The sequence below is a fragment of the Aliikangiella coralliicola genome (assembly GCF_007004725.1).
Taxonomy (GTDB): Bacteria; Pseudomonadota; Gammaproteobacteria; order Enterobacterales; family Kangiellaceae; genus Aliikangiella; species Aliikangiella coralliicola.
Map to the genome: position 1 here is coordinate 230687 of NZ_ML660167.1, position 115343 is coordinate 346029.

66 protein-coding genes (2 of these 66 running past the window's edge) are annotated in these 115343 nt (G+C 43.2%); 36 read left to right on the forward strand and 30 right to left on the reverse strand.

The annotated features are described in order from the left end of the window. Positions 1-1030: the 5' end (the start) of a GH92 family glycosyl hydrolase gene (locus FLL46_RS18560; protein WP_142932841.1), read on the reverse strand. 1370 nt of this gene lie to the left of the window's left edge; the window shows 1030 of its 2400 coding nt (coding positions 1-1030); it begins with the start codon at positions 1028-1030; its stop codon lies off the left edge, out of view. Between the two features lie 147 nt (positions 1031-1177). On the opposite strand from FLL46_RS18560, the gene FLL46_RS18565 reads away from it, so the two are divergent. Beyond that, on the forward strand, positions 1178-2194 hold the full coding sequence (locus FLL46_RS18565) for a LacI family DNA-binding transcriptional regulator (RefSeq protein ID WP_142932842.1): 1017 nt from the start codon (positions 1178-1180) through the stop codon (positions 2192-2194). A 47-nt stretch (positions 2195-2241) separates the two neighbouring features. On the opposite strand, the gene FLL46_RS18570 is transcribed toward FLL46_RS18565, so the two are convergent. Continuing rightward, entirely contained in the window at positions 2242-3510 is a 1269-nt protein-coding gene (locus tag FLL46_RS18570; RefSeq protein ID WP_246119351.1) for a sugar MFS transporter, read from the reverse strand. A gap of 101 nt (positions 3511-3611) precedes the next feature. Between FLL46_RS18570 and FLL46_RS18575 the strand changes: the two genes are divergently transcribed. The 4 genes from FLL46_RS18575 (at position 3612) to FLL46_RS18590 (ending at position 11046) form a co-directional block, all read left to right on the forward strand. Continuing rightward, positions 3612-4838 carry an AGE family epimerase/isomerase gene (locus tag FLL46_RS18575; RefSeq protein WP_142932843.1) on the forward strand — a complete coding sequence of 409 codons (1227 nt, stop codon included), beginning with the start codon at positions 3612-3614 and terminating at the stop codon, positions 4836-4838. Further along, positions 4835-5830 carry a carbohydrate kinase family protein gene (locus FLL46_RS18580; protein ID WP_142932844.1) on the forward strand — a complete coding sequence of 332 codons (996 nt, stop codon included), beginning with the start codon at positions 4835-4837 and terminating at the stop codon, positions 5828-5830. The genes FLL46_RS18575 and FLL46_RS18580 overlap by 4 nt, the downstream gene beginning before the upstream one ends. Before the next feature lie 264 nt (positions 5831-6094). Further along, positions 6095-8896: a TonB-dependent receptor domain-containing protein gene (locus FLL46_RS18585; protein WP_142932845.1), complete on the forward strand. Its 2802-nt coding sequence runs from the start codon at positions 6095-6097 to the stop codon at positions 8894-8896. Positions 8897-8970: 74 nt separating this feature from the next. Then, entirely contained in the window at positions 8971-11046 is a 2076-nt protein-coding gene (locus FLL46_RS18590) for a basic secretory protein-like protein (RefSeq protein WP_142932846.1), read from the forward strand. A 144-nt stretch (positions 11047-11190) separates the two neighbouring features. Here the strand turns inward: FLL46_RS18590 and FLL46_RS18595 are convergent, their stop codons facing one another. Both FLL46_RS18595 and FLL46_RS18600 read right to left on the reverse strand, forming a co-directional pair. Further along, a complete protein-coding gene (locus tag FLL46_RS18595) occupies positions 11191-12396 on the reverse strand; it encodes a sensor histidine kinase (RefSeq protein ID WP_142932847.1) in 1206 nt (401 codons plus the stop codon). Then, positions 12389-13066, reverse strand: coding sequence for a response regulator transcription factor (locus tag FLL46_RS18600; RefSeq protein ID WP_142932848.1), 678 nt, complete (start codon positions 13064-13066; stop codon positions 12389-12391). Before FLL46_RS18600 ends, FLL46_RS18595 begins: the two co-directional genes overlap by 8 nt. 141 nt (positions 13067-13207) lie before the next feature. On the opposite strand from FLL46_RS18600, the gene FLL46_RS18605 reads away from it, so the two are divergent. After that, positions 13208-14446 carry an aspartyl protease family protein gene (locus FLL46_RS18605; protein ID WP_168204231.1) on the forward strand — a complete coding sequence of 413 codons (1239 nt, stop codon included), beginning with the start codon at positions 13208-13210 and terminating at the stop codon, positions 14444-14446. Between the two features lie 240 nt (positions 14447-14686). On the opposite strand, the gene FLL46_RS18610 is transcribed toward FLL46_RS18605, so the two are convergent. Further along, the gene (locus FLL46_RS18610) at positions 14687-15592 is read right to left on the reverse strand and encodes a hypothetical protein (protein ID WP_142932850.1); all 906 of its coding nucleotides are present in this window, start codon (positions 15590-15592) and stop codon (positions 14687-14689) included. Positions 15593-16713: 1121 nt separating this feature from the next. On the opposite strand from FLL46_RS18610, the gene FLL46_RS18615 reads away from it, so the two are divergent. The 9 genes from FLL46_RS18615 (at position 16714) to FLL46_RS18650 (ending at position 24596) form a co-directional block, all read left to right on the forward strand. Then, on the forward strand, positions 16714-17805 hold the full coding sequence (locus FLL46_RS18615; protein WP_142932851.1) for an NAD-dependent epimerase/dehydratase family protein: 1092 nt from the start codon (positions 16714-16716) through the stop codon (positions 17803-17805). Between the two features lie 722 nt (positions 17806-18527). Continuing rightward, positions 18528-18767, forward strand: a complete 240-nt coding sequence (locus FLL46_RS18620; protein WP_142932852.1) for a hypothetical protein — start codon at positions 18528-18530, stop codon at positions 18765-18767. 323 nt (positions 18768-19090) lie between these two features. Beyond that, on the forward strand, positions 19091-19843 hold the full coding sequence (locus FLL46_RS18625; protein ID WP_142932853.1) for a hypothetical protein: 753 nt from the start codon (positions 19091-19093) through the stop codon (positions 19841-19843). Between the two features lie 154 nt (positions 19844-19997). Beyond that, positions 19998-20255 (forward strand): antirestriction protein ArdR, encoded by a 258-nt coding sequence (locus tag FLL46_RS18630; protein ID WP_142932854.1) that lies wholly within the window; start codon positions 19998-20000, stop codon positions 20253-20255. Positions 20256-20338: 83 nt separating this feature from the next. Next, a complete protein-coding gene (locus FLL46_RS18635; RefSeq protein ID WP_142932855.1) occupies positions 20339-20764 on the forward strand; it encodes a DUF2513 domain-containing protein in 426 nt (141 codons plus the stop codon). Between the two features lie 24 nt (positions 20765-20788). Then, the gene (locus FLL46_RS27965; protein WP_425456747.1) at positions 20789-20965 is read left to right on the forward strand and encodes a DUF7694 domain-containing protein; all 177 of its coding nucleotides are present in this window, start codon (positions 20789-20791) and stop codon (positions 20963-20965) included. A 98-nt stretch (positions 20966-21063) separates the two neighbouring features. Then, a complete protein-coding gene (locus FLL46_RS18640) occupies positions 21064-21522 on the forward strand; it encodes a hypothetical protein (RefSeq protein ID WP_142932856.1) in 459 nt (152 codons plus the stop codon). Positions 21523-21651: 129 nt separating this feature from the next. Further along, the gene (locus tag FLL46_RS18645; protein ID WP_142932857.1) at positions 21652-22131 is read left to right on the forward strand and encodes a GNAT family N-acetyltransferase; all 480 of its coding nucleotides are present in this window, start codon (positions 21652-21654) and stop codon (positions 22129-22131) included. 1280 nt (positions 22132-23411) lie between these two features. Then, positions 23412-24596, forward strand: a complete 1185-nt coding sequence (locus FLL46_RS18650; RefSeq protein ID WP_142932858.1) for a hypothetical protein — start codon at positions 23412-23414, stop codon at positions 24594-24596. Positions 24597-24694: 98 nt separating this feature from the next. Here the strand turns inward: FLL46_RS18650 and FLL46_RS18655 are convergent, their stop codons facing one another. After that, the gene (locus FLL46_RS18655; protein ID WP_142932859.1) at positions 24695-25237 is read right to left on the reverse strand and encodes a hypothetical protein; all 543 of its coding nucleotides are present in this window, start codon (positions 25235-25237) and stop codon (positions 24695-24697) included. Positions 25238-25803: 566 nt separating this feature from the next. Between FLL46_RS18655 and FLL46_RS18660 the strand changes: the two genes are divergently transcribed. The 6 genes from FLL46_RS18660 (at position 25804) to FLL46_RS18685 (ending at position 46011) form a co-directional block, all read left to right on the forward strand. Further along, positions 25804-26391: an ECF-type sigma factor gene (locus FLL46_RS18660; protein WP_142932860.1), complete on the forward strand. Its 588-nt coding sequence runs from the start codon at positions 25804-25806 to the stop codon at positions 26389-26391. Between the two features lie 31 nt (positions 26392-26422). Next, a complete protein-coding gene (locus FLL46_RS18665) occupies positions 26423-29008 on the forward strand; it encodes a serine/threonine-protein kinase (RefSeq protein ID WP_142932861.1) in 2586 nt (861 codons plus the stop codon). 268 nt (positions 29009-29276) lie between these two features. Further along, entirely contained in the window at positions 29277-29462 is a 186-nt protein-coding gene (locus FLL46_RS18670) for a hypothetical protein (protein ID WP_142932862.1), read from the forward strand. Between the two features lie 18 nt (positions 29463-29480). Further along, entirely contained in the window at positions 29481-29918 is a 438-nt protein-coding gene (locus tag FLL46_RS18675; RefSeq protein ID WP_142932863.1) for a hypothetical protein, read from the forward strand. Between the two features lie 35 nt (positions 29919-29953). Further along, the gene (locus FLL46_RS18680; RefSeq protein WP_142932864.1) at positions 29954-44458 is read left to right on the forward strand and encodes a Tc toxin subunit A-related protein; all 14505 of its coding nucleotides are present in this window, start codon (positions 29954-29956) and stop codon (positions 44456-44458) included. 5 nt (positions 44459-44463) lie between these two features. After that, entirely contained in the window at positions 44464-46011 is a 1548-nt protein-coding gene (locus FLL46_RS18685; RefSeq protein WP_142932865.1) for a hypothetical protein, read from the forward strand. Positions 46012-46053: 42 nt separating this feature from the next. Here FLL46_RS18685 and FLL46_RS18690 read toward each other — a convergent pair whose 3' ends face one another. Further along, positions 46054-46521, reverse strand: a complete 468-nt coding sequence (locus FLL46_RS18690) for a GNAT family N-acetyltransferase (protein ID WP_168204232.1) — start codon at positions 46519-46521, stop codon at positions 46054-46056. A 53-nt stretch (positions 46522-46574) separates the two neighbouring features. On the opposite strand from FLL46_RS18690, the gene FLL46_RS18695 reads away from it, so the two are divergent. Continuing rightward, positions 46575-49136, forward strand: a complete 2562-nt coding sequence (locus FLL46_RS18695) for a hypothetical protein (RefSeq protein ID WP_142932867.1) — start codon at positions 46575-46577, stop codon at positions 49134-49136. A 150-nt stretch (positions 49137-49286) separates the two neighbouring features. Here FLL46_RS18695 and FLL46_RS18700 read toward each other — a convergent pair whose 3' ends face one another. After that, complete coding sequence (locus FLL46_RS18700; protein WP_168204233.1) at positions 49287-51410, reverse strand: mechanosensitive ion channel family protein; 2124 nt, start codon at positions 51408-51410, stop codon at positions 49287-49289. 277 nt (positions 51411-51687) lie between these two features. Here FLL46_RS18700 and FLL46_RS18705 point away from each other — a divergent pair, with 277 nt between their 5' ends. Further along, on the forward strand, positions 51688-52095 hold the full coding sequence (locus FLL46_RS18705; protein WP_142932869.1) for a truncated hemoglobin: 408 nt from the start codon (positions 51688-51690) through the stop codon (positions 52093-52095). Positions 52096-52117: 22 nt separating this feature from the next. Here FLL46_RS18705 and FLL46_RS18710 read toward each other — a convergent pair whose 3' ends face one another. After that, a complete protein-coding gene (locus tag FLL46_RS18710) occupies positions 52118-53065 on the reverse strand; it encodes a universal stress protein (protein ID WP_142932870.1) in 948 nt (315 codons plus the stop codon). Between the two features lie 209 nt (positions 53066-53274). On the opposite strand from FLL46_RS18710, the gene napE reads away from it, so the two are divergent. From napE to FLL46_RS18735, 5 genes are all read left to right on the forward strand, one after another. After that, the gene (napE, locus tag FLL46_RS18715; RefSeq protein WP_142932871.1) at positions 53275-53451 is read left to right on the forward strand and encodes a periplasmic nitrate reductase, NapE protein; all 177 of its coding nucleotides are present in this window, start codon (positions 53275-53277) and stop codon (positions 53449-53451) included. A 104-nt stretch (positions 53452-53555) separates the two neighbouring features. Continuing rightward, a complete protein-coding gene (locus FLL46_RS18720) occupies positions 53556-53825 on the forward strand; it encodes a chaperone NapD (RefSeq protein ID WP_142932872.1) in 270 nt (89 codons plus the stop codon). Continuing rightward, positions 53822-56317, forward strand: coding sequence for a nitrate reductase catalytic subunit NapA (gene napA / locus FLL46_RS18725; RefSeq protein WP_142932873.1), 2496 nt, complete (start codon positions 53822-53824; stop codon positions 56315-56317). Before FLL46_RS18720 ends, napA begins: the two co-directional genes overlap by 4 nt. Before the next feature lie 45 nt (positions 56318-56362). Continuing rightward, positions 56363-56893: a nitrate reductase cytochrome c-type subunit gene (locus FLL46_RS18730; protein WP_246119352.1), complete on the forward strand. Its 531-nt coding sequence runs from the start codon at positions 56363-56365 to the stop codon at positions 56891-56893. Positions 56894-56903: 10 nt separating this feature from the next. After that, entirely contained in the window at positions 56904-57494 is a 591-nt protein-coding gene (locus tag FLL46_RS18735; RefSeq protein WP_142932874.1) for a cytochrome c3 family protein, read from the forward strand. Positions 57495-57529: 35 nt separating this feature from the next. Here the strand turns inward: FLL46_RS18735 and FLL46_RS18740 are convergent, their stop codons facing one another. From FLL46_RS18740 to FLL46_RS18815, 16 genes are all read right to left on the reverse strand, one after another. After that, a complete protein-coding gene (locus tag FLL46_RS18740) occupies positions 57530-58585 on the reverse strand; it encodes a lipid A deacylase LpxR family protein (RefSeq protein ID WP_142932875.1) in 1056 nt (351 codons plus the stop codon). A gap of 14 nt (positions 58586-58599) precedes the next feature. Beyond that, complete coding sequence (gene gltS / locus FLL46_RS18745) at positions 58600-59799, reverse strand: sodium/glutamate symporter (protein ID WP_142932876.1); 1200 nt, start codon at positions 59797-59799, stop codon at positions 58600-58602. Position 59800: 1 nt separating this feature from the next. Then, positions 59801-60232 (reverse strand): potassium channel family protein, encoded by a 432-nt coding sequence (locus FLL46_RS18750; RefSeq protein WP_142932877.1) that lies wholly within the window; start codon positions 60230-60232, stop codon positions 59801-59803. Between the two features lie 89 nt (positions 60233-60321). Then, complete coding sequence (locus FLL46_RS18755) at positions 60322-60810, reverse strand: hypothetical protein (protein ID WP_142932878.1); 489 nt, start codon at positions 60808-60810, stop codon at positions 60322-60324. Between the two features lie 119 nt (positions 60811-60929). Further along, on the reverse strand, positions 60930-61190 hold the full coding sequence (locus FLL46_RS27970; protein ID WP_142932947.1) for a pentapeptide repeat-containing protein: 261 nt from the start codon (positions 61188-61190) through the stop codon (positions 60930-60932). A gap of 1344 nt (positions 61191-62534) precedes the next feature. Then, on the reverse strand, positions 62535-63503 hold the full coding sequence (locus FLL46_RS18765; RefSeq protein WP_142932879.1) for a hypothetical protein: 969 nt from the start codon (positions 63501-63503) through the stop codon (positions 62535-62537). 24 nt (positions 63504-63527) lie between these two features. After that, positions 63528-64763, reverse strand: a complete 1236-nt coding sequence (locus FLL46_RS18770) for a hypothetical protein (protein WP_142932880.1) — start codon at positions 64761-64763, stop codon at positions 63528-63530. A 54-nt stretch (positions 64764-64817) separates the two neighbouring features. Beyond that, a complete protein-coding gene (locus tag FLL46_RS18775) occupies positions 64818-66137 on the reverse strand; it encodes a hypothetical protein (RefSeq protein WP_210418754.1) in 1320 nt (439 codons plus the stop codon). Positions 66138-66151: 14 nt separating this feature from the next. After that, on the reverse strand, positions 66152-67207 hold the full coding sequence (locus tag FLL46_RS18780) for a hypothetical protein (RefSeq protein WP_142932881.1): 1056 nt from the start codon (positions 67205-67207) through the stop codon (positions 66152-66154). A 23-nt stretch (positions 67208-67230) separates the two neighbouring features. Further along, complete coding sequence (locus FLL46_RS18785; RefSeq protein ID WP_142932882.1) at positions 67231-68982, reverse strand: hypothetical protein; 1752 nt, start codon at positions 68980-68982, stop codon at positions 67231-67233. A 222-nt stretch (positions 68983-69204) separates the two neighbouring features. Continuing rightward, positions 69205-70710 carry a S8 family peptidase gene (locus FLL46_RS18790; RefSeq protein ID WP_210418755.1) on the reverse strand — a complete coding sequence of 502 codons (1506 nt, stop codon included), beginning with the start codon at positions 70708-70710 and terminating at the stop codon, positions 69205-69207. Then, positions 70707-71570, reverse strand: coding sequence for a hypothetical protein (locus FLL46_RS18795; protein ID WP_210418756.1), 864 nt, complete (start codon positions 71568-71570; stop codon positions 70707-70709). Before FLL46_RS18795 ends, FLL46_RS18790 begins: the two co-directional genes overlap by 4 nt. Next, positions 71567-71836 carry a hypothetical protein gene (locus FLL46_RS18800; RefSeq protein ID WP_142932883.1) on the reverse strand — a complete coding sequence of 90 codons (270 nt, stop codon included), beginning with the start codon at positions 71834-71836 and terminating at the stop codon, positions 71567-71569. The genes FLL46_RS18795 and FLL46_RS18800 overlap by 4 nt, the downstream gene beginning before the upstream one ends. After that, the gene (locus FLL46_RS18805; RefSeq protein WP_210418757.1) at positions 71836-72891 is read right to left on the reverse strand and encodes a hypothetical protein; all 1056 of its coding nucleotides are present in this window, start codon (positions 72889-72891) and stop codon (positions 71836-71838) included. Before FLL46_RS18805 ends, FLL46_RS18800 begins: the two co-directional genes overlap by 1 nt. Before the next feature lie 40 nt (positions 72892-72931). After that, the gene (locus tag FLL46_RS18810; protein WP_168204234.1) at positions 72932-76456 is read right to left on the reverse strand and encodes a papain-like cysteine protease family protein; all 3525 of its coding nucleotides are present in this window, start codon (positions 76454-76456) and stop codon (positions 72932-72934) included. A 14-nt stretch (positions 76457-76470) separates the two neighbouring features. After that, positions 76471-76821 carry a hypothetical protein gene (locus FLL46_RS18815; protein ID WP_142932885.1) on the reverse strand — a complete coding sequence of 117 codons (351 nt, stop codon included), beginning with the start codon at positions 76819-76821 and terminating at the stop codon, positions 76471-76473. A gap of 69 nt (positions 76822-76890) precedes the next feature. On the opposite strand from FLL46_RS18815, the gene FLL46_RS18820 reads away from it, so the two are divergent. After that, complete coding sequence (locus tag FLL46_RS18820) at positions 76891-77202, forward strand: hypothetical protein (RefSeq protein ID WP_142932886.1); 312 nt, start codon at positions 76891-76893, stop codon at positions 77200-77202. Here FLL46_RS18820 and FLL46_RS18825 read toward each other — a convergent pair. Both FLL46_RS18825 and FLL46_RS18830 read right to left on the reverse strand, forming a co-directional pair. Beyond that, the gene (locus FLL46_RS18825) at positions 77192-78178 is read right to left on the reverse strand and encodes an AfsR/SARP family transcriptional regulator (protein WP_142932887.1); all 987 of its coding nucleotides are present in this window, start codon (positions 78176-78178) and stop codon (positions 77192-77194) included. The genes FLL46_RS18820 and FLL46_RS18825 overlap by 11 nt on opposite strands. A gap of 496 nt (positions 78179-78674) precedes the next feature. Further along, positions 78675-79925, reverse strand: coding sequence for a lysine N(6)-hydroxylase/L-ornithine N(5)-oxygenase family protein (locus FLL46_RS18830; protein ID WP_142932888.1), 1251 nt, complete (start codon positions 79923-79925; stop codon positions 78675-78677). 1176 nt (positions 79926-81101) lie between these two features. Here FLL46_RS18830 and FLL46_RS18835 point away from each other — a divergent pair. From FLL46_RS18835 to FLL46_RS18865, 7 genes are all read left to right on the forward strand, one after another. Further along, positions 81102-82016, forward strand: a complete 915-nt coding sequence (locus FLL46_RS18835) for an arginase (protein WP_168204235.1) — start codon at positions 81102-81104, stop codon at positions 82014-82016. Between the two features lie 752 nt (positions 82017-82768). Next, positions 82769-98254 (forward strand): non-ribosomal peptide synthetase/type I polyketide synthase, encoded by a 15486-nt coding sequence (locus FLL46_RS18840; RefSeq protein WP_142932890.1) that lies wholly within the window; start codon positions 82769-82771, stop codon positions 98252-98254. Positions 98255-98264: 10 nt separating this feature from the next. Further along, positions 98265-106895, forward strand: coding sequence for a non-ribosomal peptide synthetase (locus FLL46_RS18845; protein ID WP_142932891.1), 8631 nt, complete (start codon positions 98265-98267; stop codon positions 106893-106895). A 91-nt stretch (positions 106896-106986) separates the two neighbouring features. Beyond that, on the forward strand, positions 106987-108660 hold the full coding sequence (locus FLL46_RS18850; RefSeq protein ID WP_142932892.1) for a cyclic peptide export ABC transporter: 1674 nt from the start codon (positions 106987-106989) through the stop codon (positions 108658-108660). A 3-nt stretch (positions 108661-108663) separates the two neighbouring features. Further along, positions 108664-111915 (forward strand): efflux RND transporter permease subunit, encoded by a 3252-nt coding sequence (locus FLL46_RS18855; protein ID WP_142932893.1) that lies wholly within the window; start codon positions 108664-108666, stop codon positions 111913-111915. After that, positions 111908-113254, forward strand: a complete 1347-nt coding sequence (locus FLL46_RS18860) for an efflux RND transporter periplasmic adaptor subunit (RefSeq protein WP_168204236.1) — start codon at positions 111908-111910, stop codon at positions 113252-113254. Before FLL46_RS18855 ends, FLL46_RS18860 begins: the two co-directional genes overlap by 8 nt. 107 nt (positions 113255-113361) lie before the next feature. After that, positions 113362-114102, forward strand: coding sequence for an aspartyl/asparaginyl beta-hydroxylase domain-containing protein (locus FLL46_RS18865; protein ID WP_142932895.1), 741 nt, complete (start codon positions 113362-113364; stop codon positions 114100-114102). A gap of 20 nt (positions 114103-114122) precedes the next feature. Here the strand turns inward: FLL46_RS18865 and FLL46_RS18870 are convergent, their stop codons facing one another. From FLL46_RS18870 to FLL46_RS18880, 3 genes are all read right to left on the reverse strand, one after another. Next, positions 114123-114458: a nuclear transport factor 2 family protein gene (locus FLL46_RS18870; protein WP_142932896.1), complete on the reverse strand. Its 336-nt coding sequence runs from the start codon at positions 114456-114458 to the stop codon at positions 114123-114125. Positions 114459-114524: 66 nt separating this feature from the next. Then, the gene (locus FLL46_RS18875; RefSeq protein ID WP_210418758.1) at positions 114525-114752 is read right to left on the reverse strand and encodes a ribosomal protein L7/L12; all 228 of its coding nucleotides are present in this window, start codon (positions 114750-114752) and stop codon (positions 114525-114527) included. 236 nt (positions 114753-114988) lie between these two features. Then, a protein-coding gene (locus FLL46_RS18880) for a thiamine pyrophosphate-binding protein (protein ID WP_142932897.1) crosses the window boundary here: on the reverse strand, positions 114989-115343 show its end. The gene runs 1637 nt beyond the window's last position; only the last 355 of its 1992 coding nucleotides appear in the window; its start codon lies off the right edge, out of view — the gene reads right to left on this strand; the stop codon is at positions 114989-114991.

Genomic DNA, 115343 nt, shown 5'->3' on the forward strand with positions numbered 1-115343 from the left:
CGTCGAGGACCGCGAGTTGTTTGTCCCATTTGGATTTTGCTTGTTGCCGAGTAAAGTTAAAATCCCAATTTTTAATTTCTTCGTTGAGGTTTTCCAATGCATTTTTTCGACTGACCGCGGAGATGCCTACTTTGACTAATAATGGTTCAGCTGTTGGGTTATTAAAATGTGCCATGACTTTCAGGGCTTTACCTGCCGTGGTTTTTACCGCTGAATTCACGATAGTCGAAGGCTTACTTTTCTTCGTCAAACAACCGTTGCATCGATATCTCTTATTGTCCAAGTTGATTAGTTCTATGTCATCAAATGGTCTTGAAAACTTTATTGCGAAGTACATTTGACGGTGTTTGGCCCAGCCGTTGGTTGACCGATAAGCCAATAGCGTTTGGTTATCAATGACCCGAACATCGCTCCAGATTACTTTGTTTTCAAAATTGTAAATCGCGGAAGTGAGATCCATTATTACGTGCGCCTGTTTCCCTTTATTAAACGTATATCGATGCAATCCTGCACGTTCAGTCGCTGTGAGCTCAACTTGAATATCATAATCGTCGAGATAAACAGAGTAATATCCCGGTTCGGCGGATTCTTTTTGATGTTTAAAGCGCGAGCGATAACCTGTTTCGGGAGCATTGTCAGTTCCTGGGTCGAGCATCGCTTTTCCAACCATAGGCATAATAAGGAGGTCGCCGAGATCGGAATGCCCGGTACCACTAAAGTGGGTATGGGAAAAGCCGACAATGGTTGAGTCGTCATAATGATAGCCAGCGCAATGTTTATAGATTTCCGCTTGAGGGTCAATGCCACGGTTTAAAGCTTGCGTATCAGGGCTTAACTGAACCATGCCAAAGGGAACCACTGCACCCGGGAAAGTGTGACCATCACCGCCGGTGCCTATGAAAGGGTCAACCCATTGACTATTACCTGCTTCTGAACTAACTTGATTGTTAGCGCTAATACAAGCTACAAAGGTTGATAAAATAAGTAATCCTGTAGTGAATGCAGTTTTTAACTGTCTTGTTTGCGACATGCCATTTATCCAGGTAGATTTGAACTGAGTTATTAAATTAATATTTGTTTGGAACGTTCCAATAGCTATCAATATAACTTGTCATTCGTTATGATTCAATCGTTTTAATGGTAATAATCATCCCAATTGTAAAAAAAGGTTTAATCGATGGGTTCTCACTCAAAAAATAAAAATGTTACGGTGTTAGATGTTGCTAAGGTTGCTGGGGTTTCTAAGTCGACGGTATCTTTAGTATTAACGCAAAGTGAAAAAGTCAGTGAGAAAAGTAAGCTGAAAGTTCAAAAAGCCATGGATGAAATTGGTTATGTTTATAATCGAGATGCCGCTTCTCTGCGTAGTCGACGCTCAAACCTGGTTGCGATAGTGATTAACGATTTGACCAATCCGTACGCCGCACAACTTGTGGTAGGGTTGGAAAAACATATCAGCGAAATGGGATTGTTTTCCATGATAGTAAACAGCGGCGAGGATGTAGAACGCCAACAAAGATTAGTCAGGAATTTGAAAGAATATAATGTTGTTGCTTTTATTATTTGTCCTGCGCCGGGAACCACGGCGAAATGGACCAACGATCTGAATAATCAAGGTTTTCCGGTTATTAATATTATGCGTGAAATTAGCGGCAGCAAAGTTCCAACGGTATTGCCTGATAATGTTAACGGCACCTCGCTCGCGACACAGCATTTACTATCAAAAGGTTTTCGACGTATTGCATTCCTTGGCGGAAATGAGGCGATTTCAGATTATCATGAACGTTTGGAAGGATATGTTTCTGCGATGAAAAAAGGAAAAGTTCGAAGCCCCAAAAAATATCAAATTCAGTCGGAAACCAATCGGCATGGTGGGAGACAGGCACTCGAAAAGGCTTTAAAAATAGAGCCGGATCTTGAAGCCATTGTTTGTTTCAGTGATGTGGTTGCCTATGGCGCTATCGAAAAAATGCGCGAACTCGGTAAGAAGCCAGGTAAAGAAATTGCAGTTGTAGGTTTTGACGATTTGAAAGATTCTCGACTAATGTCACCCTCATTGTCGAGCGTTAAAATCGATGCCGACAAAATTGGTGCTGCCACTTGTCAAATTTTGAAAAAAATAAGAGAACAAAAAAAGCCCCGCTCCAAAATTCTAGTTGATATCGAATTGATTGAAAGGGACTCTAGTCAATAGTTTAGCGTAGTTTTAAAGAACGAAACTCATACTGCGTATTAATAAATTTACTCCGCCTTTATCCAGGCCTGCTTGAGCATCGGGAATCTTATCGCGTAGTATAGAATAAACAAGTAACAGGCGGCAGGGATCACAAAACTATATTGAATTTCCCATAAATCAGCCACAACTCCTTGTATGATTGGGATGATTGCACCACCGACTATCGCGAGACAGAGTAGCCCAGAAGCACGGCTGGTTAATTCACCCATCGATTCAATGCCAAGGGTAAAAATAGTCGGAAACATAATGGAATTAAAAAGTCCGATGGCTAAAACTGACCAAATTGCGATGAATCCTGATGTTTGCATGGTAATGATTAATAAAATAATCGTCATCGTGACATTAAATATAATCGCTTTGTGAGGACTAACAATTCGAGTCACGAAAGAACCGATAAACCGACCAACCATAGCACCTCCCCAATAGTAAGTCAGCAGTTCTGCTGCTCTCTTTTCGTCCAGAGAACCGAGCTCTGTTTCACCAAAATAATTGACCAGAAAACTGCCAATGCTTACTTCCGCACCAACATAAAAAAAGATTGCACCAACGCCCCAAGTGAGGTGTTTAGCTCTCCAGATGTTCTTTTTACATTCCCTGGATGTCGTGTCATTCGATGGTGTTAACGTTGGGAGTTTTAGTTGTGAAAAAATAATTGCAATCATAACTAACGTCAACGCCAGCATAAAATAAGCTGACGACACGGAGCTATCTGCCGTTGTTGAATTATCGAGTGTCGACGAAAAAAATAAATAAGCGCCAACCGGTGGAGCCAGAGTTGTGCCAAGAGAATTAAGTCCTTGCGCCAGATTTAAGCGGCTCGATGCATGTTTTTGCGGGCCCAGAGCTGCGACATATGGATTAGCCGATACCTGTAGAATAGTTAATCCACTTGCTAGTACAAATAATGCAAATAGAAATAGCGAATACTGCAAAGCAAGCGCGGCCGGATAAAAAAGGGTACAACCCAGCGCGGCAGTGATAAGACCGGAAATGACCCCCATTTTATAGCCGAATTTTCTCACATAAGCACCGGCAGGTACTGAAATTAAGAAATAGGCACCGAAAAAACAGAACTGAATCAACATGACCTGGGTGTAGTTTAAATCGAAAAGAGACTTCAAATGAGGGATCAGTAAGTCATTGAGTACGGTAATAAAGCCCCAGAGAAAAAACAGAGTCGCCATTGCTGTCATTGGCATCACATAATTGTTATTTTCATTGTTACTTTTATTGAGTTCATTTATCGCATTTGGTGATGCTGAAAACTGGCCCACACCGATTCTCCTGTCGAATTATCATTTTTATTTGGAACGTTCCAAATTTAACGAAACTCATGTATTATGTCAACCTTTGAAGCAATAGTTACCGAATTATTATGACAAAATTACAATCATATAAATCACCCGACTTTTTACTGGAACATATCAAAAAAACGATGAGTTTTTACGATCCTGTCTGTGTAGATCCTGATGGGGGATTCTTTCACCATTTCAGGGACGACGGAAGTATTTATGACAAAAATACTCGGCATCTCGTCTCGAGCGCACGCTTCGTATACAACTATGCGATGGCTGCTATTGAATTTGACTCAAGCTACTATCTCAAACTTGTTGAACATGGTTTGGATTATTTGAATGAAAATCACCGGAATTTGCCGACTGGCGGCTACTTGTGGATTGTCACCGAAGATGATTGTCTAGATGATACCAATCATGCTTATGGATTAGCATTTGTGTTATTGGCCCATGCGGTATCATTAAAAGCTGGAATCTCATCGAGTCGCCAATTTATAGAACAAATATGGGAACATTTGGAGACGTATTTTTGGGAAGAAAATTATGGTTTGTACAAAGATGAACTCAGTATTACGCTAAAACCCATATCGGACTATCGCGGACAAAACAGTAACATGCATTTATGTGAGGCAATGTTAATGTGTTTTGAAGCGACCGGTGAAAATAAGTACTTATTGAGGGCAAATACGTTGGCTGAGAGTATGCTGAGTTTGTCAGAGCAGTCCGGTGGATTTATATGGGAACACTTTAATCAGGATTGGACGATCAATTGGAACTATAATAAAGATAACCCCAAACATTTATTTCGACCTTGGGGATTTCAGCCAGGCCATCAAATAGAATGGGCAAAGTTGTTGCTACAACTTAACCGTTATATTCCTTCGCAAAAAAACATTGATGTCGCCATTTCATTATTTGAGAGAAGTTTGGACATTGCCTGGGATAATGATAACTCGGGTGTTGTCTATGGTTTTTCGCCGCGATTGACTGTTTGCGATTCGGATAAGTATTTTTGGGTTCAAGCCGAAGCAATTGCAACCGCAGCACTGCTTGCAATTGAAACAGGGGAGGAGAAATATTGGGCATGGTATCAAAAAATCTGGGAGTATGTGTGGGAGTATTTCATCGATCATGAGCATGGTGCCTGGTATCGAATATTAGATAAAACGAATAAAAAGTATGATGATTTGAAAAGTCCAGCGGGGAAAACCGATTATCATACTATGGGCGCTTGTTATGAAGTGTTGCGTTTGTTAAGGGCTAAAGAAACGAACCTGCCGATCGCAAACTGTGGAGAAAGGAAATGAGCCTGATTAGTTTTGGGGAGATTTTAATTGATTTTTTGGGTAATGATGAAACACCGCCTTCATTCACTCAATATCCAGGAGGAGCGCCGGCAAATGTCGCGGTTGCTTATGCTACTCTGGGGGGAACTTCTTCTTTTGTAGGTAAACTTAGTCGCGATGATTTTGGTCGTTTTTTAGAAAAGTCGCTCCAGCATTATCGAGTCAATACCGATTTTTGTCGATATTCAGATGATGCTCAAACTGCCTTAGCTTTTGTGTCATTGGATGAAAATAAAGAAAGAAGCTTTAGCTTTTATCGAGATCGAACAGCCGATCTACTTTTTAGAAAAAGTGATTTTTCAAACGCCGCATTTGCCAGTTCTAATATTTTTCATTTTTGTTCCAATACTCTCGTCAATAATTCAATATTTGAATCAACATTACACGGACTTTCACTCGCAGAATCCTCACACTGCATTACCAGTTTTGATCTAAACCTTCGCTTAGCTTTATGGAAAGATGAAGCTCCACTGGTTGAGAGAGTATGGCAGTGTATTCAACATTCTGAAATCGTGAAAATGTCTCGTGAAGAGCTAGACTATATAGCGGTGAAATCTAATATTAACCTTGAAACTGAAAGTGTTATTAGCCGATGTTTTGAGTTAGGCGTGAAATTAATTTTGGTAAGTGACGGTAGTAATACACTTGAATGGATTACCAAAGAATACCGAGGAAAAATTGAGCCACCAACGGTAATGGTCAGAGATACAACAGCGGCGGGGGACGCGTTTGTAGGAGCAACTCTTTACGCCATTAACCAATATGTTGAAGCAACTCATTTAAAAACAAAAACTGAGAGTAATGAACTGGCTAAAGCGCGTTTTCTGAGATTGATACAAGATAGAGATAGTCTCGAAAGAATCATTAATTTTAGCGTCAAGTGTGGAGCGCTTTCGGTTACCAGACTTGGTGCATTTCCATCATTTGCAAAAGAAAACGAAATAGCATTCTGATATTTTACCGTCCTAAGCTTTGCGCTTGAACATTATTATTGAATTCTATGATTAGAACATAAATGTTGTTGACTTTTTAATCATATCGCTAAATACTGATATTGTTGGAACGTTCCAGTTGTATGGACTCGATTCTGTATAGGCTTTATCGCCTATTTTTTTGGATTATGAATTGGAACGTTCCAATTTTGTCTTGGTGAAAATTTGAAAGAATTAAATATAAATAAAATTTTGTTGGAACTTTTACAAAATGCAGGGGGAAAAATGAATACAAAAAGCATTACCCAAAATAAGTATCAACTAACAAAACTCGCTTCGATCATTGGCTTGTTACTATCGACGCAGAGTTTCGCGGCTGAAAATGAAGAAAGGAAAGAAGGAGAGGAAGCGCGGTTAGTTATTACTGGTTCAAAAATTCGTTCTGTCAATTCGCTTGCACCGAGTCCGGTGACTTCTATTAGTGGAGAGACGCTGGCGCTGACAGGTCATGTTAACGTAATGGATGCGTTACTCGATTTGCCTAGTGTTTCTGGCGGGCTAACCAATGAATCTGGACAGTTTAACTACGCTAATACAGGAATGAATACAATTAACTTACGTAATCTTGGTCATGAACGAACCCTGATTCTAGTTAATGGAAGGCGTTTAGTGTCCAGCGACGTCGGCGAATTGCTCTCCGATATGAATTCCATCCCAACTTCTTTAGTAGAAAGGATCGATATCACAACGGGTGGTGGTTCTGCGATATATGGTTCTGGCGCGATTGCCGGTGTTGTTAATTTTATTTTAAAAAGTGACTTTGATGGGTTTGAAGTTGAAGCTCGACGAAATCAATCAGACCATGCTGATAACGTGAGTGATTTGCTTCGCGTTACTTTTGGCGGCAACTTTGCGCGGGATAAAGGCAATGCTGTTTTAAATATTGAAAGTTCGTCATCTGAGGGATTAGCTTCGCGCGAACGGGGCGTAACCGGAGTCAGATTTGATCGCGATTTGAATGTGCTTAATCCACCTGAATTGAGCACCTATGCACCAACCTGGCGGTACGATATCGGTAATGTGCAAACGGGTTGGGAAAATGGTCAGTTAACCGAATGGACATTGGAAGAAGATGGTTATCGACATGCCGATTCCAGAACGTTGTCTATTCCAATCGATCGGCTTATTATCAACGCGACCAGCCATTACTATATTAGGGATAACATCAGAGCGTTTGGTGAGTTTTCCTACGCAAAATCGGAGACCACAAACCCGAGCGACCTTTATTGGATTGGTTCCAGAACGAGCCGAGGTAACCCCATCTCAATTGATAACCCTTTTGTGCCAATCGAATTAAGAAATATTGCACTGGCTAATGCAACCGATGAAATCCATTATCGAGGAAGACTTAATGAATTCGGAACAACAGGATTCGATGCGGAACGAATTGTCACCCGTCTTGTAGTTGGATTTGACGGAACCTTCGCAGAAAATTGGGATTGGGAAATTAGTTTGAATCGTGGTGATGTAACTAACGATCAAATAGGAAAAGATGTTAATGCCTTAGCGTTTAAAAAAGCCACGGATGTTATTCTTGATCCTGATACCGGTGAAGTCCGATGCAGGGACGAAGCATTTGTCGCTATCGGTTGTGTCGCTACCAATGTGTTTGAACCTTTCACAGAAGAACAGATGCGCTTCTGGACTAACAATACGACACTTGATGGAAAGCTAGAACAGGAAGTTGCTGCCGCTTCAATATCAAATAGTAGTTTACTCGAAATGCCCGCCGGATATTTAGCGTTCGCCGCTGGAATCGAACATCGCAGAGAATTTTCAGAAGAGCACCCTGATTCAACAACCGCATCAGGAATGAGCGGCGGCATTCAAATTGATAGTTTAGAAGGGGAGTACGAAGTTGATGAGTATTTTCTGGAACTTGATGTTCCAATTTTATCAGATGTATTTTTGGCCAAATCACTTGGACTTAACATGTCTTATCGCTCATCAGACTATAGTCATACCGGTCGAAATGACAGTTGGCAAGTTGGTACTCGATGGGAAATTAATGATGAGTTAACCGTTCGAACTCAGTATTCAGAAGCGTTCAGAGCGCCGACAATTGCTGATATGTTTAACGGAAATACTCGGGTAGGTCTTAGTCTCGAAAATATTGATCCCTGTCACAATATAACGGCCACAAGTGCTGCCGAAGGGGTTACGCAACAACAAGCCGACGCGTGCCGACTTATTCCCGGAATCGCAGCGGCAATTGAGAACGGTGGTACTTTTAACGGCGAGCCAGAAGATGATATTGAAAGGTGGGCCTATTTCGGGGCTTCGCCTGATCTCGAAGTGGAAACCGCTGAAACAACCACTATCGGTGTGATTTACTCGCCCGATTATTTTGAAAACTTAACGATCGCAATTGATTACTACGATATTGCTATCGATAACATTATCACAGGCGTTGCCAATCGATATAAAAACCAAAGGTGTTTGGAGGGGTTACCTGTCTTTTGTCGAGCGGTTGAGCGTGATCCAACAACCGGTGTGATCCAATCAATGTACAACTACGTCTTTAATTTGGCTGGACGGGAAGTTAGTGGAATTGATGCTGAAGTGAACTACAAATATTCGCTAGAAGAGTTGGGCGATTTGAAATTCAGATTCTTATACAGCTACGTCGATGAGCATCGAACCCAGGATGATCCCCAATCAGGCTGGAGAGATGAACTCGATCAATTACCCTATTTTAAACATAGAGCAAACTTATCGACTACCTACAATTATGAAAACTTTACTGCGAACTGGTCTGTCGTTTACCAAGGATCGATTTATGATGAAAAGGGCAGAAACTATTACAACAATCACGTTGATGCCAATGTTCTGCACAATGCTCAAGTTCGTTACCATTTTGGGGATAAAGATGAGTATCAAATATATCTCGGTCTGGACAACGTTTTTGACCAAGACCCGCCTTTTTTACCTGAGGGATATCTGAATGGTGGTCCGCAATCTGCCACCGCAAGTTCGTACAGTCGTATCGGACGTATGTGGTACTTAGGCACTAAAGCCACATTTTAGATTACGCATTTTTAATCAGAATAAAAATGAATTGCGTAAAAATAAATTAAATAAAAAATTTAAGAGGAGCAAACATGAACAAGATAACTGTGTTTATGGCTGTAACAGCACTTTTAACACTAATGGCTTGCAATGGTTCTGACAAGCCACTGGAGATAACACCGAGAGTCACCGAAGAACCAGTTGCTGAATCGGCGCTACGAAATATGGCCACCGATGTCGGTAATGTGGTGGTTTCTCCGAATGGTGTTAACGTACCGGAAGGGGAGCAAGTCACTAATCTCATTGATGGTGATACGACGAGCAAGTTTTTAAGTTTTTCTACGTCAGTAACGGTTATTATTACTACGTCAAAACCACATGTTTTACAAAGTTATAATATCGTATCAGCGAATGATCAGCCAAAGCGAGATCCAGTTCGTTGGCTTTTAGAAGCTTCAGCGGACGGTGATAATTGGAATGAAATTGATAGACGGGAAGAACAAAGTTTTTCCGCTCGTGGCAAACGTAACCATTATCAACTGACTGCTAATGAAACTGAATATCGTCATTATCGTTTTAATTTTACTCATACTGGAACCGATGACTTTGGAGCCGATATAACTCAACTTGCTGAAATCGAACTGATGGTTGAAGCAGACTTGCCGATAGTTTCTTTTTTCACCGATAAACCAAGAGCAGAAGTTAAGGAGTCTGTTTCATTTATCGACCAGACTTTGGTTAGCCCGACAAGTTGGAATTGGACTTTTCAGGACGGAATACCGGCAACAAGTACCGCCCAACACCCGGTCGTCACTTTTAGTTCGATTGGCCCCAAAAGAGTATCAGTAGAAGTTTCAAATAAAAAAGGTAGCACCACTCTGGAAAAAGAATACGCGATCTGGATTTGGGATCCTGTTAATCCCTGGAACGGTTTTCCTAAGCCTGTCGTGTCATTTGTTAAGTTAGATCCTGAACATCAGGGACAGGCCGATCTTGACAGAGTATTACCCGATTTAGAAAGTCAAATTCATGAAGTTTCTTTAGGTGTTTCCAAAATTCTTTATGAAAATGTTACCGAAATCAGCATTTTCAAAACTGTTACTTTCGAAACCGGTCACTATGACTTTCCGGCAGCGAAAGGGGGCACTGATACCGATATGATTTTGTATATGGATCTGGATCACATTGCTAACACAACAAACAATGGCGGTGATGATGCCTTACGCAAAGAAGTTCTAGGCATGTTGTGGCACGAGTTAACACACGGTTATTCAAATTCGCCGCAAACAGGAGAATATGTGCCTGGTACTGAGTATCACAGTTTCCTGGAAGGTATCGCAGATTTTGTCAGAATTAAGGCAGGTTACAACGAGCACAAGAGAGGAGGGATAGCCTGGGCGGAAGATTGGAACGCAGATGCGTATAATCAAACTTCATTTTTCCTGGAATGGGTACATAACAGTCACCAGAGCATCAATTTCATTTATTTATTTAATCAGGCTGCGGGAGAGTTGAATGAATGGAGTTTTGAAAATGCGTTTCAGAAAATTTTAGGGCGAGGCATACAAGAAGTTTGGGAGCAGTATCAAACCGAATATGTACAAAGAATTCTTGGCCAGTATCCACCTTTCCCAACTCCAGTTGAGGGCTACGTCAACTTTGCGATTGATGAAGGAACTTTAGTTTCCACCAACGCGACTGACTTAGCGTTATTTGGTGAAGGAATTAGCAATGTAAATGACAACAATGTGATTAATCCATTTAATGCCGTAATAGAAGAAACTTGGTGGATGAGAGATTACTATCCTCAGTTATTACCAATTAACGAAGTCACTAATGTTGTTGTCAATATTCAAGTACCGGAAGCTAAGGTTTTGGAAAAATATAGCATTAGCTCAGCCAAAGAAACTCATGAGTGGCGAGACCCAACAGCCTGGACAGTCGAAGCTTCTGAAGATGGAGAGACATGGCTAGAACTGGACACGGCTCAGTACCCACAGTCACCACCAGCACGACTGGAGACATTTCATTATGATGTTGAAGGCAATGAGACCGCGTATCAATTTTATCGTTTTACTTTCGAAAACAGCCAGGAAGGTGAAGGCGTAGGCGGTGATAATGGTCGTCTTATTGCTATCGGGGAGATTGCGTTGTTGACATCAATGTAGGTGATTTTGCGAGAAACCAAAAGATTATCTTCGAAATCACCGTATCCGTAAAGCAACAAATCATAATTTGTCAACGGCGCAAGCCGTTGGCATTTCAGACGCCTTTCCACCTTTTTCTCGCCTACTAGAATTGATGGTTCACTTCTAGTTTCTAACCGTGATAGTCACTCGGTAAGTATCATCGCGTTTTTCGGTTTCTATATCCCAGGACATTTCTTCAACAATGCGCTTTACCAAATAGTGTCCATGTCCTAGCCCCTGATAAAAAGGTTTAGGTTGCTGGCCGTCGAGTGCGTTTTCAAAAGATATAAGATTTCCTTCTGCTTTAATAACCATGGTTGAACTGTTGCTATGATAGAACGCGTTATTGATAAGGTTTTGACATAATAGATTAACCAAATGCTGGTTTCCCATTACGCAGAAATGGTCATCAACAAAGATATCCACTTCAAACGCCACATCAGGATGAACGCTATAAATTTTTAGCACACATTTTTCTAAGATTGGCGTTAGTTTGATCTTGCTAAAGTTAAGGTTTTCCTGTCGAGCCAGCGCTAACAAGACATCAACGGTTTGTTCCAGTTCATTAGATGCATGTTCAATGAGTTCTATTTCTTCGGTTTTCAGCGGTTGTTGACGACTCAGTTGGATGGTATTTTTTATCAGAGTCATGGGTGTTCTCAGTTCATGACTGACGTCACGGGTGAACTCCCGCTCTCGCTCAAGTAGCAAAGAGATTTTTTGCAAAGCGGACTCAAAGGAACGGCTGAGTATGCCAATTTCATCGCGGCGCTCTGTGGGCAGAGAGGGCAAGGCTTCACTGAATTTATGCTGTTCAATTTGGTGGCTCAATTGTTGTAATGGTTTGGCACTGCGATTAGATAAAAACCAGGCTAAGAACAGCGACAAAATGAGCACAACACCAGATACAACAAATAAAAAACTCCAAATCATATTGTCTAGCGTTGAAAGACCTTCTAGCTTAGATGCGTTTAAGGTGATATAAAATTGCTGGCCTTCAGGCGTAGCAAATTCTTCAATATGATAATTATCACCATGAAGGTAAAACTCTTTTTCGTACGGGTTGTCCAGGTAGCCTTGCAACACTTCGGCAGGTAACGCAGATTTAGATAAATAAACCTGCATATAATCTGGTCGGGCTTGTTTTAATTCATTGCTTTTTTCATATTCTCGTAAAACATAGTCAGCTTCGGTTGTGAGTAAATGTCTGAGGACTTCATCTTCGGTCACCGCTGCAAAAAGCCAGGTCACGCCGGTAAATAAAAGGCATATCAATGCAGCTAGGCTGCCAAAAGTGATAAATAATCGGTGTTTGATTGTATTAATCATCTAGCTCAACTAATTTATAGCCAATGTTGCTAATCGTTAGCACCAGTGATTGTTCTGCAACTTGCTGCGTGGCTTTACGTAATTCATACATGTGTGTTTTCAGGGAATTACTTTCCGGAGGTTCATCTCCCCACAAAAGCTGTAACAGCTCAGAACGACTGACCGGATAAGGATATTCATCAAGCAGTTTTGACAAAATGACAAAGCCTGTTTTCGTGGCTTTTATTGGTCGCCCATCCCACTCTGCCTTAAACGCTTTTTTATCTAGTCGCAGTTTTCCACGTTGTACCACGGAGTCTTTATGCAGCATAGGGCGTCTTTTCATCGCCTGGCACCTGAGTACCAGCTCGCGTAAATCAAACGGCTTAGTTAAATAGTCGTCAGCGCCTTTGCCAAACCCTTGTGCCTTATCCTCAAAGGCATCCCGCGCAGTTAACATCAGTATTGGGGTATTGGAAGTATCTTGCCGTTTGATTTGTTCACACACTTCCAATCCGTCAATGTCAGGCAAGTTTAGATCTAAAATTATGACGTCAAAATTGTTCGTCAAAGCTAAATTTACACCAAGTTTTCCAGTTGCTGCAAAATCCAATCGCCATCCCTGAGCTTCAAGGAAAGTGCTTATTTGCGAGGCAATGGCGTGGTTATCTTCAACTAGCAAAATGTTCATAGATCCTCTAGCCAGATTAAATAAATAAGGAGCCTTGAGATTATCAAACGAAGGGTCATTTTAGGGTAAACCGCTTTTCTTTACCTCAAATTGACCTTGCTCATTGGATACTGGCATAAATCGGCAAATATGAGAATGACTATGAAACAAATAATCTTAACTTTAATAGCTGTGGTGATGCTAAATGGTTGCTCTGTAGTCAACTATATGCGCATGAAAAATGCTAACAATGACATTGAACCTGTGCTACCCACTTCAGATGCCAGTCGTTTTGAACAAAGTGTGCAAGCGTTTTACATAGGAGAAAAACCTTACATCAAAGTAAGGGTAAACGGTAAGGAGGAGCTACTTTTTCTTATCGATACCGGGGCATCATTCACGATGTTATTTGACACTGAAAAGGTCTCTAGACTGCAACTTGAGCGAGGCTTCTCACTCGAAGTGGGAGGGTGGGGGGATGGTGAAAACTCGCCCGCATATCAGACACAACTTAAGTCAGTCGCTTTTGGTGATGTGAGCTTTAAAGATGTAAAAGTAGCTTATATACCTATTTCTACGACTCAATATTACCTGACTCCCGATGAAGCTATATTCGATGGTGTGCTAGGGCATGATTTGTTAAGACATCTTAATTGGATGTTCGACAAACAAGCGAGCCTGATAAGTGTAGCTAACGCTTCTTTTTCAGCAAAGCCCAATGATGTGAATATACCGACTGATACTTTTTTCTCTAAACTTAAGATGCCGGTGACAATGCACATTAACGGAAGAGACTTTGAACAGGAGGTTTCAATAGATACAGGTAGCCGCCATTATTTTAAATTCAATACTGAATATGTGAAAAATCATAATATCCAGCTTCCTGCTGTTGCGATTCAAGCTTCAGATTTTGGTCTTAGCGGAGAAGCTAAACACAAGCGAGTAAGGCTACCAGGCTTAAGTTTAGGCAACTTGAGGTTAGAGGGCATCAAGACTAATGTTATTGAAGCTGAAGATGAAGATAATTATTGGGTGATAGGCAGTGCGTTAATGAATCAGTTCATAACCATCATAGATTATCAAAACAACATGATAGTTTTTCGACCCTACGAAAAAGATTCATTCACTTCTCGATATAACCTTGCAGGATTGGATCTTCGAAAATTAAAAAATGGAATGCTGATTGTTCGTCAGGTATTCCCGGGACTTGTTGCTAATCAGCATGGTTTTAAAGCTGGCTCAGTGGTCACTTCAATTAATCACGTGGATGCCCGTGATATTACCGAGCAAGACTGGTTGGAAATGGTGGCTAAGCCAGATACCTTTGAGTTTTGTTTCAAACTTCAGCGATGCAGGCGCATTACGACAAAGCATATTGAAGGTTATTCGACTGAGCCTTAAGTGGAAACTGAAAGTTATGTTGAAGTAATGAAGTATTTGCGTGGTCGTGTCGGTCTGCCTCATGGAAATGTTACAAACCGGCAACAACTAATCAATGGATTATTAAATGGCGAGATAGTAGAGTGTCCACCGATTTTTTAAAATTAAGACTATAACTTTCCCATCACAGGCTAAAATGAGGGAGAGTCCCTCATAGCGGGGACGACAGTCGGCGACTTTAGAGAAATCGATATTCTATAGCTAAAAGCTCATTTGAATATCTATTGATGCAGAACCATTCAACTTTTGCGGCTTATAAAGCGCCGCGAAAAAAGGAATATCCACCGTTCGCTCAGGATATTCTGAACTAATCTGATATTTAATTTGTGTTGTAGCTCCAGGCTCTAACAAAGCAAACCCATAATCATTACTCACTTTTATTCCGGCGTAGTGAATGACAGTAAAATAAGCGAAAGTAGCTGCTGTATCTGTTATATTTCTGATCTCCACGACTATCTCATATGTGTTTTCCCCAATACGCTTCTTCTCAATTAGCTCTAAGCCTACGTTCTGCTCCGGAAAAACAGTGACATCACATTGATTGAACTTAATTGTTCTTGTTTGACCATATCCTGAATCTAGGGCTTCTGTATTACCTATCTTGAATTTCACTAACTCGCTAACTGACTTGTCTAATTTAAACACTGAACCAATAGGTGGTACACCAGAGATCACGGCACTATTCCTAATTGGCGTTTCGTTACGCATGTTAAGAAAAGGGAACCTCTTAAACTTAAAGTCGAAATAGAAGTCATTTGTATTGACTGTATTTGTTCCAAATTCTTGAGCGGCCAGCACTCCGATGGTGCCTTTTGATTCTTTATCTTCAGCCAAATCAACTTGAAACTCACCTAGTAGCCAATGTTTGCCAACAAATTTATTTTGATACCAAGTCATATCGACCAATGAAGCTTCATTGTTTATATCAAATACATTTTGTACATCTTCAGGTATAGTTGCTGTTCCAGTTCCAACGAACTCAACGACAAATTCACCGGGAATTCCTGGGAGTTTCATTTTGACATTAGCAACTCGCGCGGCTGCGCATGCAGCATTAGGAGGGGTTCGATAAGGTAATTCTTCCGTTGTCATCGCCAAAGTAGTCATAGTGTCATCTCCATAGGCAAATTTAGAACTAATTTTTATATCAAAGATTTAACGTTTACTTCTATTTCACAATATTACTAACTTACCTCAATATTTATTACCTAATGCTACTATCATTAACACTTCTTAAAGATTTTGGCAACTTCTCTCGGTATTCTTAACTTTCTATTGGTAAAAGTTTTATCAATTATTTGGTCACCCAATTATGGTCAAAAAAAGTAATAATTTGTATATAACTTTTAATTTAACTAGTTTTGCTAGTTTTTCTGAGTTCTCGAGTAGTGATTAGAACTTAACTTAATTAATTCAAGATGTTAGGGAAGGAGCATGTCTTAAAGAAAGAATTTTTTCTTTTCTAGATTCATGAACCTGACTAAATAAGACTAAAAAAGTCCGTTAATCCCCCAATTGTTTCAAAGCTGTCGTCTCTAGTTCATGACCTGATTACTATTGCTTGTACCTAGGCGGGAACGCTTGATTCAATATGAACATAAAACTAACAGACACTCCACCCATAAAAGCGAAATTGTTGAAAATAATGAGGTAAAGTTAGTCCGTTTTTTTAAAGGTATTCCGGCTTATGATTTTGACTTGCTTTTTTCGGGTAGATTAGAACGACTGGCTAGTGAACGAACGGAAAAAAGCCTTTCATTGCTGAAATGAAGTTAAAGGAAGTTATGGTATTTAGATTAGTTTGAGGTTGAACAGTAAAGGTTTTAGCAGCCGAAGTTCCACGTAGAAATCTAAGTTTTAGCTCTTTTTCTCGTTGCCTGATTTTATCCACAGGACCAACTACTCGATAAAATTGTTTACCATAATTTTCAATTTATTTAGCTAGCGTTTTTGCTGAAGATTCAGTCGGTTGAGAATAAGGCAATATGAGACGTGATAGCCGCTTTGTCTGTTGACCTAGAGTAATCTGAAATTTCATTTAAACTTAATTTTATCTCCAGATATCTGATTCGACTAAAATATTAACCGGTACGATTCTAATTTCAATTACAATTTCTTAGTAATAAATCAATACTGCCATGCAATGTATGCGGATAATTAAATTCGCATGATTTGAGTTTTATAACTGTAATCACCAGAATGCACTTCTGTATACACTGGAGAAAGCCATGCAAAGAAGAACTTTCCTAAATCTAATGACTACTGCGAGTTCGATAGCATTACTTCCAGGTTGTGTATCAATTCCATCAGCAAGTAATTTTCCAAAGAAGATTCTTATCCTTGGTGGAACCAATTTTCTTGGACCAGCACTGGTCGAGCATGCCACGTTCCGTGGCCATGAGGTCACACTCTTCAATCGAGGAATTACTCGTCCGAATCTTTTTCCCAACCTTGAAAAGCTGCGTGGTGATCGCCAGATTAGAGCCAGCAACCTGACTGCCTTAGAAGGGAATAGACGCTGGGATGCAGTAATTGATGTCTGGCCAGAGCATTCTAATTTAGTAAAACAGACTGCAGAATTATTGGCCGACCGCACTGATTACTACTTTTTTTGTTCAAGCATAGCGGCTTATAAAGACTACAGCCGCCCTAACATGACTGAATCGGCAACCACACGAGTGGATGAACCTGGCTGGTATGGAGGGGAGAAAGCCATAGCCGAAACCGTCTTAGCAGAACGTTTTGCTGGAAAATATGGCGTTTCGCGGTGTCATGCGATGGTTGGGCCACGCGATAATGGTGTGGCATTTCATTACTGGTTACGAAGAATGGCTCTGCAAGATGAAGTTCTAGCGCCGGGTTCAGGTAATGATTTTGTTCAGTATGTAGATGTTCGTGACGTTGCCGCATGGATTATTAATTGCGTTGAACAACATCGTGTAGGTATCCATAATATTTGCGGTCCGTCTGAGAAACTGACTTTTCGGTCCTTTCTTGAAGGAAGCCGTAAAGGGATAGAAAGTAATACACGACTTACCTGGGTAGATGCCGATTTTCTGCGTAAAGAGCAGGGAGTGCAATCATTCTCAAATATGCCGCTTTGGGCACCCTTGGATGAAGATGCTGGTTTTTATCAAATTAATACTGCAAAGTCTGTGACAGCAGGAGCAACATTTCGTCCATTGACCGAAACAGCGCGTGATGCCTGGTTATGGTATCAGTCATACTTCTTTAAAGACACGGCTTTTCCTGTCAGTGGGCAAGGATTAGCGAGAGAGCGAGAGCTCGAAGTGCTCAAAGCGTGGCATAATCGTAGTTAAGATTGAGTAATATATTCAGTCAGTGGTGTACAAAACTAAGAACAGGCGGTCACAATTCAGGTTGTTTGAGTAAAGGAGTTTTCAAACTGTATGAGCTAAAATCGCAACTGAATGTCTGTTATTTACCATGGTTTTAAAGCTGGAACAGTAGTCACTTCAATTAATCAGTGGAAGCCCGTGATATCGCAGAACAAGACTTGTTGGAAATGGTGGCTAAGCCAAATACCTTTGAGTTTTGTTTCGAGCTTCAGCCATGCAGTCGAATTACCACAAAGCATATTGAAGGTTGTTCGACTAACCCTTAAGTAGAAACCGAAAGCTATGTTGAAGTAATGAAGTATTTGCGTGGTCGTGTCGGTTTACCTGATAGACAAGCGTCGATCGCCAAATCTTATGTCAGTTTGGCGATTGATTGTTGTGGCCTCTGGTCATGGACGGGGTAAGGGTGTTACAGGCTTTTATTAAAAACGATTATAAAGTTTCTTCTCCTGGCGAATTTGCTCGCTCAATTACGACTTAAAGTGTTTAATAATTAACCATTCAAAGAAATTTCAACGGTTTTTCAAAGCTTTTTCAAAAGTTTGTTTTGGAAATTAGTTAGTTTTTGAGGAATTGGAAGATATGTTCAATTTTGTGTTTCAGGAATGAATATCTCTTATTGCGACATCCCTTAAGAACTGTTTGAAATGGTCATTTTTTGACCGTAAGATGAAACACTTGTTATGGAGAATGTTTCAGAGTGGATTTTGACAACAAACACGAAAAAATATAACTCCGAAATGCAGCTCTTTGATCAGGATGGCAACCGCCTCTACCTGACTGCTCAAGAAAAAGCTCTCGAAGAGCGCCTGTTTTGCTTCTTGGTACACTATACTGGCTGTTGTCCCACCGAAGCCCTAGAACTTACCGCCGAAAAAGATAAAAATTTTGGCGAAGCGTATAAGAATCGCCAGCGAATATAGAAAAGAAGATAATATTCCAGAAGGTGGGTATGTGACGATACATAATCTTAAAGTGGTCGGGTGGAGCAGGGATGTGATTTGAATCAAAATAACGAAAGGATAAGCCTCATGTTGTTTTCAATTATCGAAAAAACAAAACACTTTCTTGCTAAACGAAAAGCTAAGCGAGGTATGTTAAGGCTTGGCTTTACCAAGGAAGAGATAGATTAAGCAAGACTTTATCTGTAGTAATTCAGACTTGATGCAACAGTTACCGGTTTTGAAAGTGGCGAAGTAGAATGAGTTTCCTCAAGTGTTTAGTTAAAGCGAATAGGAGATAAAAAATGCCAGAATGGATGACAAATAAGTTTTCAATACTAGTGTATGGAATTGTTTTAGCAGCGGGAGCGTGTTTCTTTCTGCATGAGTTTGTGACAAAGAATTTCTATGTAAAAAAAGAGGAGGCAAAAAAATATGTTACAAATATAGGGTTTAATTGTTTAACCAATGAGGAACAAAAAAGCAAGCAAACTCATGATGTAGTATGGTTGGGATATACAGAAAAACAGGCAATAATGATTTTTGATGCTGCAAGACTTCTAGGAGAGGCAAAGCACACAAGTGACAATAGTTTAATTACCCGTGCAGAAATCAATATCAAAAATTCGAAGTCATTTCGAGATTATATAACGATTTTTAATCGTTTTCGAAACAAAGGAGAAAATAATGTAAATTCGGATAGTGTGGAAGATTTAATTTTAGGTCTTCGCGGTGAAATCAAAAGTGTAAAACAAAAACATCATACAACAGAAATTCCGAATTCAATTATAAGCATAATAGAGCTATATTGGATTGTTCATCGGCGTACTGATGAAAATACTCAGCAAGTTGTTCCTTCCTTGAGGCTTCTCAAAAAGGAGCTAATAAAGCTTGAACGAGGAAATCAAAGAATTAGTCATGTTATCAAGCAGGTTGAAGATGCAATCGATATTGGAAAAAAAGAAAACTGGTCCTCTCTAAAAGATAAGGTTTCTAGGCTGCGAGAGCCCTTATTTCTTGCGATAACAGGCAAACAACCTCCGATCAACCCATATTAACCAAAGCTCCGTGTAAATGCCGGCGTATCAAATTAATTTCGAGGATTGAATATGAGCTTTGAAGTGTCCGAGTTGCTAAGATCGACCCCCGAACGAAATCACCTCAAATTAGCAACCCGCCTTAATAACTATCAGAATACGGAGGTTAATATGAATGGAAATACAATCAGCTACTAAAGAGCTTTTAAGAATCGCAAGCGAATATAGAAAAACAGACGATATTCCAGATGGCGGGTATGTAGCGGTGCACAATCTTAAAGTAGTAGGGTGGAGCAGGGATGTGAAAGGAAAATCGCACGAACTTTTACCTGGAACATGGGCCGTCGACGCGTTAGGGCATAAATTTTTAGCTATAGGCGGGAACGATTATGATGGCGTTAAAGAGTGGCAAATGATTTCTCATACTTCGTGAGCTTTATGATGGTGTAATTTCCCCTTTGGAAAGAAAAAAGATGTTAAAAATGAAACAAAATAACGAATAGGACAAAGATTGTTATGCGCATAGACCAAGAGTATTTGAAAAATATACTGGACCGTATTTTGGAACACAAAAGTGCTGATTTTGATTTAAACCTATTTCTGGAGCTATGGAATAATGAAGAAGATGTAGATGCTCAACATAAGTTTGTCTTTCATTTAGAATTATTGGAAGACCAAGGCTTTATTGCTAGTTCAACCAGCATCAATGGAATCGGGATTCGTCGTTCAAGTAATAAAGCAGACCCATACAATTTGGCACTGACTCCGCTTCGATTGACGTCTTCAGGCCATGATTTCGCCGCTGCATTAAACAAACCCGACGTATTTAAAATACTCAAAGAAAAGTTCAATAATGATGGTCCATTTGAGTTTGTTAAAGCGGCAATTATGCTGAGTACAAAAGCCGCCGAAAAGAAATTGACTGATTTATTAAATGATTAAATAAAGCGTTTTGATAAAGGCTTTATTAGGTCTTGGCGTGTACTCCAGGACATAAAGAATGCCATTGTTGGTCGCGATACCATTGCAGTAGAAATATACCCTAAAGAATCTGAAGTTACTGATACTGCAAATATGTATCACTTATGGGTTTTTGCTGATGGATACGGACCAACCGTATCCTTAATACCGCCCGAAAAGTGAAACGAAATTATGAATTTAGTGTACTTAAGATAACGGTTGTCGAGTGTTAAATGAATTAAGATTGGACACAAGCAAGATGAAAAATAAGGAGTTATTATATGGAAACAGACGGGTCAAAAAGCTTGAGAGAAGTTGAGTTTGAGAAGGCTCAAACAGAATTGAAGATTAAAGAGATTGAGCTGGAGATTCTAAAGCTTCCTTGGTATAAAAAATCAGCCACAACAATTTTAAGTTCGGTGGTTGGTGCTCTGGCAACAGGATCAGTTGCTATGTTTGTGTCCTTCACAAATGATCTGTCTCAGCAGCCGAATGATATAAAAAGACAGGTAATTGACAACTTAAATGGAGAATCCTTCTCCGCAAAAATTCCAGATGCAAGCTTAGACAAATATCTCGTCAATTATTCGCTTGGATATGTAAATGCAGTACTAAGCAAAAATGAAGGGGCTGAGGCGCTTGATGCAGCAATAGCTACTGGCGAAAGGGATAAAGTTTTAGAAGTATATAGCAATGTAACTGCCAAGATGATGGATCGTGTTTCAAATGCAATTAAGTAGTCTTAATTCTGAACGAGGCTAAAAGTTTAACAAAAAGGTCAGCCTGACACCTGGCGGTGCAAGCTAACTAAGCGTTATGTGCCAGTATTTTCCGCAACTAGTGGTCTCTAATATCTAGGTTTAAATTTTATGAAATTTGAGTTAGTAGTAGTTGAAAAGCATGCTCTGAAAGACAGTCACCGTACTCTGTTTGCAGAAATGCTCAAAATGCAAGGTAAGGTTCAAGGTGATCTTAGAAAAAAAGCAGATCGATGTAAGTGTATCTGTATAGCCACTACTAATGGAAAATCTGTTGCGATTGGTGCAATTAAGAAAAAAACAGACTCTGACTTTGCTGAGCATAAAGCCAATATTCCTGAGTTAAGTAAAGAGTTTCAATGGGAGCTTGGTTATTTATTTACTGATCCTGAATTTCAGGGTCATAAAATTGCAAGCTCTATTACTCAGTCATTAATTCGGTATTTTGGTAACGACAATCTAATGGCTTCAACTGAGATAACTGAAAATCCAGGAATGGTAAAAATTTTAGAAAATAATGCGTTTAAATTGCATGGAAAACCCTGGAAAGTGATATACACGGGAATCTTTTGGGGTTATTTCTTAAAATAAGTAACTCATAGCAAGTGGTTAAATTTTGAATTACCAGAGCAGTCACTCCATTTGCGACCGCATTGACTCAATAACAAAGTGGGTCTTGCAGCGATGAGACTAACGAACAAGCCAAAGAAGTTAACCGAAGATATTAGTTATCGTACAGTTGTTTGGTGTGGTAGTAAGATTATCATATGTCTCGTTTTTGTTATTAAAATGAGTCCATATACCTGCAAATAAAGGAGGTTGTTTATGAAACTATGTCCTGCAATTAAAAAAGATGGGAAAAAGTGCGAATACAAATGTATAAAGTGTCATCTTTGATTTTGAATCCTTGCCAGTCAATAGTGGGCGGCAAATAGCCACGACCACCTATCACAACAAGCTTACGGGCCAACATGGGGGCATTGTTTTTTGCGTTCCAATTTTTTATTGCTAAATTCTGATAATTTAGGCCAAAAGTAACAATCTGCACATAATTTCATATTTAACATAATATACATTATGCGTAATATTAGTTATTCCTTTAAGTCCAGCAGTATGATTATCCACTTTAAGAAAAGATGGTAAGTCTATGAAAATTAAAGATATTGTCAATTTCATTGAATTGGACAAGATTTTCCAGCGACATGAACTCTATCATCGTTGCTCATCGAGCTTGCGAACTTAACTACACTTCTTAATGCTCAAGAAAACTTCTGCTAAGAATGAAAGTACCTGGAGCTGTTGTCAGATTCATGGCTTGAGCGGGAAGATATCCTAGCCGGTACATTTTCCCTTAAACAATTTGATGTGTAATAAACAAGGCGAAAAATTCTTAAACGACTTTTTCTAGAAGTCTGGTATCCCTATTTAAACCGTTGATATTTTAGTCAAGTCCATAATCTATTGAACTCCATGATTCGTCGCCCTTTTAATTACGATTTCTTTCGTACTTGATGTGCTCAATCTTTAGTTCCAACGTATTATGAGCTAATGTTTTTCGGTGTCTTCTTCATCGGGTTGTCTTTCTATTTATCACCTAAGTCGCCATTTACTATTTGAATCAGGTTTGAAAATTCAAGAAGTGGTGAAATAATCAATAGGAAAACAGATTAACAGTTAAACTGATTATCTGCATTTTAGATAAAATTACGAAAATAGACGATCTCTTACACGCGGATCAGAGATTGACTAACTACGCTGACCAGATTGATGCTATAAGATCCAGTCTGTTTGATTGAATTGCGCAACCGGTTACACCGTTCATCAAACGAACAAAAAAACAAACAAACTTCAATTGAAAAAGGATTTTTTAAATGAAATATTTATTATCAATTTTGCTATTAGCGTCTTCTTCATCATTGTTCGCAGCGGCAGATATTGTTGATGCCTGCATTAATTGTTCGGAAGCAAAAGCAAGACATACCGCGTTACAAGGAATGGAAGAATTTTATTATTCTACTCCGCAGCCTGGTAGCGTCAATGATGTTTCTCGTCGCGGAAAACCAAAACCTAAAATCTTTAAGACACTCCATATATTCACCAATACCGGGCCTTATCACGGTTACTCTTACATCGCCCGAATTGTGAACGGGGGGGCCGTACTGGTGAAGGCTTATGATACACCGCCATCAAAAGGAAGAGGCATTTTCAAGTCAATGCATGAATACCGGGTTGCTTACCTTCAGATGATTGCCGATGCGCAGGCAGGTATGGATTACCGCTTTATGCAAGCTGTCGGTAAAGCTCACAATAAAGTAACCCCCGCGGATGCACGTAAAGGTGATGACGAAACCGGTGCTTGTAGCGAAAACGGGAGTCAGTCTTCCCCGTTTGATTATTTCACCGGGAACACGGCAATAGACACTAATGCCGCGATGCGCCTTGAGCTTAAAAATTATATTGGACAAACCAATGTCAAACATACTCAAATCAACTGGAACGTCGGCGGTTCACTAGGCACGGACGGCGCTTCGATGAATGGGAGTATTGGCGGAACTTTGGCTATTCAGGATGGGGTCGGGCATTTGAATGTCCAGTATTCAAATCATGGTCAACTGGTTTTTGACATAAGAAGGAATACTAATAATACGTACTACCCCACACTTAACCTAACCGCAAGCACCTTCGGGAATGGCGTTAACCGGAGTGATAATTTCGATTATGGTGAAGGTCCCGGTATGGATATGTTCCTCTATCAAAACGCAGATAAACAGTTCAAAATCAACAACCGTTCATTTACATTTGAGAATAACTGCATCGAGAAAGACTGGGCAGAAATGGCAAGAGATTTAGGCTTAAAAATTGTCAACGATACAGGGTTTGAAGGCGGTGGGTTTGATACACCCTGCCAAGCGAATCCCAGTGGAACGACCGAATATGTTTACAGATGGAAAGAATTTGTTCAGACATCGAGAGTCGTTGGAGACACGATGACTATTACAGGTATTTGGGTGCCTCGTTCATTAATGGTCACAACAGGCTCATCAAATCCTTGTTGATGTCATTTATCAGGGACTATTATGTCCCTGATTATGCTTGCCCCCTTCTGGCTTAATAATAACCACTGCTAAAACTATCCGTATTTGCAATGAGTTGTCTAAAACTTATCAGCCTCATTAATAAGCTGGTCAATATCATCATTTAAAATGGTTATATTTAATTCCATTACAGTTGACTCCCTATAAGCACCTAAAGTATTTTTTTCGTGAAAACTTATATATTTTTTATTAACCAGTAACTCAACATCATTTTTAATTCGATTTAATGTTGACTCTCTTATTGGTACTAAAACACTGCCTGACTCCCGATCTTTTAATCTCTTCCAGAAATACGTAGTATTCTTTTTTATATTAATTAACGCTCCAATAATCTTATTTTGAATTCTATTCTCTATTATGTTTCTGAAATCTTTACTCTCTAAGCTATTGTCAGCTATTTCAGATTTAACTTCCTCCAACTCAGTAACTACTTCATTACTAACAGATAGCTTTTCCAGCTTAATTTCATTTTTTCCAAACTTTAGAACGTCCACTCTTTCGATAATACTTTTAACTTCTTTTCTTAAATATATCACTATAAAAACTATTAGCAGTTGCCAAAAGCTAAAACCCAATTTTTCAAGAATAAGTACAAAGTCCATATCTTTCCTATGACGCTGTTTAAAAGCACCTGACGTTCTTCAATAGTTAAATAAAGTCGATTACCGCTTTGCATTTCCGAGCTATATTTTTGTTTTTAGGTCATTTCACTCTATGAAATATTTTAATGGAGAATTGTTTCATACTAAGGTTAAAAAATAACCTTTTCAAACTTGTTTTATTATATATTGCTGGGTGAGATAAGTTGATTTAAAACGCGTTCCTGAAAAGATCGAAAGCGTGATTCAGAATACTTAGAAGTAAATTCATAAAATCTAAAAATTATAAGATTGTAGACAAAATAATTACCTTCAAATAAGATGCCTACTAAATTGCTTTTAACTCACTTTATAGATGCTTGTTCTAAAAACCTACTTATGAGATATTTTATACAATGCCCTCTTTGGCTATGCTCGTGGTTCCGCAAATCAGCAATCGCTCGATTCGAATATAAGACCACGAAAATTGCTAAAAAGTCGGTATACACAGAACGACGATCTACAAATTACTAAATGGAAAAACTTGAATACAACAATCTGTATTCTTGCATGATTAAATAGGATTTTATATGGCTGACATCGGACAGGTTACCCAGCTTTTAGTCACCATGCGTGACTCTGCAAATAGGGAACAAAATAATGCCAAGCAAGCATTAGTCGAACAGTGCTACGCTCATTTGCACCGGGACGCAAGACGTTTCTTGAGCGCAGAAAATAAAGATCATACGCTGCAAGTCACCGAGCTGGTTAACGAAGCTTACTTGAAACTTTTTGATCGGACATCGCTCAATTGGAATGACCGACACCATTTCTTTGCTTCTGCCGCTATCGCCATGCGACGAATTTTGGTAGACCACGCAAGACGAAAACTCGCTGGTAATCGTATTCCAAGTGACGCGATAGTCAGCCACGAAGCCGATGAGTTGAGTACCGATTGTCCTGAACCTTTTCTAATCGCATTGGATGATTCCCTAAACGAATTAAAGACACTTAATCCACGGCATGCTGAAATCGCCATGTTGCGTTATTTTGGTGGTTTATCTGAAAGTGAGATTGCGGAGTCTCTTAATATATCTCGCTCCACGGTGACACGTGAATGGCGCATGGCAAAGTTGTGGCTTCAAAATCAAATTGAAGACAGTTTAAACAATGTCTGAATGTCATGTCTAAATATCATGTCTAAATATCATGTCTAAATACTATCAGCGGTTGACTGATGTTGTCGACCAAGCGCTGGATCTACCATCAGAGCAACGTCAGAGTTTTATTATAGACGCTTGCCCCGATGTTCCTGATTTAGCTAAAGAAGCGCTGGCACTGATTGCGCTGGAAGAACAGGATACCAATGAACTTCTCCGTCCTGGACAAGCGCAACAACTCTTCACCCACCTTAAAAACGAAACTCACCTTAAAAACGAATCGGAATTCCAAAATGCTATCCCGGAGAAAATCGATAAATTTACCATTCGAGAAAAATTGGGCGAAGGCGGAATGGGCGTGGTTTATCGGGCGGAGCAAACCAACCCTGTTGAACGTGAGGTTGCGCTTAAATTAATTAATAACATTCACCATGAAGGTTTGCGTAGGCGTTTTATCTTGGAGTGCCAGGCGCTGGCGCGACTCTCTCACGCTAATATTGCAGCTTTCTACGAAGCCGGTGCTCTCAAACAAGAAACACCTTATGTTGCGATGGAATTGGTAGACGGACTCCCTATCACGCAATATTGCGATAAGCATCAATTGGCCTTACACCAGCGTATCGAACTTTTTTGTCAGGTGTGTGAAGGTATTGCCTACGCCCATGAAAAAGGAATTTTACATCGAGATCTCAAACCCTCTAATGTTCTGGTTAAACAGGTGCATGGTAAAGGGCTAGCCAAGGTGATTGATTTTGGGATTGCACGAGCGATAGGTGATGAGCACCAAGACAACCAACAAACTCGCGAACAACTCCTCGGTTCACCGGCGTATATCAGCCCTGAACGGATCACCGATTTGAGCGACGGCTCGGCGGACACACGCAGTGATGTTTATTCGCTAGGCGTGCTGCTCCATAAACTGCTTGTTGGTGCTTATCCTTTTCCTCAACAGGATATTTCACTCGGACGACTGTTGAATGCCATTGTTCAAGATGATCCCCCTTTGCCCAGCCATAATTTTTCTCAATTGGAGCAGTCTGAACAAATCAAAATTGCCCAATCGCGCGGCCTGAGTGCTAAAGAGCTAAAGCGGCGTTTAAAGGGGGATTTAGACGCGGTTTTAATTAAAGCAATTTCGAGAAAGGCCACAGCTCGTTACGCCTCGCCATTAGAATTAATGAATGAGCTAAATCGAATTTTGAGTCAACGTCCGGTAAAAGCCAGGACCGCCTCAAAGGGATATGTGCTGAGTCGATTTTTAAGACGCAACTGGATGTCAGCCAGCTTTAGTCTGGCATTGGTAGTCATTATAACCATTGGTGGCACTAGCGCATTATTGCAAGCGCAGCGGATCGAACGCGAAGCGCGTAACGCTAAAGAGTTAATGGGATTTATTACCAATATTTTTGAAATGGCTGATCCCACTAATAGTCAGGGGAACAAGGAATTTGCAAGACGCTTGCTTGACGAAAGTGTCGCTCGCCTTGATCGTCATGATTTTGCGCCACTATTAAAATCTGAAGTATTGACTACACTCGGCGATCTCTACTCCGAGATTGGGTTACAAGATAAGGCAGCCGAGTTGATCGAGTTATCGCTTAATTTACAAAGAAACGAAATGACAACCAACGGACTAAAGCTCGCAAGTAATCTTATTAGTCTGTCGATTTTACGCGGTGAGACAGGTAAATATGACGAAGCGATGGCGCTTGCCAAGGAAGCTTTAGAGCTGCAGTTAAAAGAACTTAGTGCCACTGACAGAATTGTTCTAGCAACGAGATCACAAATTGCAAATATTGCAAACTATCAAGGAGATTACCAATTTTCTATAGACGAATACACCGCAATACTCGCAATTCTTGAAAGTATTGAGAAGCCTGATTATTTATTATTCAGCGATATTTTGGCGAGTCTAGCTTGGGAGAAAGCTTACCAATTGGGCGATTTTCAAAGTGCCCTGGAGTTAACCCAAAAAGCAATCGATATTATCGAAAAAAACTACGGCGCTAAACATATATTAATGATTGAAGTGCTCAGTGATTACGGTTCTATACTTTCAGATATGTCACCCGATAGTGACGCAGAACCCTACTTTTTGAGAGCCCTTAGCCTGGCTGAAACACTGTTAGAGCCTGGACATTCAACCACTATTCGTCTTCATGTTAATCAAGGTAGTTTTTACCTGAATAGAAAAGAATACCAAAAAGCATTATCCATATTGCAAAAAGGCCTCAGGTTGACAAAGGAAAATAATGGAAGTGATGATCGGTTACTGTCACCAATAATTAATAATATAGGAGTCGCGCTTATCGAGTTAGGCAGACATGCTGAAGCGATTCATTATTTACAAGAGGAGCTAAAAATTCTACAAAGTACTTTGAAACCGGATCACTATGATTTTTCCTATACTTTTTGGGGGCTAGCGAACGCGCTGGCTGGTATTGGTAAACATGATAAAGCTGAAGCCTATTTCTTAAAAACGCTTAAGATTAAAGAATCTCGCCCGGCAGTCGGAGAAAACAGTGATTTGTCAGAAGTGTATGAGGAATATGCAGACCTGCTGAACAAAATGGAGCGACATGTTGAAGCAGAAAAAATGATGACCAGGGCAAAAGCAATTTCTAGTGAAAAATAACCCGAAATACCAGTCATTTTCGTGTCTGAAAGCGCTAAACACTAAATAACACTCTCCCCAATTTGACTCTTACCCCACTCTGATTCTCCCAATGTAGCTCCTCCTGCTCTCCCCCATTTTTCAATTAATTTGAAAAAAAATAAATTTTTTGACGCATTTTTCATTTGGTAGACGCTTTATATCAGTAGGCGGATTAATTTTTGCCCTGCTGTTCCAGTTTTCGAAGATCGTTTACTGAGAGCAAAGTTTATTTATGTGGAGATTTTAAATGGAAGTTAAGAGGTTATACACAGGGGCCGCAGCGTTGGTGTTGGTGTTAGGACAAACATTAGGACAAGCATGTCAATCAGCGCAAACAAAATCCGGGTCTGTCGCCCAGCCCTCACCTCCTGCCACCAAAAATAACATCACCATTGCGAACGAATATGTGCAAACACAAGTGAATACACTGTAGCACTAACGGAGGGATACAATGAAAAATGCAACTGGAATGAGTCTTAAAGATCTCAACCGCTTATTAAGAAAAAACAAATCCATTGACTTTCGAACTCACGATTTTCTGCGCCAGATCAGCATCGATCAACTTAACTGGAAAGGCCTGGAAGACGAAAAAAACAACTTAATACCCCAACTTAAAGCTTATCAACGCATGTTGCGAATCGTACCGGAGGACGATACTGATATAGCTAAAGAGCTGTTGGAAATGGGCATTAGTTCTTCCCTGCAAATTGCTGAGATGGGTAAGAAAATGTTTATCGAAGATAGTGAAAAAGCATTTCGTAAAAAACCTGAGCTTGCACAAGACGTGTATCAAAAAGCCCTCACTTTACGAAAGTTATTAGCCCTTCAATATATCGACCAAATCCAGCGCAGCGAAGCCCACAGCAAAGCTGCCGGCCTAAATAAATAATACGTTCCATCAGCACAAAAGGATTGCTACCAACTATGAGTATTCAAAAGAACTTACCGACTTACGCAGGAATTTTTGGCGACGTTGATTTTAAAGAGGGTGACGAAAATCGCTCAGTGTATTCGCCCGCCGCCTATTTAACCGATTTACTACAAATGTTGGACGACGAATTCGATGACAGTGTCGATATTGACAGTCGCCGCTCAGACATAAAATCCATTCCTCTGGATGCTGAGAATACCACAACCTTGATCCCGTACCTGGACATTGTCAATGAAGTATTAGAGAAAAAAATTAACGACGACCCACAACAGGTTTACCAACAGCTTGAACAAGCGCTCTACCCATTTAATAGCCCTTTCTCATTAAATAACGAGCGCACTAAAACCCACCTTAAATACCTTGGACTGCGCGCCGATCAACTCTACCGACTGTTTGCCGATCAGTTAGACTACTTGCGAGTGGCGCGCGATTATCTCGGTTTAAGTGAGTCAGAGTACGAAGTGCTGAAAGACCCCGCTAACGACGAAGCTGAACTCATGCAGATCGCTAGCGCCTACGGCTATCAAGGCGACAACTTTATTGGCGACATGTCTAAAGTATCGACCTTTATCGACAGTACCGGATTGAGCCCGAGTGCGATTCGCGAACTGCTTTATCAAAATTTATATGTCGCACCGTCGGACCATAGCAAAGTTGAAAACGGCCGCGATCTATTTTATGTCAATACTCATTCCACGTCTCGCGGATATGTAGGTCTGAGTGAAGACGAAACCACCCTACAGTGGTACAGCAGTGACGAGGATCAGAACCCCACTGACGTGCCGCTGTTCTGGTTTGATCGCGCACAACGCTTTGTACGCTTTGCGCAAAAAATCGGCTTAAGCTTTACCGAACTGGATCACCTCCTGCGCCACTGTTGCTTACAAAATAATATTGCTCGCATCAATGATCAGAGTCTGCCCATCATTGCGCAAGTTCGTTACTTACAGACAACGCTGGAACAACCACTAGATGCGATTATTGCGACCATCAGCTCCATTAGCTTTGCCGGTCGTGGTAACGAAGCACTACCACAAGATCAGTTTAACCGCATATTTAACCTTGATTGCGCCAGGGTAGATAAAAAATATCTGCACCTGCCAGCGGTAATGGGCGAAACGCCAGTTCAGTATTCGGATACGCAATATCATACCTACGAAGCCATCGACTACTTTGCTGATTTATTTTCCGACGCCAATGACGCTATTCGAAAACGACTGCAACATACGCTGGGCTTTAGTGAAACCGATCTTCGCAATATTACCCAGCGACTAAAATTGGCTAACTCTGCCAATGACTCTCTGTATCTTGAACAGCAGCAGCTGTGGCCACTGCTCAATGTTCTTTATCGAGTTCACTCGCTATCGAGTGCGCTGGACATCCCTTTTATGGGACTATTTACTCTGTTTGATCTGCTCGAACAAGATGCCTTTGTTGGCCGCTATGATCCCCATAACCAATTTATTTACCGCGCACCGAGCACACAAAAATGTTTCGATATCCTGCTTGGTAACAACACATCTGATCGACTTTGGTTGCTTGAGTCCTTAACCTCACTCAACCAATGGATGAAACAATTCGGCTTTTCACCGGAATTACTTTGGTACATTGCTAATGGTACCGCGAGAACTGACAGCGAAGAAAAAGCTCAGCAGCAACAGCATCTACAACTTTTTAACGGTTTGCTCAGCGCGGTAAAAGCCGAAGCACTTTCACCTGAAAGTTTTAGCGAAGGGCTCGACGACGAACGCGCTGCACATTTTGCTTATTCCTTACAGAAGCAGCATTGCCAAAGCAAAATGGACGATGGTAAAAACGCGGTCGCTTCCCACCATCTGGTCCACTATCAAGCCAACCATAATCAGGATCTGGCCGAACAGTTTATCGCTCAGCTACAACATGTCAGGCCAACTGAATTTATTGGTTTATCACTGCAAGAAAAACTCACAGACAAGCTGCGCCATAACCTTATGAATAAAGGATTTATTGATGGCAGCGGAGCCATTGTGATGCGCACATTGCCTGCGCTCGATGAATTCCTGCTGGAATCAGACTTCAGCGAATTGAGCGAACGGGTTTACTACGCTTTTCATGAAATATTTCTGCAACAAAGCGCCGGGCAAGATCTAAGTCCCGCTGACGTAGAACTTCAGCTGTTTAAATCTGATCTGGATAATTTGGGGCTGGAAACTAAACAAGTACGAGAGCTGTTCGACAACCTGATCTTTTTAGGCTACATCGATGAACAAGGTTACGTCAGTCAGGTTGAAAAGTTCAGCGGATCTGATGGCGAGTCGATAGCACTCAATTGCGGTTTAAACGCATTGGCACCCGCGCTGCACCAACATTTGCAATCACAATTAGAGAAGTTTTCGGCCAGTCGAGTCAAAATTACCGAATCCATGTTTGAATCACTGATGCTCAAACCAGTAGCGTTGGCCGAGTTATTCGACAATCTCCAGGCTAACGGTTACATCGACCAACACCACAACTTGACCAACAAATTAGCCCTGCTCGATGAAACCCCGGAAACCATTAAACTGGCGCTGCAATTCTACCCCCAACGCACCGCCATTTTGGCCGCTTTGCAAAGCGCCATCGCCAATGACAGAGACATGTATTTGCAGGTAGACATGCAAATATTGTCAAAGATCGCCGACCAAAATGTCTCCCAATGGATTCACCGAGATCTTCAAAACGGCTACCTCCAGGGCAACCAGCTGAGCGAGTACGCTGTTGAATTTTTTCAACAGGAAGATAACCAGAACCGATTTAAATTGCGGCCTTATTTCGACACCAGCAAAAACGCGATTATTTTTGAACACCTGGCTAAGCTGCTCAAGTACAGCCAGCGCTACCAGTTTAAAGCCGGCTCGCTCAGGGCTCTGGATTTTGATGATCAAGAAGCGGCTAGTGCTATTGGACAGTTGATGGACAGGAAGATACTCAACGCCCAGGGACATCTCAACGTTTCGCAGCTGGACTATTTTAGCGTGGCAGAAAACGCCGCTGACTTTAGCCTGCCGGGTTATGAGGATTATGAGCGCGAAGTATTCTTCTTACTCTACGAACTCGCCGGCGCAGTGAAAACTACCGTTGCGGCGATCGACAACGCCATGAAAATTCGTAGCGACAGTCAGCAGACTAGCGTACTACAACATTTGCAAAGTGCATTAGGGATTGACCAAAAGACTATTGCCATGCTGTCTAAGGCATTGTTTAAAGCGGAGCATGTCCATATCGCCTGGCTGCAGCCATTGTACGAAACTGCCATGGGGCTGGAACAGCTTAACGAGCTGCCGACCGATATGCACTATCTACAAACGGTAAAACGCATTATCCAGCTGGCGTTACTGGTGAAAAAACTCCAGCTAGATCACTACGAACTAGCGCTTGCGCTGCAAGACCAGAGCTTGGTGGAGAAATTCCCGGAAGACATCGTTTTGCCTGAAGGAATCACTTCCATTGACTGCCTGTTGCGCGGCGAAGAGTTTATCTATCTGTTTAAAGACGATCAGTACTGGCTATACAATGCCCACGACTACACCATGATCGATAAAAAACAGCTGGCCCCCGGCGACCCGTTACTACATTTGCAAAAACAGGATGAGGCCCTGCAATTAAGATTGCGTGAAGACCCAATTCGCCAGCTGTTCGACAAGGAAAATCTGCAACGAGTCGATGCCGCATTTATTGATCGCTATGGCACTTGGTGCGTTATCTCCGATAGTTTTCACTATGTTCTTGAGAGAGACGCTCGTGAGGGACACAGCGATACCTGGGACAAACGGGACAATCATTTCGGTCAGACTCAAAACGACTTTGAAAAACTGGAGATGATCGACGCAACTTATGTCGATGAGCAACAGCGCCTATATCTGTTAGCTAACGATAAATACGTGCGTTACACCGACACCAATCAAACTCACGTTGACCAGGGCTATCCTAAAACCATCAGTGAACATTGGAACGAAGAAAACCTGCCGCTCCAATTGCCGGCGTCTTTTGAACACGGCTTGGGCCCCATGTTCGACGGCACCGACGGTCACAGCTATGCCTTCCTGGGGAACACTTTTGTCAGTTCAGAAAATGGGCAGCAGCGCAACGTGGCCAGCCAGTGGGGTCACAGCCGTTATGATTTTGGTCACGCTGAGCAGATCGATGCCGCTATGGATAGCAACGGCCAAACTTTGATATTTGCCGGCGACCGAGTGGTTAAATATAGCTGCAGCCTGGAGATGGCCAACTTACAGCCTGTGGAAGGCTACCCTAAACCTATTCACGAAGAGTTCCCGTCAATCCCCGGAGAGTTTGCGGCTGGTCTGGACGCCGCTCTGCATGGTCTTGACGATAAAGTCTATTTATTCAAAGACGATGAGTGTGTTCACATCGACCCGCAAAGCGGCGCTATTACCGAGGCGCAAACCAATACTCTGTGGGGCAAAATCGACAATTCAATTACCGACAACGGCACCGTCGATGCGGCCTTCGTTGGACTGGATGGATATACCTACCTGTTTTCCGGTGAGCAGTACGTGCGCTATAGCAGTGGCGACTACCAGGAAGTCGACGATGGTTTTCCCCGCAATATTGCTGACGACTGGCAGGGACTTACTCACGTAACCGCAGCATTTGTGTTGGGCAAACATACTTACTTATTCGGTACGCACATGGAAAGTGGCCCGGTGTATGTGCGCTACACCGCCGTTCATCGACAGGAAGATGATTATTTGGAAACGGATCAACCGGATCCAACCGAACGCAAGATTGAAACGGTACTTTCCAAGCGACCCGATGTCGACGAAATCGAAATATTCCCTGCCCCCATCGACGCCGAATTTTGGAGTCTGCCCGCTAGCCTCACGGCAAGCAGAGAAGACTTTAAGGTGGATGCTGTGATGAACGGTCCTAATGGCAAGGTATACTTGTTTGCCGGCGATGTTTGCATCGAACACGATCACGCCAGTCGCTGGTGGTCTGAGCCTAAAGTGTTTAGCGAACAATGGGACCGCGTCCCCGCCGGACTGGGCCAGCTTAACGCTGCACTCTATGGCAAAGATGGCAATACTTATTTGTTTTACCCGGGCCAGTTTCTGCGCTTTGGCGATCCAGAATTATTAAAACTGGACCGTGGCTATCCTCGCGCGACCAAAAAAGTCTGGGGTAAAGTGCGCAATAATATTGAACGTACTGGTAAAGTTGACGCTGCAGTCGTGGTTGAGTCCCGCTGGCGTGAGCAGGGCCACGATAAATTACTGCATGATCGTGTGCAAATGCATACCTATCTGTTCTCCGGCGATCAGTTTTTCCGCTACAGCGGTAATCAATATCAGTCGGTGGAACCGGGCTACCCGCGTTCGATCAAGCGACTAATTGAAGAACCACGTTTTCGCAGCCTCAAGCCAGACTTTCTTAAGGATGGCACTGGCCCAGACGCCGCTTTTGCTGATCAGCGCCAGGTGTATTTATTTAAAGGACGTAGTTTTTGTGCCACCGTGGGTGACGAAGATAATTACCTGCAGTATATCGACCCAGCCTTTGCCCAGGTATCCGCAGTCACTCAGGAAGACGGCGTTACTTATCTCGCTCGTAGCGAAAACGGTACTCAGAGCTGGCATCAACTCAATCATATTGAAGACAAAACGCCTCAACTAAGCCCGGCCACACCGCGCATAGTGCAACAGGCAAAACCTTCTTTGTCTGCGGACATTTCCGCAGTTTTACACGGCACCGACGGCAACCGTTACGTGTTTGCCGGTCATCAATTTTACGACGCACAACTTGAGCGCAGTTTTAACATCGAAGAGATCTGGGGGCGCTCTCGCAACGCGATTTACGAGGACGAAAGTATCGATGCTGCGTTTGTCGGCAAGGACGGCATTACCTATGTGTTTTCCGGTGATCACTTCGTGCAATATGCCACGCATCAATACATTGGAGAACGAACAAGTTACCCGCCGCGCCTGATCCAGGATAAATGGGCCGGGCTGCAAAACGTCGCACTGGCTTACGTTTGGAAAGAAGATACCTTTATCTTTGAAAAACCAGACCAAAATGGCCAGTTCCGTTATCTGCGCTATTCTCCTGCGGGTGATGGTGCAATGGATTACCGACAACCCGATGCCGGTTACCCCAAACAGGCCGGTGAAGACTTCTGGCAAATTCCAGAGGCCTTGCAACGCGAGGGCTTTGATCAATTTGACACAATTTTTGTGCAAAATGAAAACCTGCTATTTATTAGTGATCAAAAATTCATTCGCTTTAACCTGGACGACGAAACCTGGAGTTACCCACAGCCGCTGGAACTGCTTTATCCTGGTATTCCTTTTAACAAAACCAACTTCCGAGACTTGCAATCAGGCTTCGTCGGTGGTGACGGCTCGGTGTATTTCTTTAATCAGGACAGCTACGTACACTTTAATCCTGAAGAAAATCGCTGGAGTGAGGTGGCCGACATTCGCGATGATTGGGGGCTGCAGGAAAACATTCTCGCGCAGGGTGTTCAGGCAAGCTATGTTGATGCTCAGGGTATTACTTACCTGTTTTCCGGTGATAAATATGTCAGGTATTCCAGTAGCGATTTTCGATTTATTGACCAGGGCTATCCCAAAGACATCACTACCTATTTGCGCCAAGAACCCGGCTTTAATTTTTTGACGGAACATGTTCAGGACTATTTCGATGGCCTGGAACACGTTCAACACCGCCCCTACTTTACCGGCATACTGCGCCATGGCTTTAGTGTGAGTTTGTTTAGCCAGGACAGCGTGTGGGTGGGTTCGCCGGTAAAATATGCCCAATATAGTATCGAAGGGCTGGGAAAAATCGATAACCCGTTTACCGAGGGCGCGAGTGTTGATGCCGCATTTGTGCAGCCTGGTACTGATCGTACCTACCTGTTTTCTGATGAAAAATACATCCGCTATACAGGTAAAGATTACCGTTATATTGACGAAGGCTATCCCAAGCTGATTGCTGAGGGGCTGGCTGAAGATCTCGGGATTGCAGACCTGGCTGAACATTACCGCGATGGCCTGGATGCAGCGCTATACCATCCCGATCTCGGCACTGTTTTGTTTAGCGAGCGCCAGTACCTGACTATAAAAAGTCCGAATGGAGAAAATTCGAACATAGCAGACGGTCAAGTTAGCGAAGGTTTTGCCGAACAGCAGGAAGGAAATATCAACGATCGCTGGGGTCGCATTTACAACGCTTTCATGGAAGACGAAGTCAACAGCGTGGATGGCGCCTACATTGATGATGCCACAGGCGCGCTTCACATGTTTAAGGGCCGCCAGCATATTCGCTACAGTGACACAGCGGCACTATTTGAACTTAACCCCTATCGAGAAGCGCGCTATGTCGATGAGGAGTACCCGCAATTTATTCACCAAAGCTGGCCTCATATGCCTGCGGACATTGTCAGGGAATACGGCGCCGAAGCTGTATTTAAATTTGAAGGGAAAGTTCATTTTCACCACAGCGGACAGTTTGTTCGCTACCAGTTGGATTTAAGTGACCAATATGAGCAGCACCCAACCCAAACTCTCGCTTATCGCTGGGGCCGTTGGTCTGATTACCTGCTGAGCGATATTCATCAGCTCAGTCGTTTTAAAGATTTAAATCAGCGCTACAGTGGTGGTGATATTAGCCTCAGTGCGTTGGTGAGCGGCAGTGACGGGGTGGTACGAGAACCTTATATGCACTTTGCCGATATTTTTGGTTTCGAAAAAGAACAGCTGCGCTGGCTTAAACAACGCAATGGCTTTTTGCCGTCAAAAGTGAATCGCTTAGAGCGCGAATTTGACGTGGAACTGAGCTTACGACTATACGACACGCTAAGCACTTGCCAGCGCATTCGAGTGGATGTGGCGCCACTGTATCATAAAGTCTGGCACCCGTTGTACAGCAACACCCCTAACTTAGCTGCTGCGGCGGAAGCTAGCTATGCACAGTTGGTCGCGGTCGATTGCAACAACAATTACCAAACCCTGGTACGCCAGATCCGCGATGAGGTTAACACCTTAAAGCGTGATGCGCTGGTCCCATACGTGATTGCCAACGACCCCGAAGTCAATACGGCGCGAGAGTTGTATCAAAAATTGCTAATTGATATTCAAATGGCCAGTTGTGCGGATACTTCACGTATTAAAGAAGCGACTGCAGCCATTCAGTTGTATTTGCATCGCTACTTTGTGAACTTAGAGGACATCGACCTCGACGCAAGCGATCAACAAGCTACTCGCGAAGCGCAGAAAGAACAATGGCAGTGGCTGAAAAACTATCGTGTATGGGAGGCCAACCGCAAAGTATTCCTGTATCCGGAAAATTATATTCGTCCCGAATTGCGCGACAGCAAAACGCCTGCTTTTGGCGCGCTGGAAGAGAGTTTATCCCAGGGCGAATTAACGGAAAACACGGTTGAGAGTGCCTATTTCAACTATCTGGATGCTTATACCGAAGTGTCTGAATTGGAAATTTCCGGCGGCTATGTATTTGACGACCAAGCCTCGGGTAGCGCAGATAAAACCCTGGTGTTGTTCGGTCGTACCAAAACTAATCCCAAGCGTTATTTTTATCGCTTCGGCACCTTTATTGGCGGTGATAGTAATGCGGCCACCTGGAAGCCCTGGATTGAATTAAACATTCAAATCGAAGCTGACCGTGTGCAGCCGGTTTACGCTTTTAACCGCGTGTTTGTATTTTGGGCCGTTATTGAACACAGTATTAAGGATAACGGACAAACTCAAATTGTGGAAAGCGGCAATACCTATAGTGCAAGCGCTAATAATAATTCGCAGTACGAAGTTAAAATATATTATTCGTTTTACAATTTAAATAAGCGCTGGTCGCAGCCGCAGTTGATGAATACCTTCGGCCAGTTAAGCCACAGTCAGGCCATAGCTCATGCTGACCTGTTCGTGGAGCACTCCTCTAAGCTAACGCAAAACGCTACTGATCATCAGTACGACAACATTTATGTTAGCACGCAGTTCTACTTCCGCTCTTCGCCCCATGCGACCCACTATCGGGCATTTAATTTAACCCCCGAGTTGTATTCGCAAACAGCGGCTGTGCAAACCATCGTAAACCGCGGCCGAGCACTATTTAACGAATTATTTAATGAAGGCGACATATCGCCGCAAAATGTCGTTAAGCTCAATTCCCTCGAAAACTCGATGGACGGCCCCTGGTTTGCGTACAATCACAAAGGTTGTGGCTTCATGGTGAAACCTGAACCTGAAGCGCTGCCCAGTAATACGCAACTAACACCACTGAGCAGCAACGACATCAATATCCCGACAGGCGTCACCGCAGCCGTACAGGTAGGTGACGGCGGTGAGGTTTACTACTTTACTAATGGCACCTATAGCAGCCGCAGTTCCACCGAAGAAATTGACGTAGCGACACGCTGGGGGCGACGAGATAACGAACTGTTTCGAGATGGTATCGTCGACAGCGCGTTGGTAGGCGATGATGCGACTTATCTGACCCGCGGCCCAAATGTCTATGAATATCGCGGCGACAGCTATCAAAAGCTGGCCGTTGACCCCTACCCTATCCATCAGCTTGACCCCAGGGTTCCACCCAGCTGGCAAAGTATTGATGCCGCCTTCACTGCACCTAATGGCCATCGTTTTTATTTCAATAATACCAATGGTGCGGTATTGAACAGCGGCACGGGGGAAGTGAATTCTTACCCCATGCACTTTGGTCTGGCGGGCGAAGGACTAATAGACGAGATTGGCTCTGCAGTGGTGTATAACGGCGCATTACATGACGTTTCACGTAATGGTTATCGCCGATTTCTGCCCAATGGCAGAGTGATTGAGGAAACTGACGGGCGCCGCTGGACAAACACTGGTGAATTGGTGTCCGGGCTTTTGGGAGCAAAACAGCGCTTCCCCGGATCAAGAAGACGAGTGACTGGGCTTATGTCCATTGGTGGTGGTGTATTAATCCGCGACTCTCATAGCAGTATGATTTTTGTCAAAGATGGCACTTATCGTCTAAATTACCATCCCGAGCCCTTGAACAATGGTCACGACTATTGGAATACCGGTCTTTCCTATCAACAGGGTGATCGGCACTACTGCATGACCTTTGTCTTTAGCTCAAGCTCCGATCCATTCGGTGGCTCACACGATAAAGTAACTGTTAGAGCTTGGGTAAAAGAAGGAGACGACGGAAAATACCAACCTTACCGCTTCAGTAATAATTCTGAAGAGTTGATTATCCGTGAGCGGCCTATTTGCGCTTTCACCTCAGCTGATGGTACCTATTTAATTCTTACCACGAACACGGGCAGTTCCGATTTATCAAGAAAGTATCGTCTATTTTACAACCACCTGAATCCGGAAGAAGTGGCCACTCAATTTGACGCGAAGCATAATGAGGGGATCATTAGTGATCTCGGTCGCGGTCTGTTTTTTAGCGACTCCAGTTTGTCGTTAAATCAGGTTGACGCTGCTTTCGTTGGCACCGGCAGTGTTGGCGCACAAAATGCCCTTTACTTATTCTCTGGTGAAGAGTATTTCCGCTACTCGCTGGATGAAGGTAATCAATATAGCGGCAAATCTGACACAGGTTACCCTAAGCCTATCCTCGGCAATGATGAAGGCTTCCCTGATGACTGGACACATATTAATGCAGCCTTTACCGGGGTCAACAATACCCACTATTTCTTTGACAATGATCAATCGCGTTATATCGGCATCCGCGCCGAAGAAGACAGCCCAGATCTACTCAGTGAAGTAATGCCAAGCCCAGGGGCATGGGGAGTAATGCCGGACACGGCCCTTATGACCCATAAAACCGTCGATGCAGCTTATACCAAAGGGGGCAATCTCTATCTGTTGGCCAAAGATGAATATTACCGTTATACCTTAGGCGGCGACAATCTGGATCAAATTTCCGAGTTTGTCGACGTAGGCTACCCCAAAACTTTGCCCAATAACATTAGCGACATTGACGCCGCTTTTGCCATCGACGATTTTACTTATTTGTTCCATGGTCAAAACTACTATCGTCTGGATTCCTCCAGCGCTGACCCAGCTCAACTGGGCAGCCCTTCCACCGTTAGCGGTAACTGGGGAAATATTCCGTCTGAGTTGCGTTTTCACGGAATGGACGCCGGTTTTAACGCCAATATTGATGGCGAACAGCGTGTGTACTTGGTACGGGATGACGGCTACATTGTTTACGACATGGTCAATGGACCGATGTTGTACGATATCAATGTCGTCAACTACGACATAGTGCGTCTTACTTCCAGTACCGCCGAACAGCTAAATCAGATTCTATTTTCCGGGGGGGTCAAAACGCTACTTAAACTTAGCACCCAGCAAATCGATGAATCCCCCACCATCAGTTTCAATCGGGCCACGCCGGAAAATATTTCCATGCGTCCCGAACGGTTTTCCGAAACCCCCACCAATAGCCATCTCGACTATAACAGTGCCAACGGCCTCTACTATTGGGAAGTCTTTTTTCATGCGCCGTTTTTAATTGCGCAAACCTTAAATAACGACCAGAAATTCGAATATGCGAAAACCTGGTACGAGTTTATTTACGACCCAACCGAAGTATCCGACTACTGGAAATTTCTTCCCTTTTTAGCCGCTGATCCACAGGCGTTGATGCTGAGCATTCGCAGTGATCTGGATGCCTTTGCCGATGTTTATGGTAACGCCGCAGCACTGCAACCTTCTCGCGACGCACTCGACGCACTGGCATTGGCGCTGGCCCCCTATCAGGCCATCTTCCTTGGCCAGATTAACAAAGCCACCTTCGAGCAAAACCAAAATCGTCGCCTGAGTGAGATCGAAGATGCCGCGCAATGGCCCGAGTTTGCCCTGCTGCAAACACACATTGTCGAGTTGGCAACCCTGGCAAACCAGGAGAGTCATGCTGATTCAGATAAAGCGCTATTGGTGCGCTGGCAAAAAGAAATGCTGGAAATTTTGGAAGTGGTGAAAAAACTGGATTTTCGCGTTGATTTAATGAGTAATCACGCAGCCCAGTTAAAACTGTATTTGAACGACCCCTTCGATCCACACGCCATCGCTGCGCTGCGGGTGATTGCCTATCGCAAAGCCATTATTATGCGTTACGTCGATAATCTGCTGGATTGGGGCGATTTACTCTTTCGTCAGTACACCCGCGAAAGCATCAATGAAGCACGTATGCTCTATATTTTGGCGCACGATCTATTGGGTGAAAAGCCCCGCAATATGGGCCGAGTCGTATTGGAACCCACGCAGGCATATAAGGACTTTTTACACTATACCGGCGATGAAACGGAAAACTACGACTTTTTAATCGACATGGAAAATCAAATTCCAGCGGACGTTGAAACGGCACAACAAAGCCTGAGTTTTGCGGCCAGTCAATCTGACACGGTATTACGCCCTTACTTCTATCTCAAGGAGAATGAACTATTCACCGAATACTGGCAACGAGTGGAAGACCGCCTGGACAAAATCCGTAATTGTTTGAATATCGACGGTATTGCTCAACCTCTACCGTTATTTCAACCACCGATCAACCCGATGGCGCTGGTCAATGCCGCCGCCAGCGGTGCCGGTTTGGCTGGTGCAGGTATGGTCGGCGGTGTTGCCACTGTACCCGACTACCGTTTCGATGTGTTGTTGGGTAAATCGCGCGAGTTAGTGGGCAAACTCAAAGGCTTTAGTGATGCGCTGCTATCAGCACTCGAGAAACAAGATGCCGAAACCATGAGTTTGCTACAAAACGACCAAGAAGCCAGCGTGCTTGATATGAGTACGCAAATGAAAAAAGCACAAATTGATGAGGCTATGGCAACGCGTAAAAACCTGGTGGAAACCCAGCAACGAGCTAAAGATCAGGAAAAGCACTATGGCAACCTGATATCCACCGGTTATTTGAAAGAAGAGGAAGTTCAAATCCAGATGATGACCGCTGCTGCGGTGTTACACGGTGTAGTGGCTCTGGGGCGTATCGTCAGTGGCCTGTCTTATGTCGTACCACAATTTACCGCCGGACCTTTCAGTTTTGGCGTAACCTCCGGCGGAAAAAATGTCGGAGATATGGTTTCTGAATTTGGCCAGGCTGTGCAGTCTATTTCCGAAGGCTTAAGCATGGGCGGCGAAGTTGCCGGCATTGTCGCGCAATTTAAGCGTTCCGCTGAAGACTGGGAGTTACAGAAAAAAGTTGCCGTGAGTGAGATCAAACAGCTCGAGCATCAAATTGAGGCGCATGACGCACGTACCGCAATGCTCAAACAAGAACTCAAAGTGCACGAGAAAGAGATCGATAATAAAGCCGCCATTCGCCAGTTTATGAACGACAAATTCACCAATAAAGAATTGTACAACTGGATCAGCGGGAAGATTTCCGGTCTGTATTTCCAAACCTATAAAATGGCTCATGACTACGCTAAGCAAGCTGAACAAGCCTTTGTTTTTGAAAAAGGTTTACAGGCGGACAAGGTCAATTACGTTCGCGGCGCTTACTGGGACAGTCAGAGAAAAGGCTTGCTTGCAGGCGGTGCGCTGGAGCTGGATTTAGATCGCATGGATAAAGCTTTTATGGAAAACGACTCCCGCTCAATGGAAATCACCAAAAACGTCTCGCTTATCGAGAACGATCCGATGGCATTGTTGCAATTAAAAACCAAGGGCCACTGTCAATTCCGGCTGAGTGAAGACATGTTCGACTACGACTTCCCCGGTCACTACCGCCGTCAATTAGTCAGCATATCTTTGAGCTTTGAAATTGGTGAAGGCCAGAGTGTTAACGCGACTTTGACTCAATTGAGCAGTCATTTGGTCATGGAACCAGACATAAAAGCGGTGAAGCACTTGTTGGATCCAAGCAATGAAACCACTACCAATGTACGCTCCAACTGGCGAGCTAATCAGCAGGTCGCTTTATCCCACGTTGATCAATACACGGAAAACAACGGGATGTTTCAATTGAACTTTGGCGATGCGCGCTACTTACCGTTTGAGGGCACCGGCGCTGTCTCCCACTGGCGTCTGGAGCTGAATGGTAAAAAAGGCGATTACAACCCGGCCGACTTAATGGATGTGACGGTGAAGGTTCGCTACCGTGCGATGCAGGGAGGTAATCGCTTTGCCAATGAAGTTAAAGGCGTACTAAAACCTTATCATGCCACGGCGTTTTTCGATATGGCATACAATTTCCCGGATCAGTGGAACGCTTTAACTCAGGGTGATGAAGGAGAAGTTGAGTTTGCGTTCAGCCGGGATCAGTTCCCCAATATCAGCAGCAGTCGCATTATTGGTTTGTTTGTGCGTTATGAGTATCAAGACGGCGAAAGCGGCCCGATATTTACCATTAATGATCAATTGGATGCTCCCAACAATACCTACCTGCAACAGACCAACCTGGGTGTGGGCCAACAAGGGGCGCTATGGAAATTCAGTCTCAAAGGTGATCCGGCTGGGCTTAAAAATGCTGAGTTGGTACTGGTGTATAAAGCGAAGGTGTAATGGGTATGAGCTTAACTAAAAAGCAAAAAGTCATTCGCAAGCTAAAAGCCATCAGGGAAAAACAGAAAACGGTGCCCGCTTCGCGCGGGCGCCAACGGGCAATTGCAGGCGCCGATGTGAAACCGCGCCCAGGATTCTTGATCAAACCGTCGGCTGAACAAGCACCTGGTGTTGGCTTTAATGCGGTTAAGGACATGCCGACCAAAAGGGATTTTAACACCGGCCGCACTTTATTCCCCACTCATACGGGCGGCGGCAAAGTGCAGTATTTGCCGAGAAAAAGTGAAGCCACTGCACGGGAATTGCAGCGCGGTTTATTTGTCAGCAACGAGTCCGTTACGGTTGCACCTGCTAATACGCTGCTTAAGGCGGGCAGCGTTAATAAAACTTCGCTACGAGACTTCAACACGGGTCGTACTGTATTCGCGACCCAGGATGCTAATGGCGAGACGGAATATTTACCCAGGCAAAGTGAAGCTACTGCCCAGGAACTCCTTCTGGGCAAATATGTACTCGACGATCAGGTAGAAACTCCTGCTGTGCCTAATGTGGTACTCAAGGAAAAACCGGTGTTAGATCTGAATTATCGGCGCCTGCTCTACCCTACTCGAGACACGAATGGTGAAACGGAATATTTGCCTGGCCAAAGCGAAGCCACAGCGCAAGAGTTGTTTAACGGGCGTTATATCCCCGAACAAAATGTGCCTGCGCAAAAAATTGCGGGCTTGGCAAATCCACTGGAAAATCGCGCGACGAAGTTCGATTTTACCCGACAACGTAAAGTCTATCCGATCAAAAACGTACACGGCAAAGTGCTTTATCTGCCACGTCTTAGTGATGCGTTGCCTGACGAACGCGCGCGAGGAATTTTTATTCCTGACGATATTGTCAATCAGCATGAACAAAGTCGGCGCAAGGATAAAAATGACCCGGCTGAATTGGCAAAACGACGTGCCGATCGCGCCCATCGTCTGCATGGCAAGCCGCCAGGTGGTGTTCCACCCTACACGCCTGTACACAAGGCCAAAGATGGAACGCCACTGTGGGATGGAGTGAGTGCAATAAGGCTAAGCGAACAAAAGCAACAGTCGGTGTTGGTGCAGCAACGTAAGCAGTTCGACCCTTATCGGCAACGCATGCTTTACCAAACGCAAACAGCGAGAGGACAACTGGAATGGTTGCCCCTTCACGCTGATGCGACGGCGAAAGAGCGTATCGAGGGACGTTATGTTGCTTTTGTGCCGCCTGAATCGCTAGCGGTGTTTATACAGCAGCGACATATCGATAAGCGTCATTTTGACACTGCGAAAGGTGAGCTCGAATCTTACGCCAAAGCTGATATCGCACAAGCGCTGGAGCAAACACCGCAGTTGGTTTTGCACTCAGCGCGCTTTGTTAGCGACACAGCTAAGTTGACCCCTGCTTTACAACAGGCATCGCTAAAGCAAAGTGTGATTTCGCAAGATTCACAAAAACAAAACTCGCCCTCTTCAGCGGCATCGCACAGGTTACAGCAAAGCCTGTTGGACCAAATTTTGTCCCTGGGCTTTTAAGCCGGGATTTTTATATCAGGACTTTAAAACCCAACCCAACCCCTAAATTTTTTTTCGAAGGAAATGAATATGTGTAACAAAACCAAAATCGCGATAAAAGGACAACGCTGGTTCGTTGAAACCCCAGGCTTCCAGACGCAGCTCTGTAGCGCCAAGGGACAGGCAATGGGCTTGGGCTTGTTGCAGCAACTCGCGACCAATACCACCACCGCGATACTGCTCAAGCAGGAATATTTCATTAATAGCGCCATAGCGCATCGACTTTAACAAAGGCGATCGCTCTTGAATAATTTCGCCCACCACAAATCCTACAGCTTGTTCGCCTTCAGTTGCGATCAGGGCAAAGGCCTGTTCACTTTCAATATAGTGCTTCAAAGATTTTTGCAAAGAAATTTCGGCTGGATGGCGAAAATATTCAGGATCAGCCCGGTGATGCATTTCACTAAGCTGATACAAGGCATCATGCATAAATTTCAGATCCTGGTATTGCGCGTGGCGTATCTCGATCAAAACGAACATTCCTCACAGTAAGCGTAAACAATTTTAGTAAGAGGCAAAAAATTATGGAAACAATAACGAAGAAATTTACCAAACGCAAAAATAAATCTCGGCTAACTAACCCAGTTATCACCGTTTCAAACCACAGCAATAAGAGTCTTAAAGAAAATAAGGCCAACAAGTTCATTGAGGATACAGATTTGAATCAGCCTGCATTGCAAGTGGAACAAGCCAACAACGAGGATCTAACCATTAATCCTCTTGCCCCGAGCAACCAAAGATTGAGCGTCGCCGTCAACGTAGACGACACGAGCTTCTTGAATGATCTCGACAATGATAACGCACTGAACGACAAGGAGAATGATTTTAACGACGAGAACCTAACCATTAATCCCCTTGCCCAGAGCAACCAGCGACTGAGCGTCGCCGCCAACGTGGGCGACACGAGTTTCTTGAATGATCTCGACAATAATAATAATGCACTGAATGCCTTCGATGAGAAACAATTTGATGTAAAACAACGAAAAAGTCGCGCCTATACTGTTTTTCCTGACCCTAATAAAAAAGCACTGAGTGATCTGGAAAAATTTTTAACGCAGCCTAAGGGCAACATTTTTGATAATAAGGCGAAGAATGAAGAAGATGCCATAACCGACCTCGCCACATATCATCCCAGTGGCTTTTCTACCTGGCGAACTCAGACGGAAGCTCAAAAAACGAATTGGATTAAACCCACGAAAGAAGTTTCCAATGCACTACAGGAGCTTAAAAAAAATGTTCAGAAACCCCGTTTGGACATCGATCAGCGTTTATCAAGTCTGCTCGACGTTGTCTACTCATTTGAAAATAACGGTTTAGTCTCGGCCCAAATACTCAATGATCTGTTTTATTTAACTGACGCCCGGCTCAAACAAAAGCTGCCCCATCCAATGAATCCAAGTCCAGCTGAATCCAATCTCAGAAAAAACGCAACCAGACTGCGCAACGCGATTGGTAGCCATCCGCTTCAATATTCCTTTCTGTCCAGTGTTAACGCTGAGGGCTACAATGCCTACCTGCTCAGTCAAATCAGCTCCAATTCCTCGTTGGGGACAGGTGCAGCCAACGTGTTGAAATCGGGGTATTACTCGAAAGTGAAAGGCGTATCATTCATACGCAACAGTGCAACGGGCAGGTATAGCGAACTCATTAGAGGTCACAGAAAACAGATACGCATTTTTTTATCTAATCCGATCGATGCTTTAGGTGGTCAGTTTAAGTCCAGTAGCAGTAAAATCGAAGAGATCGACATGCTGCAAGCAGGTAAACGCCTAAAAGAGATGCTTGCCAAAATGGATAATATGTTGGCATCTGAGCCCAATAAGGACGCCGATAGGAAAACTATTCTGGAACTGGATTTAGCCATTGCCTACATGCAAGAGTCTGCAAAATCCCTGTTACGCACAAAAGCTGCTCCCAACGCAAAACTGATCGCAGGACAAATTCTCGACTATCTCGATCTTTTTACGATGTCTGATATCGACATCCTTAACCAGGATTCCAGCAACCTATACAACAATTTAAATTTGGTGCGTGAAAATTTGCTAGCTACTGTAAGCAAAGATGAAGTGGCAGCTTTCGATAAATTTATCGAGCGACTACATGAGCCCAGTGAGCCCGAGAAAGAGAAGGAACACCGCGATAAAATAATGAAAGAGTTGAAAGAGTGGAACACCGCATACGAAAATGCTCTTTACAATAATGGCAAGAAGCCTTCAAAAAAATTCAAAGGGGCAGGTGCCCAAACCGTTTCCTATTCGGGTAAAGCCGGTACCACGTCGGAAAAAGCGGATGATTCTGGTCCAGCATTTTTAAGTGATGCGCATGGTAACGTCCTATTGGCAAGTGGGGGTGCTGTAGGTGGAGCATATGAGTTGCTTAATATTGGCGAACGGATTTACAACCTTAGTCGCACCGGTGGTGTTAAAGAAATGACCTATGCCGACAAAGGTAAATTTGTAGACGGTGCGCTTAAAACCATTAAATACGGCGCTAATATTACTGATGCCTTTCTTACCACCGGCGGTGAGGCGGCAGCAATGGTGGGCAACTACGCAGCAGGGGTGATCGCTGCCGGCGTAGTCGTGCAAAGTGGTGTTGCAGCTTATAAGACAGTGCACAAAATTAAAATTGCTGACGAAATTGACTCGCCTGAAATTCGTGCAGAAATTCGCCGACGTCTGAAGCGCAAAGAATTTCATATGTACGCCAAAATGCTGGGCGGTACCTTGGCCTTTGTGGGTGGAACACTGTTGATTGTTGGCACTGCAGGTATCGCCGCCCCTGTGGTCGCCGCTGCAGGTGGTGTGGTTATGGGCCTACTGCTGGCGCAGAAGTCCAGCAGTAAAATTTCTAAAGCACTCAAGGGCACTTTGAAGTCACGTGAAGAGTTTGCGGAAACCATCATCACTTATATGCAGAAACAGGTGAAAGAGGGCCACGCGCAGGAAGTGCAAAATATTTTAAAGTCGCTGGCCAATGATCCTTTAAAACGCTCAGCAATGTTAAAGGGAATTATGGCTGATGATAAATCCCCGGAGCGGGTCATTGCAGCTAAGCTTATTACTAATAAATTAAAAACCTGGTAAACATTGCGAGTTTCTATCGATTTCTTGGTGGGAACTCGCTAGTATTTTAGCGTTCCTTCAAGACCAGGTAAAAGAGCAGTCCTTTTAACAAAAGGGCAGCTCTTTTCTGGATTGATCAAAAGGTCAATCGGCTCGGGTCAAACGTTAAAACTAATCCTCACTGTGTTCCAAACTTGAAATAATACTTTTATTAACCTTAGTGACTCGCTTCAAATAGATTTCCTTTTGCGGCACAGGCACTTCAATATTTGCCTCACGCAAAGCAGATTCAACTTTCCATAAATAAGCCGCTTCAACACCGTCGTTGTCAGGGAGTTTGTTAGCATTAACCCAAACGACTAGTTCAAATTCCAGGCTAAATTCGCCGATAGTTTTCAGCCATAAGTCAGGCGCATGCTGTTTATCTTTTTGAGTAAAGTTTATTTCTTCAGCCGCGGCAATCACCACCTTTCTTACTTTATCTTTATCGCTATCGAGCGAAGTTCTAAAAGGAATATGGATGCGTCTGAGCGGATCTGAAAAGGTATAGTTAATGACGCGGAAGTTAACAAACTCGGAGTTAGGAACCAGTACATCAATATTGTCTCTCGTTTTTAGTTGAGTAGAACGCACATTAATTGCTTTGATCCGCCCTCTTACGCCAGATTCCAGTTCGACTAAATCACCGACCTTTAGCGGACGTTCAAATAACAAAATTAGGCCAGAAACAAAGTTATTAAATATTGCCTGTAAACCAAAACCGATACCAACTGACAAAGCCCCAGCTATTAACGTGATTTTCGAAGAATCGATACCTAAAATAGAAAGTGCTATGAGCGCTGCGGTCGTAATAATCACATAGTGTAAAACACGCGCCACGTTAAATATTGTTGATTCACTTACCGCTTTCTTCTGACCGAATTTGTACAATACCTTTTTCAGAAACTTTGAAAAAAGAATGCTCAGCACGATAACCAAAATTGCGTTTAACAAATCGAAAAGCGTTACTGGATATTCATTAACAGTGAACAAGGTAAAGTTAATAGTGCTGTCAAGACTACTACCTGCTTGATCACTCCATAAACTCCAGCCAAATCCTAATTCAGATAACCATCCTTTCCGCAATGAAATAAATTGCTGATAAGACTGTAAATAAAAGTCGACATCTCTAAGCTTCGACTTTAATTCGTTAGATAGTTTTTGATTAGCCTCCAGATATTCCCAAACCGTCCTTTGAGTTTTGGCATAGATCATTTCGTTGGCCGCCTCACCACTCACCAATACTTGCTCGCGATAAGAGGCCAACTGCGAGTTGAGCAGTTCATACTCCTGGATAAGTCGTGCTTTTTTGCCGCCCCACTCCGGTTGAGACACTTGCCCCATTCCCTGCAACATTTGACTGATGTGAAGGAGAATATCAATCGACAATAACTGGCTTTGTGCCGATATCAGTTTTAATTTTTCTTCCTGATAGGACAGTTGAAAAACAATTTCTTTTTCACCCTTCAGTGACGACCAGGCTCTTCTTTGAAGAGAACTCATAATACTCTTTAGTTTTTCAATGCTAGCCAGCAAATTATTTTTTTGTAGCGTCAGTTGTTTATCAAAACTTGGGGAGCTAGTAATTTCTTCCGCACTTTGTGCCAGTCGAAGTGTTGTTGTCTTAAACTTTGCCTGCGTTGAGTTAAGTTGTTTATCGGTGCTGATTAATTTTTCCTGCGCGTAAAGCATGTTTATCTGTGCGGCGTAAAATGCGATTCCATTGGACGCGCGTTCAAAAGATTGTGGCTCAAGTTTTCGATGAAGCACATTCAGTTCTTGCAATTGCCCTTGAATATATCTTATTGCATCTGTTCTTTGTCTTTTTTCGGCTTGAATTCTTTGCCGTTCGTTGTTGAGTCTTTCCGTTGAGCGATACAGTGCCAACCAGGATTGCAAAGTGAGTTCGCTTTTGGGTTCGGGTAATTGCTCCTCAGGCTGATGAGTGACTAATTTATTTAACGAGTCCAACAAATCATGAATCAAAACAATGTTTTCATGTCGTTCACTTGAATAATCGATGTCAGACACAACACCATCAAAGTTCTTTCGAATAGCCGTCAGCCATTTGTTTTTTTCTTCTTGCGATAACTGGGGCCATTCAGTCCACCAGTCGTTGTTAATCTCTTCGAAATTTGGTGTAAGCAATTTTTCAGAGGCTTCCGCTTGAGATAGTGCATATGTGGAAGGAACAAATAGACCACAACACCACACTATAAGTATGATGTTAAGAATGCGATAAACTTTATTGGACATATTAGATCGAACTGCTCTTATGAGATTTATTAGATACCTGTTAAACCTTGCTTTATCCATGTCGGCGGCCCAACTTCCAGGTTGAGCAATAAGCTTAACAAGTTTAAACAATCGATTATATCCCTTGTTGTACAATAGTTAACCGCGAATGCTTCACATTTTACGCAGTCAGCAGGCGACCTTGATAACTAGTTAACTTGCTAATTTTTGTTATTTCTGTGCGACTATAATATTTTCAGCTACGCTTAATAATTGAAGAGTTTCATAAGGAGAGAAAGTGAATAGTTCGTTATTTGCTAGAATTGGCAGTGAAGCCACCGTTGAAGCTGCTGTCAATCGTTTTTATAGCAAGTTTCTGCAATACGATGATATTAAACCCCTTTTTGACGGTGTTGATATTAATAATCAAAAAAAGAAACTGCGACAGTTTTTCACTGTGATATTACGTGGCCAAACTGAAATACCTTTACAGACGCTCATTAAAATTCACAAACCCTTGGTTAGAAAAGGCCTCAGAATCGAACACGCTCGCTTATGGCTAAGCTTAACAGAAGAAACATTGCACGAGCTTCATATTCCACCAGAGTTAATCGATGAGTTTATGGAGTTGTGCGAACCCTATAAAAGAGCGATTTATTCGCTACTTCAGGATTCGACATACCCTGAAGAGCTGAGCAATCGATAGTTTCTCACCCAACCACTAAAACTCAATTAACGAATTCTGCTAACGACGGAGCGGTAAAGTCAGCAGATTTAACCACCAGAATATCGCATTCCACCTGGCTGATAATCGATTCAGCGGTGTTACCGGTTAATAATCCTGAAAGTCCATCACGAGCATTGGTACCGAGAACCAGCAAACTGCATTGGTTGCTTTCCGTATAATTCACTATGACCTGGCTGGCCTCCCCTGCGAAAACATGGCAGTTTTGTTCTGTAATCCCCATCGAACTTAATAAATTCTCTAAAGAACGTCGGCGTTCTCGCTCTACTTGTTGCAGATAATCATTCTCAAAAACGCTAACGAATTGCACGTGGGCCGCTACAGGCAATGCAGGAAAAGCATTGATTATCTCAAGCTTTTGATCAAACAACTTTGATAAGTAGTTGGCTTGTTCAACTACTCGAACGGTCATGCTATTGTTTTTCGCATTATGACTTTCAATGTCGTCATCATCTAGATCAACTGCAGCCAGAATCCCGTTTCTTGATTCGTTTTCTGGTTTCACAATCCAAACAGAACAAGGACAGGTTCGTAAGATATTCCAGTCTGTTGGCCTGGAAACTAAACGCCCTAATGGTGACACTCTATTTGGTGTTTTGACTAATAAATCGTAGTGATATTTTTTAACAAGATCGATAGCGGTAACGGCCATGTGCTCACACCATTCGACACGAACTGAAACATTGATGTGATCGGTTTTGAGTTGATTCAATACTTCGACTACTCTTTCCGAAAGCGCAGTTTCTATCGTTTGCTTTAGTTCGTCTATCTGCCCTGAAGTTTTTAACCGTGGCAACTCCGATGAGTGTTGAAAAATTACTACGTCGACACTTGCACGACTTCGAGACGCTATTTCAATCGCTTTATCAATTTCAATGTGTTTTTCGTGTTTTGGATCCAGGATAACCAGTATTCGTTCAAAATTTTTCATAGTGTGACTCTAGCCGTTAAGGAGTATTGTAAGACTCAGAAAGTTAAAATTGAATCATCTAAAAGCTAGTTCTTAAGATAACATTAATTACACCTGACCTAGTTGATCAGAATCAATCAAATCGGTTTGAAATTGACGGTCCTAAAATAGCTGACTATACTTTTCCAATGCATCTCACCGGCTTGTCGAATGAGTAATCAGGAGAATTAATGGAAGACTCAGATAATGCACAACACGATAGTGCTGAAACTCGCCGTACTGAACTTAACACATTCTTATTTCTCACCATTTTTGTTGCGCCAATCTTATCAGTCATGATCGTCGGCGGTTATGGATTTATCGTGTGGATTAGTCAAATGTACTTTGGTCCGCCGACTGGCGGTTAGGCGAAAAATTAAAGCAAAATCAATCTATTAAAATAATAAATTTCCAGCAGTTCAATTTGTTCCATTAAAAAATTCTTAACCCTAACTTGGTTCTAATAGACTAAATGAAAAGTAAGACAACCCAGGAACACCATGTGACGAGTTTAGTTTGCCAGACTATCCCCGGTAGCACAAAAAATACGATATCTCTTGTTGAGAAAATCAAAGGCGCAGAAGTCCATGGAGAAAACACCAACGGAAAAATAGTGGTAACTCTAGAAGGCGACAGCCAGGCATATCTTAGTGAAAGTATTGAAGCATTAAGAGGCATTGAAGGAATTCTAACATTGGCACCGGTTTATCACGAATATATTACTGAGAATCATTCACAATGAAGTTAGATAGAAGAGAATTTATGAAAGCTAATGCGGTTGCTGCGGCAGCTGCAGTTGCGGGAATATGTGTCCCTGCGACCGCAACGAACTTAATCACCGGTAGCAACCAGACACGACTAAAATGGGATAAAGCGCCCTGCCGTTTTTGTGGTACCGGCTGTAGTGTTAATGTGGCCACCATGGATGGAAAAGTTGTCGCGACTCATGGTGATATCAAGTCGCCTGTAAATAAAGGATTAAACTGCATCAAAGGGTATTTTCTGTCAAAAATAATGTATGGCAAAGACCGGTTAATTTCACCCATGTTGAGAATGAAAAATGGAAAGTTTTCGAAAGACGGAGACTTCGAACCAATTTCCTGGGAGCAAGCATTTGACATCATGGCTGAAAAAGCCAAACAAACACTTAAAGATAAAGGACCAACCGCTATAGGTATGTTTGGTTCTGGTCAATGGACCGTAATGGAAGGATATGCCGCGGTAAAACTAATGAAAGCGGGATTTCGCAGTAACAATATTGATCCTAACGCGCGTCATTGCATGGCATCAGCTGTTGGTGGCTTTATGCGAACCTTTGGTATCGATGAACCAATGGGATGCTACGACGATATTGAAGCAACTGACGCCATGGTTCTTTGGGGATCGAATATGTCTGAGATGCATCCTATTTTATGGACCAGAATCACCGATCGCAGATTGAGCGCGCCTCACGTCAAAGTTGCGGTGTTATCAACCTATACCCATCGTAGTTTCGATCTGGCCGACAATGGAATGATTTTTACCCCACAAACCGACTTGGCGATTCTCAATTTTATTGCCAATTATATTATTCAGAATAAAAAAGTGAATTTTGATTTTGTGAATAAGCATACTAACTTCCGATTGGGTAACACGGACATTGGTTATGGCTTGAGACCCGAACATCCATTGGAGAAAAAAGCGAAAAACGCTGACAAAGCCGGTGGCTCAAAGAAAATTAACTTTAAACAATATGCAAAATTTGTCAGCCAATATAGCGCTGAATCGGTTTCCAAACTTTCCGGTGTGTCAGTTAAAAAACTTAATGAACTGGCTGAGCTTTACGCTGATCCGAATAAAAAAGTCTGTTCCTTCTGGACCATGGGATTTAACCAACACACTCGTGGCGTGTGGGCTAATAACCTTATTTATAATATTCACTTACTAACCGGAAAAATCTCTACGCCGGGTAACAGCCCATTTTCTCTAACCGGCCAACCCTCTGCTTGTGGTACTGCGCGCGAAGTAGGAACATTCTCACATCGACTCCCGGCAGATATGGTAGTTGCCAACCCGAAGCATCGTAAAAAGGCGGAAAAAATCTGGGGATTACCCGATGGCACAATTCCACCCAAACCTGGCTATCATGCGGTCCTCCAAAACCGCATGCTTAAGGATGGTAAGTTAAATTTTTACTGGGTTCAGTGTAACAACAATATGCAAGCGGCGGCGAATATCGCTCAAGAAGCCTTTCCTGGTTATCGCAACCCGAACAATTTTATTGTGGTCTCTGATCCCTACCCCACAGTTACTGCGCAGGCAGCAGATTTAGTTTTGCCCACAGCTATGTGGGTGGAAAAAGAAGGCGCTTATGGTAATGCCGAGCGACGTACTCAGTCTTGGTATCAAATGGTAAATGCACCCGGTGAAGCTCGTTCTGATTTGTGGCAGCTGGTCGAGTTTTCAAAAAGATTCACTACCGATGAAGTTTGGTCTAAAGATTTGTTGGATAAGAAACCAAAACTCAAAGGCAAAACTTTATTTGAAGTGTTATTCAAAGATTCTGACGTCGGCAAGTTTCCCTTATCGGAAGTCCCTGAAGAAAGACTAAATCAAGAGTCCCGTGATTTTGGATTTTATATTCAAAAAGGACTGTTTGAAGAATACGCTCAGTTTGGTCGTGGTAAAGCGCACGACTTAGCACCTTATGATCGTTATCATCAAGAAAGAGGTTTACGTTGGCCAGTGGTTGATGGCAAAGAAACCTTGTGGCGGTTTAAGGAAGGTAGCGATCCCTACGTTAAACCTGGAGCCGATTTTGAGTTTTATGGTAAGCCTGATGGTCGAGCAATTATTTTTGCGTTGCCTTATGAACCTGCGCCAGAGTCACCCGACGAAGAATATGATTTATGGCTAAGTACTGGTCGAGTGATTGAACACTGGCATACCGGTTCAATGACGCAACGAGTTCCAGAACTTTATAAAGCGATGCCAGACGCACTGGTTTATATGCATCCAGATGACGCAAAGAAACGCGGGATGCGTCGTGGTGACCTGGTAAAAATTTCTTCGCGTCGTGGCTCGGTGCAAACGCGCATTGAAACACGAGGCAGAAATCAAGTACCGGTTGGCCTTGTATTTATGCCATTTTTTGATGCGAGTCGGCTGGTCAACAAATTAACGCTGGACGCCACTGATCCGCTTTCGAAAGAAACCGATTATAAAAAATGTGCAGTAAAAATCGAACGTGTATAGCAGCTAAAAATTATTAATTTTCACCCTGATAAGAATCGGTACACTATGAATCAGTTGATAGCCAAAAGGTCTTTAGCAAATAACGAGTTACTACGCAGTCGAGTATTAACTCGTTTGTTTAGTGCATTGTTTTTATTCGCAGCAGTGTTGTCACAGATGGCGCTCAGCACTGAAAAAGAAATTGCTACATTACGTGACGAAACCGCTATCGATGACCAGAAGCGACCCGCGGTTTTACCAAAAGTTGATAACTCTGATATTAAAAAGACAAGAAACTATCCAATGCAGCCGCCTCTGATCCCTCACACTGTGAGAGGTTATGAAGTCAATTTAAAAGTGAATAAATGTATGTCCTGTCATTCTCGTTCGAGAACTGAAGATTCGCAAGCACCAATGGTAAGCGTTACTCACTTTATGGATAGAGACGGCAATTTTCTCGCAGAGATTTCACCCAGACGGTACTTTTGCAATCAGTGCCATGTCACCCAAATGAAAACGAAAGAACTGGTTGAAAATACCTTTGTCGACATGCATCAATTGATGAAAGAAAAGCAATCAAAAAACTCTAATCGCTAAGGAACTGCATGTGAAAAAAATTATTCGACTTGGTTGGCAGACATTACGCAAGCCCAGCGCCCATTTTAGCTTAGGATTCCTGGTAGTTGGCGGCTTTATTTCCGGTGTAATTTTTTGGGGCGGATTCAATACAGCGCTTGAGCTAACCAACACCGAAGAGTTTTGTATTTCTTGCCACGAAATGGAAAGTAACCCTTATGCGGAATTGAAACCGACTATTCACTTTAGCAATCGTTCCGGTGTGAGAGCCACCTGCCCTGATTGCCATGTTCCCCACAAGTGGACTGATAAAATTGCACGAAAAATGCAGGCTTCGAAAGAAGTTTGGGGAAAAGTATTTGGTACCATCAATACGCGCGAAAAGTTCCAGAATTTACGGCGACACTTAGCCGAGAATGAATGGCGACGCCTGAAAGCGAATGACTCACTTGAGTGTCGCAACTGCCATAACTTCGACTATATGGATTTTACCGAGCAAAGCGAACGAGCAGCGAATCAACATTCAACTTCCTTGGCTTCCGGTGAAAAAACATGTATTGATTGTCACAAAGGCATTGCACATCAATTGCCTGATATGAAAGGCGTTGAAGGCTGGAATTAAAAATTATGTTCTGGAAATGCGTTTCAATTTATTTCTCAAAAACGATAAGCAAATGTAATCGTTCCATATTCTGTTAGATTTTTTAATTGTTCCTCAGAGTCATCACTTATCAAGTTAGCATCATTAAAGGCAACTGATAACGAATAATCTTTCCAGGAATACGCCAGTCCGATGCTGATACCAACAAATTCGTTTCGATAATCTATGGAACGACTATCTCGAAAAGTATTTCCGTCTGTAAAAATTTGATTGAAAAGATAGCCTGAATTAACAATTGTGTAGATGTACCACCCTCCGTCAATTGCCGCGGGGTTTGAAGTTCGTGTAGTGTTCAATAGTTCTGTCGCGTAAGTTCGGCTGAGATCTGTTCCATAGCGGAACATAACGCCGACGTTAACCGAGCTGGAAATTGTTCCAAGACTCGCTTCAACACTCGTAACAAGGTCCATGCTTTGATCATCTGAAATCCAGGACCGCCAAGCTCGCGCTCTTGAAAATTGGAATACCAGTTCATTTTTCAATTGGGTATCCCATCCTAAAGGCTCATCAGCGCCGATCAATTCATGAACGAATTTTTGCGACTCTTCCGCGAGCGACAAAGGGCCAACGACACCAATCGACGTACTTATTTTGTCTGCAAAATTTTCGTTGATCGCTAAAAACGTATTGTTAATAAATAATAATCCTGCATAGGGTAAATCTTCTTCACTGGGAACTTCAACTTGAATGTCTTCTGGAGTAATCATCGACTGGCCTATGGTATAAATATTAACGGCGCCCATGTAGCCTTCATCCTTCAAAGACCACAAAAGTGGCGATAACATCCAGGATGGTTTTGGTTGAGGATCTTTTCCAGCGAAACCTCCCTCTTCTCCACTACTTTCTTCACTATCGTAAAGTGCAACGGATAAACCATTAGTATAACCACTATCATTTCCGATAAATAAATCGTTATCCAGCGTGTAAGATACCCACTCAAATTCTGCGTAGGCATTCAATGGAAGAATAAAAGATATTAACAATACCGTGATAGGTATCTTACGAAATTTTCGTATATGCAACCTGCGATTTTGCCGGTTATTTTTTCGCATTTGTCTGTACCTTTTTACATCGCTAAAGCCATACGGATCACAAAAGCATTGGCTACGTCCACAAAAAAAGCGGCTACTAGCGGTAAAATAATAAATGCTGTAGGTGCCGGACCGTTTGCTTTGGTGACTGCCGTCATATTGGCAATTGCTGTCGGTGTAGCACCTAAGGCAAAGCCGCCGAATCCAGCGCTCAAAACCGCAGCTTGATAGTTTTTTCCCATCAGCGGGAACAATATCCACAAAATAAACATTATCGCGATCGCCGTTTGCAAAATCAGAATGATCAGAAGCGAACCCGCCAACTCCGCGATGGTCCATAGCTGCATGCTCATTAGTGACATCGCTAAAAATAAACCTAGCGAGAAATCAGAAACAAGCGCCAGTGCTCTGGTATGCGCCGGCCAATGGATTTTAGGCATTATTCGTGGAATCGAGTTCGAAAGAAGGATTGCTGTTAATAAGCAGGTGACAAACAACGGTAGTTTAAAACCGGCTTCTGCAATAGCCTGGTTAGCCAAATATCCTAGAATAATGGCGATATGCAAAGTTAACAGTACAGCCATGATATTGAGGTGATTGATAGACTCTGTCTGATCATAGGCGATACCAACACTTGCTTCGACTTCCTCTTCCCGTTTTCCGCTGAGTTGATATTTTTTCAACAAAAAGCGCGCTATCGGTCCACCAATCAGGCTAGCAAGTACTAGTCCAAGGGTTGCACTGGCCACGCCGATTTCCATCGCATTGGAAATTCCTTGTTTAGACACTTCGGGAGCCCAGGCAATAGCTGTTCCATGACCACCGATCAAAGACATAGACCCAGCAAGAACACCGACTTCTGATGGTACACCAACCAGTTGAGCGCCAGCCAGGCCAATGACGTTTTGTATTACGATAAACGATAAAGTTAACACTAACAAAATAAACAATGGCTTGCCGCCATCGATTAAATCTGAAAGTCTGGCATTCAAGCCAATTGCCGTAAAGAAGTAAACCAATAATCGATCACGCGTATCTAGCTCAAATTGAATTTCTACATCTGCAATCAGATAAATCGCAAATACAATTAGCGCAGCAATTAACCCTCCTGTCACTGGCTCGGGTATATTAAAATTGCGAAGAACAGAAAATTTTTTATTAAGATGAACTCCAATAAAAAATACTAAAATTCCAATGGTATAAGAAAGAAAACTGTCTACGTTATAGTTATTCATTTTAATTGTTTATTTGCTTGTTGGTCAAAGTTGGTCGACTTATCTTGCTAGAAAAGAAAGATTCTTTCATCGCCAATTGACTATTAAACTCCTGTTTAAGTTTGTTTAGTTCTTTTTCATCGATGTGTTTTTCAAATGCAACTGAAGCTGTATTCAGTGTCACTGCGACAAGAATGCCGGTAAACATCAAACCCAAAAAAGCAATTAAAACAGATATTACTTTTGAAGCTTTCTTTAGCGGCCTGATATCACCATAACCAACAGTCGTTGCGGTAATAAATGTCCAATAAAGTGCATCAAAGCGATTCCATTTTTCGATACTGGCGACCCACTGACCTAATACAATGACAATAAAGCAAAGTAGCAGCAATAGTGGTGACACCAGGTAAGTAATCCAGAAGAATAATTTGATAAAAGTCAATGTAAATGCCATTTCGGACCTGCATGCCTAATCGGTCAAGCCATAAAAAATACGCAATAAAAAATTAATCAATAAAGCGCTATTTCCACTGATCGAAAAAACTACTGTTTAACCAATGGTATTTGACTGATGTAGGCGTATCGAATCATAGTGTCGAGATTATTTTCAGCATGAAAATACCGCCATACTAGTTTAGCAGGCAGTTTTTTTGTAAACTTTTTCATATAGCGAGCTTTTAAATTGATTCGACTTAAGTCAACCTGTAAAAACTCGCTCATTAACCTGTTTGCGATTTCATTTGAAACCTCATTGTTGTTATAACTTTTGGCGTAGTCTTTCAGGAGTTGAATAGTTTTCGTATCAATATTACTAACGGCTTTTCGATATTCTTTGTAAAGTGGCCAAAATTGTTTGCTCTCATCTGTTGATAACATCAAAGTCTTAGCAATAAAGTTTTCCCGTTTCAATTCCAATTTAGCTCTGTCTAGCTGCAAAACCTCGTTAAAATTATCACTAGCCGAAATCCCGGTGCTCAGGCTAGTAACAATGGTGAAACTTATCAGGTAATAAATAGTTTTAAGATAGTTCATTGGTTTCTCATTTTTTATACTTAATGAAACTTCGGGCTTTGCCAAGTATCTTCTTGCTTCCAGTTTTTTATCAAAGTCCATTTAGCCAAGTCGCTAACGTATAGATTAGATAAAGTTGTTTAATATCGCCAGAAAACAAGACTGATTTCCTCTCGAAAATCTAGCTGGTTAACTCTGACCTTGCGGAGTCTGACCTTGCGGAGCCTGACCTTGCGGAGTCTGGCCTTGCGGAGTCTGACCTTGCGGAGTCTGGCCCTGTGGAGTCTGGCCCTGTGGAGTCTGGCCCTGTGGAGTCTGGCCCTGTGGAGTCTGGCCCTGTGGAGTCTGGCCCTGTGGAGTCTGGCCCTGTGGAGTCTGGCCCTGTGGAGTCTGTCGGCTATTTGGGGTTGGCGGTGTCAGAGGTGTGGTTGCCATAGCCGGTGGTGTTAAATTACTGATTCTCTGTGCCCGTTGCTGTTCCGCAGCTCTTTGCTCCCTTTGGCGAACCGCTCGATTATTCGCTGTTGTATCTGTTGTTGGCGTAGGGTTTAGGGAAGCTTGTCTTATTCGCTCGGCCTGAGCGCTAGCCGCCATTTGATTTAGAGGTAAGTAATCGGTTCTAAAGTTAAGTTCAACTGAGGAGTTTAATTCGAGATCAGTATTAATTTCTTCGGTTCGCTGACTTCTCTGGGTTGATACATAGCTGATATTATTTTCAACTTCAGCCGATGCCCCCCAAGGACCAACGCCAAATGATCCCGATGCGCGAACGCGGTTTTGCATACCAAACTCACGCCCACGATCTTCGCTGGCAGCGCTCCTGGTATCAATGTGAAAACGCATCGACGCGTTGATCTTTCCGCTATCGATAACAATTCTCTGCATACCAAGAGTGACCATTGTCGCTAACATTTGTTGTCTCTGTCTCGCGATTTGGCGGCGGGCAAAAGGTACTAATTGTTCAGGGTTACTGGCGGTGACATTTTCCTCTGGCTCCATGCCAAAAACAGCGCGCATTGCATCCTGTGAAGGCATGGTGCCACCCGATCTTAATCGCAATCTCGCGGGCTCTACTTCATCATCTTCATCAGGTTCCTCATCTTCAAAATCGCTTTCGCCGCCTTCCAGTTCAAACGAGCCGGGAAACTGTTCAAGTAACCACTGGCGAACACCGTTTGCAGAAAATTGTGTTTGTTCAAAACCTGATACTGAAGCCGAAACATTGTTGAGTAATTCGACATACATTTGCATTTGTTGCGAGGTTGAATCAAGCATCGCGGTGAAAACACCGTTAACAAGATCAGTGACAAAACGAGGAAATGAAACTGCATTCAGAACACTTTGCGTGACACCGGCAATTCGATTTGCCGACTCACCAAAGCCAGGCTGACTTTGTGCTCTGGCGAGTATCGGTTCTACTTTGTTTTGTGCGGTATCGGATTGTTCGGCATTGGATTGATCAGATTGTTCCGATAATGCTCGCGCGGTTGGGCTTGGCTCTGACTGAGGGTGATCCTTTTGTTCTTGTTCAACGCGAGATTGCGCCAGATTTTCTTCAGCAATTAACTTTGCGGCGATATCTGAAACTTTGACCATCGCACGCGCCAGGCTGCGCTTTTCGGAATCTTCCAGTTGACGATAACTGTCGGAGTTATCTAGTAAGTTTTTAACCGCTGAACGCAACCAGACAGGCGGTGCTTCATGATCGCTACGATAGAGATCTTGCGCCTGCGCCACCTGCCCCATCATGTCATCCAAGCTGGTAAGTTTTGATTAGCTGAATTATGTGTAGAAGAACTATTTCCGTTTGAATTATCGCTTGCGAATAACGATTGTCCAGGAGAAGATTCGAGCGTAGCAAACGCAAGCAACCAGCGGTGCGCTGCCGAAAATAATCGCGATGAGACTTGGGGATTACTAAATTGAATTTGCCCCGCATTTGGAGTCGCCATCCAATTGATAATATACATACCGGCACTCGCCATTTCAGCGTGCTGTCGAACTTTGTATTCCTGCTTGTCGGCACTAACCGCTAGCAATCCCCACAAACTATGAACACCAAATGCCGTGAGTAATGCGCGCGCTTTTAAGAATGTGAGAGCGAGTGATATCGAGTTTAATATATCTTCGGAAGCAAAAGTAATCATACCAAGAGAGCGAGAGTAAAAATATTCTCTGAGACTCTGCAAAATGATATCCAGACTCACTTCTTCCTGAAAATCTCTTTGTTGCTCGTTGTCGGCTAAGGCCGTCACCGCTTCGCATAGTTTGCTAAACTGCGGATAGAAAAATCGTGCTTCAAAAGTTTGTTGGAGTAATGTTTCTCGTTCCGATTGATTTAAACGCTTATGGCGATTTTGCCAAAATTGGTTGATGGCTTTCTCTGCATCGCCAAGGCTCTGATCAATTGCGCCGCTAAAGAAAAGCCCTGAAATTCTCTCAGCTGTCGTAAGTAACCCTGCCTGCTCTAACTCAAATGCAAGGTAAAGCGGCGCTAGTGTTTTTAACGCAGAATAATCTCGTGCCTGCCCGCTAATATCGCCGCGTAAATCCGGTAAAGCTATGTCGCTAAGCGCCTGCATTGTTTGAGCGAGACTCGGCGAGTTTTCCATCACCAGCGCTTGCGCAAAATCGACGGCTAGTTCTAACTGTTGAGGACTAATGGGTTCAGCAACGGGCAGAAATCTTGAAGAGATTTGGCTTAGTCTGGTCATCAACTTCCTCGTAATTTCCTTCGGTCAGGGATTATTGTTATCGCTTTGCTGCGAACCTGCCGCCGATCTTTTTTCCGGTAGATAGTTAGGGTCAAATGGCGTCGCATTTCCTTGTATGGCAGAGATCATTCCAGGAGATGCGAGTTTTTCCATTGGAAAATAATCAGACTTAAAGTTCACACGAACTTCCCCTGATAATTTGCTTTTTATTTCGGCTTTTGATTCGGAAGTTTCGTCAACCGATGAGGAGACGGCTGTCATGTGGCTCTGCACGTTGGTGTTTTTGGTTGCAGCCCCGCCCCATCCAAAATGTGCACCAGCTGCTGTGGTATTGCGATTGTAGCTGGAATCTCGATCATACAGGGAAGCTTTAGCGCCTCGTTCGGCCACATCTTGAGCCTTTAAACGAAATACTACTTTGGCGTTAATAGCGCCATCGGTAATCACAATTCTATTGATTCCCAATACAACCATTGATGCTAACAACTGTTGCCTGGAGCGAGCCATTTGTAATCTGGCGGCTTGCACTAAACGTGATTCTTCTTCTGGATCAGAAATATCCGACACCGGACTTGCCAATTCCATTTCCTGATTTACCTGGGTGTAAAACGCGTCTTCGTCGTCGCCTTGCACTGCCAGTTGAGGGCTACCGTTTTCCTCAATATTTTCTTCATCGAGACCGAGTTGACCGGGAAATTTATCGACCAGCCAATCGCGTGCATTGTTTAAACTGATATTGTCCTGAGCGAACTGATCAACGGTTTGAGCAACAGCTTTGAGCATATCAGCGTAAGCTTCCATCTGTTGAATCGAAGCGTTAACAATCGCCTGAAAGACGTTGTCAATCAGCCCGCCGACAAACATTGGAAAGTCGACCGCGCCAATTAGTTCTTTGAATTGTTCGACCCCTTGTTCAAGGGCCCCAGCTTGAAAGTCTGCGCCTGCAAATGTACCGATTTTCCCTGACGCTTTTTGTTTCGCACTGTCCACTGCATCTGCTTGCGCATGGGCAAGAATATTTTCTCCCGGCGTTAGTTCTTTTTCCGCCAAACCTTGCGGATTACTCATATAAGCCGCGACATGAACCATATTTTGCGCAATTTCTTTTTGCTTATCGGCCGATAGTTCGCGAAACCCCGGCGATTGTTCGAGTAGTCGCTTAACCTGAGGTCGCACTGCTGACAAAGTAGAATCTGCCAGCCAGGCTGGTTCTTCACTCCCACCTGTTTGTTCTGTTAGTGCTTGGCTGATTTGCGACATCTGTTTCGGTCCTGTTAATAATCCAGTCAATGATTTTTCGAAAATCCGCTTTGGCTAATTCGATCCTGACTGGTTGGAAGGTTGTGGCCGATTCGCCAGGTTTTTAACCATTCCCGGTTGCGCATTCATTTGAATTGCGGCGATAGATTCAGGGTTAGCCAGTTTTTCAAGTGGTAGATAATCACTTTTAAAATTCACTTCAACTGAACCCGATAAAGAAGCCCGGGTTTGTAAACTTGCGTCAACGGAAGTCTGCGAAGCCGATGCTAATTTCAAAACAGGTTGTGAAGTATTTTTGTATTGGCCTTTCGAATAAAAACTTGCGTTGCGACTGCCTCCCTGATAACTACCGTCAGCGCCACGACTACCGCCCTGGCGATTGACAGCGCCTTCTCTTTCAAAGTTTCCGCTGCGGGTGGTAATTTGTTGATCGCCATAATCAAATTGTTGTGCACTTTTACGAAACTTCATATTGTCTCGCGCGCGGAAATCGTACATGACTTTTGCAGCGATTCTGCCATCGGTCACGACCACCCTGTTAATACCCAACATAATAGTAGTGGCGAGTAATTGTTGTCGACTGCTGGCGAGTTGACTTCTGGCAGCAGGAACCAGTAGCGCCTCAACCAAACGATCGTCGAGCCGCTCAACCGGCTGATCGAGTGGCAGTTCTCGGTTAATCCTTTCAACCGCGGCAGACTGATCAATGCCACTTCGTACCGATACTCTTGGTCCACCGGATTGCTCACTCCCTTCTCCGCCTTCACCATCAAAATCGCCAAAGTCTGATCCAAACTCTCCGGTATCTACTTTTAATTCAAAAATATCGGGAAAACTTTCAACCAGGTGATCGCGCCCCTGATTTTGCGTGGTATTTTCATCTCTGAACTGGTTTAAACTTTTCGAAACATCGGCCACTAATTTGGCATAAGCTTCCATCTGCTCAATAGAACTGGTAACGATTGAATGAAAGACGCCGTCGATTAGTCCAGAAACAAATTCAGGAAAGTTAACTGCCTCGAGTAATGCGCCAGCAACTGCTGCGCCTTCGCGTGCGCTTTGCGCGACAAATTCTCCATCACCTTGTTGCTGTTGTGTTCGTCGACTTCTGACGCCTTCTTCGGCTAACGCACGAACCGAATCACTTTGTTTAGAAGGGTCAATACGAACACCATCAGGTTCCGCAAGGTATGTTCCAATTTGCACAAGGTCATTGGCCAACGCCCGTCGCTTAACCTCATCGAGTTCGTTGTAGGCAGCGCTTTTTTGTAATAAATCACGCACTGCGGTACGCGTACTATCGACGTTTTCCTGACTTGCCATTGGGCGTGATGTTCCCGACGGGTTTGTCGTTGGCACTGGGTTGTTGGACATAACTTTCTCCTCAATCAGGCCAGAGCGCGACCTTCTTCAATGTTATCTCTCAATTCAAATTCAATCGGTCTGACATATAAGCTGATGCTGGCTTCTTTCTTCGGCGTTACTCGAACGCTAAGCACCGAAAAATGTCCTTGTTCGGTTGCACTATCAACCCCAAACGCAGCAAGCCAACGATCCATTGCGCTTAATTGTCTTGGTCTTTCCGCTAGCCCCAGTCGTAATAAATCGAGAAAGCGTGTTGGTAAGTCAGGCAACGATGCCAATAAAATTTCGAGCTTTAATTCGACGCCGTCTGGCGTGTGCCTTAATCCAATCAGAGCACCGCCCTGCGGAATTTCGAAACGTCCGCCGAGTGCCAATCCTACTACTCGCATTAAGCTGGGTAGCTGATGACCGATCCCGAGATTATTCATTAACGGGCCAAGATTGCTCACATTTAACGGGCCGCGATGCATAAATGTTATCCGCTGACTGGCGAGTTCGCGCTTGCATCCAATGGAGGTAAAAATCGGGTAAAGTGTTGGCATGTGAGTCATAACCAAACGACTGGTCTGTGCGAGTTGCGGCGAGAGTGCTTCGATCTGTGATGGTAGTAACTCATAATAAATTTTGGCGGCGTACAGACCGTCTTCATCAAATGCACTACCAAACCAGGCACCGTAGGACATCCAACCTAATCCGCTCAATCCGCGCCATTCTTCACTACGAGAATCAAACCAGTTGAGCGCGTCTTTTCCAAATGCCGGTCCGACAATTCGGCGCATCTCTCGCGTGGCGTCATTGCGTCTTGAAATTGGCGGCGCAGATGGGCCAAGGGGCTGAATGGTAAAACGGAGTTTATTGGGCTCGGATTCGGAAAACGACGGTTCATAAGGGACCGCACCAGGAACCAGCGCATTGTCCGCATAAGCGATATCATCTTCCGGTAAACTGAATGAACGGTTGATGAAATCATCCATGTAGTTGAGCGGCGATTGCACGCCCAACATTTTCGAAGCCGAGTTAAGTGATTGCTTAACATAGTCAGACATTGGCCGCGCTGTTTTACTGTGATGATGTTGCATAACAAATTCCGTCCTGTTTAAATTTACATACCCGGTAGATCAATACCGACGCTTTCGAGTACGTCGCGCGCAACCTGCGGCATCACTGTCGGTTTACTGGCAATCGGTGGTGACTCGATGGGTTGCGAATATTGATCAACGCTATCGTCTTGAACGCCGCCGACGGCAAGCCACTGTTCGCAAGCATTAACAAAGTCCCAATCCGATGGTTTCACTAGCGGACGATTTCCTTCTATATTGCGTAAATGAGGACTACGTAAAACGTCAGTTGATATCACATCTAATCCTGGGCGACCGACTAATCTTTGATGATTATTGGCCAGCCAACGAATGATTATTGCGCCTGAGTGGGCTTGAATACGATAGCGATAAGTATTACGCAGCCCGCCCAGATAATTAGCATTCACCTGGTCGACAACTTGCCACATGTCTCTTGAACCAAATGCTCTTAGCACTTCAGGATCAGATAATAAATCTCGATAATCGAGGATGGTTTGTTGTAACTCAACGGCTGTATAGTGAGCCATACCATAACCGTTAACCGAGAGATTTGCGGCAAGTTCGCGGCAGGCTTTTCTGATGGATTCTTGCGAAAGAAATACATTGTCTCTAGAAAACTTTCTGAAATATTGTGAGACCGCGGAAGTGGTTCTTAGCATCAATTCATAGAAGAGCGCGTTATCGCGACCATATTCAGGATCACCACCAGGTGTACCAAAAGTTCCCATGAAAAAATTTCTTCTTTCAATTTCATTAAGGCGCTCCGGCATCGTGCGATGATAGCGGTAAAGTGCATCACCGGCGGTTCCTTTACCCAACGCGATTGCACCACGACGCCATGCTTCGGAGATATAGTCAACCACTTGCGGTAAACGAGCTTCCTCCAGCATCATAAAGAAATAAATCGCTTGTACCGCTTCAAGGTTTTCTTTAATAATCTCAACGTCTACCGCTTCTTCTAAATCCGGCAGCGCAATTTCCATTGATGAAATTGCACCACTATCATAAGAACCCGTTGTACCTTCGAATACCGCTTCAATTTTGGTTTCGAGAAAAGAATCGTTTTCAGAAACGCGATCAGAAACAAGTTTTCGTACAACATTGGCTAATGATTTACTTGATAAGGCAATCACATGATCCGTAATGTGAGGTTTTACTTTTCTTTTGTTAATCGTTCCGAGCATTTCGCCTGTATCCGGATCACGTCTTTGCGAAATTGTATATCTTGTATCTCCAGGTTCAACACAGCCAATAATTCCATCATAAATTAACTTTTGTTTAATCTGGCTTTCCAGACTGACATTGTGACGAGCTTCGAGCCAATTAAAAACTTTTCGGAAAAGATTTAAGTGACTGTCATATTCACCGCGAGCTTCACTTACTTTTTTAGTAAAGTGCTCACGATCGGGATCAGTGATTCCATCAAGTTGCATCAAGCCACAGATCGCAATTATTTCGAGTTCTTCATCCGAAATGTCAACACCGGGAGCAGCGCCTTTTTGAGTACCGACTAGCCCGTGTTCGTGCAAAAGCTCTTCTAATTGTTCATCGGGGGTTTTTAAAACTGTGCCGACAACAGCGCGATAGAAAGGATCGATAACTTCATCATGATCGAGCAAGTACTCATAACGCTTTAATTGCCGTTCTTGTTCTGCACTTAAGCCAACTCTTGGGTGTTTATCGCGAATAATCCTCAGGCTTTGCGCCTTTTCTTCCATTTCGATCCGAACACGGTGGTCACGTTCGCCCAGATCAACTAACACTTTGCGGTTCATGATGTTACCTCCTCTCAGGCATTAAATTTCAACAGTGTTATCTTTAACGGTTTCCGCCGTGTGATGAGTGATAAATAATTCCAGTGACACTCACGCTACTTCTTAAAAACCTATTCCTAAAACCAAATCTTAAAATCTGCTCTTAATACAATTCTTAAAACCTAATACTCAATTCAATTTTTTTGCTCAAACAATTCAACTGATGAGTCAAATCAATAACGCCTAACCTGTCATTTCCAAATTGCTTTGATCAAGCATGCTATTTTGACCATCTAAATAGTGGTGACTGTCTAGTGTTTGAGACAACAATTGCAGTGCTGCCAGCGCATCAACGACACCACTGCCATAACCTTCAACATTCGCTGAGGCAAATGGCCGCGCAGATTGACGTAATATATCTGCCGCTATTGATGCATTTAGCGGGAGAGCTCGACGCGCCGCATGGGCCGCCATTAATGCACAGACACCGGCGACAAAAGGAGCGGCAAAACTGGTTCCGGTGACTTGTTGGTATCCATTCATGCCGGTGGTCCAGACTTTTTTGCCTGGCGCGCACAAATCGACATGGTTTCCTCGCGTACTAAATGCGCATGGGTTTGCGTGATTATCAACGGCACCAACGGCGATTACACCTTCGTGTGCCGCGGGATAATATGCTTCTTCAATTCCCGAGTTTCCGCTGGCGGCAACAAGAATGACATCTCTCGATAATGCGTATTTCACTACCTCTTCGTGAGGGAGCGGCGAAAATTGGCTCAGGCTGGATTTGGCTGTACCAAAACTCATGTTGACGACTTTGACATTCAGATCGATCAGGCGCTTCATTCCTGCGTCGATATTCGATAATGCGCCGATACCGATTCGTTTTTGAGCAGATAGCCCTGCCCCCAAAACTCGCACTGGCGTGAGTCCGCAACGACCGGCGCCGCCCGGTGGCAGCAAACCGCCGCTGGCTTGCAGAATTCCGGCACACCCGGTGCCATGGCCCACTTCGTCAAATGGTAGCTCATCAAAACTTCGGTTATCGCCAACCAACTGCAGGTCGCCGACCATTGAAGGTTTGAGGTCGACCGTATCAAAACCTCTGCGAATATTAGCGGTTAATGCCCGGTGGTTGGCCATGATTCCCGTATCGGCCAGTCCAACAACGACAGAGGGGTCACCAGGCTCAAATCCAAGTGCCTGAGGCAACTGAGTCAGTAAGCGCGACTGCCAGGCTTGCGCCTCGTCAGTTTCTGTAATTGAATTGGAAGCGTCGGTTTCTGGTGTTCGCTCGAAAACGGGTTCTGAATAAAAAGGTGCAATGCAAATTCGATCAGCCTGAACTTTTTCAACTATCGGAATTTGTGCAACAGCCTCCATCAGTTGTCTTGCGTGGACGTCGTTCTGAGTTTGAATAAGCAGCACTCTGGCTACGCCGGAAAGTTGCTCGGCTTCATCGAACCTTCTTGCGCCGATTACGCCAGGTCGTTGTGCCGCCTTGGTGCGCGAATTATGTAGTCGGCAAATTCTGGTGCTGCCACCGTGGTGACGTAAAATCCGATCAAAAGGACCACCGTCGAGCCGGTTGGCAGGATGGACGCCGAAGTGACGACAAGCAACCATACTGGGAATTTTTTCTGGCATTTCACCCAGTTTTAAAGTGACCAGGAAACGCCTTGGTACCGCGTAGTGATTTAAGGTGTTCTGATTTGCAGCATTTTGATAGGGAACTTGAGCTGTCATCATTGCCCTGCTCCCGAATCGTTTATTTGGCTGGCGCGTTTACTGCCGGCCAAATGCTCAAGCGCCTGCAGGCTACCATCGAATCCATCGATTAACTGTAATGGCATTTTTTCGCCGTTGTCCCACTCTAATATTGCGTCACTGCCTAATTGCACCGCGAGTGGTTCAAGTAACAGTTCGCCATTTTTTAATTCAACCACCGGAACCCGTTCGCCCCGGGCAAAAACTTTAGGCATTTTAGTTTGATCAATCAACGGCGAACGGACTCTTAGCCTGGCCGGTAAATCGCGGTTGGTCATGCCCGGCTGTCGTTCGGTGTTGACAGGAGAAGAAACCTCTTGCTGAACTCTGGGAGCGTCTGCTACTTTCAGAAGACGTTGTAAACGATTGTGAGGAAGCCGCGCCAGTCGGGCAATAACATCGGAGCCGGCTGTTTTTCTCAACTCAACCAGTTGATTAACATTTCGCACGCCAATTCTTTCAAGCTTACGTTGAGTGTCTTCGCTTTCCTGGCCTCCACCCAATGCATCCCGAAGTGATATTTCTGGTTTTCCAGGTTCGAAATCGATGGCGTTTTCCTCGATCATTGGTTTAGTGATCGTCGTTAAGCCGAGCTTGATGGTGCTCGCCTCGGTATCGCCAGGCCCGGCTGGTCTGACGTAAACTTCATCATCTAATATTTCGACAAATGCCTTTAAGTCCAGGTCCACTTCTTTGACGGCGAAAGTCAACGGCATTTTGCCGACTCTGGCTTTTAACGCCATTGAGGCTTGCGCTTTGTCTAACTGTTCGGTTAATGCCTGAATAAACATGTCAAAGGGCACGCCGCTTTCCTGAATTAAATTTGGGATGTCAGCTTTCATTGATCGATCTCACCGGTTACTGAATGAACTGACATTTGTTGCCAATGAATACGTATTCTGGAAATTCGTTGAAACCAGTTTGCCGCGTCATTTGAACGGGGAACATCGCCTTGCAATACGGTTCCCTGATCGCGAAAAATAACACGCATATCAATCGGTAATAACATCTCGGCATCCACAATTGAAACCGGGTTAAGCGGATCGCTACTCACCTCAGTTAGCGCTAATTGCAGATCTTGCAATACCATTGAAAAATCTCTTAGCATTATCCCTGCCCTCCGCTATTGTTCGGCTGATTAGGGGCAATTGCCGGTTGCTGACCGCCGGACTGAGGCACCAGTTGTCGGTTTTGTTGTTGAGCTATGCCGGGCGCATGTCCTTGAATTAACGCGATACTCGCCGCATCAGTGAGTTGATCAAGTGGCAGAGTTTCACTCACAAAATTTAGTTTTACTTCGCCGAATAAATCGGCGCGCACATTGGATTCGTTTTGTGCATTTACAGCCAGCGTAGACACCATGGTATTTCCCTGGCTATAAGTTCGACTGCCTCTTTGCCCCCAGTTCTGATCGAGTTCCTGTTGGGGATCGGTGCCAACGGCATAATTTACCTTAGCGGTATCTTGCGCGTTGGCTCTGAACATGACTTTAGCGGTAATGGAACCATCACGAACGGCTATTCGGTTAATCCCCAACATCACCATACTGGCGAGCAAGCTCTGCCTCTCGGCGCCGACTTTACTTCTTACTCTGGGTAAAATTCTTTGTTCTAACATTTCGCTGGTGAGTTCTTCACCTTGCATGTCAAAATCATCTAACCACTCAGGACTTAAGCCCTGACTTCGTGGTAGCAATTGTGGCTGAGCCTCAGAACCATTAGCCGGTAAAACCAGTTGCACATCGCTGGTATATTTTTGCGATAGCCAGTCGCGCGCCTGATTGTCGGTCACATTTTCCGAGGTAAATTGATCAACACTTTTACTGATAGCGGCAACCAGATCACTATAACTTTCTAATTGACGAATTGACGCGTCGACAACCGCGTCAAATGTACCATTCACTAATTGGGAAACGAATCCTGGGAAATCGATTTCGTTGATCATCGAGCCGGCTTTAGCCGCGATTGTGTCGGTTGCCTGTTTTTTCGGCGTCGGCACTGTCGCCGGGTCGGACTCATCAGCGAACGTTCTGGTCATTTGTCCCTGGCCACCTTGCTGATTCTCACGACCGACTTCGACTCGACGCTGCGCGAAATTTTGGTCGAGTGTTTCGTCAAAACCGAGGGTGGCCGGTGGAGGACTTGCCAGATGCGGATCTTTCATCTCGCTATCTCTTTATCCATGAATCATAGAAATTCATTAACTATTGCTCCCAGCGTCCGGTCAGGTTGTAGCGGCCGTTAGCGAATAAATGGAGGTCCCGAATCGCAATTTTGTCGCTGCCAATAGTGCGAGTGAAACGGTATTCGAAACGCACTCTTAAGGCGGCAAATTCTGGCGCGTTTCTTGGGTAGACTATGTTGTCATCCATAATTTTTGCTTTAACGGTTAAGCCCCAGCCCACAGCGTCGTTTGTGGCGACGTTGCTAATCAAAATATTGCCGAGGCTCTTGCCATTGTATTGCCAGTTAACTTCAAAACCGGCGCTGATCTGATCGGTTAAGTAGTTTTCGATGTAAGGCCAATCAGTTAATCGAATGACCGTGCCGTCATGGGCCGGCGGCACTGGCGAAGGTGCGGTATCGTTTGGATGCTTAAAGCCGCGTAATTGATCTAACTCCCAGGTGATATCGCCTTCGTTATTGACCAGTCGCTCCATAACTGCCCCGGCAACAACCGAGGCGATAGCGACTGTGGCACCTTCCATTGAGTGAGCCAGTTCACCATTAGTCGGCTGTTGGGTAACGGCTTCAGGAGATGGAATCAACGCTGGCGTATAATCAGCATTTGGTCCATTTGTCTGCCCGTTTGGTGGTACGTCAGATTGTTCATGGCCGGCAACGGGTTTCGCTGAAAATGCAGATGCTGTGCCCGGTTGTAATCCTTGAGGAATTTGTCCTGAATGTAATATCTGGTACTCAAGATGACCACCAGAATTATCTGTCCTACCTTCGTATAAACTGAGGAAGTCTGCGAAACTCAGGGTAATTTTTCCTTTAGTTCCAGGCCACGGGTCGTACATAAACATGCGCGTATCTGAACCATCAGCGGCGCCATCGCTTTCCATGCCGACTAACACTCGAGCGTGTCCTCCGCTATTGGGCGAAAAGTTCATATCCACATACAAAGGACCGTTGGATTGCAGTAATTGGCGCCAGGAGTTAATCGAATAGGAAGCCGGTGGCTCTGCGACCAGGTTCCAGGTGTCGGCCAGAGCTTGTCTTTGTCGGGGCCAGAGGCCATTTTTGTAGGCGTCAATTACCGGCACTTTTGCCGCAATATCACTATCGGCAATCGACATTTGGTCGCGCCAGCCGACGACCATTGCGGCGCAGGCCGCCCAACAGGATGCGACACTACTTTGTGGTTGAAATGGCACACCTTGCCAGTGAATTGCAAAACTACTGTTTAATGCCCGTGAATGACTGGCAGTTCTTGATAAAGCGATTCCCAGGGGCACATCTTCGGCCAACAGGTGACCGACATAATCGAGGCGATCACCAAATAGATCAACAATATCATCAGGAGTACTGGTGGATGGACGAACACCTAACGGGACACTGGCTTGCTCATAGGCATCGAATACTAGCTCTGAACAATAAGTTGCACCTGCTTGTCCGATTCTTAGTCCTAACCGATCGGCAATCGCGTTTATCAGCATCGATTTGCCGGGATTAAGAATGCTATAACCCACATAAGCAACGCCGGCGTAATTATATGGGTTGCCGATGCGAGTTTTAGCGTAGTTAACTATCTGATTTGCTATCGCGGAATTAACCCGAGGATCTCGATAAGCCACAGCAATTAGCGCGCCATTGAGTGCTTGTTCTAAACCGACTTCTCGAACGCCATCGCCGACAGCCTCAATGACTTTGCCGTCACCGACATATAACATTGCATGGCTTACTGCTGATAAAGTGCCTAATCTGATGACGTAGGAAACGATGTGTCGAGCCGTTGAGACGATAATATCACCGGGACTTAACGCTTCGATACTAATCGACATGCCGCCTTCGCCAGGATCAAGGGGAATCGCCATCGCCCGACTGTGACCATTTTGCTGCTGATTGCGATTGTGGTAATCACAGTCTAAGCCTTTCGCCAATGCAAAACTGGTAGTGCGGCCTTCAATCCAGTCAATCTTGTCCGGTGTGATAAAACAACCACCGTTCAAACCATTTGCTGCTTGCTCACTGTTCACGTGAACTGCAGCAATTAATGCTTCGAGTTGTCCTGATTCATCACTGAGATGGTAAACCGGAGAACCGCTCGCGCCCATCAGCGTTAAGATGGGATATTCGATAGTTTCGGGGCTACTTTGACTGTCTACGTATCCGCCGTGTAAATGCTGCATATCGGGATCGATAATTTCATTTAACTCTGGAACGACTCTTGAACCAGCCGAATAACCACACACCACGATGGGCATTTGTGTGGAAGGTGTCATATGCAGGAATTTAAAGTATTGCCCGTTAGGTGCCGCAATTGGCACGTTATCGATCACTGCTAAATCATTCGCCCAATCACCGGAACCAGAATAATTCGGCGCTATTCTCCACGATGATGAGGTGACCGTTGTTTCTGAATAGGGTTTATTTGAAGAGCCGTTTCGCGCCGGAATAATCGTCACCGAAGCTTTATTGGCGAGGTTGTGCGCACAGGTGAGAATGCGGTTAGAACCAATATAAAAACCGGTGCCTTGAAACAGGCGACCATCACTGGTTCTCATCAATAACTGGCAAATCGCCGAGTGAGGAAACATCTGTGTGTTAGGAACACCGGCAAACCATTCTTCCCGCTCCAGACTGAAGGCATTGTTTTGGCTCATCAATGCGCTTGATGGGTCACTTGGATCATAAAAGGGTCTGATTAATTCCAGCGGCTGACTGGTAGCGCCTGGCTGTAGCGGTTGTGAATGGCCGTTATTTGCTCTGTCGCCATCTGTACCGTTATCGGGTGTAGCACCCGGCTGAGTTAGCGTATTTTGCGCTGGATTACTGGCACTGTTGTCTATTGGCTGGCCGTCAGGTGACTGTCCATTGGTTTGTGGTCGATTGGTTTGTGGTCCATTGGTTTGTCCATTATTCTGGCTTCCATTGGCCTGGTCGGCGGCACCATTGTTGGTCTCTTCAACCACCGGTAGAGGACCGAAACCATCATCGTAATCGAGCGGCGGACTGGCTTGTCCATTAGTGTCGGTAGCTTGACCATTGTTGCCTACCGTTGGCGTTGTTGCCACGTTACTGTCATTAGCGGCAGCCGGCAAAGCATCACCGCCCCACTCTAAACTGGGGTTACCGTTGGCGACGTTGTTGACGTAACCAGGCGGCGTGAAATTATTAACTACGCGTTGTAAACCTCGGCCAGAAAGACCGCTGATACTGACATACATACTGCCGTTTGACGGTGTCTGTACAAAGTCTGGTTTGCCGTGGGAATTATCAGAATAGGTGGCTAACCCGAAATAAAGTCGTTGTTTGCCAATAAAATTTGAGAGCACATGAGGGGGCAGCAAGTAAACCGCTTCCCCCCTCGGGGCTCTGATCGCTCCGACTGCGCGACTGGAGTAAAAATTATTGCGGTTTCTTTGGTTACGATTTTGCGGATGAAACAAAGCAGGATCTGTAGTAACCCCCACTTCGAACAAAGGACTCTCGGTTTGGATATTAAAACCGAGAACACTGAACCGATCATCAATTGAATCTCGGTTGGCTCGAATTTGCGGCATAACTCCTCCTACCATTATTTGGGCTTGGTTTTCGGCGCTTTTGCGGTGACATTGTTGTCAAGTCGTTGACCGTTAGTTTGGGGATCAATGGAGGACTCATTCATCAGATCCCAGAAATTCGCCAGAGATTCAATCCCGAGCGCCTCAATATAAGGTTTCATAAAAGTCTGAATGCACCTTAAATCCTGAAAGTAAGTTTTCTCACCGGACTGAACTTGCTCGATTGAACCTCGCCAATCCACCTGCTCTTTCGCTGTATTTCCCCCTTCACGCCATATTCGGACAATAAAGGAAGTGGACTTTTCATCGCTCAATGTCATTTCGCTGTTCTCACTGTTAGCTTCAGTATCAATCAGCGTCATCACTGCGGCGTCACATGGTTATCACCGCGTTATCACACGAGAAAATTGTCTGGTGATTGGTTAGTGATGTTGATGAAATTGAAGCGCCGAAAGAGATGGTGTGATTTAGGTTTGGCTCCCTCTCCCCCAGGGTGGTACGGCATTCCGGGAGGGTTGGGGAGAGGGAAATTTGCACAAGTTGAGGCTTACTTTAGACCGAAAAGCCCTCACCTCTCCCTAGCCCTCTCCTCAAGGAGAGGGGACAAAAACAGGTACGGTTATTTCAAGGACATCACTTTAAAGGAAAAAAGGGAGGTAATATTGGCTAGTAAACCAAGGCTAAAAATAACTTTAATAATCTTATATTTCAATGGTATAAAGATTAAAATTAAAGCTATTTATTAAAGTGTTTAATCGTTTTCCTAAGCCGCTCATCCGCCAGCGCAATATGCTTTCGTGCCTGATTAATGAGTTTGCCTGGTGATGAATCTGTTGAAGGCCCGACAGTATCAACAGGAAACTGATCGGTTAGTTCTGGTGGTAATTGTTCGAGTACATTGAATGTTTCAATTGGCAGCTCATCAGATTCGGTTTTTAACTTATGTTCGGGATGTAACGCGTGTTCAGCAATTTGATGGTAAAGCTGCATTGTTTGCCGCATGGGTGGAATGGCCAATTCTTTACGCAATAAATTACGGCATTCCTCAAACTGTCGTAATGCCATTGCCCTTTGTCCGCTCAGCTCATAAAGTTCCATCAACTCTCGATGGACGTCTTCTCGCAAGGGTTCATTATCGAGAATAAGTTGAGCATATCGAATACTCGAACGGTAATCTTTCTGAAAGCGATAATACTCGATTAATTTCCGCAGCACGTTGAAATACACGCGCCTGATTTTCTCTCTTTCTCGCAATGCCCACTCTGCAGTGAAGTTGCCGAGAATATCAGCGCTATATAACTCTACCGATTCACACAATGAATTGACCTGTGTTTGAGTGAGCTTGTCCACTCGATTAGTCGTTGACTGGCATGCTTTACGTTTAAATTCCTCGATATCCAGGTAAACGTCGGCTTCTTTGCGAAAGCAGAGAAAGCCTCTGCAGTCCCGACGGAAAAGCTCGCCGGCGCGATAATATTTTTTCTCGATTTTTTTTCTCAGTCGCCACAAGGTTGTGTTAAAAGCCCCTTGCGAGACCTCTTTGCCATAGTTATCTTCCCAAATTTCGGAAACCAGTTCATCACGGCTAAAATATCGGCCGCGAAATAAAGATAGAAAAGCTAAAATATCGCCCACTTTGGTGGTTAAAGTTAACGGGTTGATATTTCCATCAGGCATAGCATGTTGCACCGACAAAGATCCAAACAATTGAATATGAATCATTAAACCAATCCATTGATTCGAGCGCTTGCTGATTGTGTTGTTGCTATTGTTTAGCGAGTCGCAGTTTTAAACTACATAAGCCCCATTACGCGCGCCGGAAATTGTCACCGGATAGCTAACCAAGTAATAAGCTGCATTTTCATGATTGGCGAAGGGAATTAGAGTCCGTTTTTTATTATTGCAATCTAACGGAATAAATTTATATAGTCGTCAATTTTTTTTATGTCAAGTAGGGAAAATGCTGACAGGCTTTTAAGCAGGACAGTTTTTTTATCTGTATTAACGACTTAGAAACTATTGTTAATTAACTTTCAATTTTAAAATAAACTACCATTTTCTCACATCGAGATAATTGTCGGCGACTTGTTGCACAGGTTAACCAATTCCAATATTCGATTAATACAGCATCGCAGGAATGTCATCAGGCACCAGGTACAACGATTAGCTCACCACACCCATGGCGAGAGTGAGGAATATTGACAGAAAATGAGCTTTGTTAAAAATTAATCAGCGCTTCCCTACTCATTTTAAATAACTCTTCTCCAAACAAAGAGTTCGCTATAACGCTCGCTCGCCATGCCGCCAAACTGATATTAGGGTCACTCACGCCGTGGGTGTGCTTCGCGCCGTTTTGCACATAAATTTTATTCGTAGCGCTATGACGCCAGTTGATCGAATAATCCTCGCATATCTCCGGCTCGTTTAGCTCTGAATGATTCGCCGATACATTCGATAGTAAGCTTTGATAACGGGTGGTGTATCCTGTCGCAAAAATTAAGTCGTCGACAATATACTCTGAGACTTCGGAAGTTAGCTGGCATTTTACAAAGATCTTATAACCTTCGTTAAGTTCTTCAACTTCGATCAAGCGAGAGCTGACTTTAACGTTGTAATTAGTATCTACGCCCAGAAAGTATTTGTTTTCAAAAAGCTCATTGTAAATCGCATCAGATAAGGATTGCGTGACGCCATCACTGGTGTAAAGAAATTCGCGGTTAAGCTTTTCTTTTTTTTCGGCAGGTAAGGTATAAAACTTCGCAATGTATTCAGGCGTATAAATTTCATTTGAAAAACAAGAGTCTTCTAGCGGTGCGATATGCGATCGGCCAGAAAACCACGAAATAGATTCAGGTTGGTCGTTGCTGATAATATCGTAAAAAATTTCAGCGCCACTTTGGCCGCCGCCGATAATAGCGACCTTTCTACCATCATATTTTTTTTTGTATTTCATGTGGGCCGCAGAATGATGATAGCTGGAAATATTTTTGGGCTCAGCGCATGCTGGAAATTTGAGTTTAATCCCGCACCCCAGCACCAAGTGTTTACTACGCAAATATCGACCTTTATCAGTCTCTACAAAAAATTGATTATCTTCATAGTTGATACTAGTTACATCAACAGAATATTGAATACTCTTGATGCCGTTGGCAGCCCATTTAAGATATTCACTGAACTGCTTTCTTGTTGTCGCGTGTCCTTTGCGGTTAAAGAATTGGTAGAGAATACCTCGCTCTTGTAGGTAGTTTAAAAAGCTAAATCGATTCGTCGGCTCAACTGGAGTGACGATATCTTTTATTGGATCGGTTTGCATTTCTGTTTTTGGCAGCATCATATCGCCATGCCATGAAAACTGACTCTTCTTATCTAAAAAAACATAGTTGCTATGTCCTTTATCCTCCAGTAAAGCAGCCAGACTTAAATTAAAGACACCAGCCCCTACACCGATAAATTCGTATAGTTCTTCCATATAATACTCCAATTATTTTTGTTATGAACTCGACTACCAATACCCTTAAAATATTATTAATATCCAATGTTTAAGTTTAGTTCCGTACAATCAAGCTCCATTATTCCTCTCATACGGAAAAGTTTCTGGCGCGCTAGCCCACTCAACAAACCTGGTTTATTGAATAAATAAAATGCTACAACTCATTATTTCCTGACAAGTCATAGCCGAACACCTTTTCATGTTCGAGGATAAAGATTAATTATTACTTTTGTCTGAAATTAACTTGACTGTCTTTTTTTCGGTTCGTTCAACAATCTTTTTATCAACTGAAATCTTTTTATCAACCAAATATTTATAAATCTATTTGTGAGATTTTAATCAACCAAAACAACAAACACTCACTCCTTCCTATCCTTGCATATTGAATTACCTTGATATTTTCCTTGTCCTCTACTCCCTCCTCCCAAAAAAAATTATAAACGCCAACTTGAATATCGAAATAAGAAATATTATTGGACAACCTTTAAATCGTCAACGATTTTTATCACATATACAGATAATTAAAGCGCTCGAAAATTAAGCGGTGTAGAAAAAAACAAATTCATAAAACTGTCACGTAAAGCTTTCTTGTCCAAGAGTAAAAACAAAAAGCGAACAAAACCATTATCAAAAATCTAGAAAGCCCGTAAGGTTCGGCGTTAGTCCACCTTTGTTTTTTTTACCTCTATTCAGCTATCGATTAATGACATAACAATTTCATAACGCACTAGCTAGCCAATCTTGCTTATCAAATTTTATGATAGAGTTTTGAAGCATAGGTTCCTCTCTTGCCAATATTGCAAACCAGAAATAATTAAAGAAACATCTCTCAAAGAGAACTCTTGAATTGTTTTATCGATTCTGTGGAGATAGAGGCCTGAGAAGGTGTGCTTTCTGTTTCAAACAGCATGACAGATAACCAGGGCGAGATAATTTCCAATTAACATTAGTCACTCCATTCAAGTTCAGCGCGCTTGCTAATCATTCCTTTTCAAATGATTCTCTCGCCAATTGCTCGCAAAAAAAATCCTGCATGACTTTTACTTTTAAACTTTCAGTTTCTGATTTAGTAAAGCTTACTTCGAATTCTACTTGACAGGCTTCGGGCTGCCTGTCTAATGTAACAAAAATTTTCCAACAGGAAGGATGAAAATAATGAAAAAAAAATTCAAAAAAATGTTATTGGTAGAGTGTGATTTAGGTGGGCCAGAAGCTGGTGCGGCTTTAGGGCCAAACGCACTGTATTCTCTATTGGGCGAGAATGCAGAGTTGGTTGATGTCATTCGTTGTGCAGAAATATCCGATTGCCACAATACGACACCACAAGCACACAACCTGAAAGAAATTAACGATTGTCTCTATCAAATATCTCAGAGCGTCTCTGAGTTTTTTAAAAAAAATCAAAATGAATCTTTAGGAATAATTGCCGGCGATCATAGTACAGCTTGCGGAAGCTTAGCGGGTTTAAAAACTGCCAATCCTGATGCTCGCATTGGCGTCATATGGATTGATGCACATGCAGACATCCACTCTCCTTATACGACTCCGAGTGGCAATGTTCACGGCATGCCGATTGCTGCAGCTGTTGGCGCAGATCATAAAAAAATTGCGATTAACTCTATTGATCAAGAGACTCACGCGGAATGGGAAAAAACCAAGCGACTAAGCCAATCTTCTTTCACACTCAATGACTTGGTTTATATCGGAATTCGCGATTTAGAACAACAAGAGCAAGAAGTATTAGAACAACATAATATTCCACATTATTCTGTTTCTTCCGTTAGTAGACTAGGCGGAACCGAAGTAGCAACGGCCGCTTTAAAATATCTCGAACATTGTAGTTCAATTTATGTTTCATTTGACATTGACTCTTTGGATGCCGAGTTAGTTCCTGGAACCGGAACACCTGTCACCGACGGACTGGATGCTTTTAACACGATGAAAATTATCTCGACCTTAGCGGCATCCGACAAAGTTAAACTACTTGAAGTCGTTGAGATAAACCCGTTACTCGACCAGGGAAATAAAACAACTGAATTAGTTGCGCGTATATTGGAAGGTGTTTTTTAGTTAATCTATTAACTATTAAAGTATTAGTAATTGTTAAAGTACTTTTTGCTGAGATATTTTTTAGTTGAAATGTTTTTAGTCGCCTTTCATTTTTCTGCGAGATTTTTTTGAGCTAATTAATAATGCTACTTGCAATTTGTTATGCGATCTTCTCCTTTTTTAAAAGTCGACTTTCAGTATTAGCAATCACTAATCAAACGCACTTTTATCTGAGAAAAAAATTTGTAAAAAATATCTCAAATTATTTTCCAATTTTTTATTTAATGCCTGTATAGTTCACCTATCTCACAAAACAAAAAAAAGTGCGACATCAAACATTACATGTTGCGATACAAATAAAAGTCACAATAAAAGCAAATAGCAATCTAAAGAGAAAAAAAACTGGAACGGTCATTTTAAGATAATAAAACTCAATTAGAGTTTTAAATTTAAAATCACATAAAAGGAGAGTAAATTGCAAAAGTTCGATACTTCAAAAAAATAGTCGCCACTACCCAAACTCAACTATAGATTTAGGCCAACCTAAACTCTCTGCCAAAGAGTTAGTTTAGAGTTTGCGCGCAATTAAAATATTAACAAAGCAAGGTGGAGATAAGGTGAGAAAGAACAAGGATAGCTTGGATTCGTAGACAGGGGTCACTTGATCTGAGAATAAACAAAATAGATCTGATAATAAAAAAATTCAGCATCATCAAATCTCATATCGAAGTTTTTCCAAGCGTAGATAAATAACAAGAAAAGGGTTTTCTTTTATGGAAACATTAACTAGTTGTGCTCGAAAAAAAATTAGAAATAACGCACTCAATAAAGATAAGCTTGATAGCCAATACGAAAATTTTAGCTGTATAACCGAGATACTCAGTCAGCGTGCCGAGCTAGAAAGCAATGTACAAGTTTTTAACTTTATAAGTGAGGGTGAAAAGAAACCAACTACCTTAACTTTTGAAACCCTTCATCGCAAAGCGACACGAATCGCGCGAAGATTATTGCGACAGTATCAACGAGGCGATCGCTTGTTATTGCTCTTTCCTCCCGGAGAAGCCTTTGTACTCGCTTTTTACGGATGTCTTTATGCTGGTATTGTTGCTGTTCCGACTTACGCACCACGAAAGAATCAGAACTTAACGCGTTTAAAAAAGATTATTCTAGATGCAAACGCAAAAGCAATTCTGTCCGAAAGCAGCATTTTCGCCTATGGACGCGACTGGTTTGTCGGCGATTCACAATTAGCTGATTTACCCTGGTTGCAGAGCGATGTTCTTTTAGCGCCGGAAACTAATCTACCAAATAACGATCTATCTGACACTGAATTGCCAAGCGTTAGCGGCAAAGATATCGCAATGTTGCAATATACTTCTGGTTCAACCGGAAACCCTAAAGGTGTTGTAGTTCTGCATCAAAATATCATGAACAATCAGATGATAATGCAACAAGCTTTGCAACATGACAGCACTTCTGTTGGTGTGAGTTGGTTGCCCCATTTTCATGACATGGGTCTATTTTATGGTGTAGTACAACCTGTTTATGCTGGTTTCTTGATGCACTTAATGAGCCCAGCATATTTTTCACAAAAGCCGATACGCTGGTTGCAAGCGATCAGCCGATTTGGAGCGAGTACTAGTGGGGGTCCCAATTTTGCTTACGACCTTTGTGTCGATACAGCGAAAGAAGACGATTTGAAAAATATTGAGCTGAGCAGTTGGAAGTTAGCCTTTAACGGCGCAGAAACTGTTTCGGCAAAAACCTTAGATAATTTTGTGCATCGATTTAAACAATACGGTTTTGACAGGGTTTCTTTCTTCCCTTGTTACGGCATGGCAGAGATGACTTTAATTGGAACCACCGTCAAGATAGATGAAAACCCTCAAGTACTTTATCTGGACACAAAAAAACTAGAACAAGGTATAGCGAGTGAAGTAAATAGTAAGAACTCAACCTACGCAGTGGTTTCCACTGGTAAAAGCTGGGCAAACCATCATGTGGCCATTGTTAACCCCAATACTAAGTGCCGTTGCGCAGATTCTGAAGTGGGTGAAATTTGGTTTAAGGGAAAAAGCGTTGCTGACGGTTACTGGAATAATGTAGAGGCAAGCGAAGAGAATTTTCAGGCGTTTATCCTTGATACTAATGACGGGCCCTATTTGAGAACTGGTGATCTCGGTTTCGTCAAAAACGACGAACTCTATGTTAGTGGCCGATGTAAAGATATTCTCATCATTCGTGGACGCAATTATTATCCGCAGGATATTGAAGCAATCCCAGCTAGAGAAAGTGCTTGTGTGAAAAATGGCGCCGCTGCCTTTACCATTCAGATAGAAAATGAAGAGCGACTAATATTGGTACAAGAAATTAAACGTACCTATATTAGAAAAACGAATCACGCCAAGCTAGCTCAAACTATTAAAAAAAATATTTCACAAGAGTGCGGTATTCTCCTTTATGACATTGTTCTGATTAAACCGAATCGTTTGCTAAAAACTTCCAGCGGAAAAATTCAGAGGCAAGCAAACAAAAAAGCTTACCTTGATGGTCAATTCGATGAGATTTATCAAATGGATATTGATAATTATTCTAAGGTGATTAAACGGTCAGGAAAAGAATTACAGGATTCGGAAGTCAAGTTAATCGATAACACCAACACAATAGTTAATACGCAAAAAGAATCAACCTCTAAAAAACATTCCGACAAATTTCTTGAAACGGCAAAAAATTGGTTGGTAAAACGCGTAGCCGAGCTAACCGGAGCTTCCCCTGCAGCGATAAGTTGCGATGAAGAGTTTTCTGCACTGGGCTTGGACTCACGATCAGCTATCGGTATAACAGGAGAGTTTTCTCAGACATTTGATATCGACGTGCCACCAACCCACATTTACGACTACCCAACGATTAATCAACTATGTAGTGCGCTAGTAGAAAGCCATCAGATGCCTGATACGAGTCAGTTAGACGACAATGATGGACGCAGAAAAATGGCTATAATTGGGCTATCCTGTCGCTTTCCTCAAGCAGAAAACGCCGATGAATTTTGGGCGTTGCTGAAACGCTCAGATAATGCCATTACCGAACCGCCAGGAGAAAGGCTCAACTTTCTAAATAAAAAATATCGTGGCGGTTATCTGCAAGATATTTCACAATTTGATGCCAATTTATTCTCGATATCGCCGAAAGAAGCGAAGTTAATCGATCCGCAACAACGAATATTGTTAGAGCAAAGTTTTGAAGCACTCTTAGCCGCCGGCTACCAACCTAAACAACTTTCAGGATCGAAAACCGGCGTTTTTATCGGCATTAGTGCCAGTGACTATCGTGATATTTGTCTGAGTGAGCAAGCACAAAAAAGCCCCTACTTTGCTTCTGGCAACTCACTCAGTATTGCCGCCAATCGTTTATCGTATTTTTACGACTTTAGAGGTCCAAGTATTGCCGTTGACACCGCTTGCTCTAGTTCTTTAGTGGCATTCGATCTTGCGGTGCAAAGTCTACGCAAAGGCGATTGCGACTTAGCGTTGGTAGGCGGCGTCCAACTCAATTTACTTTCAGAGCTGACAGAGTCATTGGACAATGCCAACATGCTCGCAGCTGATGGTCATTGCAAGGTGTTTGACGCGAGTGCAGACGGCTACGTTCGCGGTGAAGGATGTGGTGTCGTTGTATTAAAATGTTTATCAGATGCTCGGCAAAATCGAGATAAAATTCTAGCCGTTGTTTCTGGCGGCGCGGTCTATCAAGATGGTCGCAGTAACGGGCTAAATGCACCCAATGGTTTAGCGCAACAAGCGGTTATCAAAGAAGCTCTGGCGGATGCGAAAGTGACAGCTGATTCCGTCAGTTATGTCGAAGCTCACGGCACCGGTACAGAACTAGGTGATCCAATCGAGTTACGTGCACTTGATGCAATTTACGGTCAGGCAAACAATCGTCAGAAAAAACTACTGGTTGGTTCAGTCAAAGCTAACATAGGGCACCTCGAAGCAGCTGCTGGAATCGCAGGACTAATCAAAACAATATTGTGTCTCGCTAACCAAACTCTGACCAAACAACTACATTTTAATAATCCCAACCCTCACATAGATTGGGATTCGATTAAGATCCGTATCCCCAACACAACTGAAAAGTGGACCAATGATAGTGCCCGCTATGCAGCAGTCAGCTCTTTCGGTTTTGGTGGTACGAATGCTCATATTATTCTTGAGCAAGCGCCCGGCGAAGAGACAACAAATGTTGACAAGCCTATTGTTCTGTCAAACGCCCTCCCTCACCTGCTCGTATTATCAGCCCACTCGGATATCGCACTCAGTCAGTTAGTAACTCGCTACAGGGAATTTATCAAAGGGCAAACAGAACAAGACCTAAAGCATATCTGTTATACGGCTGCTATTACACGTCCTGAATTTAAACATCGTGCAGCCATTTCCTTCGAAAATAAAAAAGATTTAGTGCAATTGTTAGAACACGACTCTCATGTTAGTGCCGAGAGCGTCATTGGTGAAATCGTGAGTGGTGAGATTAAGCCCGACAATCATGACGTCGCGTTTATCTATACTGGACAGGGATCTCAGTATCCAGATATGGGCAAAGCGTTATTCGATGTTTACCCGGTATTTCGAGACGCAATGAAACGCTGCGACGAAATATTCAAATCCATCACCGGTGATTCTCTGCTAAAAATTATTTATTCTACCGATAAAGTCGATAAGCAAAATGCTCAGATTCACCAGACCCAATTTACTCAACCAGCCCTATTCGCATTAGAATATTCGCTAACGCAACTCTGGTTTTCCTGGGGAGTTAAGCCAAGCTATGTCATGGGCCATAGTGCTGGTGAAATCGTCGCGGCGACCATTGCCGGAATACTCAGTTTGGAGGATGGCCTTAAATTTATAACTGCGCGAAGTCGTTTAATGCAACAAATGGTCCCCGGTAAAATGCTCAGCATTTTGGCGAAACAGGAAACTGTGGCCAATTTTATTCGAGATTACTCAAACGAAGTCACAATCGCTGCGGTTAATGGACCGACGAGTGTCGTGATCTCAGGCGTGAGAGAAACTATCGATACCATTCAACAAGCGCTAGAGAAAAATGCCATTATTTCTCGCGAACTAAATGTTTCGCACGCTTTTCATTCTCCTTTAATGAACCCTATGTTACCCGAGATGGAAAGCGTGTTGAACACGCTCGATTTCCACCCCCCTAAAATTAAATTTGTAGATAACCTTACCTCAAAAATCAACAATAGTGAGGTCGCAAACAGTCATTATTGGTTGCAACATATTCGCTCACCGGTGCAATTTTTTGATAGCATCAAAACACTTATTGAAAACTCATGTCACTTGTTTCTTGAAATTGGACCGACCCCTAATCTGTCGAGTATGGGGGCTCAATGTGTGACAAACCAACCAACAAAATGGTTACCTTCCCTACGGCCTGGCTCGAACGATTTATCAAATATTTTACGAAGCCTGGGCTCCCTTTTTGTGCAAGGCTTTGATCTCAAATGGCAGAACATTTTTCAGCCGTTTAATTGCGAGCGAACAGAGATTCTACCCCATTATTTTCAACGCCAACACTTCTGGATTAAAGAGGATTTATCCAGCAGCAATTTGACGCTTACAAAATCAGACAACGAACACTCGCCCATTGCTCAACCCTTTAATACCAGCGCTAATGGTGCTTCCCCTTCAAGTCCAGTGCATTCTGAACAAGACACAGCTAGCATCGATTTGCCGAATGATGTAACCCGAGAAACTACAGTGAAGACATTGTCCAACCAGGAAGCAAGTTCAATGGCCACAAATACAGTTTTAAAAACATTAAAAGAATATCTTGCCAAAAGCCTGGGCTCTACAGCCAATCAGGTGGACATTAACTCACCATTAATCGAAATTGGCGCAGATTCACTCATTATTGTAGAGTTTGCGCGTCAGGTCGAAACGAAATACGAGTTAACATTTAGCGTACCGCAATTTTTTCAGGAGTTGGCGACGCTCAATAAGCTAGCCACTTACATTGTCGAGAACAGCAATGTCAGTATTTTACCTGCTTCTAGTTTAAATCAAAATCAGGAGAATTCGACAACGCAATCTCTCTCTTCGGAATTACCACGTGAAGAAAGCGACCAAGTGTTGCCGAAGAATAAGCCATTTCCATCAATGAATCACGAGATGGCAGAAGCAGTGATCGCGGGAATTCCACAAATTATGAATGCGCAACTACAGTATGCTACTCAGGTTAGTTCTGAGTTCGCACAAACGGCATTAGTTGATGTTACCGCACAACAATTAAACTACCTTCGCGACTGCACTGCAGAGCAATCTCTCACGGCAATGGCGACCACTGCCGACAAAACTAACTTGCATCAAATTTCCGAAGCTGCCGGGCGATTCGCAAAAGCTCAAAGCGACATCACCAGCTTACAACCGAGTAAAAACTCGCAAACCGCGACTGCCGAGGCTAAAGCAAACACGCCAGATGACAGCCAGCTAAACGTGAGAAGCGAGAGCCAGCAAACGGCGACCCTCCCCCCCTGGAAAATAGCGCCCATAGTTAAGACCAGCTTGCAACCAGCACAACAACGCCATCTTGATACACTGACCGAGCAATACACAAAAAAAACTGCAGGCTCTAAGCAATTATGTCAAGAGTATCGCGCAGTTTGCGCCGATGGTAGAGCCTCGGCAGGGTTTCGATTATCGACCAAAGAAATGCTCTATCCTATTTACGGCGATCAAGCAAAAGGCGCTAAAACATGGGATATCGACGGAAACGAATATATTGATATCACCATGGGATTTGGCGTCAATCTTTTTGGCCATCAACCAGAGTTTGTTACCAACGCGATTAGCAACCAACTTAATAAAACGATGCAATTGGGTTTGCAAACTCGTTTGTCCGGCGAAGTAGCCAGATTACTTTGTGAATTAACCGGTATGTCCCGTGTCACATTTTGCAATTCAGGCACCGAAGCGGTGATGACGGCACTAAGAATTGCCAGAGCTTCCACCAATAGAAAAACAGTCGTTCAGTTCAAAGGATCTTATCACGGCCATTATGATGGTACTCTGGCCGAAGCCGGTTTTGATTCTAAGGAGTCCGTTCCACTAGCACCCGGCGTAAATCAAGGGGCGATAGAAAACGTTGTCTTATTGGAATACGGCAGTGACGAAGCACTAGAAACGATCGCGAGCCTTGGCGGCGAAGTTGCCGCGGTTTTAGTCGAGCCAGTTCAAAGCAGACATCCAGATTTGCAGCCTGCTGAATTCCTAACGCAGCTTCGGCAAATTACAACCGACCACAACATTGTATTAATTTTCGATGAAATGATTACCGGATTCAGAATTTTACCGGGTGGTGCGCAGGAATGGTTTGGTGTCGAAGCGGATATGGCCACTTATGGCAAGATTGTCGGCGGAGGAATGCCCATCGGCGTGCTTGCCGGCCGTGGTGAGTTGATGGATCAAATTGATGGTGGTTGCTGGCAATACGGCGACGACTCTTTCCCGCAAAGTTCGACCACTTTTTTTGCCGGTACTTTCTGTAAACATCCACTGACGATGGCAGCAGCTCACGCCGTTTTAAACGAAATAAAAAAGCGGGGCCAAAAGATGTACGGCGACCTCAACCGAAAGTCGTTTAATTTTGTCAATCGAGTCAACAGCTTCTTTCAACAGCAACAAGTGCCGATTGAATTAGTTCACTATGGCTCTCTATTTCGCTTTGTTTTTAGTGGCAATCTTGATGTGCTCTTTTACAATTTTCTTAATCGAGGATTATATATCTGGGAAGGAAGAAATTGCTTTTTATCTACCGCTCATACCGATTCAGACATCGACAAAATTTATAACATTATCGTTGAAAGCGTTACAGCGCTAATTAACGATGGCTTTTTTGCTGTCGAACAAGCGCAACTTTCTCATGATCGAAATGAAAACAACCAGCTCGCACATAAGAATTCCGAAGTTGAAAACATGACCCAAACTGCGCTTTCCGTTGGCAAGGAATTTCCAATGCTAGAAGCGCAACAACAGTTGTGGGCGATAGATAACATCGATGAACAGGCGGGGCTTGCTTACCATGTGAGTTTGACGATGGAGCTCACTGGAAACCTGCAAAAACCAGCGCTTAAGTTGGCTTACCGATCGCTCATTGATCGTCACCCCGCCTTTCGTGTGTGTTTTAGTGACAATGGTGAATCACAATACTACCAAGCTACCCCGGATGACCTGGAAATAACAGAGTTAGATTTTTCCAATGAACCGATAGAAAATCGGTCACAATGCATTGAGAGTTTGATTGATAGTGAAAACAATCGACCTTTTGATCTGACCCAAGACTTATTAGTGAGATTGTTATTGATTCGACTTGACTCAAACCAATACTTACTTCATTTGCGAACTCACCATATTGTTTCCGACGGATTATCGCTGAATATCTTGCTACAAGAACTTACCGAGTTGTATTCAGCCAACTGCCAACAAACTAAAGCAAGTTTGCCGCCTGCCATGGCGATCGATGAATATGTTAACTTACACAAAAACTATGACGTTTCTGCGAAAAAAACCGCTCAGGAAAAATACTGGTTGTCGCAATTTTCAGGTGAGCTTCCGGTCTTGAACTTACCTTACGATTATCATGCGACTAAAAAATCTTACCTCGGAAATTGCTATTCATTAACGCTACCAGAGGCGATTGTCGATCAAGCCAAACAACTTGCCAGGCAGCATCAATGTACCTTGTTTATGGCGCTATTTTCACTTTATGCACTATGGTTACATAAGCTAAGTGGACAGCGGCAACTAGTCATAGGATTTCCGGTTTCAGGGCGCGGCATCGCTGACAAAAACGATACCAGTATTAACCACCTGATTGGCTACTGCACACACTTGTTGCCGGTGCTCAGTACATTAGAAGAACAAGATAGTGTAAATCATTTTATCAGCGCAACACGGAATAATTTGCTACACGCATACGAAAATCAAGATTACCCTTACGCCAAACTTCTGAAACAGTTGCAACATAATCAAGATCTTCGAGAAAATCCACTTATTGGCTGCGTCTTTAACCTCGACAGCGTGAAACAAGCGCCCCGCTTCTATGACTTGGAGACAAGTTATTATGATAAAGAAGTCAGTTATGTCGATTTTGATATCTCCTTTAATTTTATTGAAGCATTTCACCAAAGCGATGATAATTCCCTGGAAGGCGACATAAAACAAAATACTAGTGAGTTAACTTTAGAATGTGAATATCGAAGTGATCGGTTTAAAGAAAGTACCATCGCTCGATTTATCGAGCATTTTATTACTCTACTCGATACGACAGCCTCACAGCCTGATTTGCTTTGTCGGGAACTATCCCTTTTAACTCAACAACAAAAATCACTCATAATCTCTGACTGGAATCAGACGAATCAAACGAATCCGTCAGCGACAACATTTATTGAACTATTCGAAAGGCAAGTTAAACGTCGGGGAAATAAACCGGCGGTTGTTTTTAAAGACGAAGCACTAACTTACCAGTCGCTCAACCACCGTGTAAATCAGTTGGCTCATTTATTGTTAGAACAAGGTGTTAATCGTGGTGACATTGTGGCTGTTTATCTCGACAAGTCTGTTGAGCAAATACAAAGCGTACTCTCGGTATTAAAATGCGGAGCCGCCTATCTTCCAATTGATGGCTCATTAAGTGCAGAAAGAGTCGAGTATTTGTTGGAAGACGCACAGGCGAAATGCCTGATTACTCAAAGTCTATTGCAGTCTAATCTTCAACAGGCAAACATTAATCAGCCTGCTAACACTATTTGTCTGGATAAATCACGAGACGCACTAAAGCAATATTCGACTCGAAAGCCGACGGTTGCATTAAGTGGTACCGATCTGGCGTATTTAATTTATACCTCGGGTTCAACGGGCAATCCAAAAGGTGTATTAATCGAACATAAAAACCTGGTGAGCCGTTATTATGCCTGGGAAGATTGTTTTAGTCTGGATCAAGTGAAAGATGCTGTTCACTTGCAAATGGCAGCTTTTTCGTTTGATGTTTTTACCGGCGACTTTATTCGTGCGTTAGGCGCTGGCGCTAAGATGGTGATGGTCGACAAAGAAACGATTCTCAATGCAGAGCAGCTCTTTCAGACAATTCAACAACATCGGGTAACTTGTGCCGAGTTTGTTCCGGCAATCATTCTTTCTCTTTGTGATTATTTACAGCACCTGGAAAATTTATCCGGTGAGAGTCACGCTCTGGACAGCTTCAGGACACTAATTGTCGGCTCGGACACCTGGTATATCAAAGATCTTAAACGCGTTAAATCTGTCGTCTTACCGCACACTAAAGTGATAAATACTTATGGTGTGACCGAGGCAACTATTGACAGTTCTTATTTTGAAGCCAATGATTTGAGACTCGATTCAATTGACGAAAAGTCTATTGTTCCCATCGGAATACCGATGAACAATGTACGACTTTATATCGTGGATAACTACTTACAGCCGCAACCGGTTGGCGTAGTCGGTGAATTATTAATTGGCGGTGATAGCCTTGCCAAAGGTTACTTGAATCAGGCTGAGTTGACTCGGCAAAAGTTTATTCAGGATCCTTTTGTTACCAGCAGTCAATCAAAAACGACAATAGACCCAGCCAGAGTATACCGAACCGGCGACTTTGCCCGCTTCCAGGAAGACGGGGTTATCGAGTTTTTGGGACGGCTGGATGACCAGGTAAAGATTCGCGGTCATCGAGTCGAACTCGGCGAAGTGGAATTTCATCTTGGAAAGATAGCGACAATTGATCAATGCGTGGTTCTCGCAAAAGCGAATCCAAAAGGGAATATGCAATTGATTGCTTACGTTGTTTGCGGGCAACAATCAGATCATCAGAAATCAAGCGATCAGCAGTCAAAAGAGCAAGCATCGCATATTCAAAAAACAACTGTTAGTTATAGCGAAGTTGTCGAACAGTTAAGACAAACACTACCGGATTATATGCTCCCTGCGGCCATCGTTCAGCTTGATAAAATGCCTCATAACAGCAATGGTAAACTCGATAAAAAAGCCTTACTTGCCATGGAGGTTGAACTCTCGGACAAAGCAAAGCAAACCTCGCCAGAGGCGAAGGCAAGCACAGATAACGAGAAAGTTTTAGCCGCCGTTTATAGTGATCTATTTACTCGGGAATCCATTGGTATCCACGAAAATTTCTTTGAACTGGGCGGCGATTCAATTACTGCGATTCAGATGGTCAGTCGATTACGTCAACACGGTCTGGCCTGTAAAGCTTCTGATATTTTTGCTTTTCAAACAATACACGAACTCGCTCAAAGACTCTCGGACGTTAGCGATAATTCCGATCAGACAAAGATTGCTACTAGCGGTTCAATACCGCCTAATCCAATTCAAGCCTGGTGCTATGAACAGCAATTGGAAAATCTGAACCACTGGAATCAGGCACTACTTTTGACCTGCCAAAGAGACATTCAGCTTAGTCACTTACAACAGGCCCTTGATGCGCTGGTTAATCATCACGGCGCACTGAAAACGCGATTTGAGCAGATTGCACCAGGTCGTTTCCAACAATCGATTAATCAAAATAAAGTCTCCGTTGGAGTGCTCGAATTTGATGCAACTCAGTTAAAAAGCGACGACGCTATTAATGATTTTATCAATCAACATTGCGATCCATTAAATTGTCAACTGAACATAGAAAGCGGACAGCTGGTAAAAGCAGCATTAGTCAGAATGCCAACCCAATACGGTCAGGATCGGCTCTTTATCACAATCAATCATCTGGTGATTGATGGGGTGAGTTGGCGGATTGTATTAGACGATTTACAAAGAGCAATTCAAGATTTACGCCAGCAACGCACAGTAGTATTACAAAATAAAACGGTGGCCTTTAGCGAGTATTGTCAGCGAATTCAAAGTTACGTCAAGAGTAACGATTGTCAACAGGACCTTGCCTATTGGCAGAGTGTCGCTGCAAAGTTTAGCCCGCCTCTGCCGAGAGATTTTACCAACGCCACGGCTTATGAAAGTAGCCTTCAATTCGCCCAGGCAAAACTCGATGCGGCTACCACCAAGCTGCTATTAGAAAATGCTAATTCAACTTATCGCACAGAAATTAATGAATTACTCCTTTCCGCCTTGAGCATCACATTGCACCGGTGGACCGGCAACCACCAGTTTAAGATTTCGTTAGAAGGCCACGGACGAGATCCTTTTACTGGCGGAATGGATCTGTCACATACCATCGGTTGGTTTACTTCAGTGTACCCTGTTTATCTTTCCTGCGAGGATTACAAAAAACAGACGCAAAAAGGAAAAACAGAGAGCGATGGCGAAGCACATGTGCTAAAAAGGCTAATTCAGAACACTAAAGAAAATGTTCGCCAGGTTCCCCAGGGCGGTTTCAGTTATAGTCCTCTGCGGTATCTGCACGAAGATAAAAAAGTGCGCGACTCTTTGGGTTATGACAATTTGATCGAGTTTAATTACCTTGGTCAAACAGATAATATGAATATTGAGGACGTCACACTAGGCTTAAGCATTGTTAATGAAAGCATGGGGCAAACGCGCGCACCAGAAAATCGCCGCACTAACGAATTAGAAATCGACGTCATCATTGTTAACCAACAACTTGCCATTAAGATAGCTTACGCGGGTTCTTCTTACCGGTCGCAGACGATCGACGATCTGGCGGAAAACTTTATTCGCGATCTCAAAACAATAACCAGACACTGCGTCAATGCTGTTAAGGCCCACTACACCCCTTCCGACTTTCCGTTGGCGAAGGTTAGCCAGCGCGAAATCGAAACTCTGATTATTACGAATGAACAACCGCAAGAGATAGAGAATCTGTATCCGCTCAGTTCACTGCAGGCTGGTATGTTTTACCACAGTATTAACGAGTCGGGCAGCCAGGCATACATTGATCAGTTACATTGTGAGTTCAACAGTGATATCAATGTTCGTGCATTCGAGAACGCGTGGCAACAAGTCATTGCTCGGCACTCGATTTTTCGAACGGCATTTTTGTTTGAAGGATTACAACAACCGCTACAACGAGTGCATAGCCAATTTACAACGCCATTAGAAGTCATTGATATTTCCTCTCAAAACGATCCTTTAGCACATTTTAAAGTGGAAATTGCAAAAGAACGTCGACAAGGTTTGACGCCTGAAACGATGCCTTTGATGCGCTTTAAACTTTATAAAATGGCAGAGTCGCACTTTGGTTTTGTATGGACATTCCATCACGCGATTATGGATGGATGGTCATTAGCGAACGCCTTAGAAGAATTTTTACACGCTTATGATTACCAATTAAAAGGTAAGGCTTTAGCAAAACCGCAATCAAGTTTGAGTAAGGTAGATAATTTCGCCGATTACATCGCATTCTTACAAAATTACGATAAAGAACAGGCGAATCGTTTTTGGGGCGATTACCTGGCAGGATTTGAAACGCCGACTCAATTACACGATAGCCGACAAGAAATAGATATAGAATCAACCGCTATGGGGGAAGAGTCAATAAAACTTGAAGCGAGTTTATACCAGCAGATTGATAGCTTCGCGAAAAAGCATCATCTGACGCAAAATACACTTATTCAAGCAGCCTGGTCTCTGGTTATTCAACTTTATAGTCAACAGCAAGATATTGTATTTGGTGTTACCTGTAGCGGCCGTCCGGCAAGTTTATCGCAAGTAGAAGATCGCGTAGGGCTATATATCAATACGCTACCCTTACGAGTTCAGTTTGATTCGCAAATGAACTGTCTGCAGTGGCTCAAAGATTTACAAAAAAATCAGTCAGGCATGCTTGATTATCAATACAGCAGCCTGACCGATATTCAGCGTCAATCTTCAGTGGCCGGTGACCAGGTGTTGTTAAATATTCTACTGGTCTGTGAAAATTATCCGATTAATGATGCCATCAATCAGGACAATTCGACACTATCGGTAACTAATATCGCCACGCCGGAACACACGAACTTTCCAATTAGCCTTGAAGCAGCATTAGAAGAAGGTTTGCAGTTAAAAATTACTTATAAGCGAGCATTATTTAATGACGAACGAATTAAGCAAATACTTTCTCATTTGCAATCAGCGTTAACTCAACTGTCTAATGGTCTAAGCGAAAAACTCGCCGACATTCAATTAATTTCTGATGCTGAACGACATTACTTATTGCAAACCCTTAACCAGACTGCGGTGAATTATCCGCGAGAAAAATGCCTGCACCAGTTATTTGAAGAACAGGTTTTATTGACGCCTGATCGCGTAGCGCTCACTCATCGAAACGAGCAGCTTACTTACCGAGAATTTAATTGTCTGGCAAATGGATTGGCTAAGCAACTTAGCGAGCAAGGGGTAACTAAAGGCGATCGTATACCCGTTATCGCTGAACCTGGAATGTTAGTGCCCTTATGTTATCTTGCGATTATGAAATGCGGTGCGGTGTTTGCACCGATCGATATCGAATGGCCGCAAAATCGTATAGAGAGCGCACTCCATAACATGGCGCCCAAAATAACAATTATTCAAGGTGACTCAAGTGCTTCACGGCTCAAATTACACACCCCGGAAAAGTTAGAATACGCCCGTTTAAATTTAACCTTTGAGAATATCGTTCCGCTTGATGATAACCCACCAATCCAAATTGATGCTTCAGCGCCTATTTACGTTATTCATACTTCAGGTTCTACCGGGCAGCCGAAGGGCGCAATTAATGTTCATCGTGGTATTGTTAATCGCCTCAGTTTTATGGATCGTTATTTCGGTTTTCAAAAAATTGACGTGATATTACAAACAACCCACCACTGTTTTGATTCATCAGTTTGGCAGTATTTCTGGCCGTTGGTGAATGGCGGACAAGTCGTATTGCCCGATTGGGATAAAGGTAGCCTCGACATTGACGCGCTACTTGATCTGATTCAACAGAAACAGGTAACAGTGACTGATTTTACCCCGAGCGTGTTAGCGACTTTATATCAACATCTAAACAACTTTCAAAAGGATAATGTGAAGCTGGCCAGTTTACGCGCATTGTTAATCGGCGGCGAAGCCCTCTCCATTTCGGTTATCAAAGGAATACAAAAACTTCAGCCGGATGTTCGCCTGATCAACTGTTATGGGCCGTCGGAAACATCGATTGGTGTCGTCTTTTACGACATTCCTAAGAGTCTCGATAAAGTTTTACCGATAGGCCGACCAATAGATAATGTTAGAGCTTATATTTTGGATAAGGAACAGCAACCAGTCCCAACGGGCGTGATCGGTGAATTGTATATTGGCGGCGATTGCGTGGGGCTGGGTTACATTGGCAACGAAAACATTACAAGAAAAGTCTTTGTCGATGATCCTTTCTTGCCCGACGGCGGCCGACATAAAATGTACCGCACCGGTGACTATGTTCGTTACCTGGAGAGCGGTAATATTGAGTTTATCGGTCGACTAGACGAGCAAGTAAAAATTCGAGGTTTCAGAATCGAACTCGCCGAGATAGAGAAAGAAATCAATCGCAACCAATCAATTAAATCTAGTTGTGTGCTCGTCAGAGAGAATCCAGAGGCTGGTGCAAAAAATAAAATTCTTGTTGCATTTATTTCGACCCTTTCAGCTAACGAATACATCAAAAATAATAATAAAAACAACGTCGATATCGAAAAATTACGACTTACTTTACAGCAACGACTGCCCCACTACATGGTGCCGTCAATTATTCACCATGTCGATAAAGTGCCAATTACAACAGGCGGAAAAGTTGACAAAAAAGCACTAGAAAAACTTGAGCTCAACGAGCAATTTAACGAAATATTGATGAAAGACTATGTGGCTCCTGGTAATTCAATTGAGTCGCAACTAGTTGATATTTTCACCTCTGTCTTACTGTCAGAGAAGGATACCAATCTTCACAGCTCAGCGAATTCAGAACAAAATGAAACCACAGCACGACGTATTGGTATTTATGATAACTTTTTTGATCTTGGCGGACATTCCCTGTTAGCGACGCTAGCTATCTCTCAGATCCGCCGCCAATTAGAAGTCGACATAAAAGTCAAAGCCTTATTTCAGTACCCAAATGCGGCAAGCCTGGCGAAACACATTGGCAAACTTGATAAAGTTTCCAACGAAGATTCAATCGTTGATTTTTCGCTTAAAGAATCACAGCAGACAAAAGATGGCGCGAATTTGGCTAAAACCAATCAGTCGTCAGACATTGTAATGGAAGAAGAAGAGATCTAATCAGGACCTGATGATGCAAGTACCGACAGATAAAAGTAAAGAAAAAAATATAGTTGAAATACCCGAGAGAACGGAAGAGTCAGCAGAAATGGCCGCTGATATCCTTATCCAACAGCTGAAAGAACGAGGAATTTCTCTCTCGCTCAAGGGAGAAAAATTGTTAATACGCGGCGCTAGCGGCAGCTTGGATAACGAAATAAAAGCTCAGGTGCGGCGATTAAAAAGCAATTTAATCACTCGGTTAAAACAAACAGAACATCCTGCCTCTTTTGCACAACAACGGCTATGGCTTGCCGATGCTTTGTCAATGGAAGGTTCAAGCTATCATCTGCCCGAATTGCTTCGACTTCAAGGTGAGCTAAATGTTGATGGGATTGAGCGAGCGTTTCAAACATTGGTCAGTCGCCATGAAATTTTGCGCACCAACTTTATCGAAAGAGACGGCGAATTACAGCAAATTGTTCACGAGGAAAGCGCATTTTCTATCAGCAAGATACCCGTTGAAGCAACTGAGTCTGAAGTCGGAGTATCAGAGCTAAGTAGTCAAATTAAACAACAAATTAAACAAGCTGTATTAAAAGAATTAGAGCGCCCTTTCGACTTAACAAAAGATCAACTTTTGAGAGTTAACTTGTACCAGTGTTCATCGGACGAACATTGGCTGTTTATCAACCTGCATCATATTATTGCAGACGGATGGTCAGTGGGGATCCTCATTCGCGAGTTTGTGACCTTGTACCGACTTTATAGCCACCGGCAAACTCACGGAAAAAATAGCGAGCAAACCGTTACCGAACTCTCTCCTTTAAAAATTCAGTATGCCGACTATGCCCGTTGGCAACAAGCACGCATGCGCGGCGATAAGCTTGATCAACAATTGAATTACTGGAAACAAAAGCTACACAACTATGAACCTTTGAATTTACCGACTAACTTTAGCCGCCCGCCGCTGCAAAGTACCCGAGGCGCGAGTTACCAATTTGAGCTTAGCAAGGATTTATCCGCCTCCATTCGGTCCATTTGTGATCGCTTCGATGCGACTTTGTTTATGGTCATGTTAAGTGCGTTTTACGTTCTTATACAGCGTTATTCAAACCAGAATGATATTGTGCTGGGTACTGCGATAGCCAACAGAAACAATCCTGACATTGAGCCATTAATCGGTTTATTTGTTAACGTACTAGTATTGCGACAAGACCTGAGTCATAACCCCAGTTTCGCCGAGTTAGTGCAAGAAGTAAAACAATCAACGCTCGATGATTACGAATTTCAGGATGCGCCTTTTGAGAAACTAGTCGAAGCTCTAAATGAAAAGCGAGACTCAAGTCGCAGCCCAATTTTTCAGGTCGCATTTACAGTGGAAAATACGCCGGATGCAAAGTTGCAGCTTGATAATCTGGAAATTACCACAGAACCTTTACCTTCTTCGACTTCAAAATTTGATCTAACACTGCATATTCACCAAAGCGCCGAAATCACGACCGAAGATGCTTCTCAGGAAAATTCAACTACTCGGAACATAATCGCTGGAGAGTTTGAATATTGCAGCGATTTATTTAGCGAAACGACAATTATCAACATGTCGGAAAGCTACCTATGTTTACTAGATGCCGTTGTTAAAAATTTTGATAGTGCGATTAGTCAGTTACCCGTGAGCACCGAATCACAAAGAAAAGAATTACTGGCACTCGGTAAAGGGCCACAACGAGATATACCCGACACAACGTTAGTTAGTCTGTTCGAACAACAAGTCGAAAAAACGCCAGATGCTATCGCGTTGCACGCACAACCTCATAATCCATTAGAGCTGTGGCCATCAATCTCAGAGTTTTTTGTCTACGATGATCTGCTTTATTTTGCGATGACGAACGACGAACTTCGCAATCAAAGTTATAAAGTTGCGATTAACCGACAGGTGCCGGGTAAAGTCGTATTAGAAATTGGCACTGGTCCGGATGTTATCCTAAGTCGTTTGGCAGTTGAAGCTGGTGCCAAACGAGTCTATGCCATAGAACTTCTCGAAGAAACTTATTTGAAAGCGAAAAACACTATCGAGAAACATAATCTCGGAGACAAGATTACTTTAATTCACGGCGATGCAACAAAAGTCGACTTACCGGAGAAAGTCGATGTCATTCTTTCAGAAATTGTTGGGGCTATCGGCGGGTCGGAAGGTTGTACCGTTATTCAAAATAATGCTCGGCGTTTTCTAAAAGAAGCCGGCGCAGTCATTCCCTCGCGCAGCCTCACGAAAATAACGCCGATTGCACTACCACAGGACTTTTTTGATAATCCTGGCTTTTCCGCGACTTCCGCCAACTATGTAGAAAAAATATTTGATAATATCGGTTATCGATTTGACTTAAGGCTTTGCGTTAAAAATATTTCTTACGCACACCTGGTTGCCAACGTCGAACCTTTTGAAGATTTGGATTTTACCGCTCATGCACCGGAAGAATATCGACATGACATCTTTTTTGAATTTCACAAAAATAGTGAAATCGACGGCTTTTTATTGTGGCTTAACTTAGAAACCATCACCGGCGAATGGATTGATGCGCTGGCTAACGAACATTGTTGGCTACCCGTTTATGTGCCAGCCTTTGAAGAAAAAGTAAAGGTGCAAGCTGGCGACACGATTTCAGCAACCGTTGAACGCACGCTTTGCGATAACCAGTTAAACCCTACTTTTGTACTTAGTGGTGAGCTACAAAGAACAATCGGCGACTCCGTTAGTTTTACCGTTGAATTAGCTCACTTCAGCAGAGCTTACCGTCAATCGGAATTCTATAAAAAGATTTTTGCTAACAATAAAACCAAACTAATCGATCGCGAAACTGACGGTTTTCTATCGCTTAGTTACCAGAATTTAAACCAACAGGCCAACCAATTAGCTCGAGCATTAAAAGAAAGCGAAGTTGGTAACGGTGACCTGGTGGCAATCTGTTTACGCAAATCAACTGAAATGATGGTTTCAACCATCGCGGTGTTAAAAACGGGGGCTGCGTACATCCCGATTGATCCTGATTACCCCGTGGAACGCATCCAGCATATACTGATCCATTCCAATGCAAAGTTATTAATCAGTGATAGATCGTTGGTAAAACTCACTGACGGGATTGATATTGATATCTTCGACCTGTTCACTGCTGCGACCGATATAGCAGAGTTCCAGCCCCATAACTTGCGAGAGCAACTTTCTGCCAAAGACCTGGCGTACGTTATTTATACTTCCGGGACAACAGGTTTGCCGAAAGGCGTTATGATCGAGCATCAGTCTTGTATCAATCTACAACAAGCTCAAATTGATAGTTTTGACATTAACTCACAAGACCGAGTACTGCAGTTCGCTCCGTTCGCCTTTGACGCTGCCGTGAGTGAATGGATGATGACTCTGTTCGCGGGAGCAACGCTAGTTATCCCCGGTCGCTCTACCGTTACCGATGTAGAAAAATTACAACAATTTATCGTTGAACAACAGATTTCCACAGCAACATTACCACCAGTGATGCTAAAGGTCATGGAAGCAGCTCGCATGCCGGACTTAACGAAAGTGATTTCAGCCGGCGAAGCTTGTCCACTTACTGTGGTTAAGCAATGGAGCCAAAACCGACACTTATATAACGCCTATGGACCAACAGAAAATACTGTTTGCTCTACCATTTACCAGTGTGATGACCAAGAATTGTTAGCACCGCCGATTGGTAAAGCCATCGATAATCATCATGCTTTTGTTTTAGATCAACAACTAAATCCGGTGCCGATAGGAATGCCTGGTGATCTCTATATGGCGGGCGCTGGTTTAGCGCGGGGTTACTTAAACGATGATGAACTAACTGAACGGAATTTTGTTGTTCCCTTTTGGACCAACCAGCGTTTATACAAAACTGGTGATCTGGCTCGCTTTGACGAGCAGAGAAATCTTCACTATATCGGACGTCTCGATAGTCAGGTGAAAATTCGGGGTTATCGAATTGAATTGGGCGAAATTGAGAGTAGCCTGCGCCGCTTGAGTACTGTTAGTGACGCAGTTGTTCTGGCAAGTACCAATCAACAGAAACATCGTCAATTGGTTGGTTTTGTGATCTCAAGCGACCAGCAACACAATGAGCAAGCTCTCAAAAACGAGCTTGCAAAATTACTACCCGAGTATATGGTTCCTTCAAAAATTTATTTTGAGAAAAAATTTCCGACGACACCAAACGGAAAAATTGATAGGAATCAGTTACTCAAGAATGTTACGCAATTAATCACAAATAATAACAATTACGTGGCACCAAGAAATAAAAAAGAAGCCATATTAGTCGCATTGTATGCCGAATTATTGCAAAGGGAAAAAGTCGGTGTGACAGACAAGTTTTTTGAACTCGGCGGTGACTCAATCTTGTCCATACAACTGGTGAGTCGAGCTAGACAAAAAGGCATTAATTTCCGAGTTAACGATGTGTTTAAACAACAAACGGCCGCTAACCTGGTGCAACTTAGTCAAGCAAAAACTAGCCCGGTTAAAACTCAGCAAGGTTTGCAACAAGGTAACGTATTGCTAACGCCAATCCAACAATGGTTCTTTCAGCAAAATTTTCCGGTGGAGAATCATTGGAATCAATCGGTCATGCTAAATGCCGCAAAGTCATTAAAAGTTGATCACATCAGTGCGGCTTTGCAGGATATTATTTTTCGCCACGATTCTCTTCGATTGCAATTCAACACACAATTAAAACTGGATACCGAAGAGCGGGATGATAAAACACAGTCTGTCAAACAAAGTTACCGCGAAACCAACCACTATTCTCCAGTTGTTGTTGACTTGACTCATTTAACGCAAAAACAGGAAGTTTCACTCGCGATTAATGAAATCTGTAATCAACATCAATCACGCATGAAAATTAACAATGCCGAAGTATTTAAGATGGTATTTTTCCAGACGCCAAATTTTTATCACAACAACAGAATGGCTTTGATTGCGCATCACCTGGTTGTTGACGCTTACTCATGGCGGATCCTGTTGGAAGATCTGAATCATGCATTAGCGCAACAGTTATCAAGAAAAGTCGCTTTACCGAAACCGAAAACATCATCCTATCAGTTTTATGCGCAATGTCTTCAGCAATATGCCAACGCGCCTGAGCGTAACGCAGATCTGCAATACTGGCAGCAGGCTATTCAGCAGATGAACCAGCTGCAGAAAACTTGCCCAATTAAAAACAATGTACAGAACTTAACTAAACTTGATTCACTTCGAGAGGATTTTACCGTTAAGCTTGATCAAACATTAAGTGACGCATTAATCAATTCCTGCCATCACGCCTATGGTACTGAAGTGGTCCATTTGCTACTGGCAGCGCTGCAGTTGAGCGTTAAAAACGAATGGGGAGCCGCCAAGTTCAGTGTCGCTCTTGAAGGACATGGACGAGATGATTTTGACCCTCAATTAGATATCACCAATACTGTCGGCTGGTTTACCTGTCACTTTCCTGTTGTGCTGGGTCCGGTACCACAGGATACGAATGAAGATGTCGTTGAAAACCTCTTGTTTGAGAGACTCATCAAAACAACCAAAGAACAAATTCGGCAGATTCCCGCGAAAGGCTTAAGCTATGGCGCGTTAAGATACCTTCACCAAAACGAAAAAGTACGACGTTTTCTCGCGCCGCACGAAGAACCGACAATTGCGTTTAACTATCTCGGGCAAGTGGAGTCTGGTCAGCTTTCAGACAACAAACCATTGATCGATTTAGCTGATGACGCCTGTGGAGATAATACGGATTCAAGCAATCCGCCAAGTCACTTACTGGACGTCAATATTGAGATAAAAAATGGCTGCGCTCAAGTGAGTTTCAGTTTTGATCAGCGTCAGTTAGATAAACTGGCTATGGAAAATCTTGCACGAAACTACTTAGCGCAGTTAACCAGCATTATCGAGCATTGCCTTGAAGTAAAACAAAGAAAATACACACCGTCAGATTTTGATCTAGTTAGCATCAATCAAACCCAAGTTAATTATTTGCAAGAGAAACACCTTCAATTACAAGATATCTGGCCTCTCACCAGTAGCCAGCAAGGACTATTATTTGGTTCACTGGCTTCCGGTGGCCAAGCTTATATTGAACAAATGGTGTTAGAAATCATCGGCGAGTTAGACCACAAAAAACTAGACCATGCCTGGCAACAGGTTCAAAAGGATAATCCCCAACTAACTGCAACGATAGAATTTATTGAGCAAGTTCCCTACTTCGTTTTGTGCGCAGACAAAACTTTATCACTGACTATTGACGACTGGCGTGATAAACCCGTTAGCCAACAAAACGCTGAAGCAATTCGACTCAGCGCGAATGCGATCCAGAAAGAAGGCTTTGACCTGACCAAAGAACCCTGCTGTAGATTAGATATCTTGAGGCTAGACACTCAGCGCAACGTCTTGATACTGACCGTTAACCACGTCTTGCTAGATGGTTGGTCTCATGCCAATCTGACCGCTCAACTGTTGAGAGCTTATCAGGGCCAATCGTCGTCAAAACAACATAGAGATACCCCTGAAAAATTTAAGCGCTATTTACAGTGGCTCCAACGACAAGATAAAACCAAGTCTTTGGAGTTCTGGTCAAATTATTTAAGCGATAGTGAAGACTACGCTCGACTAACAGAGCCAGTGTATGTAGATACTTTGGAGAAGGACGATACTCAATTAACGACTATTGAAAGTGAAAGTTTTATTTTGAGTGAAGAGCAATCTACATCGCTACAAGCGCTAATCAAACAACAGAAGGTGCTCCCTAATTCAGTATTTTTGTGTTTGTGGGCTATATTGCTGACACGTTATTGTCAGCGCAACCAGGTGGTTTTAGGTCGAACAGTTTCCGGCCGCCCATCGGAGGTTGAAGGCATTGAGCAAATGGTCGGTCTATTTGTTAACACCCTTCCACTTTGTCTAAGTTTTCAACCCGAAGAAGATTTTTGGAAAGTGGTTGCCAGATGCCAACAAGATGAGCTGGAGAGTTCGTCCCATCAACACCTTGCGGCCGGCGAAATACAAACAGCCCTTCAGCAAAATCAGGATAAACCTTTATTTGATAACATCATTGTGTTTGAGAATTACCCCGTCGATAAAGAACTGGATGATCTGAAAACCGTTGGGTTTGAGCAAGTCATTTCTCATCAAGTGCCCGGCGGCGAAACGCCTTATCCAGTGACTTTGCTTATCCAGTCTGAAGCGCCGCTTACAGTCGAGTTAATTTACGACAGTCGTCGCCTGCAGAAAAAACAAGTCGAGCTTCTCTTGCAAAATTTTAAACGAGTCATTGAGGCGCTACTCGATTATTACGAAAAAAGTAACCATGAAAAAAATAGCTATGAAAAAGCAGGCGATAACAAAGATGACTACAAAAACTCAGGCGCAATTGAAGTTGAGCAACTGCAAAACGCAATACTAAACCCTGAGGCGCTACACTTCAAAACTTTAAGATCTTCGCTTCTTACACCGCCATCGACAACAACAGAACATCGTATCAAAGTTGTATATCAGTCGATAGCGAATAATAAAAATGTCGAAATGGGAATCGATGATAATTTTTTCGACCTCGCAGGGAACTCCTTGTTGGCACTGCGCTTTTTACAGAAGTTAAATTTGGAATTTTCCGTTGAGCTTTCAATCAACGCTCTATTTCTATCGCCGACCATTCGTCAGTTAGCGGTGACAATTGATATGCTGCAAGAAGGTCAAAACGAGACCAACAGTCACGCAATGCTCAATAAAGATAATAACCAAACCAGGCAGACTAACCCAAGCGTCATTCCTTTGAAAACGGCAACAGGTGACCTGCCATTATTCGTGGTCGCCGGTGTCGGTGGCAGCACATTGTGCTATTACTCGTTTGTTCAGTCTTTGGCGCAGTCAACTTGTGTTTATGGTTTGCAACCACCGATACTGTCAGGCGTTGAAAATCATATTGAATTAAACAGTATTGAAGCTTATGCGAAACACTACATCGCCGCAATGCGAAGCATTCAACCAGAAGGTCCCTATCAAATCATGGGACATTCTTTTGGTAGTTTTATTGTTTATGAAATGGCTTGTCAACTTGAAGCTTTGGGTGAGTCGTTAGAACTCGTCGCGCTGCTTGACACACCGGCACCGAGTCGAGGATTAGTGACTGCATCGTTACTTTCAGTCGCTGAGTTGCAATTTCGTGGCATTGAAGTTTTGGCAGAGTTTGCTAACTATGATTTGGCAATCAGTAATGAGGAATTTATCCGTTTACCTGATATTGAACAGATGGCCCTAATCGATCAGATTTTTGCAAGCAGTGATGTTGGGCTGGAACGGTCTCAAGTTGAAAGCTTCTTACAGGTCTATGTCCAACAGTCAAGAATCGCATACGCGCCTGCGGCTCAACTTTGCAAGACTGAGTTACTGATTCTCAAGGCAGAATCGAGTGAAGAGTTTGATTCATCAAAACTGGGAGACGATTTGGGCTGGCAAAATTTGACTCAGCAATTAGTTTCCGTTGCAACAGTTTCGGGAGATCATTTATCAATGTTGCATATGCCGATGGTACATGAACTCACCAAGATTATCGGCGATAAACTAAGACGCAATTCAGTGGATTTAAATAAAAAACAACTTGAAGAGCGACATGATTGAGAGAACTCATTAACCGGTTAATTAATCGGCTAAAAAATGCTAGAGAAATAACAGCGCCATTGAGTTTAAGTGTAAAAAATCAGGAGAAAAAATGGAAAAGCCGGGAATAATTCACTTCTTTAAAGAAGAAAAAGCCCGAGTGTTATATGGACACATCGGCGTGATGGTTATTCTTACCGGAATAGCCAGCATCGCCCTACTCGGAATTATTAATGAGGTCGCTTTTAATCAAAGGGATGTGCGTGAAGATCTCATATTTTACGGGCTTGCGATGTTTATTTTTGCACTCGGCACGCGCTCCCTTAACATCAAGGTGACTCAGGTGGTGGAGCGTCAGTTACTGGCCATTCGATTACGAATATTAGACCGTATTCGTGCGGCCGATCTGAAGCAAGTTGAAGGTATCGGCAAAGAAGACATCAATATAGCCCTATCTCAGGATATTGCGTTGGTTTCTAATTCAGCCGACATGTTGATTTCCGCGATACAGCAGTCGATATTACTATTATTTTGTGTTTCTTATGTTGCCTGGTTGTCGCCGCTGGCATTTTTTATTGTCGTTGGCTCAATCATAATTACTTACTTATTAATTGCTAAGTTACAACAGATTCTACAGAAAAACTATCATCGCCTCGGTGACGAAGAAGGCAAACTTTATTCCCGTCTTGATCACTTAATTAATGGTTTTAAGGAAATCAAATTAAACCAGGCTAAAAGCGATGCGATTTATGCGGAATACCGGCAACATGTGGAGGAAACAGAGCGTCTGAAAGTAGAAAATCGCGTCAGCGCCTCCTGGGCCATTTTATCTTCACATTTGTTTATGTACACACTATTGGGCGCGATTGTTTTTGCGCTGCCGCTACTTGCCGATCCGAGCGGTGGTTTGGTTGGTAAACTGGTCGCCACCGTGCTATTTATTCTCACTCCCCTTCTACTCATACTCGAAGGCGTGCCAACAATAGAACGAGCGAACTCGTCTCTGGAAAGAATTTATCAATTGGAAAAACAGTTTAAACACGAAGAGACTTTATCACCAACAGCTAAAGACGATGTTTTTTCCAAACCAAAATTTAACCAGTTACAATTAGATAACGTCGTTTTTTGTTATAACGACAATTCACAATTTTCTGTTGGCCCGATCGACTTGGTAATCAACCGCGGCGAAATTTTATTTATCACAGGCGGTAACGGCAGCGGAAAATCAACCTTATTAAAACTACTTTGCGGCCTCTATCATCCGCAAAGCGGCACCATTCAATTAAACCAGATGGGTATCAGTCCTGTTAATCTTAACCAGCTAAAAGAACAGTTCGCGGTGATATTTACTGACTTTCATTTATTCGACAAATTTTATGGGCTTACTGATGTTGACGACAATAGAGTTCAACAATTGATCGATAAGATGGAACTAACCGGCAAAGTCAATTTTGTTGATGGTCGTTTTTCCACGTTGCAGTTATCCACCGGGCAACGTAAGCGATTGGCGCTGATTATGGCGCTTCTTGACGATCGCGATATTTATATTTTTGACGAATGGGCTGCCGATCAAGACGCTCACTTTAGACGTTATTTTTACGAAGAGATTTTGCCAGAATTAAAAGCTGCCGGAAAAGCAGTGATTGCAGTTACCCATGACGATCGCTATTGGTCTTATTGTGACAGATTGATCAAACTCGATTTAGGCCGTATTCAAGAGCAACACGATCACCGTAAAAAAACGAAAAGTAGTGCTCGAAAAACTGAGGCTGTGTCGGCGCAATAAACGATGAAAACAACCAGGCCTAATAGCTCACTTGACTTGATTCGGTTGTTCGCTGAACACCCCGTTGCACCCAATATGATGATGGTTATCATGATATTACTCGGCTTCTGGGGCTTGTCGCAAATCAATACGCAGCTCAACCCCAGTCAAACTTACAACAGCATTAATGTTTCGGTCGAATGGCCCGGCGCGAGCGCAGAAGACATCGAAAGGATGATAACGCGACCTATCGAATACCAACTGCGTCAGGTGAAAAATTTGCAAGAAATACGCTCCAGTACTCGCAATGGTATGGTTACCATCCAGCTTGACTTTGTTAATGGAAGTGACAACAGCGAATCTCTTGACGCAGTCAAACAAGGGCTCGCAGAAGTTCGTCATTTACCGGCAGACATGGAACCCGCTTCAATTCGACCTTATGTTCGCTATGAACGAGTTACCGACATTCTAGTGACAGGATCTGCAACTGTGTCTGAACTTGCACCGCTGGCACAATCCTTTGAGCGGGATTTACTGAGCCGCGGAGTCGACAAAGTTGAATTTATTTCTCTACCCCAATCGGAAATGGTTATCCAGGTCGGCAGTCAGACAATGCTCGATTTGAGAATGTCGCTGGTACAGATTTCGGCGCGTATCAAATCTGCCAGCACAGATGCACCTGCCGGTGCAGCGGGAAAAGGAGAAAGTGCTCGACAGTTGCGTAGCCTCGATGAGCGCAGAAATGTTGAAAGTTTTAACCGCCTGCCCATTCAAACCGGCGATAACCAGCAACTGGTTTTACTCGGAGATATTGCGCAAATAAACAATCAGTATCGCGACGACTCGGTAGCCACCAGCCAAAACTCCCGGCCCGCTATCTGGATGCGTGTATTACGCGCACCGGGAACCGATACACTAGAAGCGGCTGCTATCGTTCAACAATGGAAGACCGAGGCACAAAATAACCTTCCTTCTGGAATAGAGATCACAACATTTTTGGAAACCTGGAAATTTACCCAACAGCAAATTGACCTGGTGTTGGAGAACGGCGTTCTTGGTTTAGTGCTGGTCATGCTGACTTTATTTTTGTTTTTAAGTACTCGAGTTGCCTGGTGGGTAGCGCTCGGTATTCCACTATCGTTTCTGGCGGCGCTCACTTTATTTTATTTTTGCGGCGGTTCAATTAATGTTCTCAGTATGGTCGGTCTGGTCATGGCATTGGGTATTGTGGTCGATGACGCAATCGTCGTTGGCGAAAGGACTCAAACGCTGCTTGATCAGGGCGATAGTCCCGTACGCGCAGCAACTTTTGGCGCGAAGGGAATGTTTTCGCCAGTAATGGCTTCTTCGCTGACGACATTGGCAGCGTTCATTCCATTAATGATCGTCGATGGCGGCGCAATGCGTGAAGTGCCGATATTAATGGCGTGCATCATTGTCTTTTCGCTCGTGGAATGTTTCCTGGTTTTACCGGGACACTTGCGTAACAGTTTTAGCCGAAAACAATCAAAGCCCACTGCCGCCTATCGGCTTCAGGTAGAGCATTGGTTTAAACGGTTTCGTGAACACTATTTCCTTCCACTTCTGCGGCGGGCCTTAGCATTTCGATTTGCAACTCTATGTGTCGCGTTAGCCGCTTTTATATTTGCCCTGTCGTTATTAATTAGCGGCCATATCAAACCGGAATTGATCGTCTCTTTTGAACAGGACTACATCGAAGCTAATTTAAAGGTATCAAGCACTGCCAAGGCACACGAGGTAAACAAACTTATCAGCGATATTGAAAATGCAATGCTGCTCGCGGAACAAGATGTCGGCGATGAAATTATCCTCAGTCACGTGATTTCAAAAGGAATGGCGACAATTACACGTGAGAAAAAAAGAGGGCAAGCATACAATCAAGTTTTGGTTGAACTCACTTCTCCAGACAGTCGTGATGTCGACGTTAATCAATTTGCTGAAGCTTGGCGCAAACTACTTCCCAAGAGCCCCTTGATCGAATCCCTTCAGTTAAAAGTTGGCGATGATTTCAGCTCAGATATTTCAATCTATTTTCAAGGCAATGATCTCGCAAACTTAAAATCGGCAGCTGAAGCAGTCAAAAGTATTTTAGCCAGTTATCCCGGCGTGCGTGATGTTAATGACGACTTGCCTTACGGTAAAGAACAATGGATTTTTAGTCTTAATACACAAGGACGCGAGCTTGGGTTGACTGCCGCGGCAATTGGTCAACAAATTTACTCTGCTTATAACGGGGTGCGTATACAAATATTTAACCAGGGTGATCAAGAAATTGAAGTTCTGGTTAAATTACCCGAAGCCGAAATCACCAACTTATTTCAGCTAGGCCAGTTTCCAGTGAGAACTCAAAGCGGTGAAATGGTTACTCTCTCCAGCGTGGCAACAATTAGCAGTCAGCGTGGCCTTGAAGTGATCCAGCATCATAACGCCCAACTCGCAGTGAATATTGTGGCCAATGTCGACAACCGTGAAAACACACCGATGTCGATACTGTCTGATTTTGAAGAAAATGTCGTACCGAAAATAACTAAGGACTATCAGTTAAGTTATGGCTTGTCGGAAAATTCTCGCGCGGAACAACAAATTATTAACGATTTGCTGATGGGGGTGGTGATTGGCCTGGCGCTAATTTACGTAATCCTGTGCTGGAATTTTTCTTCTTATTTATGGCCTTTAGCAGTTATGTCAGCGATCCCTCTCGCGTTGACTGGCGCGCTATTTGGCTTGCAGTTATTTCAAGTAAATTTGGGCGTACTATCAACACTTGGTCTGTTCACACTGTCTGGGGTTATAGTCAATGACTCTATCATTCTGGTGAATGACTATAAAATTTATCGGGATCGAGGAATCGAAGTTAACACCGCGATCGAACAAGCAGTTAATGGAAGATTGCGACCGGTTATTTTAACGTCATTGACCACCAGTGTCGGGCTTTTGCCCATGTTGTTTGAATCCTCATTAATGGGGGCGTTCATGGCGCCGCTGGCAATCGTTATTTGCTTCGGTTTGATCTATGGCACCTTGTTAATTTTATTAGTGATCCCGGCATTACTATCGATGTTAGAAACAGTTAGTCTTCGGTGGTTGAATAAAAATAGTGAATATGGAGCTGCTGATAATAATTCAAATCGAAATGTTCCAGATCCAAATGCTCCAAATCAAAACACTCTCAACGAGAGTACACCAAAATCGCTACCATTACCGCAAAGTCGTTATGCTTTTGCACAGGATAAAGAGGAAGAATGCATTGAGTAAATCGACTTTCGTTAAAATGAAAAGCTTATTCGAGCGGCAAGTTTTCACGAAGTTAACACAACCAATCCCCATTGGTGTTGTTTTCTTGTTTATTGGTATAGTCGCCAGCTGGTTGTTGATCAGCTCTGGAACAGCGCAGACTCAAAAGCCAATCGAAGAGCCCGTCTGGCCAGTAGCAAGCATCAAAGCTGAATTGAGCAGTTTCTCTCCTTATGTGCCACTGTTTGGTCGAGTCGAAACACCATTGCACTCAACAATTTCTGCAATGTTACCGGCCAATATCGATAAAGTTCACGTCAAAGAAGGACAACTCGTTAAGGCCGGCGAACTCTTGATAAGTCTAAATACTGACGAGGCTTTGCTCGCATTACAACAAAAAGAAGCTGATCTTGCAGAGGCAAAGGCCAGGTTAGCCAAATTAAAAATTCAAACACAAGCCAATAAAAAAATTCTGACGCATCAAGAAAAACTAGCCGCATTAGAACAAGAGAAACTTTTACGAAAAGAAAAAATGCTGGCAACCAAAGCGATATCTGCAGAACAATTTGCAACCAGTCAATCTGAATCAAAAGCGCAGTTCATTTCCCTGGAACAACAAAGGGTTCTGGTTGCCAATTCAATTAATCAGCTTGATATTGCCAGGGCAAACATCAAGCGAGCCAGTGCACAACTTAACAAAGCACAACTGGACTTTTCTTACACGAAAATCAAAGCGCCTTATGATGCGGTGATTAGTAAAGTGATGGCGTCGGTTGGTGAAAGGACACAACCCGGTAATCAACTACTAACTTTGTTTGATCGATCTTCGCTCGAACTAAGGGCCAATATTCCCAATCAGTATCTTCAAGCAGTAAAATCTGTCCTTGAAAATAATGGGGCAATCACTGCTCACGTTGATTTTGGGGAAGCGATTATTCCATTGCAACTCAGGCGACTAACGGCTCAGGTGAAACAGGGTCGTTCAGGCGTTGATGGACTATTTTCGCTAGACATCAATAGTAACCAACTCGCACTTGGGCAAGTTGTTAAGTTAATTATGAAATTACCCGCGCGAGACAACATTATTTCGGTGCCGCCTGAAGCCGTTTACAACAATAATAAAATCTATGTGATCGAATCAAGTCGGTTAAAAGCAATGCCTGTTGATTGGGTGGGTGACAACTATGAAAATGGCGTGCATCGAATGCTGGTTTCGCCCGGTGCTTTATATCGAGAAAACTCAAGTTCTAAAAGTGAGTCAGGTAGAATTTTCGAAGTTGCTACCACTAAACTTCACCACGCCAAAACAGGTTTGAAAGTCAGTGTCATTAACGACAAACCGCTGATGGCTGATCGCTAACATTTGAGCGATAACAACTGGTCATTAAAGACTTTAGCAAACAATAAGTGAACCAATAAAAATAACGAATAAAAAGTTAAATTCAGGTACCCTAAGGAGCGTTCGTCATGACCCCTGAAATTGAACAAAAACTGGTAGAGCTGAAACATATCTATGGTCCCTACTCGGTCACACGAGTTGAAAGTATGTTGCTCAATGAACATACTATTGACCCACTTCAAAGAGAATCCAGACTAATACTGCCGGGACTCTCGACGACTCCCTGGTTATCGACGTCGCAATTTAAACCGCTACATCAACTTATTCAAACGCTGGAAAGCTCTAGTAGTGAAATAAAATCTGAGATCTGGAGCGCTATCGAATCTAACTCCGATTTATTGTTACCCTACGTTCATTACCTGGGAGAACAGGATGATTGGTCTGCCCTTTATCTTTATCGAAACGGCGAAAAAAATACCGCGGCAAAATCAATTTTACCAGCCAGCTACAACATTTTGGAGAACGAACTCGCAAACTGGTTGTGCCCTGTCTCGGAAATGCATTTTTCTATCTTAGCCCCTGGCGCCTCGATAAAACCCCATTGCGATCTCTGTAATTTTGCCATTAATTTGCATCTTGCGGTTGATATTCCAGAAAACTGTTCGATTACTGTTGCCCATGAAACTCGTCAATGGGAAGAAGGAAAATGTTTGCTCTTCGATTATTCATACCTGCACGAAGCCAGTAACGGTTCAGGGCAAAAGCGAATTTGTCTGTTAATGGATATCTGGCATCCTGACGTCTCCTACGCGGAAAGAGAAGCGCTCGTATTCGTCGTGAAGGAATTTTATAAAATGATGGATAATTAGTTCATTCTGTTGCCTGAAATCTATTCGCGTAAATTTGTCGCATCGTAAAAGGAGTTAATCGCGATTATTTTTCCACGCTCGATTTTCACCCAATCACAGCACTGCACCACACCATTGGGTGTTCCCATTTCAAACCAGATTGCGGATTCGCTGTCACTTGAGACAGTTCGTATGATCTTTAAAGAGGTCACATTCTTTTCGGCTAACGGCCGCACCCAGTCTAAATATTTTTCCCTACCTGAAACGGTACCAAAGGGACTTGAATGAACAAAGTCTGTTGCTAATGGAATATCATCAGGTTTACCCGCGTTCCAACCATCAATCCAGGCCCGCGCTAATTTCTCTGATTCTTGCATGATTGATACCTCCCCTTTTCGATTGTCTTAAAAATGACTTTCTTAAAAACGTTTAAAACGATAGGATTACGACTCAATATCCATCGCTTCAACAGCTTCTTTCGCTTCCTTTAAACCAACACCATGAATTGTACGATAATACTTTATTGCCTGGATTTTCTGTCCCTGTTTGAGTGCATCAATAACGTCTTGATCGGTTACATTTGATACCGGAGGACGTCCTGGTTTACCGACTTTAAACAGAAAAAAAACCACCAAAAACACACCAATTATCCACAAAAAATCAATATCCACTTTAACTCCCAAGGCTATTCTAAATACCGTTTTTACTGTTATGAAAATCAATAACTCTAGCGCATCAGTATAAACCCTGAATTATTTAACTGACAAGCCTGATAAGTTTTCATGATTGCTATTCATTTTATTGAGAGGATCGTTAATTGGGTTTTCGATATCAAATCCTCCCCGTCCCTCCTTTGTTAAAGGAAGGAGCAAAAGATCTTGAAAAAAACTATTGACTCAATTGTCTTTTATATCAAGTTAGCGTCAGAAATAATTTCAACTAACGCTGGGCCGTCGTAATTAAGCGCCTTAATAACGGCGTCATCAAGTTTATTTTTGTCGGTCACTTTTTCGCCATGGGCACCACAAAGTTTCGCATAGGAGGAAAAACTCGGGTTATGTAACGAAGTTTGCCAAACGGCCCATTCCGCTGCGCGCTGTTCTTTGGTAATTTTTCCAAGCTGTCCATTATTTAACAAAATATGAGTGATATTCATTTTATATTTTACTGCAGTGGTAAAATCAGCCAGGTACTGACCAAACCCGCCGTCACCACTCACAGAAACAATCGGGCGCGCTTTTAATTCCTGCAGGTCTTGAGTA

What these genes read in the sequence shown, in the direction of transcription:
- FLL46_RS18600 (WP_142932848.1), bottom strand. Translation starts at nt 13,066, where the DNA reads ATGAACATTTTGCTAGTTGAAGATAACCACGCCATTGCCTCGCAAATA.
- FLL46_RS18755 (WP_142932878.1), bottom strand. Translation starts at nt 60,810, where the DNA reads ATGAACTATCTTAAAACTATTTATTACCTGATAAGTTTCACCATTGTT.
- FLL46_RS18775 (WP_210418754.1), bottom strand. Translation starts at nt 66,137, where the DNA reads ATGTCCAACAACCCAGTGCCAACGACAAACCCGTCGGGAACATCACGC.
- FLL46_RS18820 (WP_142932886.1), top strand. Translation starts at nt 76,891, where the DNA reads ATGAAATTGAAGCGCCGAAAGAGATGGTGTGATTTAGGTTTGGCTCCC.
- FLL46_RS18850 (WP_142932892.1), top strand. Translation starts at nt 106,987, where the DNA reads ATGGAAAAGCCGGGAATAATTCACTTCTTTAAAGAAGAAAAAGCCCGA.
- FLL46_RS18615 (WP_142932851.1), top strand. Translation starts at nt 16,714, where the DNA reads ATGCAAAGAAGAACTTTCCTAAATCTAATGACTACTGCGAGTTCGATA.
- FLL46_RS18575 (WP_142932843.1), top strand. Translation starts at nt 3,612, where the DNA reads ATGACAAAATTACAATCATATAAATCACCCGACTTTTTACTGGAACAT.
- FLL46_RS18695 (WP_142932867.1), top strand. Translation starts at nt 46,575, where the DNA reads ATGGAAACAATAACGAAGAAATTTACCAAACGCAAAAATAAATCTCGG.
- FLL46_RS18620 (WP_142932852.1), top strand. Translation starts at nt 18,528, where the DNA reads ATGGAGAATGTTTCAGAGTGGATTTTGACAACAAACACGAAAAAATAT.
- FLL46_RS18700 (WP_168204233.1), bottom strand. Translation starts at nt 51,410, where the DNA reads ATGTCCAATAAAGTTTATCGCATTCTTAACATCATACTTATAGTGTGG.
- FLL46_RS18665 (WP_142932861.1), top strand. Translation starts at nt 26,423, where the DNA reads ATGTCTAAATACTATCAGCGGTTGACTGATGTTGTCGACCAAGCGCTG.
- FLL46_RS18640 (WP_142932856.1), top strand. Translation starts at nt 21,064, where the DNA reads ATGGAAACAGACGGGTCAAAAAGCTTGAGAGAAGTTGAGTTTGAGAAG.
- FLL46_RS18680 (WP_142932864.1), top strand. Translation starts at nt 29,954, where the DNA reads ATGAGTATTCAAAAGAACTTACCGACTTACGCAGGAATTTTTGGCGAC.
- FLL46_RS18645 (WP_142932857.1), top strand. Translation starts at nt 21,652, where the DNA reads ATGAAATTTGAGTTAGTAGTAGTTGAAAAGCATGCTCTGAAAGACAGT.
- FLL46_RS18710 (WP_142932870.1), bottom strand. Translation starts at nt 53,065, where the DNA reads ATGAAAAATTTTGAACGAATACTGGTTATCCTGGATCCAAAACACGAA.
- FLL46_RS18675 (WP_142932863.1), top strand. Translation starts at nt 29,481, where the DNA reads ATGAAAAATGCAACTGGAATGAGTCTTAAAGATCTCAACCGCTTATTA.
- FLL46_RS18845 (WP_142932891.1), top strand. Translation starts at nt 98,265, where the DNA reads ATGATGCAAGTACCGACAGATAAAAGTAAAGAAAAAAATATAGTTGAA.
- FLL46_RS18795 (WP_210418756.1), bottom strand. Translation starts at nt 71,570, where the DNA reads ATGAAAGCTGACATCCCAAATTTAATTCAGGAAAGCGGCGTGCCCTTT.
- FLL46_RS18750 (WP_142932877.1), bottom strand. Translation starts at nt 60,232, where the DNA reads ATGGCATTTACATTGACTTTTATCAAATTATTCTTCTGGATTACTTAC.
- FLL46_RS18730 (WP_246119352.1), top strand. Translation starts at nt 56,363, where the DNA reads ATGAATCAGTTGATAGCCAAAAGGTCTTTAGCAAATAACGAGTTACTA.
- napA (WP_142932873.1), top strand. Translation starts at nt 53,822, where the DNA reads ATGAAGTTAGATAGAAGAGAATTTATGAAAGCTAATGCGGTTGCTGCG.
- FLL46_RS18660 (WP_142932860.1), top strand. Translation starts at nt 25,804, where the DNA reads ATGGCTGACATCGGACAGGTTACCCAGCTTTTAGTCACCATGCGTGAC.
- FLL46_RS18565 (WP_142932842.1), top strand. Translation starts at nt 1,178, where the DNA reads ATGGGTTCTCACTCAAAAAATAAAAATGTTACGGTGTTAGATGTTGCT.
- FLL46_RS18670 (WP_142932862.1), top strand. Translation starts at nt 29,277, where the DNA reads ATGGAAGTTAAGAGGTTATACACAGGGGCCGCAGCGTTGGTGTTGGTG.
- FLL46_RS18805 (WP_210418757.1), bottom strand. Translation starts at nt 72,891, where the DNA reads ATGAAAGATCCGCATCTGGCAAGTCCTCCACCGGCCACCCTCGGTTTT.
- FLL46_RS18865 (WP_142932895.1), top strand. Translation starts at nt 113,362, where the DNA reads ATGACCCCTGAAATTGAACAAAAACTGGTAGAGCTGAAACATATCTAT.
- FLL46_RS18605 (WP_168204231.1), top strand. Translation starts at nt 13,208, where the DNA reads ATGAAACAAATAATCTTAACTTTAATAGCTGTGGTGATGCTAAATGGT.
- FLL46_RS18720 (WP_142932872.1), top strand. Translation starts at nt 53,556, where the DNA reads ATGAAAAGTAAGACAACCCAGGAACACCATGTGACGAGTTTAGTTTGC.
- FLL46_RS18630 (WP_142932854.1), top strand. Translation starts at nt 19,998, where the DNA reads ATGGAAATACAATCAGCTACTAAAGAGCTTTTAAGAATCGCAAGCGAA.
- napE (WP_142932871.1), top strand. Translation starts at nt 53,275, where the DNA reads ATGGAAGACTCAGATAATGCACAACACGATAGTGCTGAAACTCGCCGT.
- FLL46_RS18655 (WP_142932859.1), bottom strand. Translation starts at nt 25,237, where the DNA reads ATGGACTTTGTACTTATTCTTGAAAAATTGGGTTTTAGCTTTTGGCAA.
- FLL46_RS18765 (WP_142932879.1), bottom strand. Translation starts at nt 63,503, where the DNA reads ATGACCAGACTAAGCCAAATCTCTTCAAGATTTCTGCCCGTTGCTGAA.
- FLL46_RS18870 (WP_142932896.1), bottom strand. Translation starts at nt 114,458, where the DNA reads ATGCAAGAATCAGAGAAATTAGCGCGGGCCTGGATTGATGGTTGGAAC.
- FLL46_RS18780 (WP_142932881.1), bottom strand. Translation starts at nt 67,207, where the DNA reads ATGCAACATCATCACAGTAAAACAGCGCGGCCAATGTCTGACTATGTT.
- FLL46_RS18740 (WP_142932875.1), bottom strand. Translation starts at nt 58,585, where the DNA reads ATGCGAAAAAATAACCGGCAAAATCGCAGGTTGCATATACGAAAATTT.
- FLL46_RS18800 (WP_142932883.1), bottom strand. Translation starts at nt 71,836, where the DNA reads ATGCTAAGAGATTTTTCAATGGTATTGCAAGATCTGCAATTAGCGCTA.
- FLL46_RS18595 (WP_142932847.1), bottom strand. Translation starts at nt 12,396, where the DNA reads ATGATTAATACAATCAAACACCGATTATTTATCACTTTTGGCAGCCTA.
- FLL46_RS18835 (WP_168204235.1), top strand. Translation starts at nt 81,102, where the DNA reads ATGAAAAAAAAATTCAAAAAAATGTTATTGGTAGAGTGTGATTTAGGT.
- FLL46_RS18590 (WP_142932846.1), top strand. Translation starts at nt 8,971, where the DNA reads ATGAACAAGATAACTGTGTTTATGGCTGTAACAGCACTTTTAACACTA.
- FLL46_RS18790 (WP_210418755.1), bottom strand. Translation starts at nt 70,710, where the DNA reads ATGATGACAGCTCAAGTTCCCTATCAAAATGCTGCAAATCAGAACACC.
- FLL46_RS18825 (WP_142932887.1), bottom strand. Translation starts at nt 78,178, where the DNA reads ATGATTCATATTCAATTGTTTGGATCTTTGTCGGTGCAACATGCTATG.
- FLL46_RS18625 (WP_142932853.1), top strand. Translation starts at nt 19,091, where the DNA reads ATGCCAGAATGGATGACAAATAAGTTTTCAATACTAGTGTATGGAATT.
- FLL46_RS18810 (WP_168204234.1), bottom strand. Translation starts at nt 76,456, where the DNA reads ATGCCGCAAATTCGAGCCAACCGAGATTCAATTGATGATCGGTTCAGT.
- FLL46_RS18580 (WP_142932844.1), top strand. Translation starts at nt 4,835, where the DNA reads ATGAGCCTGATTAGTTTTGGGGAGATTTTAATTGATTTTTTGGGTAAT.
- FLL46_RS18610 (WP_142932850.1), bottom strand. Translation starts at nt 15,592, where the DNA reads ATGACTACTTTGGCGATGACAACGGAAGAATTACCTTATCGAACCCCT.
- FLL46_RS18585 (WP_142932845.1), top strand. Translation starts at nt 6,095, where the DNA reads ATGAATACAAAAAGCATTACCCAAAATAAGTATCAACTAACAAAACTC.
- FLL46_RS18840 (WP_142932890.1), top strand. Translation starts at nt 82,769, where the DNA reads ATGGAAACATTAACTAGTTGTGCTCGAAAAAAAATTAGAAATAACGCA.
- FLL46_RS18830 (WP_142932888.1), bottom strand. Translation starts at nt 79,925, where the DNA reads ATGGAAGAACTATACGAATTTATCGGTGTAGGGGCTGGTGTCTTTAAT.
- FLL46_RS18855 (WP_142932893.1), top strand. Translation starts at nt 108,664, where the DNA reads ATGAAAACAACCAGGCCTAATAGCTCACTTGACTTGATTCGGTTGTTC.
- FLL46_RS18785 (WP_142932882.1), bottom strand. Translation starts at nt 68,982, where the DNA reads ATGAACCGCAAAGTGTTAGTTGATCTGGGCGAACGTGACCACCGTGTT.
- gltS (WP_142932876.1), bottom strand. Translation starts at nt 59,799, where the DNA reads ATGAATAACTATAACGTAGACAGTTTTCTTTCTTATACCATTGGAATT.
- FLL46_RS18635 (WP_142932855.1), top strand. Translation starts at nt 20,339, where the DNA reads ATGCGCATAGACCAAGAGTATTTGAAAAATATACTGGACCGTATTTTG.
- FLL46_RS18770 (WP_142932880.1), bottom strand. Translation starts at nt 64,763, where the DNA reads ATGTCGCAAATCAGCCAAGCACTAACAGAACAAACAGGTGGGAGTGAA.
- FLL46_RS18685 (WP_142932865.1), top strand. Translation starts at nt 44,464, where the DNA reads ATGAGCTTAACTAAAAAGCAAAAAGTCATTCGCAAGCTAAAAGCCATC.
- FLL46_RS18650 (WP_142932858.1), top strand. Translation starts at nt 23,412, where the DNA reads ATGAAATATTTATTATCAATTTTGCTATTAGCGTCTTCTTCATCATTG.